Annotated in this window: 111 protein-coding genes and 2 rRNA genes (1 of these 113 running past the window's edge); 40 read left to right on the top strand and 73 right to left on the bottom strand. The window is 69.6% G+C overall.

Annotated features, from left to right (window positions below):
* The 4 genes from ACWEOO_RS22055 to ACWEOO_RS22040 all read right to left on the bottom strand — a co-directional run.
* Positions 1-623, bottom strand: partial view of a M48 family metalloprotease gene (locus ACWEOO_RS22055; RefSeq protein ID WP_452144581.1) — the 5' portion only. The gene continues 541 nt to the left of window position 1, outside the view; 623 of the gene's 1,164 nt are visible here — the first part of the coding sequence; the start codon lies at positions 621-623; its stop codon lies off the left edge, out of view.
* 89 nt (positions 624-712) lie between these two features.
* A complete protein-coding gene (locus ACWEOO_RS22050) occupies positions 713-1,606 on the bottom strand; it encodes an ABC transporter ATP-binding protein (protein ID WP_452144580.1) in 894 nt (297 codons plus the stop codon).
* Between the two features lies 1 nt (position 1,607).
* Positions 1,608-2,645, bottom strand: coding sequence for a FecCD family ABC transporter permease (locus ACWEOO_RS22045; RefSeq protein WP_452144579.1), 1,038 nt, complete (start codon positions 2,643-2,645; stop codon positions 1,608-1,610).
* On the bottom strand, positions 2,642-3,709 hold the full coding sequence (locus ACWEOO_RS22040) for a FecCD family ABC transporter permease (protein WP_359931208.1): 1,068 nt from the start codon (positions 3,707-3,709) through the stop codon (positions 2,642-2,644). The genes ACWEOO_RS22045 and ACWEOO_RS22040 overlap by 4 nt, the downstream gene beginning before the upstream one ends.
* A gap of 114 nt (positions 3,710-3,823) precedes the next feature.
* Between ACWEOO_RS22040 and ACWEOO_RS22035 the strand changes: the two genes are divergently transcribed.
* Positions 3,824-4,630 (top strand): siderophore-interacting protein, encoded by an 807-nt coding sequence (locus ACWEOO_RS22035; RefSeq protein ID WP_452144578.1) that lies wholly within the window; start codon positions 3,824-3,826, stop codon positions 4,628-4,630.
* A 51-nt stretch (positions 4,631-4,681) separates the two neighbouring features.
* Here ACWEOO_RS22035 and ACWEOO_RS22030 read toward each other — a convergent pair whose 3' ends face one another.
* The 3 genes from ACWEOO_RS22030 to ACWEOO_RS22020 form a co-directional block, all read right to left on the bottom strand.
* A complete protein-coding gene (locus tag ACWEOO_RS22030) occupies positions 4,682-5,869 on the bottom strand; it encodes an alginate lyase family protein (RefSeq protein WP_452144577.1) in 1,188 nt (395 codons plus the stop codon).
* A gap of 159 nt (positions 5,870-6,028) precedes the next feature.
* Positions 6,029-6,436: a PPOX class F420-dependent oxidoreductase gene (locus ACWEOO_RS22025; RefSeq protein ID WP_359931199.1), complete on the bottom strand. Its 408-nt coding sequence runs from the start codon at positions 6,434-6,436 to the stop codon at positions 6,029-6,031.
* 8 nt (positions 6,437-6,444) lie between these two features.
* Positions 6,445-7,029, bottom strand: a complete 585-nt coding sequence (locus ACWEOO_RS22020) for a TetR/AcrR family transcriptional regulator (RefSeq protein ID WP_452144576.1) — start codon at positions 7,027-7,029, stop codon at positions 6,445-6,447.
* A gap of 92 nt (positions 7,030-7,121) precedes the next feature.
* Between ACWEOO_RS22020 and ACWEOO_RS22015 the strand changes: the two genes are divergently transcribed.
* The 3 genes from ACWEOO_RS22015 to ACWEOO_RS22005 all read left to right on the top strand — a co-directional run bounded on the left by ACWEOO_RS22015 (position 7,122) and on the right by ACWEOO_RS22005 (position 11,967).
* Positions 7,122-7,823, top strand: coding sequence for an SDR family oxidoreductase (locus tag ACWEOO_RS22015; RefSeq protein ID WP_452144575.1), 702 nt, complete (start codon positions 7,122-7,124; stop codon positions 7,821-7,823).
* 232 nt (positions 7,824-8,055) lie between these two features.
* Positions 8,056-10,086 carry a sialate O-acetylesterase gene (locus tag ACWEOO_RS22010; protein WP_452144574.1) on the top strand — a complete coding sequence of 677 codons (2,031 nt, stop codon included), beginning with the start codon at positions 8,056-8,058 and terminating at the stop codon, positions 10,084-10,086.
* 30 nt (positions 10,087-10,116) lie between these two features.
* Positions 10,117-11,967, top strand: a complete 1,851-nt coding sequence (locus tag ACWEOO_RS22005; RefSeq protein ID WP_452144573.1) for a serine/threonine protein kinase — start codon at positions 10,117-10,119, stop codon at positions 11,965-11,967.
* 24 nt (positions 11,968-11,991) lie between these two features.
* Here the strand turns inward: ACWEOO_RS22005 and ACWEOO_RS22000 are convergent, their stop codons facing one another.
* Positions 11,992-13,272 (bottom strand): adenylosuccinate synthase, encoded by a 1,281-nt coding sequence (locus tag ACWEOO_RS22000; protein ID WP_355695268.1) that lies wholly within the window; start codon positions 13,270-13,272, stop codon positions 11,992-11,994.
* 297 nt (positions 13,273-13,569) lie between these two features.
* Positions 13,570-14,055: a VOC family protein gene (locus ACWEOO_RS21995; protein ID WP_452144572.1), complete on the bottom strand. Its 486-nt coding sequence runs from the start codon at positions 14,053-14,055 to the stop codon at positions 13,570-13,572.
* A 57-nt stretch (positions 14,056-14,112) separates the two neighbouring features.
* On the opposite strand from ACWEOO_RS21995, the gene ACWEOO_RS21990 reads away from it, so the two are divergent.
* Positions 14,113-14,931, top strand: coding sequence for an AraC family transcriptional regulator (locus ACWEOO_RS21990; protein ID WP_452144571.1), 819 nt, complete (start codon positions 14,113-14,115; stop codon positions 14,929-14,931).
* A gap of 24 nt (positions 14,932-14,955) precedes the next feature.
* Here ACWEOO_RS21990 and ACWEOO_RS21985 read toward each other — a convergent pair whose 3' ends face one another.
* From ACWEOO_RS21985 to ACWEOO_RS21965, 5 genes are all read right to left on the bottom strand, one after another.
* Positions 14,956-15,351 (bottom strand): PIN-like domain-containing protein, encoded by a 396-nt coding sequence (locus ACWEOO_RS21985; protein ID WP_452144570.1) that lies wholly within the window; start codon positions 15,349-15,351, stop codon positions 14,956-14,958.
* On the bottom strand, positions 15,329-15,967 hold the full coding sequence (locus ACWEOO_RS21980) for a DUF433 domain-containing protein (RefSeq protein WP_452144569.1): 639 nt from the start codon (positions 15,965-15,967) through the stop codon (positions 15,329-15,331). The genes ACWEOO_RS21985 and ACWEOO_RS21980 overlap by 23 nt, the downstream gene beginning before the upstream one ends.
* 106 nt (positions 15,968-16,073) lie before the next feature.
* Entirely contained in the window at positions 16,074-17,279 is a 1,206-nt protein-coding gene (locus tag ACWEOO_RS21975) for an MFS transporter (protein WP_452144568.1), read from the bottom strand.
* A gap of 152 nt (positions 17,280-17,431) precedes the next feature.
* Positions 17,432-18,178, bottom strand: coding sequence for a 2-phosphosulfolactate phosphatase (locus tag ACWEOO_RS21970; RefSeq protein WP_452144567.1), 747 nt, complete (start codon positions 18,176-18,178; stop codon positions 17,432-17,434).
* A 43-nt stretch (positions 18,179-18,221) separates the two neighbouring features.
* Positions 18,222-18,629: a DUF3151 domain-containing protein gene (locus ACWEOO_RS21965; RefSeq protein WP_359931169.1), complete on the bottom strand. Its 408-nt coding sequence runs from the start codon at positions 18,627-18,629 to the stop codon at positions 18,222-18,224.
* 143 nt (positions 18,630-18,772) lie between these two features.
* Here ACWEOO_RS21965 and ACWEOO_RS21960 point away from each other — a divergent pair, with 143 nt between their 5' ends.
* Positions 18,773-19,222, top strand: coding sequence for an HNH endonuclease (locus tag ACWEOO_RS21960; RefSeq protein WP_344194380.1), 450 nt, complete (start codon positions 18,773-18,775; stop codon positions 19,220-19,222).
* 82 nt (positions 19,223-19,304) lie between these two features.
* On the top strand, positions 19,305-20,276 hold the full coding sequence (locus ACWEOO_RS21955; RefSeq protein WP_452144566.1) for a type IV toxin-antitoxin system AbiEi family antitoxin domain-containing protein: 972 nt from the start codon (positions 19,305-19,307) through the stop codon (positions 20,274-20,276).
* A 65-nt stretch (positions 20,277-20,341) separates the two neighbouring features.
* Here ACWEOO_RS21955 and fbaA read toward each other — a convergent pair whose 3' ends face one another.
* Together fbaA and ACWEOO_RS21945 are read right to left on the bottom strand one after the other, a co-directional pair.
* Positions 20,342-21,367 carry a class II fructose-bisphosphate aldolase gene (fbaA, locus tag ACWEOO_RS21950; protein WP_359931162.1) on the bottom strand — a complete coding sequence of 342 codons (1,026 nt, stop codon included), beginning with the start codon at positions 21,365-21,367 and terminating at the stop codon, positions 20,342-20,344.
* Positions 21,368-21,574: 207 nt separating this feature from the next.
* Positions 21,575-22,294, bottom strand: a complete 720-nt coding sequence (locus ACWEOO_RS21945) for a GntR family transcriptional regulator (protein ID WP_167204857.1) — start codon at positions 22,292-22,294, stop codon at positions 21,575-21,577.
* 139 nt (positions 22,295-22,433) lie between these two features.
* On the opposite strand from ACWEOO_RS21945, the gene ACWEOO_RS21940 reads away from it, so the two are divergent.
* Entirely contained in the window at positions 22,434-23,453 is a 1,020-nt protein-coding gene (locus ACWEOO_RS21940; protein WP_452144565.1) for an SIS domain-containing protein, read from the top strand.
* An 81-nt stretch (positions 23,454-23,534) separates the two neighbouring features.
* Positions 23,535-23,954 carry a VOC family protein gene (locus tag ACWEOO_RS21935; RefSeq protein WP_452144564.1) on the top strand — a complete coding sequence of 140 codons (420 nt, stop codon included), beginning with the start codon at positions 23,535-23,537 and terminating at the stop codon, positions 23,952-23,954.
* Positions 23,955-23,957: 3 nt separating this feature from the next.
* Here ACWEOO_RS21935 and ACWEOO_RS21930 read toward each other — a convergent pair whose 3' ends face one another.
* Both ACWEOO_RS21930 and ACWEOO_RS21925 read right to left on the bottom strand, forming a co-directional pair.
* Positions 23,958-24,959, bottom strand: coding sequence for a DUF1905 domain-containing protein (locus tag ACWEOO_RS21930; protein WP_452144563.1), 1,002 nt, complete (start codon positions 24,957-24,959; stop codon positions 23,958-23,960).
* A gap of 48 nt (positions 24,960-25,007) precedes the next feature.
* Positions 25,008-25,790 (bottom strand): IclR family transcriptional regulator domain-containing protein, encoded by a 783-nt coding sequence (locus ACWEOO_RS21925; RefSeq protein ID WP_452144562.1) that lies wholly within the window; start codon positions 25,788-25,790, stop codon positions 25,008-25,010.
* Between the two features lie 136 nt (positions 25,791-25,926).
* Here ACWEOO_RS21925 and ACWEOO_RS21920 point away from each other — a divergent pair, with 136 nt between their 5' ends.
* From ACWEOO_RS21920 to ACWEOO_RS21910, 3 genes are read left to right on the top strand one after another with little or no spacing between them, the layout of a single operon-like run.
* Positions 25,927-26,967 carry a maleylacetate reductase gene (locus tag ACWEOO_RS21920; protein ID WP_452144561.1) on the top strand — a complete coding sequence of 347 codons (1,041 nt, stop codon included), beginning with the start codon at positions 25,927-25,929 and terminating at the stop codon, positions 26,965-26,967.
* 16 nt (positions 26,968-26,983) lie between these two features.
* Positions 26,984-27,829: an intradiol ring-cleavage dioxygenase gene (locus ACWEOO_RS21915; protein WP_452144560.1), complete on the top strand. Its 846-nt coding sequence runs from the start codon at positions 26,984-26,986 to the stop codon at positions 27,827-27,829.
* On the top strand, positions 27,826-29,562 hold the full coding sequence (locus tag ACWEOO_RS21910) for an FAD-dependent monooxygenase (protein ID WP_452144559.1): 1,737 nt from the start codon (positions 27,826-27,828) through the stop codon (positions 29,560-29,562). The genes ACWEOO_RS21915 and ACWEOO_RS21910 overlap by 4 nt, the downstream gene beginning before the upstream one ends.
* A 12-nt stretch (positions 29,563-29,574) precedes the next feature.
* Here the strand turns inward: ACWEOO_RS21910 and ACWEOO_RS21905 are convergent, their stop codons facing one another.
* The 3 genes from ACWEOO_RS21905 to ACWEOO_RS21895 form a co-directional block, all read right to left on the bottom strand.
* Entirely contained in the window at positions 29,575-29,760 is a 186-nt protein-coding gene (locus tag ACWEOO_RS21905) for a hypothetical protein (RefSeq protein ID WP_355695300.1), read from the bottom strand.
* Positions 29,761-29,853: 93 nt separating this feature from the next.
* Positions 29,854-31,026 carry an alpha-amylase family glycosyl hydrolase gene (locus tag ACWEOO_RS21900; protein ID WP_452144558.1) on the bottom strand — a complete coding sequence of 391 codons (1,173 nt, stop codon included), beginning with the start codon at positions 31,024-31,026 and terminating at the stop codon, positions 29,854-29,856.
* Positions 31,016-31,639 carry a TrmH family RNA methyltransferase gene (locus ACWEOO_RS21895; RefSeq protein WP_452144557.1) on the bottom strand — a complete coding sequence of 208 codons (624 nt, stop codon included), beginning with the start codon at positions 31,637-31,639 and terminating at the stop codon, positions 31,016-31,018. The genes ACWEOO_RS21900 and ACWEOO_RS21895 overlap by 11 nt, the downstream gene beginning before the upstream one ends.
* A 60-nt stretch (positions 31,640-31,699) precedes the next feature.
* On the opposite strand from ACWEOO_RS21895, the gene ACWEOO_RS21890 reads away from it, so the two are divergent.
* The gene (locus ACWEOO_RS21890; RefSeq protein ID WP_452144556.1) at positions 31,700-32,398 is read left to right on the top strand and encodes a DedA family protein; all 699 of its coding nucleotides are present in this window, start codon (positions 31,700-31,702) and stop codon (positions 32,396-32,398) included.
* Here the strand turns inward: ACWEOO_RS21890 and ACWEOO_RS21885 are convergent.
* The 6 genes from ACWEOO_RS21885 to ACWEOO_RS21860 form a co-directional block, all read right to left on the bottom strand.
* On the bottom strand, positions 32,392-32,802 hold the full coding sequence (locus ACWEOO_RS21885) for a hypothetical protein (protein ID WP_359931128.1): 411 nt from the start codon (positions 32,800-32,802) through the stop codon (positions 32,392-32,394). The genes ACWEOO_RS21890 and ACWEOO_RS21885 overlap by 7 nt on opposite strands.
* Positions 32,803-32,888: 86 nt before the next feature.
* Complete coding sequence (locus tag ACWEOO_RS21880) at positions 32,889-35,870, bottom strand: BTAD domain-containing putative transcriptional regulator (RefSeq protein WP_452144555.1); 2,982 nt, start codon at positions 35,868-35,870, stop codon at positions 32,889-32,891.
* 217 nt (positions 35,871-36,087) lie between these two features.
* Positions 36,088-36,936, bottom strand: a complete 849-nt coding sequence (locus ACWEOO_RS21875; RefSeq protein WP_452144554.1) for a LemA family protein — start codon at positions 36,934-36,936, stop codon at positions 36,088-36,090.
* Positions 36,937-37,000: 64 nt separating this feature from the next.
* The gene (locus ACWEOO_RS21870; RefSeq protein ID WP_359931119.1) at positions 37,001-37,702 is read right to left on the bottom strand and encodes a hypothetical protein; all 702 of its coding nucleotides are present in this window, start codon (positions 37,700-37,702) and stop codon (positions 37,001-37,003) included.
* The gene (gene pyrE, locus ACWEOO_RS21865) at positions 37,702-38,247 is read right to left on the bottom strand and encodes an orotate phosphoribosyltransferase (RefSeq protein WP_359931116.1); all 546 of its coding nucleotides are present in this window, start codon (positions 38,245-38,247) and stop codon (positions 37,702-37,704) included. The genes ACWEOO_RS21870 and pyrE overlap by 1 nt, the downstream gene beginning before the upstream one ends.
* A gap of 33 nt (positions 38,248-38,280) precedes the next feature.
* Positions 38,281-38,436, bottom strand: coding sequence for a hypothetical protein (locus tag ACWEOO_RS21860; protein ID WP_452144553.1), 156 nt, complete (start codon positions 38,434-38,436; stop codon positions 38,281-38,283).
* An 84-nt stretch (positions 38,437-38,520) separates the two neighbouring features.
* On the opposite strand from ACWEOO_RS21860, the gene tdh reads away from it, so the two are divergent.
* Positions 38,521-39,579 carry an L-threonine 3-dehydrogenase gene (gene tdh, locus ACWEOO_RS21855; protein ID WP_363717644.1) on the top strand — a complete coding sequence of 353 codons (1,059 nt, stop codon included), beginning with the start codon at positions 38,521-38,523 and terminating at the stop codon, positions 39,577-39,579.
* On the top strand, positions 39,579-40,763 hold the full coding sequence (locus ACWEOO_RS21850) for a glycine C-acetyltransferase (protein WP_452144552.1): 1,185 nt from the start codon (positions 39,579-39,581) through the stop codon (positions 40,761-40,763). The genes tdh and ACWEOO_RS21850 overlap by 1 nt, the downstream gene beginning before the upstream one ends.
* 1 nt (position 40,764) lies before the next feature.
* Here the strand turns inward: ACWEOO_RS21850 and ACWEOO_RS21845 are convergent, their stop codons facing one another.
* A complete protein-coding gene (locus ACWEOO_RS21845) occupies positions 40,765-41,190 on the bottom strand; it encodes a hypothetical protein (RefSeq protein WP_452144551.1) in 426 nt (141 codons plus the stop codon).
* Here ACWEOO_RS21845 and ACWEOO_RS21840 point away from each other — a divergent pair.
* A complete protein-coding gene (locus ACWEOO_RS21840) occupies positions 41,156-41,764 on the top strand; it encodes a hypothetical protein (protein WP_452144550.1) in 609 nt (202 codons plus the stop codon). The genes ACWEOO_RS21845 and ACWEOO_RS21840 overlap by 35 nt on opposite strands.
* On the opposite strand, the gene ACWEOO_RS21835 is transcribed toward ACWEOO_RS21840, so the two are convergent.
* Positions 41,761-42,306 (bottom strand): hypothetical protein, encoded by a 546-nt coding sequence (locus tag ACWEOO_RS21835; RefSeq protein WP_452144549.1) that lies wholly within the window; start codon positions 42,304-42,306, stop codon positions 41,761-41,763. The genes ACWEOO_RS21840 and ACWEOO_RS21835 overlap by 4 nt on opposite strands.
* 355 nt (positions 42,307-42,661) lie before the next feature.
* Here ACWEOO_RS21835 and ACWEOO_RS21830 point away from each other — a divergent pair, with 355 nt between their 5' ends.
* The 3 genes from ACWEOO_RS21830 to ACWEOO_RS21820 all read left to right on the top strand — a co-directional run bounded on the left by ACWEOO_RS21830 (position 42,662) and on the right by ACWEOO_RS21820 (position 45,073).
* Positions 42,662-43,069 carry a hypothetical protein gene (locus ACWEOO_RS21830; RefSeq protein WP_452144548.1) on the top strand — a complete coding sequence of 136 codons (408 nt, stop codon included), beginning with the start codon at positions 42,662-42,664 and terminating at the stop codon, positions 43,067-43,069.
* Positions 43,070-43,100: 31 nt separating this feature from the next.
* Positions 43,101-44,186 carry a winged helix DNA-binding domain-containing protein gene (locus ACWEOO_RS21825; RefSeq protein ID WP_452144547.1) on the top strand — a complete coding sequence of 362 codons (1,086 nt, stop codon included), beginning with the start codon at positions 43,101-43,103 and terminating at the stop codon, positions 44,184-44,186.
* 62 nt (positions 44,187-44,248) lie between these two features.
* On the top strand, positions 44,249-45,073 hold the full coding sequence (locus ACWEOO_RS21820) for an aldo/keto reductase (RefSeq protein ID WP_452144546.1): 825 nt from the start codon (positions 44,249-44,251) through the stop codon (positions 45,071-45,073).
* On the opposite strand, the gene ACWEOO_RS21815 is transcribed toward ACWEOO_RS21820, so the two are convergent.
* Positions 45,070-45,963, bottom strand: coding sequence for a LysR substrate-binding domain-containing protein (locus tag ACWEOO_RS21815; protein WP_452144545.1), 894 nt, complete (start codon positions 45,961-45,963; stop codon positions 45,070-45,072). The genes ACWEOO_RS21820 and ACWEOO_RS21815 overlap by 4 nt on opposite strands.
* Positions 45,964-46,264: 301 nt before the next feature.
* Here ACWEOO_RS21815 and ACWEOO_RS21810 point away from each other — a divergent pair, with 301 nt between their 5' ends.
* On the top strand, positions 46,265-47,164 hold the full coding sequence (locus ACWEOO_RS21810; protein ID WP_355695333.1) for a LysR family transcriptional regulator: 900 nt from the start codon (positions 46,265-46,267) through the stop codon (positions 47,162-47,164).
* A gap of 1 nt (position 47,165) precedes the next feature.
* On the opposite strand, the gene ACWEOO_RS21805 is transcribed toward ACWEOO_RS21810, so the two are convergent.
* Complete coding sequence (locus tag ACWEOO_RS21805) at positions 47,166-49,418, bottom strand: N,N-dimethylformamidase beta subunit family domain-containing protein (RefSeq protein WP_452144544.1); 2,253 nt, start codon at positions 49,416-49,418, stop codon at positions 47,166-47,168.
* A 115-nt stretch (positions 49,419-49,533) separates the two neighbouring features.
* Positions 49,534-50,310, bottom strand: a complete 777-nt coding sequence (locus ACWEOO_RS21800; protein WP_452144543.1) for an SDR family NAD(P)-dependent oxidoreductase — start codon at positions 50,308-50,310, stop codon at positions 49,534-49,536.
* A gap of 53 nt (positions 50,311-50,363) precedes the next feature.
* On the opposite strand from ACWEOO_RS21800, the gene ACWEOO_RS21795 reads away from it, so the two are divergent.
* From ACWEOO_RS21795 to ACWEOO_RS21775, 5 genes are all read left to right on the top strand, one after another.
* On the top strand, positions 50,364-51,002 hold the full coding sequence (locus ACWEOO_RS21795) for a pyrimidine 5'-nucleotidase (RefSeq protein ID WP_452144542.1): 639 nt from the start codon (positions 50,364-50,366) through the stop codon (positions 51,000-51,002).
* Between the two features lie 94 nt (positions 51,003-51,096).
* A complete protein-coding gene (locus ACWEOO_RS21790; protein ID WP_452144541.1) occupies positions 51,097-51,795 on the top strand; it encodes a FadR/GntR family transcriptional regulator in 699 nt (232 codons plus the stop codon).
* Positions 51,792-52,232: a GNAT family N-acetyltransferase gene (locus ACWEOO_RS21785; RefSeq protein ID WP_452144540.1), complete on the top strand. Its 441-nt coding sequence runs from the start codon at positions 51,792-51,794 to the stop codon at positions 52,230-52,232. Before ACWEOO_RS21790 ends, ACWEOO_RS21785 begins: the two co-directional genes overlap by 4 nt.
* A 70-nt stretch (positions 52,233-52,302) precedes the next feature.
* Positions 52,303-54,255 (top strand): glycosyl hydrolase family 28-related protein, encoded by a 1,953-nt coding sequence (locus ACWEOO_RS21780; RefSeq protein ID WP_452144539.1) that lies wholly within the window; start codon positions 52,303-52,305, stop codon positions 54,253-54,255.
* A 68-nt stretch (positions 54,256-54,323) separates the two neighbouring features.
* Positions 54,324-55,127 carry a helix-turn-helix transcriptional regulator gene (locus ACWEOO_RS21775; protein ID WP_452144538.1) on the top strand — a complete coding sequence of 268 codons (804 nt, stop codon included), beginning with the start codon at positions 54,324-54,326 and terminating at the stop codon, positions 55,125-55,127.
* A gap of 94 nt (positions 55,128-55,221) precedes the next feature.
* Here the strand turns inward: ACWEOO_RS21775 and ACWEOO_RS21770 are convergent, their stop codons facing one another.
* On the bottom strand, positions 55,222-56,769 hold the full coding sequence (locus tag ACWEOO_RS21770) for an MFS transporter (protein ID WP_452144537.1): 1,548 nt from the start codon (positions 56,767-56,769) through the stop codon (positions 55,222-55,224).
* 94 nt (positions 56,770-56,863) lie between these two features.
* Between ACWEOO_RS21770 and ACWEOO_RS21765 the strand changes: the two genes are divergently transcribed.
* On the top strand, positions 56,864-57,295 hold the full coding sequence (locus ACWEOO_RS21765) for a MarR family winged helix-turn-helix transcriptional regulator (RefSeq protein ID WP_363717663.1): 432 nt from the start codon (positions 56,864-56,866) through the stop codon (positions 57,293-57,295).
* A gap of 3 nt (positions 57,296-57,298) precedes the next feature.
* Positions 57,299-58,453 carry a pyridoxal phosphate-dependent aminotransferase gene (locus ACWEOO_RS21760; protein WP_452144536.1) on the top strand — a complete coding sequence of 385 codons (1,155 nt, stop codon included), beginning with the start codon at positions 57,299-57,301 and terminating at the stop codon, positions 58,451-58,453.
* On the opposite strand, the gene ACWEOO_RS21755 is transcribed toward ACWEOO_RS21760, so the two are convergent.
* The 9 genes from ACWEOO_RS21755 to ACWEOO_RS21715 all read right to left on the bottom strand — a co-directional run bounded on the left by ACWEOO_RS21755 (position 58,443) and on the right by ACWEOO_RS21715 (position 68,566).
* A complete protein-coding gene (locus tag ACWEOO_RS21755; protein ID WP_452144535.1) occupies positions 58,443-58,793 on the bottom strand; it encodes an ArsC/Spx/MgsR family protein in 351 nt (116 codons plus the stop codon). The two genes, ACWEOO_RS21760 and ACWEOO_RS21755, sit on opposite strands and share 11 nt — an antisense overlap.
* 14 nt (positions 58,794-58,807) lie before the next feature.
* Positions 58,808-59,272 carry a hypothetical protein gene (locus ACWEOO_RS21750; RefSeq protein ID WP_363717666.1) on the bottom strand — a complete coding sequence of 155 codons (465 nt, stop codon included), beginning with the start codon at positions 59,270-59,272 and terminating at the stop codon, positions 58,808-58,810.
* A gap of 104 nt (positions 59,273-59,376) precedes the next feature.
* Complete coding sequence (locus ACWEOO_RS21745) at positions 59,377-61,998, bottom strand: hypothetical protein (RefSeq protein WP_452144534.1); 2,622 nt, start codon at positions 61,996-61,998, stop codon at positions 59,377-59,379.
* Positions 61,995-62,594, bottom strand: a complete 600-nt coding sequence (locus ACWEOO_RS21740; protein WP_452144533.1) for a hypothetical protein — start codon at positions 62,592-62,594, stop codon at positions 61,995-61,997. Before ACWEOO_RS21740 ends, ACWEOO_RS21745 begins: the two co-directional genes overlap by 4 nt.
* 223 nt (positions 62,595-62,817) lie before the next feature.
* Complete coding sequence (locus ACWEOO_RS21735; protein ID WP_452144532.1) at positions 62,818-63,366, bottom strand: hypothetical protein; 549 nt, start codon at positions 63,364-63,366, stop codon at positions 62,818-62,820.
* Positions 63,367-63,442: 76 nt separating this feature from the next.
* Positions 63,443-66,022 carry an ATP-dependent chaperone ClpB gene (clpB, locus tag ACWEOO_RS21730; RefSeq protein ID WP_452144531.1) on the bottom strand — a complete coding sequence of 860 codons (2,580 nt, stop codon included), beginning with the start codon at positions 66,020-66,022 and terminating at the stop codon, positions 63,443-63,445.
* Positions 66,023-66,195: 173 nt separating this feature from the next.
* Entirely contained in the window at positions 66,196-66,702 is a 507-nt protein-coding gene (locus ACWEOO_RS21725; protein WP_452144530.1) for a universal stress protein, read from the bottom strand.
* A gap of 11 nt (positions 66,703-66,713) precedes the next feature.
* Positions 66,714-68,090 carry an MFS transporter gene (locus tag ACWEOO_RS21720; RefSeq protein ID WP_452144529.1) on the bottom strand — a complete coding sequence of 459 codons (1,377 nt, stop codon included), beginning with the start codon at positions 68,088-68,090 and terminating at the stop codon, positions 66,714-66,716.
* Positions 68,087-68,566, bottom strand: a complete 480-nt coding sequence (locus ACWEOO_RS21715; RefSeq protein ID WP_452144528.1) for an SRPBCC family protein — start codon at positions 68,564-68,566, stop codon at positions 68,087-68,089. Before ACWEOO_RS21715 ends, ACWEOO_RS21720 begins: the two co-directional genes overlap by 4 nt.
* A gap of 172 nt (positions 68,567-68,738) precedes the next feature.
* On the opposite strand from ACWEOO_RS21715, the gene ACWEOO_RS21710 reads away from it, so the two are divergent.
* Positions 68,739-69,770: a LacI family DNA-binding transcriptional regulator gene (locus ACWEOO_RS21710; RefSeq protein WP_452144527.1), complete on the top strand. Its 1,032-nt coding sequence runs from the start codon at positions 68,739-68,741 to the stop codon at positions 69,768-69,770.
* Between the two features lie 18 nt (positions 69,771-69,788).
* Here the strand turns inward: ACWEOO_RS21710 and ACWEOO_RS21705 are convergent, their stop codons facing one another.
* From ACWEOO_RS21705 to dnaK, 5 genes are all read right to left on the bottom strand, one after another.
* Complete coding sequence (locus tag ACWEOO_RS21705) at positions 69,789-70,325, bottom strand: GNAT family N-acetyltransferase (protein WP_452144526.1); 537 nt, start codon at positions 70,323-70,325, stop codon at positions 69,789-69,791.
* A gap of 215 nt (positions 70,326-70,540) precedes the next feature.
* Positions 70,541-70,996, bottom strand: coding sequence for a heat shock protein transcriptional repressor HspR (locus ACWEOO_RS21700; RefSeq protein WP_452144525.1), 456 nt, complete (start codon positions 70,994-70,996; stop codon positions 70,541-70,543).
* Positions 70,996-72,159, bottom strand: coding sequence for a molecular chaperone DnaJ (dnaJ, locus tag ACWEOO_RS21695; RefSeq protein WP_359931022.1), 1,164 nt, complete (start codon positions 72,157-72,159; stop codon positions 70,996-70,998). Before dnaJ ends, ACWEOO_RS21700 begins: the two co-directional genes overlap by 1 nt.
* 27 nt (positions 72,160-72,186) lie before the next feature.
* Entirely contained in the window at positions 72,187-72,876 is a 690-nt protein-coding gene (grpE, locus tag ACWEOO_RS21690) for a nucleotide exchange factor GrpE (protein ID WP_452144524.1), read from the bottom strand.
* Positions 72,873-74,738 (bottom strand): molecular chaperone DnaK, encoded by a 1,866-nt coding sequence (gene dnaK / locus ACWEOO_RS21685; protein WP_452144523.1) that lies wholly within the window; start codon positions 74,736-74,738, stop codon positions 72,873-72,875. Before dnaK ends, grpE begins: the two co-directional genes overlap by 4 nt.
* Positions 74,739-74,955: 217 nt before the next feature.
* Here dnaK and ACWEOO_RS21680 point away from each other — a divergent pair, with 217 nt between their 5' ends.
* Positions 74,956-75,555, top strand: a complete 600-nt coding sequence (locus tag ACWEOO_RS21680) for a GNAT family N-acetyltransferase (RefSeq protein ID WP_452144522.1) — start codon at positions 74,956-74,958, stop codon at positions 75,553-75,555.
* Here the strand turns inward: ACWEOO_RS21680 and ACWEOO_RS21675 are convergent, their stop codons facing one another.
* Positions 75,556-75,990, bottom strand: coding sequence for a phosphoribosyltransferase family protein (locus ACWEOO_RS21675; RefSeq protein WP_363717677.1), 435 nt, complete (start codon positions 75,988-75,990; stop codon positions 75,556-75,558).
* Positions 75,991-76,288: 298 nt separating this feature from the next.
* On the opposite strand from ACWEOO_RS21675, the gene ACWEOO_RS21670 reads away from it, so the two are divergent.
* A complete protein-coding gene (locus tag ACWEOO_RS21670) occupies positions 76,289-77,164 on the top strand; it encodes a DUF559 domain-containing protein (protein ID WP_452144521.1) in 876 nt (291 codons plus the stop codon).
* 60 nt (positions 77,165-77,224) lie between these two features.
* Here ACWEOO_RS21670 and hutI read toward each other — a convergent pair whose 3' ends face one another.
* The 9 genes from hutI to hutH all read right to left on the bottom strand — a co-directional run bounded on the left by hutI (position 77,225) and on the right by hutH (position 87,540).
* On the bottom strand, positions 77,225-78,388 hold the full coding sequence (gene hutI, locus ACWEOO_RS21665) for an imidazolonepropionase (RefSeq protein ID WP_452144520.1): 1,164 nt from the start codon (positions 78,386-78,388) through the stop codon (positions 77,225-77,227).
* Positions 78,385-79,695 (bottom strand): formimidoylglutamate deiminase, encoded by a 1,311-nt coding sequence (locus ACWEOO_RS21660; protein WP_452144519.1) that lies wholly within the window; start codon positions 79,693-79,695, stop codon positions 78,385-78,387. The genes hutI and ACWEOO_RS21660 overlap by 4 nt, the downstream gene beginning before the upstream one ends.
* Positions 79,692-80,891, bottom strand: coding sequence for an allantoate amidohydrolase (locus ACWEOO_RS21655; RefSeq protein WP_452144518.1), 1,200 nt, complete (start codon positions 80,889-80,891; stop codon positions 79,692-79,694). Before ACWEOO_RS21655 ends, ACWEOO_RS21660 begins: the two co-directional genes overlap by 4 nt.
* A complete protein-coding gene (locus ACWEOO_RS21650; RefSeq protein ID WP_452144517.1) occupies positions 80,888-81,811 on the bottom strand; it encodes an ABC transporter substrate-binding protein in 924 nt (307 codons plus the stop codon). The genes ACWEOO_RS21655 and ACWEOO_RS21650 overlap by 4 nt, the downstream gene beginning before the upstream one ends.
* Before the next feature lie 79 nt (positions 81,812-81,890).
* Positions 81,891-82,541 (bottom strand): ABC transporter permease, encoded by a 651-nt coding sequence (locus tag ACWEOO_RS21645; protein WP_359930992.1) that lies wholly within the window; start codon positions 82,539-82,541, stop codon positions 81,891-81,893.
* Position 82,542: 1 nt separating this feature from the next.
* Complete coding sequence (locus ACWEOO_RS21640; protein ID WP_363717683.1) at positions 82,543-83,199, bottom strand: ABC transporter permease; 657 nt, start codon at positions 83,197-83,199, stop codon at positions 82,543-82,545.
* Entirely contained in the window at positions 83,196-84,194 is a 999-nt protein-coding gene (locus ACWEOO_RS21635; protein ID WP_452144516.1) for an ABC transporter ATP-binding protein, read from the bottom strand. The genes ACWEOO_RS21640 and ACWEOO_RS21635 overlap by 4 nt, the downstream gene beginning before the upstream one ends.
* 132 nt (positions 84,195-84,326) lie before the next feature.
* The gene (hutU, locus tag ACWEOO_RS21630) at positions 84,327-85,982 is read right to left on the bottom strand and encodes a urocanate hydratase (RefSeq protein WP_359930983.1); all 1,656 of its coding nucleotides are present in this window, start codon (positions 85,980-85,982) and stop codon (positions 84,327-84,329) included.
* Positions 85,983-85,998: 16 nt separating this feature from the next.
* Positions 85,999-87,540, bottom strand: coding sequence for a histidine ammonia-lyase (gene hutH / locus ACWEOO_RS21625; protein WP_452144515.1), 1,542 nt, complete (start codon positions 87,538-87,540; stop codon positions 85,999-86,001).
* Between the two features lie 107 nt (positions 87,541-87,647).
* Here hutH and ACWEOO_RS21620 point away from each other — a divergent pair, with 107 nt between their 5' ends.
* From ACWEOO_RS21620 to ACWEOO_RS21610, 3 genes are read left to right on the top strand one after another with little or no spacing between them, the layout of a single operon-like run.
* Complete coding sequence (locus ACWEOO_RS21620) at positions 87,648-88,544, top strand: GNAT family N-acetyltransferase (RefSeq protein ID WP_452144514.1); 897 nt, start codon at positions 87,648-87,650, stop codon at positions 88,542-88,544.
* Positions 88,541-88,732, top strand: a complete 192-nt coding sequence (locus ACWEOO_RS21615) for a hypothetical protein (RefSeq protein ID WP_359930975.1) — start codon at positions 88,541-88,543, stop codon at positions 88,730-88,732. The genes ACWEOO_RS21620 and ACWEOO_RS21615 overlap by 4 nt, the downstream gene beginning before the upstream one ends.
* A gap of 15 nt (positions 88,733-88,747) precedes the next feature.
* On the top strand, positions 88,748-89,506 hold the full coding sequence (locus ACWEOO_RS21610) for an IclR family transcriptional regulator (RefSeq protein ID WP_452144513.1): 759 nt from the start codon (positions 88,748-88,750) through the stop codon (positions 89,504-89,506).
* A 118-nt stretch (positions 89,507-89,624) separates the two neighbouring features.
* Here the strand turns inward: ACWEOO_RS21610 and rpsN are convergent, their stop codons facing one another.
* Both rpsN and rpmG read right to left on the bottom strand, forming a co-directional pair.
* Entirely contained in the window at positions 89,625-89,930 is a 306-nt protein-coding gene (rpsN, locus tag ACWEOO_RS21605; RefSeq protein ID WP_452144512.1) for a 30S ribosomal protein S14, read from the bottom strand.
* On the bottom strand, positions 89,930-90,097 hold the full coding sequence (gene rpmG / locus ACWEOO_RS21600; protein ID WP_452144511.1) for a 50S ribosomal protein L33: 168 nt from the start codon (positions 90,095-90,097) through the stop codon (positions 89,930-89,932). The genes rpsN and rpmG overlap by 1 nt, the downstream gene beginning before the upstream one ends.
* 103 nt (positions 90,098-90,200) lie before the next feature.
* On the opposite strand from rpmG, the gene ACWEOO_RS21595 reads away from it, so the two are divergent.
* The 3 genes from ACWEOO_RS21595 (at position 90,201) to ACWEOO_RS21585 (ending at position 93,213) form a co-directional block, all read left to right on the top strand.
* The gene (locus ACWEOO_RS21595) at positions 90,201-91,274 is read left to right on the top strand and encodes a GTP-binding protein (RefSeq protein WP_452144510.1); all 1,074 of its coding nucleotides are present in this window, start codon (positions 90,201-90,203) and stop codon (positions 91,272-91,274) included.
* Entirely contained in the window at positions 91,271-91,516 is a 246-nt protein-coding gene (locus ACWEOO_RS21590; RefSeq protein WP_359930961.1) for a type B 50S ribosomal protein L31, read from the top strand. Before ACWEOO_RS21595 ends, ACWEOO_RS21590 begins: the two co-directional genes overlap by 4 nt.
* A 275-nt stretch (positions 91,517-91,791) precedes the next feature.
* Positions 91,792-93,213: an aromatic amino acid lyase gene (locus ACWEOO_RS21585; RefSeq protein ID WP_452144509.1), complete on the top strand. Its 1,422-nt coding sequence runs from the start codon at positions 91,792-91,794 to the stop codon at positions 93,211-93,213.
* Between the two features lie 16 nt (positions 93,214-93,229).
* Here the strand turns inward: ACWEOO_RS21585 and ACWEOO_RS21580 are convergent, their stop codons facing one another.
* The 7 genes from ACWEOO_RS21580 to kdpF all read right to left on the bottom strand — a co-directional run bounded on the left by ACWEOO_RS21580 (position 93,230) and on the right by kdpF (position 101,908).
* Positions 93,230-94,072: a hypothetical protein gene (locus tag ACWEOO_RS21580; protein WP_452144508.1), complete on the bottom strand. Its 843-nt coding sequence runs from the start codon at positions 94,070-94,072 to the stop codon at positions 93,230-93,232.
* A gap of 49 nt (positions 94,073-94,121) precedes the next feature.
* Positions 94,122-94,799 carry a response regulator gene (locus ACWEOO_RS21575; RefSeq protein WP_134012015.1) on the bottom strand — a complete coding sequence of 226 codons (678 nt, stop codon included), beginning with the start codon at positions 94,797-94,799 and terminating at the stop codon, positions 94,122-94,124.
* Positions 94,777-97,350: a DUF4118 domain-containing protein gene (locus ACWEOO_RS21570; protein ID WP_452144507.1), complete on the bottom strand. Its 2,574-nt coding sequence runs from the start codon at positions 97,348-97,350 to the stop codon at positions 94,777-94,779. Before ACWEOO_RS21570 ends, ACWEOO_RS21575 begins: the two co-directional genes overlap by 23 nt.
* 98 nt (positions 97,351-97,448) lie before the next feature.
* Positions 97,449-98,072, bottom strand: a complete 624-nt coding sequence (gene kdpC, locus ACWEOO_RS21565; protein WP_452144506.1) for a K(+)-transporting ATPase subunit C — start codon at positions 98,070-98,072, stop codon at positions 97,449-97,451.
* 7 nt (positions 98,073-98,079) lie between these two features.
* The gene (kdpB, locus tag ACWEOO_RS21560) at positions 98,080-100,161 is read right to left on the bottom strand and encodes a potassium-transporting ATPase subunit KdpB (RefSeq protein ID WP_452144505.1); all 2,082 of its coding nucleotides are present in this window, start codon (positions 100,159-100,161) and stop codon (positions 98,080-98,082) included.
* A complete protein-coding gene (gene kdpA, locus ACWEOO_RS21555; RefSeq protein WP_452144504.1) occupies positions 100,158-101,819 on the bottom strand; it encodes a potassium-transporting ATPase subunit KdpA in 1,662 nt (553 codons plus the stop codon). The genes kdpB and kdpA overlap by 4 nt, the downstream gene beginning before the upstream one ends.
* Complete coding sequence (gene kdpF, locus ACWEOO_RS21550; protein WP_137256202.1) at positions 101,819-101,908, bottom strand: K(+)-transporting ATPase subunit F; 90 nt, start codon at positions 101,906-101,908, stop codon at positions 101,819-101,821. The genes kdpA and kdpF overlap by 1 nt, the downstream gene beginning before the upstream one ends.
* Before the next feature lie 248 nt (positions 101,909-102,156).
* Between kdpF and ACWEOO_RS21545 the strand changes: the two genes are divergently transcribed.
* Complete coding sequence (locus ACWEOO_RS21545; protein WP_452144503.1) at positions 102,157-102,777, top strand: hypothetical protein; 621 nt, start codon at positions 102,157-102,159, stop codon at positions 102,775-102,777.
* Here the strand turns inward: ACWEOO_RS21545 and ACWEOO_RS21540 are convergent.
* Entirely contained in the window at positions 102,774-103,580 is an 807-nt protein-coding gene (locus ACWEOO_RS21540) for a PhzF family phenazine biosynthesis protein (RefSeq protein WP_452144502.1), read from the bottom strand. The genes ACWEOO_RS21545 and ACWEOO_RS21540 overlap by 4 nt on opposite strands.
* Before the next feature lie 129 nt (positions 103,581-103,709).
* Here ACWEOO_RS21540 and ACWEOO_RS21535 point away from each other — a divergent pair, with 129 nt between their 5' ends.
* On the top strand, positions 103,710-104,804 hold the full coding sequence (locus ACWEOO_RS21535; RefSeq protein WP_452144501.1) for a TIGR03118 family protein: 1,095 nt from the start codon (positions 103,710-103,712) through the stop codon (positions 104,802-104,804).
* Here the strand turns inward: ACWEOO_RS21535 and ACWEOO_RS21530 are convergent.
* Together ACWEOO_RS21530 and ACWEOO_RS21525 are read right to left on the bottom strand one after the other, a co-directional pair.
* Positions 104,794-105,672: a GNAT family N-acetyltransferase gene (locus tag ACWEOO_RS21530; protein ID WP_452144500.1), complete on the bottom strand. Its 879-nt coding sequence runs from the start codon at positions 105,670-105,672 to the stop codon at positions 104,794-104,796. The two genes, ACWEOO_RS21535 and ACWEOO_RS21530, sit on opposite strands and share 11 nt — an antisense overlap.
* Before the next feature lie 13 nt (positions 105,673-105,685).
* On the bottom strand, positions 105,686-106,480 hold the full coding sequence (locus ACWEOO_RS21525) for a class I SAM-dependent methyltransferase (RefSeq protein WP_452144499.1): 795 nt from the start codon (positions 106,478-106,480) through the stop codon (positions 105,686-105,688).
* Between the two features lie 74 nt (positions 106,481-106,554).
* Between ACWEOO_RS21525 and ACWEOO_RS21520 the strand changes: the two genes are divergently transcribed.
* Positions 106,555-107,169 (top strand): TetR/AcrR family transcriptional regulator, encoded by a 615-nt coding sequence (locus tag ACWEOO_RS21520; RefSeq protein WP_452144498.1) that lies wholly within the window; start codon positions 106,555-106,557, stop codon positions 107,167-107,169.
* A 45-nt stretch (positions 107,170-107,214) separates the two neighbouring features.
* Here the strand turns inward: ACWEOO_RS21520 and ACWEOO_RS21515 are convergent, their stop codons facing one another.
* Together ACWEOO_RS21515 and ACWEOO_RS21510 are read right to left on the bottom strand one after the other, a co-directional pair.
* The gene (locus ACWEOO_RS21515; protein WP_355695433.1) at positions 107,215-107,775 is read right to left on the bottom strand and encodes a cysteine dioxygenase; all 561 of its coding nucleotides are present in this window, start codon (positions 107,773-107,775) and stop codon (positions 107,215-107,217) included.
* Positions 107,772-108,671, bottom strand: a complete 900-nt coding sequence (locus ACWEOO_RS21510; RefSeq protein WP_452144497.1) for an amidohydrolase family protein — start codon at positions 108,669-108,671, stop codon at positions 107,772-107,774. The genes ACWEOO_RS21515 and ACWEOO_RS21510 overlap by 4 nt, the downstream gene beginning before the upstream one ends.
* 747 nt (positions 108,672-109,418) lie before the next feature.
* Here ACWEOO_RS21510 and ACWEOO_RS21505 point away from each other — a divergent pair.
* Complete coding sequence (locus ACWEOO_RS21505; protein ID WP_452144496.1) at positions 109,419-110,426, top strand: LacI family DNA-binding transcriptional regulator; 1,008 nt, start codon at positions 109,419-109,421, stop codon at positions 110,424-110,426.
* A 1,028-nt stretch (positions 110,427-111,454) separates the two neighbouring features.
* On the opposite strand, the gene rrf is transcribed toward ACWEOO_RS21505, so the two are convergent.
* Positions 111,455-111,572, bottom strand: a 5S ribosomal RNA gene (rrf, locus tag ACWEOO_RS21500).
* Between the two features lie 179 nt (positions 111,573-111,751).
* Positions 111,752-111,833, bottom strand: a 23S ribosomal RNA gene (locus ACWEOO_RS21495); the annotation flags it as partial.

The following is a 111,833-nucleotide window of genomic DNA, read 5'->3' as shown; positions in this document are numbered from 1 at the left end:
CCCGAGCGGAGATCGAGCGACTCGGCCTGCCGCAGGTACGCCGCGGGATCCGCCGTACTCAGACCTGTCTCCAACTTGAGCAACGCGCGGATCGTGGTGGTCAGGTCACCGCACGCCGTCAACGCGCCCCGGTCCGCGAACAGCTCGGTCGCGAGCGACCAGCGGCGATGCGTCTCGAGGTACTGCGACGGGGTCCGCGCGTCACCCGCTGCCGCGTCGAGCAGCCGGTCGACGGCCAGATACGCACCGCTGTCGGCCTGCCACAGCAGCCGATGCGCCAACTCATGGCCGATCACGGCGGTCAACTCGTCCTCGTCGAGCCGGTCGAGCAACGCCCCTCGGAACAGGATCACGGCCTTGCCGGCCTGATGCAGGTACGCCGCGTTCGGCTCGCCGCTGACCTGGTAGTAGTCGATGTCCGGATCCAGCTCCAGCGCCGCGGCCGCCCGCTGCCCGGCCCGGAACACCGCCGGATGCGCGTCGGCCTCCAGTCGATAGGCATTCCGCAGCAGCAGCTCGTCGAGCGAACCCTCCGGACCGCCGTGCAACGCCGTCCACGCACGCTCGTCCACCTGGCGGACGACCGCCAGGACGGACCGGTGATACGCGAGCGCTGACAACATGCCCGCCACCATAACCATCCCGACCGACGAAAACCGATCCGCTTCTGCCGTACGGGGTACGGCAACCCGGCGTACCCCGGTCTGCGGCGCTAGCGGTCGATGGGCCGGCAGACGCCGTTGGCCGCGGCACTGGCTGCCAGCGCCGCGGCTGCCGGACTGGCCGGCGCGGTGTCCTGGACGGACCGGTGCCGGCCGATCGGCACCACCATCGGCGTACCGGCGACCGGATCGGGCACGACCTTGACGGCCAGCCCGAACACGTCCTGCACCACGTCCTCGGTGATCACCCGCGCCGGGTTGCCCTCGGCAACGATCGAGCCGTCCTTCATCGCGATCAGGTGATCGCCGAACCGGCAGGCCTGGTTCAGGTCGTGCAGCACCAGCACGATGGTCCGGTGCTGCGACCGGTTCAGGTCGACCAGCAGGTCGAGCACCTCGAACTGGTGTGTCAGGTCGAGGAACGTCGTCGGCTCGTCGAGCAGCAGGATGTCGGTCTCCTGCGCGAGCGCCATCGCGATCCACACCCGCTGCCGCTGCCCGCCGGACAGCTCGTCGATCGGCCGATCCGCGATCGACAGCACGTCGGTCGACGTCATCGCGGCCGCGACCGCCTCGTCGTCGGAGCGCGACCACTGCCGGATCCACCGGGTCCGCGGGTACCGCCCGCGGCCGACCAGGTCCGCGACCGTGATCCCCTCCGGCGCGGTCGGCGACTGCGGCAGCAGGCCGAGCTTGGTCGCCACCTCCCGGGTCGGGATCTGCTGGATGCTCCTCCCGTCGAGCAGCACCGTCCCGCGCGAGGGCTTCAGCAGCCGCGCCAGCGTCTTCAGCAGCGTCGACTTGCCGCACGCGTTGGCGCCGACGATGACCGTGATCTTCCCGGTCGGGATCCGCACCGACAGGTCGTGGATGATCTCCCGCTGGTCGTAGCCGACCGCAAGACCGTCGGCGGCCAAGCTGTGTTCCACGGACTTCTCCTCCATCTCAGCCACCACTCCCGACTCGGTTCGCGCGCGCCAGCAGGAACATCAGGTACGGCGCACCCACCACACCCGTCACCACACCGACCGGCAACTGGGTGTCTCCGAACGCGTGCTGCGCGACCAGGTCCGACAGGCCGACCACCAGTGCGCCGAGCAGACCGGACGCGATCATCGCCGGCCCCGGCGACCGGGTCAGCCGCCGCGCGATCGGCGGCGCGCCGAACGCCACGAACCCGATCGGCCCGGCCGCCGCCGTCGCCACCGCGGCCAGCAGGACGGCGACCACGATCAGCCCGAGCCGCGCCCCCTCCACCCGCAGGCCCAGCCCGTACGCCGTCTCGTCCCCGAGCTGCAGGATCCGCAGCTGTCGGACCAGGAGCACCATCACCGGCAGCAGGACGACGAACGTGACCGCCAGCGACCGTACGTTCGACCAGTCCCGCCCGTTCAGGCTCCCGGTCAGCCAGATCAGCGCCTGCTGCGCGATCTCCACCCGGGCCTTGGTCAGCAGGTACGACGTGATGCTGGTGGCGATCGCGCCGATGCCGATCCCGATCAGGATCAGCCGGTAACTCGACACCCCGTGCCGCCACGCCAGCACGTACATGATGAAGGCGGTCAGCACGGCGCCGACGATCGCGAACGCCGACACCGCGACCCCGGTGAGCCCCAGCGTGACGATCGCGAACACCGCGAACGCGCTCGCGCCGTACGTCACGCCGATGATGTCGGGACTGGCCAGCGGGTTCCGCGCGATGCTCTGGAAGATCGCGCCGGACAGGCCCAGCGCCGTACCGACCAGCAGTCCGGTCAGCGCCCTGGGCAGCCGCAGCCGGTTGACGATGAACTCGGTCGCTCGGTCGCCGCCGCCGAACAGCGTCTTCACCACGTCGACCACCGGGATCTTGAAGTCACCCAGCGACAACGAGACGCAGAACGTCGCGAACATTAGAACAGCCAGGACGACGATGACGATCAGTGAACGGGTCTGCCGGGCGGTCCGCGCCCGGGCGATGACGTGAACCGCTTCGGCCGTCACAGGTCGGCCAGCTTCCGCCGGCGGACCAGCGCGATGAAGAACGGGGCGCCGAGGACCGCGGTCACGATGCCGACCTGCAGCTCGCCGGGCAGTGCGACGACCCGGCCGATCACGTCGGAGCCGAGCAGCAGGATCGGAGCGAGCAGCGCCGAGTACGGCAGGATCCAGCGGTAGTCCGGCCCGGTCACGAGCCGCGCCACATGCGGGATGGTCAGCCCGATGAACCCGATCGGCCCGGCCGCCGCAGTCGCGGCGCCACACAGCAGGACGACGACCACCGCGACGAACGCGCGGGCCAGTCCTACCCGCTGACCGAGTGACTTGGCCACGTCGTCCCCCAGCGACAGCGCGTTCAGCACCCGCCCGCAGAACAGCGCCAGCACGATCCCGATCAGGATGAACGGCGCCACCTGGGCCGCGATGTCGGAGCCGCGGCCGGCGAACGACCCCACCGACCAGAACCGGAACTGGTCGAACGTGTCGACGTCCCCGATCAGCAACGCCGTGGTCAGCGACCCGAGCATCGCGGTCAGCGCCGCACCGGCGAGCGCGAGCTTCACCGGCGTCGCACCCTCCCGGCCGAGCGATCCGAGCAGGTACACCGCGACCGACGCCGCGGCCGCGCCGAGGAAGGCGAGCCAGACGTACGACGTCAGCGTCGACAACCCGAACCAGTAGATGCCCCCGACAACGAACAGCGCGGCGCCGCCGTTGACGCCGAGGATGCCCGGATCGGCCAGCGGGTTCCGCGTCACGCCCTGCATCAACGCCCCGGACAGGCCGAGGGCGGCACCGACCATGAGACCGATCAGCGTCCGCGGGACCCGCAGCGACCGCACAATCACGTGGTCGGTGTCGGCCTCGTTGTAGTGGCGCAGGGCGTCGATGACCGTGGACAGCGGGATCTGCTTGGAGCCGATCGCGATGCTGAGCAGCGACACCAGGACCAGGAGTGCGACGCAGCCGGCCAGCCCGAGGACCAGCGTGGTCCGCCGGGCCCGGCGCGGGCGTGACGGCGCAGCGGTCTCCGGGCCGGCGTCGACCGTGGCGGAGGGCGGGGGCATTGGACTTTCGGGATCCTCTTAGGTAAGGCTAACCTCTAGACGCCTCAGAATAACCCGGCCGTCCACGGGTCCGCATCCGAGGTCCCCTTGCCAAGTTTATGGAGAAACCACAGCATGACGACTGTGCTCGAGCGGCCGATCGTGTTCGACTCGCTCCTGGCCACCGTGGCGGCCGTTGACGACCTGAGCCCGCACCTGCGTCGCGTGACGTTCGTCGCACCGCGGATCGCGGAGGCGGTCACAGCCGGGCCGGACCAGCGCATCAAGGTTCTGCTGGCTCCGCCGAACGGCAGTGCGATCAAGCTGCCGTCCGGACCCGAGTGGTACACCGAGTGGTGCGCCCAGCCGGCCGACGAGCGTTTCATCATGCGGACCTATACCGTGCGGGCCCTCCGGCCAGAGGTGGCAGAGCTGGACGTCGAGTTCGTGCTGCACGGAGTGAACGGCCCCGCTTCGGCCTGGGTCAGTGAGGCCGAGCTGGGTGACCAGGTGGGCCTGTTGCTGCCGTTCGCGGTCGACACGACCAGCACGAAGGGCCTGCTGCACTCCGGCGTCGACTACGTCCCACCGGCGACCAGCGTGCGCCGGGTCCTGGTCGCGGACGAGACTGCGCTGCCTGCGGTCGCGGGCATCCTCGAGGAGCTCCCGGCCGGAGTACACGCCACGGTCTTCATCGCCGTACCGAACGCTGCGGACATCCGCCCGCTGGCCGGCTCCGCCGACGTCACCTGGGTGACCGACGGATCGCTGGTGGACGCGGTGAAGTCAGCAGCGCTGCCGTTCGACGTCGACTACGCATGGGTCGCCGGTGAGTCCTCGATGATCAAAGAGGTACGCCGGCACCTCGTGAACGCGATCGGGATGCCGAAGAGCGCTATCTCGTTCCAGGGCTACTGGAAACGCGGCGAAGCGCACTGCTGAACGGATCCGGGAGAGCCGGAGGGCAGAGTTCCGACCCTCCCGGAAGACCAGCTAGGACGGGTTTTCAGCGTGGGTCAGCGTCTCCCACGCGACGAACAGGTTGTTGGAGCCGGCCGGACGGCGGGACTCGGTCAGCGCCTGGGTGTTCGACATCGCGATGCCGAGACGGGTGTGCAGGGCGTTGTAGCCGACCTCGGTGATCGGACCGAGGCCGCGGTGCAGCGTCCCGTTGCACAGCCACGACGGCACCGGCTCCAGGTTGCGCTCCCACTTGGACTGGAAGCCGAGGGCCTGTCGCAGCCGCTCGCCGAACTCCGGGTACATGTCGATGCCCTGGATCCGCGCCGTTTCCAGCACGTGTGAGATCGACGAGATGCCGTAGCCGGTGTGGGTGAAGTCGCGGCAGGTCTCCTGAGTCAAGCCTGTCACGAACGTCCCCTGGCCCTGCCAGTAGCTGACGATCTTGTCGCGGGTGTTGAGGTTCTGGCTCGGCACCGTCTTCGGCAACGCGCCGTCGGACTCCAGGTAGACGTACGCCGGGACGCGCAGCCGGTACAGCGCGATCGCCTTGTCGTAGATCGCCTTGTCCTCGAGGAACACCCCGATGCCCTGCAGGGCCTCGGTCATGCTCAGCTCCCAGTTCCCGTTGGAGTTCGAGCCGTTGATGATCTCCGGGACGTACACGTTGCGGAGCATGGTGGCGAACCGGCCGGCATTCGGCCAGTTGCCGTACACGTGCTTGATGATTTCCGCGGCCTTCGGCCACGACGACGCCGACCAGGCAGTCTGCAGCGGCGCGTTGCTGTTGGTGTGGTCCCGGATGGTCGCGGACCACGCATCCATCAGCTGGATCGACTTCTGGGCGTACCGGTCGTCGCGGGTGATGTACCAGAGCAGTGCGTCGGTGTAGGCCGCGATGGCGTCCTCACGCTCGTCGGTGCAGCCGTAGTTCGGGTTCGAGTACGGACCGCATTCCACGACCGCGCGGGGTTTCGGCGTCCGGGACAGAGACGCGTACGCGCTGTTCTTGGCCTGGTTGAAGGCGTCGGTCCACGGCTGCGCGCCGGCCTGCACCTTGGCGCGGACGAAGTCGAGCTGGGCCTGACTCGACCCGACACCCGGGTGCGTGAACACGGCCGGCGCGTCGACGGCTTGGGAGGAGGCGACAGCCGGAGTCGTGAGGGTCCCGGCAACCAGCGCGGCACAAGCCGCGGCCAGGACGAAGGGCATCTTTCGCATGGGCGGTGTCCTGTCTTCGGGGGCGGTAGGACAGCGGTTTCCAGGGCAGTTTCACGACGCCCGGCAGCCGGGTCAAGACCCCGCCGGTACCGGAACTTCTTCTGGAACACAGAGCATTTCTGTCCCATTTCCCGTGGAACAAAGGGCGTTCGCGTCCCGCTAGTGACCGAGCTGGCTGGTGATCCGGTCGACGATCACGCTCGTCGTGTACCGCGTCGTCCCCGGCGGCTCGACGTCCGACCAGCCGCCGGTGTACTTGCGGGCGACCGCCTGCTCCAGAGCCAGCTCCGGGTCCGGGACCAGGTCGTCGATCCGGCCGCGCAGCTCGACGTAGTACGTCGGCCGCGCCGGGTCGACGACCACCAGCGAGATCCGCGGGTCGCGCCGCAGGTTCCGCAGTTTCTGGCGCCCGTCGACGAGGCTGATGCGGACCCGTTCGCCGTCCCAGAGGAACCACAACGGCGTCACCTGCGGCTCACCGGACCGGCCGATCGTGCCCACCATCGCGACCGCTTTCGACGACAGCAGGTCGTGGAACACCGCCGGGATCTCTGCCGAACCGCTCACCTGTGCGCTCACCGGAAGGCGAGTTCCGCGGCGTGCAGGCCGGCGGCCTCCAGGAGGGCGGCGGCGGTGACCGCGCCGATGCCGTTCAGCGGCTGGGCACGGACGACCGCACGCGCGGCGGCGCCGTCGAAGATCATCGTGAGCTGGACCGCCAGCGTCGCCGGGTCCTCCGCGCCGGCCTTCACCAGCTCGCGGTGGAAGAAGTCGGTGAGCTGCTGCTTGAAATGCCGCGCGACCACCGACCCCGGGTGCTCGGGATTCTTCAGCTCCACCGCCGTACTCACGTACGGACACCCGAGGTAATTGCCGCCAGCAACCATGTCGTCCTGCCGCTCGAACACGGCCAGGATCCGGTCCCGCGGCGACCGATCGTCCTCCGGACCCGGCTGCAACAGCGCCTGGTACGCCGGCCCGCGGCTGGCCAGGCTCTCCGCGATCAGCTCGTCCTTCGACCGGAACAACTGGTACATCGACTTCTTCGACACCCCGGCCGCCTTGCACAGCGCATCCACGCCGATGTTGACGCCGTCGCGGTAGAAGAGTTCCCCCGCGGCGTCCAGCAGCCGCTCGCGGGGTGTCGCCGAAGTACTCATGCACTGAAGCGTACCGGCTCGATTTGAATTCGGAAACCGATCGGTTTACGGTGGCTGAAACAGATCGGTTTCCAGCTCTCTCAGGAGTTCTCATGACCACACTCGAAGGCGCCGTCGTCCTGGTCACCGGCGGGCAGCGCGGGATCGGCAAGGCGATCGTCGACGACCTGCTCACCCGTGGCGCGGCCAAGGTCTACGCGACTGCCCGCACCCCGCGGCCGAGCACCGACCCGCGGGTCGTGCCGCTGCCGCTCGAGGTCACCGACCAGGCCTCGATCGACGCGCTCGCCGCAGCCGCACCGGACGTCACGGTGCTGATCAACAACGCCGGCGCGAGCTCGCCGAACAGCTACCTCGATGCCTCGATCGAGGACGTCCGCGCGGTCTTCGACGCGAACTTCTTCGGCCCGCTGCAGCTCACCCGCGCGTTCGTCCCGATCATCGAGCGCAACGGCGGCGGCCACATCCTGAACGCGCACTCGGCCCTGTCCTGGGTCGCCCGCGGCGGTGCGTACGCCGCGACCAAGGCCGCGTTCTGGCTGCAGACCAACGCGATCCGCCTCGAACTGCTGGACCGCGGCATCAGCGTCACCGGCCTGCACATGGGGTACGTCGACACCGACATGACCAGCGCCGTGACCGCACCGAAGGAACGTCCCGAGGACGTCGCCAAGCACGCCCTCGACGGCATCGAGTCGGGTGCGTACGAGGTCCTCGCAGACGACACCGCCCGCGACGCCAAGGCCGCCACGGCGCTGGACCTGACCGCCGTGTATCCCGAGCTAGCCCGCTGACCCGAAGACGTCGCGGTCGCGGGTGTACCCCCATGACACCCGCGGTTCGTCGTGGCCGGCCGGCCCTTCACCAGGCCGGCCTCGGCGATCCGTCGCGTCATCACGCCCCGGACGCGATTCCGGCCAACCTCTCGGCGCACGGTTCGGACCGCTGAGCGCTTGCCGCTCGCACTCGGGGTGACCGAGCAGCTACATCTGGTGGAGACACCCCCGCCGCCCCGGAGGTCCTCCCATGCGACGTGCTGCCGCTGTTGCCCTGCTCCCGCTGTTCGCCGGCCTCACTGTCACCGGCGCTACTTTCACTGGCGCTCCAACCCAGGCCGCGGCTGCCAGCGGCTGCGATGCGGCATCTGCCGCCTTCACACCGGTGCTGCAGCTCGATCTGCCCGAACGGGCCAACTACCTGAACACCACCCCGCCGTACAGCCTCGACCGGACCGCGGAGATCGGCACCGGCTTCGACCGCGTCGGGTACTGCCTGGAGCTGAACGGGCCGGACGGCCCGCAGTGGGTGTGGACCGCGATGGAACCGTTCAGCGCCGACGCCCGGCGGATCGGTCTGCCGACCAGGCCGGGCGAGATCGTGCGCCAGCGCGTCGGCGATCTCGACGTGAGCTCCAACGTGTCCGGCGTGACCCAGGGCACCGGCCAGTCCGGCTATCTGGAGATGTGGCCGAACCAGTACGCGAAGACGGCCGGCGCCCAGGTCGCCAACGGATCGGCCACGACGTACGACGCCGACGACAGCCCGACCACGCCACTCGGCTACGGCTCGTTCCAGGTGTCGCAGGTCGGTGCGACGCGACCATCGAGCGTGCCCGCGAAGCCGGTGTTCGCGATCAACACCTTTACCCAGTCGGACACCAGCCTGCTGTCGCTCGGCATCGGTGCGCGGCCGACAGCTGACCCGGACTGGACGTTCGCCGGCAACGCGGCGCAGTACACACAGCGCCGGCTGACGGCGTACGTTCGCAAGTCACTCGTCAGCCTCACGCAGGCTCCTCAGGACCGGCAGCTGGTACCGCGTGACACCAACAATCGCGCGACTGTGCCCGTTGCCGGACGCATGACGGATCCGCGCGTCAAGAGCGTGCAACTGACGGTGACCGGCAACGGTGAGACCGAGGTCTACACCTCGGAGTCCCGAGACTTCCGCTTCACCCCGCGGATCAAGGCCGGGCTGCGCGAGTACACGTTCGAGCTGAAGGCGCTCGGCCGGGTCGTCGCCCGACGCGAAGGCATCGTCGCCGGTGACGTGTACGTCGTGCACGGGCAGTCCAACGCCGAAGCGTCGATGTACAACGGCGCCGCGAGCGGCGAGGAATCGCCGTACCTGCGGAGTTTCGGCAGCCCCGTCTCCGATCCGTCGATCTCCGCGGCGGACCGGGTCTGGAACTACGCGACCGGCGACGTGTCCCGGCAGTCCGGCTCGGTCGGGCAGTGGGCGATCCGGATGGGTCGGCAGCTCGTCGACAAGTACAAGGTTCCGATCGCACTGATCAACGGAGCGCACGGCGGGCAGCCGATCAGCTTCTTCCAGCGCAACGACGCGAACCCGGACGACATCACCACCAACTACGGCCGGCTTCGGCAGCGCCTGGTGGTCGCGGGCGTCATCGGCCACATCCGCGGCGTGCTCTGGTACCAGGGCGAGTCCGACAACGACAACGCGGCGGTGCACGTCAGCGGCTTTACGGCGCTCCTCCAGGACTGGCGCTCCGACTTCGGCCCGATGCCGAAGTACTACGTCTACCAAGTGCGTACGTCGCCGTGCGGCAACTCGACGAGCACCAACCTGCGCGACGCACAGCGCGAGATGGGTGACACGCTCGGCGTCACCGTGCTGTCGACCACGGGCCTGTCCGGTCATGACGGGTGCCACTACGCGTATGCCGGCGGGTATCGCGACATGGGCGACCACACGTACGCCGTCCTCGCGCGCGACCTGTACGGCGGGCCGTCGGCCGGTGTGGCTCCGCCGAACCCGCGCACTGTCACGGCCAGCGGCTCACAGCTGATCGTCCAGCTCCGGTCCACCGATCCGCTCAGTGTGGAGGACGGCGTCGCTGCTGACTTCCGGGTGGACGGCGCGGCGGTCACGGTGACCTCGGTCGCCTACCAGTCGGGTCAGCTGGTCCTCCAGTTGTCGGGTCCGCCAACCGGAGCGACCAGCCTCACCTACCAGGCCCACCTGCGTGCCGGACCGTGGATCACGAACGCCGTCGGCGCGGGTCTGCTGACCTTCACGCTGCCGATCACCTGATTGGTCTGATGCCGACGTACCGTAGATGGCATGTCAGTCACAGGGGGACCGCCTTCCACCAGCGAGGAGGAGGTGGAAGAGCGGGTCGGGCCTTACCGGTTGATCCGGCGGCTCGGACAGGGTGGCATGGGCGTCGTGTACCTCGCCGAGGGCGCCGAGCACCAAGAGGTCGCGCTGAAGGTCCTGCGGCCGCATGTTGCCCACGACCCGATCGCCCGCGCACGGTTGCAGCGTGAGGCGACCACGCTGCAGAAGGTGAATCACCCTGGTGTGGCCGGCATCCTCGACCATGACTTGGAGGGCGAGCAGCCCTACCTGGTGACCCGCTTCGTCCCTGGCCGGCCACTGGACGAACAGGTGGACGAGCGCGGGCCGCTGACACCGCGCAAGTGGCTGCCGCTGGCCGGGTGTCTGGCCGAGTCGCTGCAGGCGATCCACGCGGTCGGGGTGATCCACCGCGACCTCAAGCCCGGCAACGTGATGATGTGCAACGGCAAGCCGGTGATGATCGACTTCGGCATCGCCCAGGCCGCCGACGACCTGCGACTCACCCAGACCGGTCTGGTGATCGGTACGCCGGGCTACCTGGCGCCTGAGCTCATCGAGGGCGAGATGGTGTCGGAGTCCGCCGACTGGTGGGGCTGGGCGGCCACGGTCGCGTTCGCCGCGACCGGGCGTCGCCCGTTCGGCAAGGGACCGTTCGAGGCCGTGCTGGCCCGGGTGCATTCCGGCCAGGCCGATCTGGACGGGCTGGACCCACGGCTGAAGCCGTTGCTCGCCGCGGCGCTCTCACCGAACAAGGCCGACCGGCCGACGCAGCAAGAGGTCATGACCGGCCTCAACCGGTACGCCGAGGGACGCGACGCGCTCCCGCCGCGTGAAACGCCGACCGTGGCCGCCGCAGCGCCGACCAGGCTGGTCACCAAGCTCATGCCGACGGAGGAGCCTGCGGCCGTGGTGCCGGCAGGGCCGACGCCGACCGAGGTGGCGCAACTGGTTCCGCCGGTGATTCCGCCGCTGTCCGCGTTCACTCCGATCCGGGACAAGATCCGGGACGCCGCCGCGAAGAAGCCTGTCGCGGAGGCGCCGCCTGTGCAGCCGTACGGTCCGGCTTCTTATGTGCCCGCGCCGTACCAAGCTGGTGCGCCCTACCAGCAGCCGGTGCAGCCTTCTCAGCCTGCGCATCCGGTGCCGGTGCAGCCGGCGCATCCGGAGAAGCCCGTCAAGGCTCCGCCAACCGGTCGCCGTACGGCGGTCATCGTCGGCTTCATGCTCGCGCTGACCGGGCTCGTCGCTCTGACGCCAGGACTCGGCACAGTCGTCGCGATCCTGTTGCTGGTGCTGGCCCGGACGGTCGACCGCTCGAGCACGGCGCTGATGCGGCGCCGTCAGGTCCGTGGCCGGTCCGGACGGTCGGACGGTGTGGTCGCGTTTGCCGCCAGCCCGCTGCAGCTCGCCATCGCAGCCCTGATCACACTGCCCTGCTTGATCCTCCCGCTGCTGACAGCGGCGGTTGTCGGCGGCATCGTCACCGGCGTCGCCGCCTCGACGTACGGGCTCGACTGGCAGCCGCTGTCCGCCCTCGGGTTCGCGAGTGCGGCCCTGACCGCCTTGTTCTGCTGCTGGTGGGGGCCGGGCGGTAGCTCGTTGCGCCGCGGCGCTCACATCACGGCACGCAACATCTTCCGGCCGCACTGGCTGTCCGCACTCGTCGCCGTCGTCCTGCTGGCCATCGGCGGCCTCACGTTCTACCAGGCGACACAGGGCGCCGGCGCCGACTGGGCGCGTTCGCCGATCCAGACGCCGAACATCGAGCGTCCGACCTTCGGAGACCTGCGGAACGCCCCGTTCATCCGGGACCTCCCCATCATCGGCAACTGACGACGGGGAGGCCTTCGGCTCGGCTCAGAGCTGGATGATCTGGCTGCGCTCCGGACCCACGCCGATGGCGGAGATCCGGGCGCCGCTGAGCGACTCGACGGCGCGGACGTACGTCTGCGCCTCCTTGGGCAGCTCGTCGAACGTGCGGCAGCCCGAGATGTCGTCCGACCAGCCGTCGAACTCCTCGTAGATCGGCGTCGCGTGGTGGAAGTCGGTCTGGGTCATCGGCATCTCGTCGTGCCGGACGCCGTTCACGTCGTACGCGACGCAGACCGGGATCCGCTCGCGGCCGGTCAGGGTGTCCACCTTGGTGAGGACGAAGTCGGACACGCCGTTAACGCGCGCGGCGTACCGGGCGATGACCGAGTCGTACCACCCGCAGCGGCGCGGGCGACCGGTGGTGACGCCGAACTCGCCGCCCTGGGTCCGCAGCCACTCACCGTCGGCGTCCAGCAGCTCGGTCGGGAACGGGCCCTCGCCGACCCGCGTGGTGTACGCCTTCACGACCGCGATCACGCGGTCGATCCGGGTCGGCGGGATGCCGGTGCCGGTGCAGGCGCCGGCGGAGATCGCGTTCGAGGAGGTGACGAACGGGTACGTGCCGTGGTCGACGTCGAGCAGCGTGGCCTGACCCGCCTCCATCAGCACGGTCTTGCCGTCGTCGAGAGCCTTGTTCAGCAGCAGGCTGGTGTCGGCGACCATCGGCTTCAGCCGGTCGGCGTACCCGAGCAGCTCGTCGAGGACCTCGCGGATCTCGACCGCGCGCCGGTTGTACACCTTCACCAGCAGCTGGTTCTTCTGCTCCAGCGCGCCGGTGACCTTCTGCTCGAGGATCTTCTCGTCGTACAGGTCCTGGATCCGGATGCCGATCCGGTTCATCTTGTCGGCGTACGTCGGGCCGATACCGCGGCCCGTCGTCCCGATCCGGCGGCTGCCCAGGAAGCGCTCGGTGACCTTGTCGAGCGTCCGGTTGTACGGCGGGATCACGTGCGCGCTCGCGCTCACCACCAGGCGCGACGTGTCCAGCCCGCGCGCCTGCAGCGCCTCGAGCTCCTCGAACAGCACGCCGAGGTCGACCACGACCCCGTTGCCGATCACCGGGGTGACGCCCGGTGTCAGGATGCCGCTCGGCAGCAGGTGCAGCGCGTACTTCTCGGACCCGATCACCACCGTGTGCCCGGCGTTGTTGCCGCCGTTGAACTTCACCACATAGTCGATGACCTCGCCCGTGTTACCGAGCAGATCGGTCGCTTTACCCTTGCCCTCATCGCCCCACTGGGCGCCGACGAGCACGATTGCGGGCATCTCAGCCCTCCTCTTTCACGCGCCGGCCTCACACCCCGTGGCGGCCCGCGCTGGAAACGGTGAAGCCCGGAGACGTTCACCGGACATTCATCCGGCGACGCATCCAGGCTCTTGCGACCAAAGCCTACCGGACACCGGCGCACTCGTTTCGGGCCTGTCCATAACCCCTAATCGACCGTTTCAAGTCTCTGTTTCATCAGGTGACGGGTTGCCAAGTTGCGTGATCGCGTGCACACTCTTAGTCAGCGGCCCGCCGAAACTGCCGCAGGGGACGGTTCCGGCGGGCCGCTTCCTCTTTTACTCGAGGCCCTCCGGGTTCGACGCCAGCCACTCCTTCACCCGCCGGTCCGCCTCTTCGCGCGAGACGTCCTCGACCTTCGTCAGGATCGCCCACCGGTGCCCGAACGGGTCGATCACGGTGCCGAACCGGTCACCGGTCATGAAGGTCTGCACCGGCTCGACCGACGTGGCGCCGGCCTCGATCGCCTTCGCGTACGTCGCGTCCACGTCCGGCACGTAGTGCACCAGCGACGAGTGCACCCACTCGCCGTTCGGCGCCCGCAGCCCGATCTGCGGCATCTGGTCGCTGAGCTGCAGCATCGAGTTGCCGAACTTGAGCTCGGCCTGTCCGACCCGCCCGTCCGGCATGTCCTGCCGGCTGACCACCTCGGCCCCGAACACCTCACGGTAGAACTCGATCGCCTTCGGCCCGTCCGGCACCGCGAGGTACGGGGTCAGCGAGTGATAACCGTCGGGGATGGGGTTTACCGTGTTCGTCGTCATGACACACAGTCAATCCGCTGCCCGCCGAACGGTCTTGGAAGAAAGCGACAGCCCCCTGTGACCCAGCCATCCGACAGCGAGAAGGGCATCCTGCACCCGCGGGAGCAGGCCCGGCACCGCTCGCTCAGCCGGCTCGCGCCAGGGTCCGAGGCCGGGCGCTTCGTGGAGTGGTACTGGATCGTCGAGTGGGACCTGGACGAGCCGTACACGGCCGAGGTGCTGCCGTTCCCGAGCGTGAACGTCACGTTCGAGCAGCCGGGCGGTGCGTTCGTGAACGGCGTCTGCACCCGCAAGTTCGAGCGGGTGCTGCGCGGGCGGGGACGCGCCTTCGGGGTGAAGTTCTGGGCCGGCGGCTTCGGCGCGATCACCGGGCTCGACGTGGGCTCGTTCCGCGACGAGGTGCTGCCGCTGACCGCGGTGTTCCCGGACGGCGACCGGCTCGCGGACCTGATGTTCGAGGCCGAGTCCGATGTCCGGCGGCGTGCAGTGTTCGAGGCGTTCCTGCGTGATCACCTGGCGCCGCCGGATCCGTCGTACGAGCTGGTCCGGGAGATCGTCACCACGATGGCCGCGGATCGCACGCTGGCCCGCGTGGACGAGATCACCGAGCGCTTCGGCGTACCGATCCGCACGCTGCAGCGGCTGTTCCGCCGGTACGTCGGTGTCGGCCCGAAATGGGTGCTCCGGCGCTACCGGCTGCACGACGGCGCGGAGCTGCTGGCCCAGGGCGAAGTCGCCGAGCTCGCGGAGCTGTCCGCATCGCTCGGCTACTTCGACCAGGCCCACTTCTCCAACGAGTTCAAACAGCAGATCGGGCTCACGCCGGCCGAGTACGCATCGCGTGCCGCGGCCGAGCGGCAGATCACCTATCGCTGACGCAACCCGGGTAGGAAATGAGGGTCAAGGCCACATCTTCGTGATCCGGCCTCCTGCATGCACGTGCCAGAAGCCGACGCTAACGCGACGGGTGGCGGCAAGCATCACGTTTTCGGCATCGACAAAGCGCCGGGCCATCTCGTCCAGACCAAGATTCCCTGAAGCGAGGCAGAAGAGATGGCCCGCGTCCAAGGCACTCAGCTCGCGCTCCCGGTAACGGATTCTCTTGTCCTTGGTGAGCAGCAGCCAGCCGCGAGAGCAGCCTTCTGCGATCCACTCCTCGTCTGGAATCCGTGTCGCGTCGTCCTGGTAGAAGTCCGCGATCAGGTGGATGATCCAGCCTGATTCACGAAGTCGCGCGGCGGATGCTTTCCCAAGGCTGCGGTCGAAGAAGTACTCAGGCTGCTTGGCGGAGCACATCTTCGACCACGTCCGCAGGCAGGTCGTACTCCTCCGCAACGACACTGATCGGTTCCCCGGTGCGCCACAACGAGACCAGCGCGTCGACAGGGACCTTGCTCTTCGCGAGCACCGGCGCGCCCCAGCCAAAACTTGGGTCGATGACGACTTCGGCCCGCGCCGGATACTGCGGCAGGCGTAGACGTGCCGGGTTTCCCTCTGCGTCCCAGCTGATGTACCTCAGGTACTCGGCGATGACCTCCGGGATGGCGATCTGCTCGTCCCGCGCATGGATGACCGACTCGTCCGCTACCCGGACGAACAGGCCAACCCCATCGGTTGCGATCCGTTCACGTGCCAACGCGTACGGATCCTGGAACTCGGAACGCACCAGGTCGGCAGCCCGCCGGATGTCGGGCATCGAGAAGCCCAGCTCACGCAGAGTCCGCAGAACAAAGGCTTCGACGACGCCCACGAACGGCACCCGAGGCCAGCCACGTCGCTCAGGATGAACGGCATGTACCAGTGATGGTCGCGAGCCGTCGGCGAGCCAAGCATCCAGAGTCGATTCGGGCATCTTGAGCGTCCTGGCCGCTTCGCGTGCGGTGAGGAGTGGCGTCCTGTAGATATCCGTCATTGACTTCTCCTCTCCGATCCGCGGCCGATGGCACGTCGAGAACACTCTGTGATGAAGTCTCCCAGACCTCACCGACAAAACTCGCGCGGCTCAGCGGAGCGGCAAATCACCTATCGCTGAACTTCACCGCGACCGCCATCATCGTTGCGGTCAGCGCCGCACCCAGCGCGACGGCGAAGCCGTACTGGGGACTGTGGCCGTCGACGACCCAGCCCGCGAAGGCGGAGCCCAGTGCGATCCCTGCCGCGCCGCCCGAGTTCAGCCAGGTGAAGGCCTGGGTCAGGACAGCGGAGTCGACGGTCGACTCGGTCAGCACCGCCGACAACGTCTGGAACGGCGCGATCGCGAGGCCCGGGAGCGCCAGCGCGACAGCGGTCATCAGCGGACCGTGCGCCGCGATCAAGGGCAGGCAGCTGAGCGACAGCCAGACGAAGGCGATGACGAACTGCGTCTCCGGAGCGATCCGCCAACGTCTGGCGCCGTACGCGAGTCCGGCGAAGAGGCTCACCAGGCTGGTGATGCTGTAGAGCGGCCCGGCCAGGCCCGGCGTACCTCGCGAGACAGCGAACGCAGTGACCGAGACCTGCATGCTGCCGAAGAACAGTCCGATGCCGATGTTCGTACCCACCAGGCCTACGAAGCGCTTGTGCAGCAGGCGTTTCGAGCTGCTGTGCCCACCACGTGCGGTTGGCGGTGGCGCCGTACCGCGTTGTGCTGCGAGCAGGAAGCCGCCTGCCAACAGCAGACCGGCCGCGAGGGTAGAGCCGGTCGCCGGACCAGAGGACGAGCTCACCAGGCCGATCAGCACCGGGCCGACCATGAAGGCGACGCCGACGCTGAGCGACTCCAGTGCGAACGCCGTCGCCAGGAGTGGCGTGTCCCGGAGCGCATGCGACCACCGCGCCCCGGTTTGCGCACTGACCTGCGGCAGCGAACCGCCGGCCAGCACTCCAGCCGCGATCAAGGCCGCGAGCGGTGCACCCGCCAGTGTCAGGACGATCAGGAGCGCGACCGCCGCCGCGTGGGCGAGCAGCGTGACCGGCAACATGCGGGTCTGACCGAAACGGTCGATGAGCCGGGCGACCTGCGGCCCGGCGACCGCCTCGGCGACGGCGAAGCCGCCGGTGACGCTTCCGGCCGCGGCGTACGAGCCGGTCGATCCGTGGACCAGCCAGACGATGCCGAGACCGGTCATCGCGATCCCGATCCGGGCCGGGGCCGCTGCGAGATAGAACTTCCACGCGCCAGGAGTACGCAGTACCTCTGCGTAGGTGTTGGTGGGCGCGTCGATCCGTCCGGTGAGAGCCGGCACGGGTGACCTTCCGCTGCCCGATGGGGCGGGGACCCGACCGTGGGCGTCCAGCTGCTTCGGTCTGTCCGTCCGCCGAGAACCGTCCATGTTCGGCAAGAAGCGGGGACGCTCGCCGCCTGCCGGCACTGTCAACGGGCAGAACCTCGAAAGCTTCAGGTTGACCGGAACAGTCTACCGTCCCGGAGCACCGGCACGCTGCGGCTCTCGTCGACCTCCGCCGCGACCGCGACGTCCTCCGGAAAGCCGTACTGCGTGAGCTCGCGGCCGCCGGCGCACTCCTGCAGCATCCGGGGCAGCTCGTCCGCGACCGCCTCGTACGCCGCTGCCGCCGCCATCGCCTCCGGCGACAGGTCGTCGCGCTGCAGGGCGCGCAGGAAGCCGCCTGCGCCCCAGAGGTCCTCGACCGCCGGCCTGAGCGAGCCGTCCTTCCAGCGCTCGCCCGCCGCGATCGCCACGACCTTCGCCGTCGGGCGCTCGGTGAGCTGCTTCGTCACCCATTCGGCGGCCGCGGTCCGGTTACGCAGCGACACCGCGATCACCGTCGCGCCGGTGTCACTGAGCTGCTTCGCGATCGTCGACCCGTTCGGCGACGGGAGGACCAGCTTGGTGATTCCCGTCACGCGCCTGATCGACATCGGCGACAGGCTGACGTCGTCCGGCCGGGCCGCTGACCGCCCGACCGCGAGTGTCGCGCTGTTCTGCTCGGCGTACGCGACCGCCGTCTCGTCACGCCACCGGTACGGGTACACGTCGATGCCGAGATCGGCCGCCACCGTCACCGCTGTCGTGAACGACAGCACGTCGACGACCGCGACGATGTCCCCGGCAACGACCTCAGCTCCGACCGGTCCCCAGTCGAACCCGACGCCGAATCCGTCCTGTGCGTAAGGGCTGGTCACCCGGCAGATCATTCCGCCGGACGACCAACCCCACAAGCAGGTTTCAGCCCAGCACGTCGGCGGCGGTCGGCGACGAGTCCCGCAGGAACGTGACGCAGCGCTCGGCCTCGTCCTTCTCGTCGATGAGCGCCGCGGCCTTCCCGAGCGCGGCCAGCGCGCGCAGGAACCCGCGGTTCGGCTCGTGCTCCCACGGAACCGGGCCGTGGCCCTTCCAGCCGTTCCGCCGGAGCAGGTCCAGCGCGCGGTGGTAGCCGGTCCGCGCGTAGGCGTACCCCTCGATCGTGCGCCCGTCGGCCAGCGCCCCCTCGGCCAGCACGGCCCAGGCGAGCGACGACGTCGGGTACTTCGCGGCCACGTCCGCGGGAGCGGCCCCGTCGGCGAGTTCCGCCGCGGCCGGGTCGACCGGTAGTAGTGTCTCGGGTGGACCGGACAGCAGATTGTTCAATTCCATAAGCACATCTTCGCCGATCACGCATCCGTACCGGCACGTGACCGTCTGGCGAAATCCGTTGACCGTTCACCCGGCGGCCACGGATGCTTGAGACCCTGCGTCAACCGCCGTGGTTCCCAGCTACGGCCGGAAGGAGGCACCGGATGAGCGTCATCGTCCTGAACGCGTCGTACGAACCGCTGCACACCGTATCGATCCAGCACGCCATCCGGATGCTGGTTCGCGAGGTCGCAGTGGTGGAAGAGGCGCACGGAGAGCGAACCATCGGCCCGTTCCCGGTCCCCCGAGTCCTCCGCCTGGTCCGGTATGTGGTGACCCACTGGCGCTACGCCGCCGGCCGGATGAAGTACAGCAAGCACGGCGTCCTGCGGCGGGACAAGTTCCGGTGCGCGTACTGCGGCCTCGAGAACGCCGACACCATGGACCACGTCCAACCCAGGTCCAGGGGCGGCCGCACCGAGTGGCTGAACGCGGTCGCCGCCCACGCCTCGTGCAACGAGCGCAAAGGCAACCGCACCCCGTCCGAGGCCAACATGCCCCTCCTCTGGCAACCCTGGGTACCAACCCGCGCGGAGCTCGTCATAGACACATGACGGGCCTTTTTTATGCCCGGAGTTCTCCACAGATCTGAAATCGCCTGCTCCTGGACGGCCGGATCGCGGCACTTTCTGGGGCATGAATCCTCAGCTTGCCGTGATGGCGTCGATCCGGGGTGGTGTGTTCACCCGGGCCGACGCGCGTTCGTGTGGTTACCCCGACGCTGATATCGACTCCCTGCTCGACTCCGGCTCCTGGCGCCGGATCCGGCGGGGCACCTATGCCGCCCATCGTTCCCTCATGCTCGTCACCGACGAGGTTGTCCACCTGCGCCGGATCCACCACGTCCTCCGGACCAGTGGGCCCAACGTGTTCGCGAGCCACCAGTCGGCCGCGGCGCTGCATGCCCTCCCCGTCTGGGGTCTCGACCTGACGCGCGTCCACGTGACCGCGCCGGACGGTCGCTCCGGCCGGCAGCGTGGCGTCCACCGGCACATCCGCGACCCAGTGGGACCCGGCCTCCAGTTGTGGAACAAGCTGCGTCTGGTCTCACCGGCCCGCGCGATCGCCGAGGTGGCCGCGACCGCACCAGCGGAGCCGGCGGTCGTGCTCGCCGACGCCGCGATGCATGCCGGACTCGTCGATCGGCGCAGGCTGAACCACGCGGTGAACAATCTCGATCACGGCAGCAGACGTGCCCTGCAGGTTCTCGGCCGGCTCACCGGATCGGCCTCGATCGCGGAGTCCCGGCTGCGCTTCATCCTCGCCGACGCGGGGCTCCCGACGCCGAGCCCATCGCCGCCCCCGGACACCGAACCAGCCGATCCCGACAGCTCCGCAGCCGAAAGCCTGTGGTTCCCCGACGAGCGCACCGTCGTCGAGTTCGAGCCGCGGTTTCCCTTCTGGTGCGAGGAATTCGAGCCTTCCACCGAAGAACCACTCCCCGAGCCGATCGCCGCCGATCCCGAAGGACCGCAACCCGTCGAGCACTGCTGGATCTCCTGGACCGACCTCACCGACCCGCCGACCGTGGCCGACCGCATCCGCACCACGTTCGCCCGGGCCGCCCGCCGGACCGGAATCCGACCCTTCACCCTCGCCCGGATGTGACGAAGGGCCCACCGCCCGACGGCGGTGAGCCCTTCACAGACCCCCTACAGGAGGACCAGATGATGTCAGGCGTTCAGCGACGTGCCCGTCGAGCGAAGGTCCTCGCACGCCTCGCCGACGCGCTTCGCCATACCCTCTTCGGCCGCCTTGCCCCATGCGCGCGGGTCGTAGGCCTTCTTGTTGCCGACCTCGCCGTCGACCTTCAGCACACCGTCGTAGTTGCTGAACATGTGCGCCGCCGCCGGCCGGGTGAACGCGTACTGCGTGTCGGTGTCGACGTTCATCTTGATGACGCCGTTGTCGACCGCGGCCCGGATCTCCTCCAGGGTCGAGCCGGACCCGCCGTGGAACACCAGGTCGAACGGGCGCTCCTTGCCGAGCTTGGCGCCGACCGCGTCCTGGATCTCCGCGAGGATCTCCGGCCGCAGCTTGACCGCGCCCGGCTTGTAGACGCCGTGCACGTTGCCGAAGGTCAGCGCGGTCAGGTAGCGGCCGTTCTCGCCGACGCCGAGCGCCTCGACCGTGGCCAGACCGTCCTCGACGGTGGTGTAGAGCTTGTCGTTGATCTCGTTGGCGACGCCGTCCTCCTCGCCGCCGACGACGCCGACCTCGATCTCCAGGACGATCTTCGCCGCGGCCGTCTTGGCCAGCAGGTCCTTGGCGATCTCGAGGTTCTCGGTCAGCGGCACCGCGGAGCCGTCCCACATGTGCGACTGGAACAGCGGGTTCTCACCGCGCGCGACGCGCTCGGCGGAGATCTCCAGCAGCGGCCGGACGAAGCCGTCGAGCTTGTCCTTCGGGCAGTGGTCGGTGTGCAGCGCGATGTTCACCGGGTAGCCCTTGGCGACCTCGTGCGCGTAGGCGGCCAGCGCGACGGCGCCGGAAACCATGTTCTTGACGGTCGGACCGGACAGGTATTCGGCACCGCCGGTGGAGACCTGGATGATGCCGTCCGAGCCCGCCTCGGCGAAACCGCGGATCGCGGCGTTCAGCGTCTGCGAGGAGCTGACATTGATGGCCGGGTAGGCGAAGCGGTTCTGCTTGGCCTTGTCCAGCATCTCGGCGTAGACCTCAGGGGTTGCAATAGGCATGTCTCGCGGTACTCCTCACAACACAGTTCTTGTGGGTTCGGCTCCAGTATTGCCGCCGGGCACTTCGTCGGATCCGGCGGCCCACCTGCTGAACCGGCCCGGTGGCCGGGGAGCGATCGGCAGGGATGTAGACCAGTTCGTGAACAGGACCGATCCAGTTCGTTGCGTCCGGATGTCCTCCAGGGGCGAAGGACGCTCCGGGGCCGGTCAGGCGGACCCGGTTCGCGGGCCGCGGGGGGTGAGGGCCATGTGCAGCCGGTAGCGGTCGGCGCGGTAGGCCGACCAGGACAGCTCGACGACCTTGCGGCCGGCGAAGGTGGTGCGCTCGAGGACCAGCAGGGGTGCCCGCCGGGCCACACCGAGCACCCGGGCGACATGACCGTCGGCGTTGTCCGCCCGCACGGTCTGCTCACCGGAGGTGACGACGACGTCGTACTCGCTGGCGAAGACGTCGTAGAGAGTGCCGAGCTCACGGCCGAGCAGGCCGGGAAAGAGCGCGGACGGGTAGTAGCCGACTTCGTAGGCCATCGGCGACGCGTCGGCCGTGCGGAGCCGCTCGACCCGGATCACCTTGGTTCCCTTCGCGACCCGCAGGCCCTTGGCGGTCTCCTCGGAGGCCTCGATCTCGCTCGCCGACAGCACCACGGTCCCCGGCTCGAGCCCGCGGGCCCGCATCTCCCGGGAGAACGAGGTGAGATGCAGCTGCGAGTCGACCTGGGGACCGGTGACGAAGGTGCCTTTGCCGTGCACCCGCTCCAGCGCGCCGGACTCGACCAGGTCGCTGATCGCCTGCCGGACGGTCACCCGGGAGACGTTCAGTTTGTCCACCAGGGCCCGTTCGGAGGGGATCGGGTCCCCGGGATGCAGCTCGACGTCGATCAGCCGTTCCAGCACCGATCGGACCTGGGCCCGCTTCGTCGCCACCATGGAATCTCGATCCTCCAGACCTGGGCGGGCCTCGGGGGTGCCCCGGAGCGCCGCTCACTGCTATCGTGCGCAGCATACCTGTTAAGACCAGATAGGACCAGTGATCGCAGTGGTGTCTGTCCCCGCCCAGGAAACCCGGATGGCGGCCGAGATCGCCGAGCAGCCGGCCGCGCTCGCGGCGACGTTCGAGCACGTTCTGCCGCTGCGGCACGACATCACCCGGCTGGCCGCCGGGCGCCGGAACGTGATCTTCGTGGCCCGCGGCTCGTCGGACAACGCGGGCGTCTACGGCCGCTACCTGACCGAGATCCACGCCGGCCGGCAGGCGTCCCTGGCGGCGCCGTCGGTGGCCACGCTGTACGGCGCGAACCTCGACCTCTCGAACTCGCTGGTCGTCGCCGTCAGCCAGTCCGGCGCGACCCAGGAGATCGTCGACACGGCCGAGTGGGCGAAGCGCAACGGCGCGGCGATCGTCGGCATCACGAACGACGGCAACAGCCCGCTGGCGTCGACGGCCGACGTCGCCCTGATCACCCAGGCGGGCCAGGAGCTCGCCGTACCGGCCACCAAGACGTACACGACCCAGCTGGCCGCGATCACCGTCGCCGTGGACGCGCTGGCACCGCGGCCGGGGACGCTCGACGCCGACATCGCGCGGGTTCCGGACGCCGCGACCAAGATGCTGTCCGGCTCGGTCGACGCGGCCGCGGACCTGCTGACGGGGGCGCACGACGTGCTCGCGAGCGGTCGCGGCCTGACGTTCGGGACGACGCTCGAGGTCGCGCTGAAGCTCGAGGAGACCTGCCTGCAGCCGGTCCGCGGTCTGTCGTACGCCGATCTGAAGCACGGCCCGATCGCGGTCGTCGACGCCGACCTGGTGACGATCCTGGTCGCCGCCGGCGACGGCCCCGCCCTGCCCGGTATGACCGAGCTGGCCGGCCTCGTCCGCGAGAAGGGCAGCAAGATCCTCGGCATCGGCGGCGACCCCACCTTCGCCTCCCGCTGCGACGTGAACCTCGCCGGCCCCGACCTGCCCGAGACCCTCTCCCCTCTCGCCCTGGTCATCCCGGCCCAACGCGCGATCGAGCTCCTGGCCCGCAAACTCGGCCTCGACCCCGACGCCCCACGAGGCCTCCGCAAGGTCACCCAGACCGACTGAACAAAGTGCTCACTCGGTGAGCACTTTGGCTGGAATCGTGGTGGTCATCAACCGGGGAACACCTGAGAGAGGACCACCACGATGTTGCGAGGACTTGCCACCGTCAGTTTCTACGCGAGCGACGTGAAGGCGGCGCGGCGTTGGTACGAGGAGCTGCTGGGGATCGAGGCGTACTACGCGGTGCCGAGCGCGGAGGAGCCGGCGTACGTCGAATTCCGGTTCGGGGATTTTCAGTGCGAGCTGGGGATCATCGGCGCGAAGTACGCGCCGCACGCGGTCGGGCCGACGGCGGCGGGGGCGATCGTCAACTGGCATGTGGACGACCTGGAGGGCACGCTCGCGCGGCTGCTCGAGCTCGGGGCGACGCTCAACGAAGGAATCGTTGAGCGAGGCAACAACACGGGATTCCGCACCGCGTCGGTCGTGGATCCGTTCGGCAACCTGATCGGCATCATGAACAACCCGCACTACCTGCGGATTCTCGAAGAACTGAAGGGCTGAGGTTCAGAAGTCGATGCGCATCACGGCGCGGCGTCTGCCCGGACGGCTCGCCTCGGCGTACCCGGCGTCGGCGAACGTGGCGAGCGTGCCGACGTACCCGCCGTCGACCAGGTCCGGGTAGCCCTCGACGGCGCGGCCGCCGCGGTCCCGGGCGAAGTCGGCGGCGGCGCGGGCGAGGGCACGGCTGATCCCGCGACGCCGGTAGCCGACGCGGGTGACGAAGCAGGTGACCGCCCAGACTGTCGGATCAGCCTTGTCCTCGGTGCGGTCCTGCCACGGGACGCGGAAGTCGCGGAGCAGTCTCGGGTGGTCGACCCGGGGCGCGACCGCGCACCAGCCGACGGGTTCGCCGTCCAGGTAGGCGATCAGGCCGCTCGTTGCCTCCGCCGTCGGGTTGTCGCAGGCGGTCTGGTCGCGGAGGCGGGCGGCGAGTTCCTCGGCGCCCTCCGAAGCCCATGACTCCTTGGGCAACATCCGAAACCGCTGGCACCAGCAGCGCGCGCTGTCACCCCGCTCACCGAAAACCGCTCGGAGGTCCGCAGCAGTCGCCTGATTGGCCGGCACGATCGTCAACTCCGCCGCCCCGACCGGCTCGCGCGACCTCACCGACCGAGCATCCCGCGCCCGGTCCCGCGCTCCGTCCCGCGCCCCACCCCGCGCAGATTCCCTGGTCTGTGGGCGCGCAGTCTGTTCACGGGTTTGCTTCTGGCCTTGGGGCGGTGGTTCGAAGGTGAGTTGGACTTCGACGGTATCGCCGGCGTCGAGGCCTTTTGGCTTGCGTACGGCGTCCTTCAGTGGGAGGAGGTAGCCGCCGTCTTTCGGCCACAGTGACGTCTTCCACTCGGTGGTGCCGATGCGGGCGCGAATCGGCAGCATGCCCCAGCCGTAGCTGGCCGACAGGGCAACGGCCCGCAGTGCTTCGCCGTCCTCCTCCGGCACGGGTACGAAGTAGTACGGCGCCGGTCCGCGCCATTCGATGACTTCGCCGGTGAAGGACTGGTTCATGGCCCGATGCTAGGCCCGGTTCCGGACACATCACTTCCGGTTTTGGGGTCAGAAGTGGCCGCGGTGTGTGAGGGCGGTGGTGATGTGCTGGGCCGCCTGCTGCAGGTGTGGAAGGAACTCCTCGCACAGCGACGTCGAGGTCGAGCGGGACGCATGGGCGGAGACGTTGAGGGCGGCGATGACGCGGCCGCGGGAGTCGCGGATCGGGGCGGCGATGGAGCGCAGGCCCAGTTCGAGCTCCTGGTCGACGAGGGCATAGCCGTCGGCGCGTGCCTGGGTGACGGCGGTGCGGAGGTCCTCGGGAGCCGTGAGCGTGCGGTCGGTGAGCGGCTCGGCTTGCAGCGTGTCGAGGTACGCCGTGAGGGCGTCGTCGGGCAGGCCGGCGAGAAGGACGCGGCCCATCGAGGTCGGGTACGCCGGCAGCCGGGCGCCGACGCCGAGCGCGACGGTCATGATCCGGCTGGTCGGAACGCGGGCGACGTACACGATGTCCGGGAGGTCGAGCGTTGCGATCGAGCACGACTCGCGGGTCTTGGCGCTCAGCTCGTCCATGAACGGGCCGGCGAGTTCGCCGAGGTCGAGTGAGGACAGGTACGCCCAGCCGAGGGCGAGGACGCGCGGGGTGAGGGAGAAGCGGCGGTTGTCGCTGCGTACATAGCCGAGCTCTTCCAGGGTGAGCAGGATCCGGCGGGCCGTCGCCGGAGTGATGCCGACCGCGCGGGCGACCTCGCTCAGCGTCAGGGACGGCGCCGCGGCGGAGAACGCGCGGATCACCGCGAGGCCTCGCTCCAGGCCCTGCAGAAACGTGCCTGTAGACGCGTCACCCGGCATCGGCTAGCCTGCTTTTCGTTGAAAGAAGAACTATTCGCTGAGCGAAATCCTAGCGGAGCTGCCGATGCCACGTCCAGCCGAGCCCGAGGCGACAACACCCGGGGGTGGGTTCGTCCACACGTTCCTGCCCGGGCGGGTGGCGTTCGGAGCCGGCTCGCTCAACCGGGTCGCGGGTGAGGTCGAGGCGCTCGGTGTACGACGGGCGCTCGTGGTGGCGACGAACTCCGCGCGGGACGCGGCCGACGTGATCGAACAGCAACTGGGCAGCCGCTTCGCCGGACGGATCGACGGCGTGGCACAACACGTACCCACCGAGGTGGCCACCGCCGCGCGAGCCAGGGCTCGCGAGGTCGGCGCCGACGCGATCGTCGCCATCGGAGGCGGCTCAGCCATCGGGCTCGCCAAGGCAATCGCCCTCACAGCAACCAGCACCGCCGAGGTTGGCGGTGGGGGCGTTGTGGTTGTGGCGGTGCCTACTACTTATGCGGGGTCTGAGATGACGCCGGTGTGGGGGGAGACTGCTGGTGGAAGTAAGACGACGGGGACTGATATGCGCGTGCTGCCTCGCGTGGTTGTTTACGACCCGGTTTTGAGTCGAGGGCTGCCGTTGAAGGTGACGGCGGCGAGTGTGGCTAATGCGGTCGCGCACTGTGTGGAGGCGGTCTGGACGCCTAAGGCCGATCCGATCACGGAGATGACCGCGGCTGAAGGACTGCGCGCGTTGAGCGGCGGGTTGCGGGACGTGCTGGTCGAGGCCGACGACTTGGGTGCTCGGGAGAAGCTTCTGTACGGCGCCTGCTTGGCTGGATCTGCGCTGGGGACGGCCGGCACGGGGCTGCACCACAAGCTGTGCCATTTGCTTGGTGGTACCTACAACCTGCCGCACGCGGAAACGCACGCGGCCGTCCTCCCGCAGGTGACCCGAGTCAACGCTTCCTCAGTCCCCCAAGCAAAAGCGCGGCTGGAAGCCGCCCTGGGCACCGAGGACCTGGCGCGGGGCGTGTTCGACCTGTTCCAGGCAGCCGGCGTGCCGACGAGCTTGCGGGAGCTGGGATTGACCGAGGCGCAGGTCGCCGAGGCGGCCGCGAAGTTCAAGCCGACGGACAACCCGATCCCGGTGACCGAGGACCTGGTGCGGGACATCCTGACCCGCGCCTGGTCCGGTACTCGACCTTGATGAACGAGGAGATCGGATGGATCTGCAAGGCGACGACCTGACCGCTGCCGTGGTGGCCAGCTTCGACGACAGTCCGAGCGACCGCTACCAGGAGGTGATGGGCGCCCTGGTGCGCCACCTGCACGCGTTCGCGCGCGAGGTCGACCTCACCGAGGACGAGTACTTCACCGCGATCGACTTCCTCACCCGCACCGGCCAGATCTCGACCGGCACGCGGCAGGAGTTCGTCCTGCTGGCCGACGTACTCGGGCTGTCGATGCTCACCGTGGGCCTGGGGAACCGGAAGCCGCCCGAGGCCACGCAGTCCACCGTGTTCGGCCCGTTCTTCGTCGAGGGCTCCCCCGAGGCACAGCTCGGCGACGACATCTCGAACGGAGCCCCTGGACAGCCGTGCCTGGTGAGCGGGCGTGTCCTCGACACGAAGGGCGAGCCGATCCCAGGAGCACTCGTCGAGACGTGGCAGGCCGACGAGGACGGCTTCTACGACGTGCAGAAGGATCTCGACGCGCCGCAGAACCGCGCGCACCTGACCACCGATGCCGATGGCAACTACCGGTTCTGGGCCGTGAAGCCGGTCGCCTACCCGATCCCCGACGACGGGCCGGTCGGCGAGCTGCTCCGGGCCGGCGGTCGCGGCCCGATGCGTCCCGCCCACATCCACTTCATGGTCACGGCTCCGGGTTACGCCCGTCTCATCACGCACGTCTTCGCGGCCGGCGACGAGTACCTCGACACCGACGCGGTCTTCGGCGTCAAGCAGTCGCTCATCGCGGACTTCACCGAACACACCGACGAAGGCAAGACCTACTACGCCGTCCAGTACGACCTCGTGCTCGCCACCACCGAGGAGACGCAGCAGTGATCACCACAGACGTCCTGATCGTCGGCAGCGGCCCCGCCGGCGGAGCCGCCTCGCTGTTCCTGTCGACGTACGGCATCGACAACATCGTCCTCACCCGGTACGGCTGGACCGCGAACACGCCGCGCGCGCACATCACCAACCAGCGCACGATCGAACTGATGCGCGACATGGGCATCGAGGACCAGGTCGTCGACAAGGGCACCGCCCACGACCTGATGGGGCAGACCGCGTTCTGCACCAGTCTCGCCGGAGAGGAGATCGGCCGGATCCGCACCTGGGGCACGCATCCGCGGCGCCTGGCCGACTACACGGAGGCGAGTCCTTGCCTACCGATGGATCTCCCCCAGACGCTGTTCGAGCCGATCCTGGTCAGCACGGCGGCCAGTCGCGGCGCGCGGCTGCGCTTCAACACCGAGTACGAGAGTCTGGAGCAGGACGACGACGGCGTCACCGCCACGGTCCGGGACCGCTTGAGCGGTACGACGTACCAGATCCGCGCGAAGTATCTGATCGGAGCGGACGGCGGGCGGAGCAAGGTGGCCCAGGACATCGAGTTGCCGATGGCCGGCGCGATGGACATCGAGGGCTCGATGAACATCGTGTTCGAGGCGGACCTGAGCCGGTACGTCGCGCATCGGCCGAGCGTCCTGTACTGGGTGCTGCAGCCCGGCGCGCAGATCGGCGGCATCGGCGCGGGCCTGGTCCGGATGGTTCGCCCTTGGAACGAGTGGCTGATCGTCTGGGGCTACGACATCAACCAGCCCGCCCCCGTGGTCGACGAGGCGATGGCGACCGAGATCGTGCACAACCTGGTCGGCGACGACACCATCGACGTGAAGCTGAAGAGTACGTCGGTGTGGAGCGTCAACCACATGTACGCCGAGAAGACGTCCAAGGGCCGCGTGTTCTGCATGGGCGACGCGATCCACCGGCACCCGCCGAGCAACGGCCTCGGCTCGAACACCTCGATCCAGGACGCGTACAACCTGGCCTGGAAGCTCGCGCTGGTCCTCAAAGGGCAGGCAGCGCCGAAGCTCCTCGACAGCTACAACGACGAGCGAGCACCGATCGCACAGCAGATCGTTGACCGCGCCAACAAGAGCCGCACCCAGTTCGGGCAGATCTTCCGCGCGCTGGGGATGACACCGGACGCCCCGGCCGGCCGCACGATCGACTCCCGCAAGGACGACACACCGGCCGCGGCGGAGCAGCGCGAGGAGCTGCGGAAGGCGATCGAGCTGAAGGACTACGAGTTCAACGCGCACGGCGTCGAGCTCGGGCAGCGCTACCGGTCGTCCGCGGTCGTCGACGACGGTACGCCGGAGCCGCCGTACGAACGGGACCACGAGCTGTACTACCACCCCACGACCTGGCCGGGTGCGCGGATCCCACACTGCTGGCTGACGCGCGGATCGGACACCGTGAGCACGCTGGACGTGGTCGGGAAGGGCCGGTTCACCCTGCTCACGGGTATCGGCGGCGACGCCTGGGTGAAGGCGGCGCAGTCGGTGTCCGAACAACTCGGCGTACCGATCGAGCCGCTCGTGATCGGACCCGGCCGGGAGCTCGATGACCTGTACGGCGACTGGGCGCGGGTGCGCGAGATCCCGGACGAGGGGTGTCTGCTCGTCCGGCCCGACGCGCACATCGCGTACCGCGCGTTCGATCAGCCGGAAGACGCGACCGAAACGCTTCGTCAAGCAGTGAACGGATTGCTAGGTCCTGTCTGGTGATCCAGCGAGGGCCTAGGCCGCTGACGTCGCGTCCGCGCGGAGGATCCGGTCGAGGATGGCCGAGATCTCCGCGGTCTCGGCGTCCAGCAGCGTGATCAGCGCGACCCGCGAGGTCTCCGAGCGCGCCTCCAGAGCCGCCGCGCTCAAGGCGCGCACGGTGCCCAGCTCGTGTATCAGTTCGTCCCACAGAGCGTTCATCAGCAAACCCCCATGATTCCCGTCGCAAAGGCAGTGCGACGAGAAGGCCTCACTTCTGTCTCACCGAGAACAACGGGCGCAAGCGCAAGGAGGTTACGGACTCGTCAATAACTTCCAGCTGTGGGCCGGGACCGGCGGTGTGTCGTCGAGCGGGAAGGGCTGCTCCTCGTCCGACACGTTCAGCAGGAGCAGGACCCAGTCGTCACCGTGCCGGCTCCGCAGCGCGATGGTCTCGTTGGTCAGGTGCTCGACGGTCGTCCGGGCGCGGGTGAGCCACGCGTTCCGCCGCCGTACGCCGATCAGCTCCTGGTGCAGCCGGTACGTCGGCAGCCCGTACGGCGCGAGCTCGTCCGGCGATCCCGGGAACGCCGGGCGGATCGCGTCGTCGCCGCCGGCGCGATCCTCCTTCAGCCCGCGGAACGCCTGCTCGTCGCCGGAGTAGACACTCGGGACGCCGCCCACGACGAACAGGATCGCCAGCGCGTGACCGAGGTGGCGTTCGTCCTCGAGCCGCGTCGCCAGCCGGGTCACGTCGTGGTTGCCGACGAACGTCTGCGGGACGAACGTGTCGAGCAGCGCGTTGTGCCGGCCGAGGGCGTACGACAGCTCGAAGAAGTTGCGATCGTTCAGCGAGCTCCAGATCGCCTTCCAGAGCTCGTACTGCGTGACGGAGTCGAGGCCGCTCTGTTCGACGTACGCGGCGTAGTCACCGTGGATGACCTCGCCGAAGTACCAGGTGTCGCGGTCCCGCGGCAGTGCTGCGCGCCAGAACCCCGGCGGTACGGCGTACGCGGCGTCCAGGCGCCACGCGTCGACGCCACGGTCGTTCCAGAAGCGGAGGACGTCGCCCACATAGGAAGCGACGTCGGGGTTGCCGTGGTCCAACGCGACCAGATGCTCGTGACCTTCGAACACGTCGCCACCGCGGAACCACTCCGGATGCGCGAACGACCGCGCGACGTGGTTGAAGACGCCGTCGAGCGCGATCCGCAGGCCACGGGCGTGCGCGGCGTCCACCAGGTGGTCGAAGTCGGCCTCGTCACCGAGCCTCGGATCGATTCGGAAGTGGTCGACGGTGTCGTACCCGTGCGTCTCCGAGGCGAAGACCGGGCCCAGGAGCAGGCCTGAGCAGCCGAGCTCGATCGTGTAGTCGAGCCAGTTCTCCAGCTGCGGCAGGCGGTGGACGACAGCCGGCTGGGCGACGGACTCGGCCGCGGTGAAACCGAGCGGATAGACCTGCCACCAGATCGCGTGATCAGCCCACATGTTGACCGAAGGTGTGGTGGCGGATCCACGCGTGCATCGCGATGGCGGCCGCGGCGCTGGCGTTGATCGAGCGGGTGGAGCCGAACTGGGCGATCGACAGGACCGCTGTGCAGATCTGGTGGGCCTCCTCCGTCAGCCCGGGGCCCTCCTGACCGAAGAGCAGGACGCAGGCGCGGGGCAGGTCGTAGGTTTCCAGCGGGACGGAGCCCGGCAGGTTGTCGATGCCGATGACCGGGAGTTGGTTCACAGCGGCGTACGACGCCAGGTCGGCGAGGGTCGGGTGGTGCCGGACGTGCTGGTAGCGGTCGGTGACCATCGCGCCGCGGCGGTTCCACTTCCGGTTGCCGACGATGTGCACCTCGGCGGCCAGGAACGCGTTCGCGGTCCGGACGACCGAGCCGATGTTCAGGTCGTGCTGCCAGTTCTCGATCGCGACGTGGAACGGGTTCCGCTGCCGGTCCAGGTCCGCGACGATCGCGTCGAGCTTCCAGTACCGGTACCGGTCGACCACGTTGCGCCGGTCGCCGGCCGCCAGCAGCTCCGGGTCCAGCCGCGGGTCGTCCGGCCAGTCGCCCTCCCACGGGCCGACGCCGACCTCGTTCGGGCCCACCATGTCCGCTCCCCGTAGGTCGCTGCTCAGCTCATGCACAGGTCGGGACGCTACCCTGTCCGCGTGCTTGCTCTCGTCGCGATGCTGATGCCCAACTGGATGGACCCGGAGTACCTGCTGCACTGGCTGGGTGACTGGGCCCTCTGGGGCACGCTGCTGGTGGTCTTCATCGAGTGCGGGCTGCTCTTCCCCATCCTGCCCGGTGACTCGCTGCTGTTCGCGGTCGGCCTGTTCATCGCGCAAGGCAGCATCGACGTACCGCTCTGGCTGGCCTGCGTGCTGCTGACCGTCGCCGCGTTCCTCGGCAACGTGTCCGGCTATTACATCGGCCGGGTGCTGGGAACGTCACTGTTCCGGAATCCGAACGCCCGGTTCCTGAAACCGAAGTACATCGAGCAAACGCATGAGTTCTTCGCGCGGTACGGCCCCCGCGCGCTGGTGATGGCCCGGTTCGTGCCGATCGTCCGGACCTTCATCACCGTCGTCGCCGGCGCCGGGCGGATGGACGCGAAGAAGTTCTTCCTCTGGACCGGGATCGGCGCGGTGCTCTGGGCCTGCGGCATCACGCTGCTCGGGCACGCGCTCGGCAACGTGAAGTTCATCCACGACCACCTGGAGTCGGCGCTGATCCTGCTGGTGCTGGTCTCGTTGGTCCCGATGGTCGTCGAGTACTTCCTGGCCCGCCGCCGCAACCGCAACGGCCGGGCCGGCGACGCGCCGAAGCACGCCGCCCCCAAGCACCCGATCGGCAACGGTCAGTGACCGAAGGGGAAGTGCGGGTCTGACCAGACCCAGTCGGCGCTCAGGAGCGACAGCTCCGCGACGTCGACCGGACCGGTCGGCAGCGGGCCGACCACCTGGCCGGAGCCGAGCGAACAAGCCACCCGGATCCGGTCTGCCGCCTGGTACCAGACCAGCGCCCCCCGTGGCGCCGCCCCTTCACGGAGCAAGGCATGGTGGTCGAGCCAACGAACCGCGTCGGCCGCGTCGTGCCAGCCGCTGTCGTGCGCGTAGCCGAACGCCATCCGCTGGAACTTCAGCGGCCAGTCCAGCCACGCCGCGGAGCCAACTCGCTCCAGTTGCCAGTTCAGCGCCGCTTCGGTGTCCCGCGGGTTCGCGACCCGCGAGACGTCACGCCCCTCCACAGCAAGCTCCCCCCAGGCCATAGGTGTTCTCCCCCGATCCCCCGTCCTCGGCCTGCTTGCCGCGGCATGTTCACAGCGTGCTGGGTCCGTATACAGCCGCCGTACATTCAGCCGGCGGCGACAGCAGCCTCTGATCCGGTCAGCAGCCGCCGGCACTCGGACGCGGCAGCGTCGTTCCCTGCCTGCTGCCACACGCGCGCGGCGCGTTCGAGGGTACGGCGGGCGTTGTCCAGGCTTCCGGTGGACAGATAGAGCTCGCCGAGGTGCTGCGCCGCGTCGCCCTCCACGCTCCGGTCGCCCAGGCGGTGACCGATGTCGATCGCGTCCAGCAGGGTCTTCCGGGCCGCCGCGACCTCGCCACGCTCCATCAGCGCCCGCCCGAGCAGCGCCCGGGTGTACGCCGCGCAGTGGTCGTCGCCCATCCCGTCGAAGATCGCGAGCGCCTTGCGCAGCTGCCGGACCGCCTCGTCGTGCCGTCCCTGGTTGACCCGGAGCGCCGCGATCCGGCGGCGGACCTTGGCCTCGCGGTGGGCATCGGCCCGCCGTACGGCGATCAGGAACGCCTGGGCCAGGTACCGGCGGGCGGTGACCAGGTCGCCGCGGATCAGGTAGACGTTCGCGGCGGCGGTCCGCGCCAGCGCCTCGGCGTTCGCGTTGCCGTCCTCGACGAACGCCTCGATCGCCTTCTCGTACTGCTCCAGGCCCCGCTCGCGTTCGCCGCGTTCCCGCAGCCAGGTGCCGAGGCCGACGGCGGCGATCCCCTCACCGAGCCGGTCGCCGACCTCGGCGAACGCCTGCGCGGCCGCGTCGAAGTGCCGGCGAGCGTTCTCCCAGTCGTCCTGGTACAGAGCCAGCTGGCCGAGGTTGCGGTGCATGATCGCCGCGCCGTGCCGGTCCCCGCAGGCGATCGCGCTCTGCAGCCCTTGCTGGTGCGAGCCGTTCCAGTCGTCGAACCCGGCCCGGAGGTCGAGGTACGGGCCCCAGGCGGCCGCGATCCGCCAGGCGTGCTCGTGCAATCCGTTCTGCGCCGCGGCACGGATCGCCGGCACGAAGGTGCTGCGCTCGCTGTCGAACCAGGCGATCGCGTCGGTCTCGGTGAACGGCGACGGATCGGGTGCGGTCAGCGGACCGGTGTGCTCCAGGACGCCGAAGTACTCGAAGGACAGGGCGTTGTTGGCCCGCCGGATCTTGTTCAGGATCGCGTCGACCACCGCCTCGACGTCCCGCACCGCCTGCGCCTTCTGCTCGTCGTCGCCGACGCCGAGCGCATGCAGCCGGAGCAGGTCATGGACGCGGTAGCGCGCCGTACCGCGGTGGTCGACCGAGCTGATCCGGACCAGGTTGACCTCGATCAGCCGGTCCAGGCTCCGCCGTACGGCGGCCGGCGAGGCGACGGACTCGAGCGCCCGCGCGGAGAAGACCCCCACGGCGAAGTGGCCGATCAGCCGGTACAGCCGGGCCTCCTCGGGGCTCAGCGCGTCATAGCTCAGGTCCGCGCTCGACCGTACGGCGAGCTCGCCGATGCTCAGCTCGTCGAGCCGTGAAGTCTCGTCCCGCAACCGCCGCGCCAACTCCCGCGCGCTCAGGTCCGGCCGCTGCGCCAGCCGGCTGCCGACGATCCGGATCGCCAGCGGGAGGTTCGCGCACGCGGACAGGATCTCCTCGGCCTCGGGCGACGACGGGTCGATCCGGCCCGATCCGGCGACCGAGGACAGCAGCAGCGCCGCCTCCCGGTCGTCGAACGTGTCCAGCGGCGTACTGTCCGCGCCGGCCAGGTCCATCAGCCGGTTGCGGCTCGTCACGACCACTGCCGACGCGCCGGTACCGGGCATCAGCGGCGTCACCTGACCCGCGGTGGCCACGTCGTCGAGGAGGATCAGCACCCGCCGGCTCGCCAGCTCGGACCGCAGCATCGCCGACCGCCGCTCCGGGTCGGTCGGGATCGCGTAGTCGGGCAGGTTGAGGCTGAGCAGCAGATCGGTCAGCGCCGCAGCGGGGTCGCGCGGGTGCGTCGCGCCGTGCATGTCCAGGTAGATCTGCCCGTCCGGGAAGTGCTCGCGAACCAGGTGGCCGAGCCGGACGGCCAGCGAAGTCTTCCCGGTCCCCGGTGCGCCGGAGATGACGGCGATCGGCGGCCGCACCGGATCCCGGCCGCAGACCAGGTCCCGCAGCTGCTCCAGCTGATCCTGCCGGCCGCTGAAGTCGGCCAGGTCGAGCGGGAGCTGGCTCGGCGGCCGCAGTGGATCGGTCAGCTCGGGCGCGGCCATCGGACCGGGCTGGGCGGTCGGTTCGGGGCGGTCCGCCGTGCGGTCGGCCGGGACGCCCGGGTTCGGCCAGTTGGCCGAGCGGCCGTTCTCGGCGCGGGCGCCGGCGGCCTCCAGCTCCGGACCGGGCTTGATGTCCAGCTCGTCGGCGAGCGTCTGCACCGCCTTCGCGTACGCCGCGCGCGCCTCGCCCACCCGGCCGGCCGCCACCAGCGCGTCGACGAGCCGCCGCCAGAGCTGCTCGTCGTACGGGTCCTCGGTGAGGCGGGCACTGAGCAGTACGGCGGCACCGCTGGCGTCGCCGTACTCGAGCCGGAGATCCAGCAGGCTGTCGACGAGGCCGCGGTGCTGCGCCTCGAGCCGGGAGATCGTGCCCTCCCACGCGGCGGGCATCGGCAGGTCCTCGAGCGGACGGCCCTGCCACAGCGAGTAGGCACGGGACAGGACCCGCATCGCCTGCCGGCCGTCACCCGCGTCCCGCAGGTGGCCGCCCTCGGCGAGCAGGGACTCGAACAGGCTGGCGTCGAGCTCGTCGACCCCGACCTCGATGCTGTACCCGGCGGCCGACGTGTCGATCGGCGCGGGCAGCCCGGCCTCCTGCAGCACACTGCGGAGCGCGCGGACGTACGTGCGGATGTTCGCTGTGGCCGACCGCGGCGGGGTGTTCTCCCAGAGCGCGTCCGCGATCAGATCGGTCGAGACGAACCGGTTGGGGTGCAGCAGCAGCGTGGCGAGCAGCTGACGCGGTTTGGCGGCCTTGAGCGGCTGGCCCTGGACATGGACGAGCCGCAGAGGTCCGAGGATCCCGTACCTCAGACTGTCCACTCGTCCGACCTCTCCACTCTGGAAACCGCCCTATCGTGGCATCCGCCTGTACCCGCCGGGAAGGCCGATGTACGCCGGATGTATCTCAGTGCGGCACAGTTGACACAGGTACCGGGGGGAGGGCAGGCCCGGAGGTGGCGACTTGACCGCCGTCACACCGGGCCTGGCACTGGGAGAGAGTCCGGGGTCGGGGGTCCTGGACTACGGGGACCGGTGCCTACTGGCCACCGGTGAATGGCGGCTGACCGTCCTGTGGCGCGGGGGAACCCGCAGGCGGCCCGCCCACCGGTGGCTCTCCCTGGTACTGCCCCGGGTACTGGCCGGGCTGGCCCTGGTACGGCGGCTGCTGCGGCTGCTGGTACCCGCCCGGGATCTGCTGCTGCGGGTAGCCCTGCTGGTAGTTGCCCTGGTCACCCGGCATCTGGGGGTGGATCTGCCCCGACGACGGCGCCCCCGGCTGCATCTGCGGCGGCGCCTGCTCACCGGCGACCGAGCCGATGGTGCCGAACGAAACCTGCGGCACCGCGCGCACCTGCTCGTCCTTGACCTCGAAGTAGCCGGCCTTCTCGAACTTGAAGCCGCTCGCGATCAGATTCGACGGGAACGCCTCGATCCGCGTGTTGTAGTCGCCGACGTTCGCGTTGTAGAACCGGCGGCCGGCCGCGATCCGGTCCTCGGTGTCGGTCAGCTCGCGCTGCAGGCCGAGGAAGTTCTGGTTCGACTGCAGCTGCGGGTAGGCCTCCACCGAGATCATCATCTGACGCAGCGCGCCGGACAGCTCACCCTCCGCCGCCGCCCGCTGCTCGGGGGTGGTGTTCTGCACGTTCACCGCCTGGGTGCGCAGCCGGGCGACCTCCTCGAACACGTGCCGCTCGTGCGCGGCGTACGCGCGGACGGTCTCGACCAGGTTGGGGATCAGGTCGTACCGGCGGTGCAGCTCGACGTCGATCTGCCGCCACGACTCCTGGATCAGGTTCCGCTGCTTGACGAACCGGTTGTACGACGTGATCAGCATGATCGCCGCAACGACGATCACCGCGACGATCACGATGATGACCCAGACCATGACGAGCTCCCGAGAGTTGGCAGTGCTGACAGCGACTCTACGGCCAGCCGGGTCCGCCCGGTGGTTAACGCAGGCGGGGGTCGACGCCGGCGTAGTCGCGCCAGACGTACGGCGGAACGTTCAGGACAACCTGCTCGAGCAGCGCGAGCCGGTTCAGCACCTCGGTCGGGTCGTGCGCGCCGTTGTCCCAGCCGACCAGCGAGTTGCCCTCGACCCGCCAGCCGATCTCGCCGCGGGCGAGCAGCATCTCCATCATCCGCGGCGTCACCACCGCGTGCCCGAACCGTTCGTCGTCGGCCTTGACCCGGAACGCCCGGTTGAACTGCTCGCTCTCGAACTGGAGGTCGCGGAACCCGAACGCGTTCGCGACCGCGCCGCCGAAGATCCCCTCGTGCGTCACCTCGAGGTGCGGCAGCGCGCCCGGCAGCTGCAGCACGACCACGCCGAAGTTGTGGGTGGTCGTCCGCCGTTGGCCTTTCCCGTTCGTGGTGTGGGTCTGGTAGCTGTAGTCGAAGGCAACCATCTGGTGCCCGTTGTACGGCCCGGACAGCACGTTCTTGACGCGCCAGTTGTCGCCGGTGCGGAACGGTGTACCGGCCCACTGCCCGGCCAGCGAGTGGTTGGCCGGGACGTACGACCAGCCGTGCTGGGCGGCGAAACCGGCGAACAGCTCCCGGCGCTTCTTCGCGCGGTAGTAGTTGAACCAGGCGAGGCCGACGCCGACGACGATCGCCAGCAGGACGATCAGCAGGGTGCTGCTCTGCATCAGCCGAGCCCCAGGTCCTCGAGACCGAACACCGACCGGTACTCCAGCCCCTCTGCCTCCACCCGCTCCTGCGCCCCGGTCGAGCGGTCCACGATCACCGCGACCGCGACGACCTCGGCACCGGCCTCACGCAACGCCTCGACGGCGGTCAGCACCGACCCGCCCGTCGTCGACGTGTCCTCGACCGCCAGCACCCGCCGGCCCGTCACGTCCGGCCCCTCGATCCGCCGCTGCAGACCATGCGTCTTCTCGGCCTTGCGTACGACGAACGCGTCGAGCGTGCGGCCCTGCTGGGCGGCTGCGTGCAGCATCGACATCGCGACCGGGTCCGCGCCGAGCGTCAGCCCGCCGACCGCGTCGTACTCCAGGTCCTTGGTCAGCTCGAGCATCGCCGGGCCGATCAGCGGCGCCGCGGCGGCGTCGAGGGTGATCCGGCGCAGGTCGACGTAGTAGTCGGCTTCCTTGCCCGACGCCAGCGTCACCCGCCCGTGCACGATCGCCTTGCTCTTGACCTGCTCCAGCAGTCCGTCCCGGTCGTAGCTCATGAGCCTTGAGCTTAGATCACCTGTGGGGCGCACCTATTTGCTGCTCACGCGCACCAGGTGGCCGAAGGCGACCGAGCGGTCCGGGGAGTGGAAGAGGTCCTGGCAGGTGGTCAAGGTGATGATCCATCCGAGCAGCCCGGCCCCGACCGCCAGGAACACGATTCCGAGTCGCCTGACTACTCCCCGCATACGTCCAAGTATGCAGTTCGGCTGTAAAGGCTGTGCACGACGTGTCGATGGACGCCGATGGTTGCCCCGGACGACGATGTGGGCATGAAGGCGCTCGTGAAGGCCGAGGCGAAGCCAGGCCTGTGGTTGCAGGACGTACCGGAGCCGAAGATCGAGGCCGACGAGGTCCTGATCAAGGTGCTCCGGACCGGGTTGTGCGGCACCGACCTGCACATCCAGAGCTGGGACCACTGGGCGCAGAAGAACGTGCCGGTGCCGATGGTCACCGGGCACGAGTTCTGCGGTGAGGTGGTCGAGATCGGCGTCGGGGTCCGCGACGTCGCGGTCGGCGACCTGGTCAGCGGCGAGGGACACCTGGTGTGCGGCCGCTGCCGCAACTGCCGCGCCGGACGCCGGCACCTGTGCATCAAGACCCGCGGCCTCGGCGTCCACGTGCCGGGCGCGTTCGCGGAGTACGTCGCGCTGCCGGCCACGAACGCGTGGGTGCACAAGGACGACAACGGCACCGTCGACCTCGACGTCGCCGCGATCTTCGACCCGTTCGGCAACGCCGTCCACACGGCACTGTCGTTCCCGCTCGTCGGCGAGGACGTGCTGATCACCGGCGCCGGCCCGATCGGGGTGATGGCCGCCGCGGTCGCGCTGCACGCCGGCGCCCGGAACGTGGTGATCACCGACCTGTCGGAGTACCGCCTCGACCTGGCCCGGAAGATCGGCGTGACGCACGCGGTGAACGTCGGCGAGGAGTCGATCGCGCAGGCCCAGCAGAGCCTCGGGATGCGCGAGGGGTTCGACGTCGGGATGGAAATGTCCGGGCAGCCGGCCGCGCTGCGGGACATGATCGCGAACATGAACCACGGCGGGAAGATCGCGATGCTCGGCCTGCCGTCGGACGAGATCGCGATCGACTGGGGCACGGTGGTGCTGAACATGCTGACCATCAAGGGCATCTACGGCCGGGAGATGTTCGAGACCTGGTACTCGATGTCGGTGATGCTGGAGCGCGGGCTCGACCTGACGCCGGTGATCACGCACCGGTTCGGGTACGGCGACTTCGAGCGCGCCTTCGACGTGGCGCGCCAGGGGCAGTGCGGCAAGGTGATCATGGACTGGACGGCTGAGACGCTGGAGGAGAAGCACTGATGTTCGGGCGGATGCGGGACGACCTGACGGCGACCATCGGCGAGATCCGGGAGGCCGGGCTGTACAAGTCCGAGCGGGTGATCACCTCATCCCAGCAGGCCTTGATCTCTGTTGCTACCGGCAACGAGGTGCTGAACTTCTGCGCCAACAACTATCTGGGCCTGTCCGACCACCCGGAGGTGGTCGCCGCCGCCAAGGAAGCCCTCGACCGGTGGGGCTTCGGCCTGTCCTCGGTGCGCTTCATCTGCGGCACGCAGCAGATCCACAAGGACCTGGAAGCTGCGCTGAGCACCTTCCTCGGCACTGAGGACACCATCCTCTACAGCTCCTGCTTCGACGCCAACGGCGGTCTGTTCGAGACCCTGCTCGGCGCCGAGGACGCGATCATCTCCGACGAACTGAACCACGCCAGCATCATCGACGGCGTCCGGCTGTCCAAGGCCCGCCGGTACCGGTACAAGAACCGCGACATGGCCGACCTGGAGGCCCAGCTGAAGGACGCCGCCGACGCGCGGTACCGGCTGATCGCGACCGACGGCGTGTTCTCGATGGACGGGTACGTCGCGCCGCTCGACGAGATCTGCGACCTGGCCGAGCGGTACGACGCGCTGGTGATGGTCGACGACTCGCACGCGGTCGGTTTCGTCGGCCCGGACGGCGCCGGTACGCCGTCGCTGTTCGGCGTGAAGGACCGCGTCGACATCGTCACCGGCACCCTCGGCAAGGCCCTCGGCGGCGCGTCCGGCGGCTACGTGTCAGCCCGCCGCGAGATCGTCGAACTGCTCCGGCAGCGCTCCCGTCCGTACCTGTTCTCGAACTCGCTGGCGCCGTCGGTCACCGCCGCGTCGCTGAAGGCGCTCGAGCTGATCGGCGGGTCGAGCGACCTGCGCGACAAGCTCGCGGCCAACACCAAGCTCTTCCGGACCAAGATGACCGAGGCCGGTTTCGACGTCCTCCCCGGCGACCACCCGATCTCCCCGGTGATGATCGGCGACGCCGCGGAAGCCGGGCGGCTGGCGGACAAGTTGCTCGAACTCGGGATCTACGTGATCGGGTTCTCGTATCCCGTCGTGCCGCAGGGCAAGGCGCGCATCCGCGTCCAGTTGTCGGCGGCGCACTCCACCCAGGACGTCGAAACCGCGATCGCGGCGTTCATCGAGGCTCGGGACGCCCTCGCGGGCTGACTCAGCCCAACGGGGGCGCCGGCGGCCGCAAGGCCTGCTCGAGGTCGGCGGCCACCGCGTCCAGGCCCTGCGACACGAGGACCGGGCCGGGCGATGTCAGCAGGCCGTCGATGCGTCCCCGCGCCGTTCGTACGGCGTCGCGCAGCGAACGGGCGCGGTTCTGCGCGGCATCGTCCGGGGCCGACGGCTCGAGCGCGGTCAGCTTGTCCTCCACCGCGGTGATCCGGCTCGCGGCGATGTTCCAGCCGCCGGCGACTTCGGCCGGCGAGCCCAGCCGGCGGAGTTCGGGGATGAGACTGCGGGCGAACCACGCCACCTCGCCCTCGGCGGATGCGAGGTCGTCGCGCCAGAACTTGGCACGGCGGCGCGACCGCACCAGCAGCAGAACACCGATGACAAGCCCGAGCACGACGACGGCTGCGAGCACCCACCACAGCCATGAAGGCGGGCCGCTCGACTCGGACGACGACGGCTGCACGGACGGCGAGGCCGTCGGTGCCGGCGTGGCCGCTGCCCGGGTCGGCGAGGTAGGCGGCGCTGTCTGCGTCTGCGTCGGCGAGGTGCGCGGCGCCGTCTCCGTCGGCGAGGTGGGCGGCGCCGTCTGCGTCGGCGTCGGGGCCACCACGATCACCGACGACTTGGTGGGGCTCGGCTCCGCCTGCGCCGGCGCAGACGTCCGGGAGGGAGCAGGCGGGGGCGGCGACTCGGTGTCTTCCGGCGTACGGGTTCGCTCCGGGACCTGCGGCGACGCCTGCGTCCGACTGGGTTCCGCGGACGCCGGCGTGCGGGTCGGTTCCGGGACCGTCGCCGTGGGGGACGGCAACCCGCTCGCGGTGCGCGTCACCGTCGGAGAGGGCAGGTTGACGTCTCCGTTCCCTCCACAGGAACCAAGGAGCAGGGCCGCCAGCGCCAGCCCGGCGATCCGCACCATCAACGGCAACCATCCGGCGCTGCCGGATCCCGCTCGCCTGGCCACTGCGCCCCCGCCCGCGTTCGGCTAACCGGCCGCAGGGGCAGCGCCGGCGGCCCGGGCGTCGCGTTCGATCTCGGCGGCGTCGGCTTTGATCTCCTTCGCCTCGGTCTTCTTCGCGCGCTTCATCGACGCTTCGATCTTGGCGCCCATGTCGGACACGCCGACGACCACCAGCCCGGCCTGGCCGGCGTCGAGGCTCTCGCCGAGCTCCTTCAGGTCGCTCCGGCTCATCCCCGCGGAGGCATGTCCCGCGACCGCGCCCAGGACGGCTCCGCCCGCGGTCGTGGCCGCGAGCAACCCGCCGCCGATGGCCGCGAACGGGAACAGCGCGACGACCAGGCCGGTGGCCAGCCCCACGCCACCACCCAGGACCCCGCCGGCCCGGGTCGGCGTCTCGTGCTTCTTGCTGATCTTGACCTTGCCGTCCTCGCGACGCTCGATGAGGGCCGCGTCGTACGCGTCGATCAGGTTGGCTTTGGTGTGCAGCTCCTTGACGAGCTGGTAATCCGCCTCCGCGTCGGCGACGTCGTCGTACACGCCGACGTAGGCCATGAAGGTGTCAAAGGCCATGACTCCTGCTCCCTCGTTCGCTCGGGTCTTCCAGGAGCAAGATCGCACCTGCAGTGACCGCTCGGGATCATCCGCGAAGGGCGAGATCCACGGGAACCGAACGATTCAGGGGCCGGGGCGCGAAGGACGGCCGTCGCCGCTAGGGTTGTCCGGTTCGCACTGGGTGAGGAGCTTTATGCGCCAGATGCTGGCCGTTGTCGGGGTGCTGTGTTTGACGTGTGTGGCCGGATGCGGGGCCGATGCCGGGACGGGGGTGACGGCGCCGTCGCCGGCGTTGTCGAGTGCGCCTTCGGTGACTCCGTCGGCGCCGGGCGGGGCCTACGCGCCGCCGACCCCGGCGCGGAGTGTTCCTATCGTGCGGTCGTCGCCGTCGGCGATGACGGTGGCCGCTGCCGGTGCGAAGTACCTGCAGATCACCCGGGCGTACAACGTGGCGCTCGAGCGGTTCGAGAAGGCCGCGAACGAGAACATGTCCCTCGCGACGTTGCAGAACAGGGCCAAGGCGGTGGCCGCGGCGAACCTCGCCGAGTACACCGCGCTGCGGTCGACCATCTGGCCGGCCCGGGTCTCGACACAGATGCGGGCCCTGGCGAAGGCGGACGCGGCCGCGCGCCCGCACTGGCTCGAGGTCGCGGCCAGCGAGAGCAAGTCGGAGATGGCGGACCACCTGAAGCTCGCCACGGCCGCGGGCGGCAAGGCCCCGTCCGCGCAGATCCGCCGGCTTCTCGGTCTCCCGAAGTACGACGAGAAGGACTACAGCTGAACTTGTCGGCGCCGTACGCGAAGATGCGTGCATGGCGGTGATGAGCGGGCGGGCGGTCAACCGGGCGACGTTGGCGCGGCAGCTTCTGCTGGACAGGGAAGCGGTGCCGGCCGTCGATGTGGTGGGCCGGCTGGTGGGGATGCAGGGTCAGGAGGCCAAGCATCCGTACGTCGGGTTGTGGTCACGGATCGACGGGTTCGAGGAGACCGAGCTGGATCGCGCCGTCCAGGAGCGGGACGTCGTGCGCGGCACGCTGTTCCGCGGGACGCTGCATCTGGTGACCGCGGCGGACTACCTGCGGTTCCGGGTGACGGTCGCGCCGGTGCTCGAGGCCGGCTTGAAGGTGCTCGGCGATCGTGGCGCCGGGCTGGAGCCGGAGAAGGTCGTTGCCGCGGCGGAGAAGTTGCTCGCGAAGGAGCCTCTGACGTTCACCGAGGTGCGCGACGCGTTGCAGCAGCAGTTCCCGGACGTGAACGAGCGCGCGCTCGGGTTCTGCACGCGGATGCTGGTGCCTTTGGTGGTGTACCCAACGGATGTCCGCTGGTCCTGGGCGGCGAACTCCAAGTTCACGCCGGCCGAGGAGTGGATCGGGAAGCAGCTGCACCGCCGAGCCCAGACGAATGAGCTCGTCACGCGGTACCTGCAGGCCTTCGGACCGGCCACGCCCGCGGACTTCCAGACCTGGTCGGGACTGCAGAAGGCGAAGCCGCTGTTCGACGAGCTCGAGCTCGAGACCTTCACGGACGAGGCGGGCAAGACGCTGTACGACGTACCCGACGCGCCCCGCCCCGATCCGGAGACGCCGGCGCCGGTGCGGTTCCTGCCGGAGTTCGACAACGTGCTGCTGTCGCACGCGAAACGCGAGCGGATCATCGCCGACGAGCACAAGCCGGCCGTGTTCACGAAGAACCTCCGGGTCAAGGCGACGTACACCGTCGACGGCCTGGTCGCCGGGCTGTGGACGACCGAGAAGAAGCGTGGTGTGGCCACTCTCACGCTCGCGCCGTTCGGCCGGATGCTGAAGAAGACGCAGGCCGAGCTGGAGCGGGAGGGCGCCGGGCTGCTCCGCTTCCTGGAGCCCGATGCCAAGTCCTACGCAGTGGTTACTACCGGTTAATGAGGTTGTTGTCACACGTCGGATGACTGGGCCAGAAACCCTTTGCCGGGTGGAATGGGTGGATGAGCACAGTCCCCTCCATCACTCTGGACAACGGCGTCGAGATCCCGCAGCTGGGCCTGGGGGTCTGGCAGGTCGAGGACTCGATCGTCACCGAGGTCGTGACGACGGCGTTCGAGACCGGCTACCGGCACATCGACACCGCCGCGATCTACGGGAACGAGGAAGGCGTCGGCCGCGCGATCGCCGCGTCGGACATCCCGCGTGACGAGCTGTTCATCACCACCAAGCTGTGGAACTCCGACCAGGGCTACGACAGCACGCTGAAGGCGTTCGACCAGAGCCTGGCCAAGCTCGGCCTCGAGTACGTCGACCTGTACCTGATCCACTGGCAGTCGCTGCAGCGGAACCTGTACGTCGACACCTGGAAGGCGTTCGAGCAGCTGTACGCCGACAAGCGGGTCCGCGCGATCGGCGTGTCGAACTTCCACGAGCCCGCGCTGCGGCGGATCTTCGAGGAGACCACGATCCGGCCGGCGGTGAACCAGATCGAGCTGCACCCGGCGCTGCCGCAGGACGAGCTGCGCGCGTTCAACGCCGAGAACGACATCGTCACGCAGGCGTGGAGTCCGCTGGCCTCCGGCGAGCTGCTGGCGAACCCGGTGCTCGCGACGATCGGCGCGAAGTACGGCAAGTCGGCGGCCCAGGTGATGATCCGCTGGCACCTGCAGCTCGGCAACGTGGTGATCCCGAAGACCGTCACGGCGAGCCGGATCAAGGAGAACTTCGAGGTCTTCGACTTCCGGCTGGACAACGACGACATGGCCGCGATCGCGGACCTGGAGACCGGCGTCCGGACCGGCGGTGACCCAGACGTCTTCGGCTAAACCAGTTCCAGGAAGCGGGCGAGCGCCGGGGAGCGGTTGTCCGGGGACCAGGCTACGGAGAGTTGCCAGGGTGGCAGGTCGTCGGACAACTCGCGGTACACCACCGCGTCGGGGTTGGACGGCGGCGTCGGACCGATCAGCAGCGAGACGCCGAGCCCGGCCGCGACCAGCGACACGATCGTCTGGACGTCGGCCGCCTCCTGCTCGATCCGCGGCGTGAAGCCGGCGGCGCGGCAGTACCCGACGATCGTGTCGTGCACTGCCGGCCCGCTTGGCCGCGCATAGAAGACGAACGGCTCCTCGGCGAGGTCGGCCAGCCGTAGCCGCTTCCGCCGCGCCAGCCGGTGCCGTGCCGGCAACGCGACCACCAACGCGTCCTCGGCAACCACTCGCGACGTCAGCTTCGGCGCGAGCTGGACGACGGCGCTCGCACCGGCGGGCGTGCTGGGCCGTAGCAGGCCCACGTCGATCCGCCCGTCGCGCAGCGCCTCGGTCTGCCGCAGGGTCGTCCACGACTCCAGGTCGAGCACCACCTCCGGGTACGCCTGCCGGAAGGCGCCCAGCAGCCGCGGCAGCACCTCGAACGTCGCGGACTGCACGAACCGCAGCCGCAACGTCCCGAGCTCACCGCGCTGCGTCCGCTGCGCCGTCCGGACGGCCTCGTCGGACCGCCGCAGCAGGTCCCGCGCATCGGCCAGGAACGTCTCCCCCGCGGACGTCAGCACGAACCGGCGCTTCACCCGGGCGAACAGCTCCACGCCCAGGTCGTGCTCGAGCGCCGCGATCTGCCGGCTCAACGACGGCTGGGTGAGATGCAGCCGGACGGCCGCCCGCCCGACATTCAGCTCCTCGGCCACCACCACGAACGATCTGAGCTGCCGCAGTTCCATGGCGTCAATCATGCACCAGACACATCAAGTACGCGCAGAACTTTCATTGGACGTATCAATGCTCCGGTTCCTACTGTCGAGGTGTCGAAAGGAACCACCGTGCAGTACGTGCCATTCACCGTCCTCAAGTCGATCCACGAACAGACCCACTCCGCGATGCCTCACGCCCCATTGCGTCCCTTCGTCCCGAAACGCCACCCGATCCGCGACGCCGTCCGCCGTTGGCGCGAGCGGCGCGTGCCGGCGCCGCCGGCTGTCGCCCTGAAGCTCGTCCCGACCGACCTGTGCGAAGCTGAGGTTCGTGATCGAGGTACGACGGCTGCGGGTGTTGCGCGCGCTTGCTGACCACGGGACTGTGACCGCGGCCGCCGAAGTGCTGCACCTGACGCCCTCGGCGGTCTCACAGCAACTCGCCGCGCTGGAGTCCGAGGTCGGCCAGGAGTTGCTCGAACGCCGCGGCCGCCGGGTCGCGATCACCTCGGCGGGCCGCCTGCTGCTGGCCCACACCGACACCATCCTCGCCGAGGTCGAGCGGGCCGAGGACGCGATGCGGCTGCACGCGAACGGCGCCAACGGCGAGGTCCGCGTCGTCGCGTTCGCGACCGCGATCACGCTGCTGGTGGCACCGGCGCTGACCCGGCTCCGCGAGACCAGCCCCGGCCTCGACCTGGTCGTCCGCGACGCCGAGGGCCACCAGGGCATCACCCACCTGCTCGACGGCGACGCCGACCTCGCGATCGCGGTCGAGCACCGCGGCTCACCGCGGCCCGACGACCGCCGCCTGGCCCGGATCCCCTTGTATGCCGAGCCGTTCGTCGCCGTCCTGCCGCCGGCGCATCCGGCCGCGGACCGGGACCCGCTCGAGCTGAGCATGCTCGCCCACGACGACTGGGTGATGACCGCGCCCGGCAACCCGATCCGCGACGTCGTCCTGCTCGCCTGTGAGCAGGCGGGTTTCCAGCCGCGGATCGTCCACCAGTCCGACGACTTCCGCGCCGTCGCCGCCCTGGTCGCGGCCGGCGGCGGCGTCTCCCTCGTCCCGCGCCTCGCCGTACCGGAGTCGACGCTCGCGCTCACCCGCCCCCTCACCGAGCCCGCCCCGACCCGCCGCGTCTACGCCGCGGTCCGCGCCAGCCGCGCCGACCACCCCCTGATCACCGCCACCCTCGCCGTCCTCACCGAGGTCGCCGAGAAGCTCTGACTCACTTCTCGGCGATCGCGAGCTCGTGGTTGGGCACCGCGATCCGCAACTCGGGCGCGGCCGCGCCTCCCGGGACTGTGATCGTCCCGCGGCTGACCCAGGAGGTGACGTTGGTGACCATCGCGGTCACCACCCGCCGGGACGCGACCGACTGCGCGGGCATCCCCAGGTTCGAGGGGCACCGGCGAACGAGGAAACAGCCGTAGGTGAACGTCGATCCGTTGAACACCCGAGCGCCGGACGGCGCGACGAACGCCGTGACGTGCATCGGTGTCGACCGGCCCGTCGTCCGGCAGACGGCGCTGCCGCCGCCGAGAATGCCCAAACCGGGATGCTTGTACAGCCCCGGCCAGAGGTAGTCGACCTCGCCGGCGAGGAACCCCGGTACGACGGTGCCGGCCGGAATGCCCCGGAACAGCCACGTGTTTCCGGTCCTCAGGCTCGCCGCGTTGATGCCGCATCCGTACTCGGCGCCGAGGAGCGGTTGCGACGCGTACGCGTCTCCCAGGTACCGCCACAGCGTCGAGTTCCCGCCCGCGGTGTACCGGTCGACGTCCCAGTACCGCCGGGTGCTGTCGGTGAAGGTGATCCGCCGGTACGACGCGTTCGCGCCGAAGCTGGCCACGTTGACGCCGCGCTTGATCGCCTGACTGATCGATGCCCGCATCCGCAACGAGTAGTACTCGTCGTGCCCGGGCAGGAAGATCGTCCCGGCCCGCGCGGCCAGCTGACCGCCGTACACGTCGAGGTCGTTGTCGGTCCAGTAGGTGACGTCCAGCCCCATCGATTCCGCCCACAGGATCAGGCCCTGCTCCAGCGGCAGGAACTCCCCCGACCCCTGACCCTCGGCGTACGGACGGTCGAACGTCAGCCGGCCGGAACCCGTCGTCGGGCTGCTGTAGAAGCTCCGGCCGCCGTACCAGTTGTAGGCCTCCCATGTCGTGGTGGCCTGCTGGATGAGCAGGCTGTGCTTGCGGCCCGTGTCGTCGCGGACCGTCAGCGGCGCATAGGCGGCGTACCTGCCGTCGCTCACCTTGATCAGGTAGGTGCCCGGGATCCAGTTCCGGTCGATCGGGATGGTCAACGTCCTCGACCAGTTCGCCGCGGACGCCATCCGCAGCGGGTGACCGTTGGCCGTACCACCGATCGTCGGAGCGGGCTGCACCACCGTGGGTACGCCGTCGCGACGCCAGACCTCCCGCCCGCCGAGCCCCTGGTAGTACCCGATCCGGTAGGCCACCACGCTGACCGGCCGGCCGGACGTGACCTTCAGGTCGACCGTGGCGCCACAGGTTGCGGAGACCTTGGTCAGGTACGCCGCCAGCGGCCCGTTCATCGTGGTCGGGATGACCCACGCACCGGTGCCCGGTTTCGCGTTCTCGGCGACTGTCGTCGGCCAGGCGGTCGGGCATCCGGCCGGTCGCACGGGGAACGAGCCGGCGAGGATCGTCGGCATCGGTGCGGGCGGTGCGATCAGCGCGAGGCTTCCGGTCCCCGCCATCAGTTGCAGGCCGGTCGACGCGGTGGCGGTCATCCCGAGCCGGAAGATCCCGCCGTACTTGGACAGCACGGCTCCGTAGATCGGGATCGCCAGCCGGACGCCGCCGCGCACGCTGAGCCGCGAGCGCGGCCTCCAGGTCGCGTAACCGCTCGCGATCGTCAGCGTCCCGTTGACGCTCGTCAGCGTTCCCCGGACACCGGTCGGTAGCTTCATCCGGACGAACGCCAGGACGCCCGGGCGGCCGACCGTGCCGGCGTACGTGAGCGTGCTCCGCTGCCCCGGGATCGGGTTGCTCGCCGTGATCCGGACGTTCGCCGGGCGGATCAGCGTGCCGGTCCCCGCGGACAGCACGGCTCCGGTGGTCCCGATCGCCCGGAAACTCAGCGTCCACGGACCTCCGCTCGGGAGCAGCACGCCGTAGAACGGAATCGAGAAGCGGGCGCCGACGGCGACGGTCAGCGTCCTGGTCGGGCGCCATTGCAGCACGCCCGGCGAGACCGTGCGCACCGCGCCGTTGACCGAGGTGATCCGCCCGCCGGACCCCGGCGGGATCGAGACGAGGATGTAGCGCAGGGTCCCCGCCCGGGTCACCGTGGCCCGGTAGCCCAAGGTCGTCGTACCGTTCGATGCCGTGGCCGCCGAGATCGCGACATTGGCCACCACCGCCGCAGTTGCCGGCGTAGCGACCGTCAGCGGTGCCGACGTGAGCAGAAGCGCCACCGTCGCCACGACATGCTTACGCAGTCTGTTCATGATGCCTCCCCCGCCGGCACCTGCCCGCCCACCCCGGGCGCCCCCCAGGTGCCGACAGACAGCAAGATCCCACGCGCAAGCGTTTCCGCCTAGGGGCGTTAGACCCTTGCTGCGGTCAGGAGCGGCGGCGGCCGTCCAGGCCGACGGTGGAGACGCGGGCGATCAGGGCGCGCGGTGTGAAGCGGGCGGCGAGCACCAGCAGCTTGTAGCGGCGGCTCGGGATCGAGATCGCCTTGCCGCGCATCAGGTCCTTCCAGGCCTCGTCGACCAGGTCGGCCGCGTCGAGCCACAGGAAGGACGGAATGAGCGACTTGTCCATCCCCATCCGCTCGTGGAACTCGGTGTGCACGAAGCCGGGGCACAACGCCATCACCGCGACGCCCTGGGCGTGCAGGCCGGTCGCCAGGCCGGCCGAGAAGCTCGTCACCCAGGCCTTGTGCGCGCTGTAGATGTTGCGCTGCAGGAACCCGGCCACCGAGGACACGTTGACCACCGCGCCCGAGCCGCGCTCGATCATCGGCTGGACGGCGGCGTGGGTCAGCCGCAGGACGACGCGGACGAGCAGGTCGAACTGCTTCTCCTCGACCTCGATCGGGTTCTCCCAGAACGGCTTCTTCTGCCCGAAGCCGGCGTTGTTCACCAGCACCTCGATCGGCCCGGTGCGGAAGCGTTCCTCGACCCGCGCCAGGTCGGCCGCGTCGGTCAGGTCGGCGGCCAGCACCTCGCACTCGACACCGTGCAGCCGCGTGACCTCGGCAGCGACCTCCTTGAGGTGCGCCTCGTCCCGCGACACCAGCACCAGGTCGTAGCCCTCCCGCGCCAGCTTGTCCGCGAACGCCCGGCCGATCCCGGTCGCCGGCCCGGTGACGAGCGCAGTCGGCCTCTTGGGCATGGGTCGTGTCCTCCCGTCGATGACGCCCCCAGTGTGTCACCTACGCTTGCCTGATGCTGGCGGACATCGACACCTGGGTGCTGGATCTCGACAACACCTTGTACCAGCCGCAGGTCGGTCTGGCCGACCAGATGAACGTCCGGATCCGTGCCTACCTCGCCAACCTGTTCGGCACCGACGAAACCGAGGCGCTCCGGCTGCAGAAGCAGCTCGTCGCCGACCACGGCACGACCCTGCGCGGCCTGATGACCACGCGCTCGATCGACCCGCACGACTACCTCGCGTGGGAGCACACGATCGACTATTCGGTCCTCGGTCCCGATCCGGTGCTGGCGGAGGTGCTCGGCGAGCTCCGCGGCCGGCGGTACGTGTACACGAACGGGTCGGCGTACCACGCGGACCAGGTGCTCGGACGGCTCGGGCTGACCGGCTGTGTCGACGGCGTCTTCGACATCCTGGCGGCCGAGCTGATCCCGAAGCCGTACGCCGCGAGCCTGGACGCGTTCCTGGCGGCCTTCGGGATCGACCCGGCCCGCGCCGCGATGTTCGACGACCTCGAGGTGAACCTGACCGCACCGTATGAGCGCGGGATGACGACCGTCTGGGTGACCGGCGGGACGCCGTCCGGGCAGTTGGCGGCGCGGCGCTGGCGAACCAGTGATCTGCCGGCGTTCCTGCGCGCAAACATCTGATGAATTGCCGCCATAACGCGGGCAGGTAGGCGAGGAGCAGGCAGAATGTGTCGGAAATGGTCTGATGACTTACGCTTCGTGAGGAGGTGAGGGGATGGCTGCTACGGACAAGGCGCTGGCCGGGTTGCGGCAGATGATCGCGTCCGGGGAGCTCGGGCCGGGGGCGAAGTTCCCGCCGGAGCCCGAGTTGTGCGACCACCTGGGGGTGTCCCGGAGCTCGCTGCGGGAGGCCGTGCGGTCGCTCGGCGCGCTCGGCGTGATCGAGTCCCGGCACGGGTCGGGCACCTACGTCTCGGCCCTGGACCCGGCCGCGATCATCAGCAGGTTCTCGCTGTCGGTCGAGCTGATCCCGCTCGAAGGCGTCCTCGAACTGCTCGAGGTGCGGCGCGTGCTCGAGTCGCATGCCACCGCCGCCGCGGCGGCCCGGCAGGACCCGGAGCTGGCCCGGCGGCTGGGCGCGATCCTCGACCGGCTCGAGTCGACCACCGACGCGACCGAGATCCAGCACCTGGACGCCGAGTTCCACGGCGCGATCTGCACCGCCGGCGGGAACTCGACCGTCACCGCGCTCACCGGCGTGATCCGCGGTCGCGGCGGGCATTACCGGATCTTCGAGCCGGGCGTGGACTTCGACGCGATCAAGCGGACCAGCGACCGCGGCCACCGGGAAATCCTGGACGCCATCACCACTCGCGATCCCGCGGCCGCCGCGACCGCCGCCTCCGCCCACATCGCCCAGACCGAACTCTGGCTCCGCGCCCTGCGCCCCGACCCCCAACCGGAACTGCCGTGAACTGGACCTTGAGGCCCGCGACGCACGAGGACCTCGAAGAGCTCGCCGAGCTCCGCGCGGTCGTCATGCGCCCGGACCTGGAACGCCTCGGCCGGTACGACGAACACCGCGTCCGGCAGCGCCTGCGCGACGCCTACGCGCCCGAGCACACCCAGATCATCGAGGTCGACGGCGAATTCGCGGGCTCCGTCAGCGTCCGCCCGGCGACCGCCGACGTCCGGTGGCTCGAGCACTTCTACCTGAACCCACGCCACCAGGGCCGGGGCCTCGGCACCGCCGTCCTGGGAACCGTGCTCAGCACCGCCGACACGGAACGCGCGACCGTCAAGCTGAACGTTCTCCAAGGCAGCCCGGCCCGCAAGCTGTACGAGCGGCACGGCTTCGTCGTCGAGCACGAGGATCCGGTCGACGTCTTCATGGTCCGGAAATTTCTCTGACCTGTCGAGATCTTGCGCGCGGGGCGTCGGCTGCATAACCTCCAGACACTTCATCGGAGGGGATCCGCCAATGTCCCGTTCACACCTGCTCGCGGTCGCGCTGACCACCGCGCTCCTCGGTGCCACACTCACCATCCAGCCGGCCGCCGCTGCCCCGGCCCCACGCATCACCCGGGCCGGGCTCGACCCGGCGCTCGTGACCGGCCGCGGCGCCGACGTACCGTTCGTCGAGCAGGAGGCGGAGAACGCCGCCTTCACCGGCGCGAAGATCGGCCCGGGGCGGGATGCGTACACGCTTCCGGCCGAGGCCTCAGGGCGAACCGCCGTACGGCTGCAGCCCAAGCAGTACGTCGAGTTCACGCTGACGCAGCCCGCGAACGCCTTCACTCTGCGGTACAGCATCCCGGACGCACCGGCCGGCGGCGGGATCACGGCACCGCTGGACGTGACCGTCAACGGGAAGCGCAAGCAGACCATGACGCTGACCTCGCAGTACGCCTGGCTGTACGGGATGTATCCGTTCTCGAACGACCCGAACGTCGACCCGATCCCCGGCTGGTGGAAGCCCGAACCGGACCCGGTCGCGAAGCCGTTCCGCCCGAACCACTTCTACGACGAGCAGCGCGTGCTGCTGGACCGGACGTACCGGGCCGGTGACCGCGTCCGCTTCGCCGTACCGCGGACCACGCCCGCCGCCTGGACCGTCCTCGACGTCGCGGACTTCGAGCTGGTCGACGCGCCGTTGAAGCAGCCCGGGAAGTCCCTCGACGTCCGGCTGTTCGGCGCCGACCCGACCGGCCGCCGGGACGCCGCGCCCGCGATCGAACGCACCATCGCGGCCGCCCAGCGCATCGGCTGGTCGGTGTTCATCCCCGCCGGCACGTTCCAGGTGAACCGGCACATCGTCGTCGACAGGGTGACGATCCGCGGCGCCGGGAACTGGTGGACGATCATCAAGGGCCGCGTCCTCCCGCTCGCGGAGCCCGCGCCGGACAAGTCCGTGCACAGCGCGCCCGGCTTCTACGGCAAGTACGCCGCGGACGGCGGGAGCACCGCCGTACACCTGTCGGACTTCGCGATCGAGAGCGATGTCCGCGAGCGCATCGACACCGACCAGGTGAACGGGATCGGCGGCGCGATCGGCGGCGGCTCCACGATCGAGAACCTGTACCTGCACCACACCAAGGTCGGCATCTGGCTCGACGGGCCGATGGACGGCCTGCTGATCCGCAACAACGTCGTCACCGACGCGATCGCCGACGGCATGAACCTGCACCTCGGCGTGTCGAACGTCCGCGCCACCAACAACTTCGTTCGCAACAGCGGCGACGACGGGCTCGCGATGTGGTCGGAGGCCAACCCCGCCGGGCTGGCGAACCACAACAACGTCTACGACCACAACACCGTGCAGACGCCGGTGCTGGCGAACAACATCGCGATCTACGGCGGCCGCGACAACGCCGTCACCGACAACCTGGTCGCCGATCCGATCCGCGAGGGCAGCACGTTGCACGCCGGCTCGCGGTTCGGCGCGACGCCGTTCGAGGGCACGCTGACCTTCGCCCGCAACACCACCGTCCGCGGCGGCCCGCGCGATCTCAACTGGGACATCGGCCTCGGCGCGATCTGGTTGTACGCGTTGCAGTCCACGATGGCCGCCTCGATCGAGATCACCGACAGCTCGTTCCTGGACTCGACGTACAACGCGATGATGTTCGTCGTCGACTGGCCGGTGAAGGACGACTACGCGATCACCGGGGTGACCGTGCGCGACATCAAGGTCGACGGCACCGGGACCAACGTGGTGAACGCCCGGGTCGGCGGCTGGGCGACGTTCGAGAACGTCGACGCCCGCAACGTCGGAGCGCCGTTCGTGAACAACTGCGGCACGTTCCACTTCGACGGCCCGCCGGAGTTCGACGTCCAGCTGCTCGGCGGCAACGACGGCGGCTGGACCGGCGCGACCTGGTGCGAGGACCGGCCTGCCGTCGTACCGCCGCCACCGCCGTCCCCGTGGAACTGAATGCGTAGCGGAGGCGTGCGCTAACCCGCCGTACATGAGACGATCTCGCCCGGGGAGCGGGGGTGGGGATGAGTCATGCGGCGAGTCGTCAGGTGGTGCTGGACGCATCACTGCGGTTGCAGGTCGTACGAGCCCGGAGCTGCGACGAGTGGTTCGCGGGTCACGGCACGGCGGAGGTCGAGGTCTTCGGGGACGACTCCGACGCGTTGCGGGACTGGTTGCAGGACCAGTGCCGGCGGTCCGAGGAGCTGGTCGCGGTGACGTCGACGCGGTGCCAGACGCTGCAGGGGTTCCGGCAGAGCCACGCGTTCAACCAGAAGCTGATCGACGGCGGCCAGCGGATGACCAGCTACTTCGACATCAGCGGCGGCGCGGACCAGGTCACCGACTTCATCATCGGAGCCGAGGACATGCCGTACCACCTCGCCGACGGTGCGCTGCAGGTGAAGCTGCTGGACCGCGAGCGGGTCGTCGTCGAAGGGCCGGTCGTGAACAGCCGGCGCAGCCTGATGGTGCTGCGCTGCCTGGAGGCGGTGAACGCGACCGGCCAGTACCTGCGCGCCGTCCGCGCCGTCCGCGAGACCGCCGTGCGCGCGTCCGAGTTCCGTGAGCGGATCGGCGAGCTGACCGCGCGCCAGCGGGTGATCGCCAAGGAACTCGAGTGCGGCCGCACCGACGAGGAGATCGCCGAGCAACTCGGGGTGAGCGTCCGGACCGTGCGCTACGAGGTGGCCCGGCTGCTGGACGTCCTGGACGTCACCACCCGGTTCGCGGCCGGGGTCCGGTACGCCCGGATGCAGGCCGTCGAGGACCGCGCGATTGCAGGAACCTGCAACAGATTCGCCGCCCTCGACGCGTCCCGGCGACGCTGAGCCCGCGGGCGCCCGCCAGTTCCGGAAGTGAGGCCGGGTACGGCGGCGGCGCCTGACGCTGCCGCCGTACCTCCGGATCCCCAGGCCATCACAATCACCCGATGCCTGCGCGCTCCGGCGTGACTTCTTCCGGATCCGCGGATTGTGATGGCCTGGGGATCCGGAACGCTGCCGCGAGGACGACGGCGCCGACGAGGACGATGCCTGCCGCGACGAGAGCGGCGACGTGCATCGCGTGCACGAAGGTGTCGTTCGCGGCCTGCACCAGGTCCGGCCGGTGCAGCACGCCGGCCGCGTGCCGGGTCGCCTCGGCCGACGCACCGATGGCTTCCGGGTTCGGCAGACCGGTCAGCTCGGGAGCGATCCGGTGCTGGTACGTCGACGACACGACGGTCCCGAGGACGGCGACGCCGAGCACGCTGCCGACCTGGCGCAGGGCGTTGCTGACCGCGGAGCCGGCGCCGATCCGGTCCATCGGGAGCGTCGCCATCACCGCCGCGGTCGTCGGTGCGACGGTCAGGCCGATCGCGAGACCGGCGATCCCGCCGATGATCCCGATCACCACGAGCGACGTGCCGACGTCGTACGTGAGGTTGAGCGCGAAGCAGGCCGCGAGCGTGAGGACCGCCGTTCCCGAGACCTTGGCGACGCCGAAACGGGCCGCCAGCCGGGCGCCGAGCGGTGCGCCGACGATCACGCCCATTGCCCCAGGCAACGACATCAGGCCGGCGTCCAACGCGCTCATGCCGCGCGCGCCCTGCAGGTAGAACGCCAGGTAGAAGCTCTGCCCGGTGAGCGTCAGGAAGACCGCGGCGAGCGCGAAGTTACCGGCCGCGAACCGGCGGTTGCGGAACAGGCGCGGGTCGAAGCTCGGCTCGTGCTCACGCGCCTCGGAGAACAGGAAGCCGGCGAGCAGCAGCAGGCCCGCACCGATACTCGCCCAGACCTGCCAGCGGTCCCAGCCGCCTTGGTGACCGCCTTCGATCAAGCCGTACGACAGGCCGAGCAGCCCGAGCGTGGACAGGCCGAGGCCGAGCGGGTCGAGCCGACGACGCTGCGGGCTGCGCGGGTTCGGCAGGACGACGGCGGCGCCGATCAGGCCGAACACGACGATCGGCAGGTTGATCGTGAAGACCGAACCCCACCAGAAGTGGTCGATCAGCACGCCGCCGAGGACCGGCCCGACGGCGACGCCGACACCGGCCGAGGACGACCAGATCGCGATCGCGCCGGCCCGGCGCTCGGGCGGGAAGGTCCAGCCGATGATCGCCATCGAGGTGGGCATGATCAGCGCGCCGCCGAGACCCATCGTCGCGCGAGCGAGGATCAGGCCGACCGGATCGGTGGCCCACGCGGCCCAGGCCGAGGCGATGCCGAAGACCAGCAGGCCGAGCATCAGGATCGTCCGGTGGCCGTAGCGGTCGCCGAGGGCGCCGGCCAGGAACAGGGCGGTGGCGAACAACAGCGAGTAGATGCCGACGGCCCACTGCAGCTGGCCGGGTGTGGCGCCGAGGCCCTGCACGGGGTCGGCGAGGCGTTCGAGAGCGATACCGAGGACGGTCGAGTCGATCCAGATCAGGACGGCCGAGACGACCAGGATCGCGAGGATGCGGCGCTGCCGCGGGGGGTCGATCGCAGACACGAAGTCTCCTATGATTGACAGGACCCTGACGAGGTTTCCCATCGTCATGGATTGACAGGTTCCTGTCAATCTCCTTTTCGGCAGAATGTGGTGCATGGACGTCAATGACGAGACCGGGTGTGTGACTTTCCTGGTGCGGCACGCCTGGCTGAGCATGCGGTCCGCGCTCGCGGTCGCGCTCGACGAGCACGGGCTGTCGGTCCAGCAGTACGGCACGCTGCTCTGCGTCCGGGAGTCGCCGGGACTCACCGTGGCCGAGGTCGGCCGCGTGGTCGGGACGACGCGGCAGTCCGCCAACGAGCTGATCGCCGGGATGGAACGCGCCGGGCTGGTCGAGCGGCGGCCGAACCCGAAGGACCGGCGTACCCAGCAGGTCCACCTCACCCCCGGCGGCGAGCGCCGGCTGGCCGAGGCCGCCCCGGCGATCCGCAAGGTCGAGGAGGACCTCGAGGCCTCCTTCACCGCGACCGACCGCGCCACCGCGCGGGCCTGGCTTGCGCACATGGTCACGGCGGTCGAGGGTTAGACGATGCGCGGACATGCTGAGCGGTTGGACGGTCTGGGTACGACGATCTTCGCGGAGATGTCCGCGCTCGCGCTGGCGACCGGGTCGGTCAACCTCGGGCAGGGCTTCCCGGACCGCGACGGTCCGGACTCGCTGCTCGAGGACGCGATCGCCGCGATCCGCGCCGGCGCGAACCAGTACGCACCCGCGCGCGGGGTGCCCGCGCTCCGGCACGCGATCGCCGACCACCAGCAGCGCTTCTACGACCTGACGTACGACCCGGACACGCAGGTCCTGGTCACCACCGGCGCGACGGAAGCGGTCGCCGCCGCACTGCTCGCGTTCGTCGAGCCGGGCGACGAGGTGATCGCCCTGGAGCCGTACTACGACTCGTACGCGGCCGGCATCGCGTTCGCCGGCGGCCGGCGCGTACCGGTGACGTTGCGCGCGCCGTCGTACCGGCTGGAGCTGGACGAGCTGCGCGCCGCGGTCACGCCGCGGACGAAGGTGCTGCTGATCAACTCACCGCACAACCCGACCGGCACGGTCCTCACCGACGAGGAGCTGCGCGGCATTCGCGACGTCGCGGTCGAGCACGACCTGGTCGTGATCACCGACGAGGTCTACGAACACCTGGTGTACGACGGGACGCACCGGCCGCTGGCGTCGTACGACGGGATGGCCGACCGGACCGTGTCGATCAGCAGCGCCGGGAAGACGTTCGCGGTCACCGGCTGGAAGATCGGATGGGTGACTGGTTCGCCTTCGGTGGTGACCGCGGTGACCACCGCCAAACAGTTCCTCACCTTCACCTCCGGCTCCCCCTTCCAGCCCGCCGTCGCCAACGCACTTGCCCTGGGCAACGACTACTACGACGCGCTACGCGCCGACCTGCGCTCCCGCCGCGACCTGCTGGCGGACGGCCTCGCCGACCTCGGCTTCGAGGTCCACCGCCCGGCCGGCACCTACTTCGTCACCACCGACATCCGTCCCCTCGGCCACACCGACGGCATCGAGTTCTGCCGAATGCTCCCCGAACGAGCCGGCGTCGTCGCAATCCCCCACCAGGTCTTCTACGACAACACCGAATTCGGCCGCCCCCTGGTCCGCTGGGCCTTCTGCAAGCAGCCCGAGGTTCTCGAGGAAGCCCTCGACCGCTTGCAGAAGCTCAGGGAATGAACCTGGCGACGGTTTCGGGGTCGCGGGCGATGGCGGTGGTTCGGTCGTCGGCGGTGATGATGGGCCGCTGGATGAGGATGGGGTCGGCGACCATGGCCTTGATCCAGTCGGGGCGGTGGGCCGGGTCGCGGGGCAGGGTCTTGAGCGGCTCCGCGGCGGGCTCGTTGTGGCGGACGACGTCCCAGGGCTCGAGGTTGAGGCGGGTGAGGACGGCGGTCAGTTCCTCGGCCGTCGGCGGGTCGTCGAGGTAGCGCCGGACGGTGTAGTCGATGCCCGCCTCGTCGAAGGCCTTGGTGGCCGCGCGGCATTTCGAGCAGGCGGGGTTGATCCAGATCTCCACGGGGTCTCCCGGCGTCAGCGGTGGGTGAACCACAGTCTGGTGGGTCGCTGGAGCATCAGGATCAGCAGGGTCGCGTGGACGGCAAGACCGAGCAGGCTGGCCGGAAGGGCCATGATTCCGCCCGCGATGCCCATGGCGGCGACGGCGATCAGCACGTACCGAGCCCAGGCGCGGCGCTTGCGGAGGTAGAGCGCGGGGACCAGGTAGACGACCGCGCAGACGAGGGTGGCCGCGACCGCGACCGATGTGTTGCCGCGGGAGCCGGTGAGCACTTCGGAGATCTGGTCGCCGGCCGACGTGAGCGTGAGAGCCGCCACCAGCAGGCACAGCGCGCCGAGCCCGATCGCGATGACCGAGGCGACGGTGACCTGCTTCGGCGTCGCCGTCTGGTAGCCGTACGTATCCGGAGCGGAACCGAACAATCCGCTGTACGGACCCGGCCCGTCCCGCACCGGCTCGTCACCACGCTGCCCAGTCATCCAACGTCCTTCCACGACCCCTGCTCCGATCCTCCCAGATCGGCCAAACAACGCCGCCCGAGCCGGGCCGGTCTGCATGACCGGCCCCGCTCGGGCGGCGAGCCTCAGGAGGTGGTGCGCCTGCGAAGGAGGCTGGTGGCGCCGATGGCGACACCGAATACGGCCAGACCGGCGAGCAGGCGGATCCAGCTGCGGTCGCCTTCACCGGTGGCCCCGGCCAGCTTGAGCGAGTACGCCGTTGCGCCGGTCGCACCCTCGGGAGCACCGAACGGCATCGACTCGGTCTTGGCGCGGTCTGCGGCGGCGGAGAGCAGGCTGTACCGGCGGCCGAAGTCGACTGCGGTGTCGGCGCCGTTCTTGGTCAGCACCTTCGCACCTTCCTTCGAGAGCCGACCGGCGCCGTCGGGGACAGCGGGCGCTTGTTCGTTGGCAGTGTTGAGGCCCTCCGACAGCTTGCCCGACCCCTCAGCCGCAGAACCGATGCCGGTCGCCAGATCCTTGGAGCCCTGCGCCAGTTGGTCCGAGCCGGTCTTGGCCTGGCCGACGCCGTCGGCCAGCTTGCCCGTACCGCCGGCCAGCAATCCGAGCCCCCTGTCGAGCTGCCCGGTGCCGTTCACCAGCACGCCGACACCCGCCTTGAGCTTGCCGGTCCCGGTGGACAGTGCACCCGCGCCCGTGTCGAGTTGGTCAGCGCCGTCCGACAGTTGGTTGAGGCCGGCCAGCAGCGTCTTGCCACCCGCCTGGATCTGTCCGACACCGGTCTGCAGCCCGTTGACCCCACCACGCAGGGTCTTGCTGGCCGGCGTGTCCTTCGAGGTGCCGACGCCGCCCTGGACGCTGGCCACCACACCGGACACCAGCTTGGTCACGCCGGCATCCAGCGCCACGAGGCCCTGCATCAGACCGGGCTCCGAGTCCGGACAGCCCGAGACCCGGTTGTCGAGCCCGCACTGCAGCTGCGCGATCCCTGGTACGGCGCGCTGGGTCAGCCGGCCCTTCAGGTACGCGAGCGCAGCCTGCAGCTTGGCGGAATCCGGCAGCGGCTTGTCGAGATCGGGCACCGGGTCACCCATCGAACCCATCTGGGCGATCACCGAGTCGAGGATCATCTTCTTCACCGGGTTGGTCTCCGGCCCCACATTCGACGCCCCGGCCGGGCCGTTCAGCACCGCGGCAGCAGCGCCGTAGCAAGCCTCGCTGTACTTTCCTTCCGGCTTGCCGTTGCTGACCGCATCGAGCGCATCCGCGGCGCAGTGCACGCCGCCGCGCATCTTGTCGATCCCCGGACCGGAGGCGGCGAGCTGCTTCTTCAGCGTCTCCAGTCCGCCGAGCAGCGTTCCCTCGGTTCCGACCGAGCCGATTCCGGCGCGGAGCTGCGCCACGCCGTCGTGCAGCGGTTTCGCCTTGGCGGGCAGCTGGCCGATGCCGCCGTACATCTGACCTAGTCCGTCCTCGACGCTCTTCAAGCCGCCGCTGACCTGGTTCAGTCCGTCGATCAGTGCAGGAGCCTTGCCGGTGGCCTCGTCCAGGCCGGACGCGAGTTTGCCGGTACCGGTCTTCAGCTTGCCGGCACCTGCGGCGAGGTCCTTCGCGCCTTTCTGCAGTTCGCCGGCGCCCTTGTCCAGCTTGCCCGCCCCCTTGGCGGCCTCGCCGGTCTTCGTGCGCAGCACAGATGCACCTGACTCGAGCTCGGCCATGCCGCCGGCCAGCTGCGACGCACCACTGGAGAGCTTCGTGGCACCAGGCGCGGCCTGGTTGGCGAGGCCGTCGTTCAAGGCCTTCGCACCGGCGTTCAGCTGGAGCAGGCCGGTGAGCAGCTTCTGCGCGCCGTCCCGCAGCCGGATCAGGTTCGAGTCCAGCGTCGTGCCGCCCTCGACCAGGTCGGCGCCCTTCGCCGCGCCGCTCTCGTAGCCGGTGACCGCGGTCTTGAACGCCGGGCTCTCCAGCGGGCTGACCGGCAACGCGGTCAGCTCGGCTTCGGGGACGATCGCGTCCTTGACCTCGGCCGACCAGCCGAACTCCGCGGTCGCGGCGCCGACGGGCGGGAACAGCGTCGCGGTGAAGCTCAGCTTCGTACCGCCCTTGCCGTCGCCGGCCTTGTTCGCCTCGGCCGAGGTGACATCGCCGAACTCGGGCGGCAGCACCGTCGTGAGCTGACCGACCATCGGAATGACGACGTCGGCCTGTTCGACGACCTGCTTGCCGTACCCGTCGGTGATCGTCACCGACTCGGTCTTGGCCGAGGTGTTCTCCACGACGTAGTGCGCCTCCAGCCGGCCCTTCTTGCCGACGACGTCACCGGGCTTGGACAGCTTCTTGCCGTTCAGGGTGTAGGTGACTGCGACCTTGATCGGCAGCTTCTTCTTGTCGAAGTCGCTGACGGTGCGAATCCGCTGCTCGCCGTCCACCGACAGGTCGACGGCCATCTTGCCGTCCTTGACCGCGAAGCCGCCGAAGCTGTCCAGGTTGCGCAGGCTGTCGGTCGACACCGGGTTGGCGACCTTCATCTTCCCGGTGCCGACGAAGGCGAGCTGCTCGTAGATACGGGCGCCCTCGACCTTGCCGCTGGGGTCAAGCCTGGCCTGCACCGTCTCGGTGTTGGTGACCGTGACGGGTCCGGCCGAGAGTGCGCTCGAGGTGGCCAGCGCCTGGGACGTCGACAGGACGAAAGCGGACGGGACGGCGACGGCGACCGCCAGTCCCCGGGTGATGCGTCGGGCGGTCACGCACGGTCTCCTTCGGTCGAGGCAAACTCACGGGTGTCGTCGGCAGGAACCCAGGCGTCTTCTTCAGCCGGCTCGTCGGGTGGCACGTCGGACCGCTCGGCCGGGGGCGCCGGCTGCGGCCGCCGGAGCGAGGTCGCCAGGAACCCGATCCCGGCCGCCAGCAGTACGCCGGTGGCCGCCGACGGCGACTGGGCCAGGAAGGCCGGACTGTCCGCGGTGTAGGTCTCCTCGTACACGGCGACCATCGCGGCCGCGCCGAGCAGCAGTGTCCACAACGGGATCTTTTCGCCCGAGCCGGCCGTGAACGCCACGCAGACGGCCACCACGGCGACGGCCGCGACGGCCCGCCCGGACGCCGAGTCCGGCAGATAGAGCGCCCGGACGGCGAATCCGAGCCAGGCGATGAACAACCCGATCAAGAAGCCGGTCGCGCGCATCGCCGGAGTGCGATCCTGCACCAGCCCCACCACACCCCCCAGGGCCCCGCCGACCAGCGCCACGTGCTGCGTGTTTAGACCGAGAGCTTCTCCGACCAGACACAACAGACCCGCGACGGCGGCCAGCAGCGCACCGGATAGCAAGGTACTGCGCTGCATTGAGTCCTCCACTCACTGCCGGACTCCGGGGACCCCCCGCCGGAAAATCCAAGTTTCAGGTACCTGAACTACCGTTCAGTACTTAGCTGACGGACGTTCCTACCAAGCAGTAACCCTTGGTTTCAAGAGCGGAGAGATACCGACTCGCTACAACGGGAAGTTCAAGTGTTTGAAGGCATTCCCGGCCAATACAAAAGCCGGAGCCGGATCCCGCAACGAGTTCTCAGCTGAAGAGTGGTGCCAGGTGTGGCAACGGGAGGAAGTGGACCGTGGTGCCGGTGGTGCCGTCCGTGGGGATCGGCACCAGGTCGGTGACAGGGACGCCGAGCTCGTAGCGCTGGGTCCACGAACCGTTGGTACGCCGGTTGGTGTGCACCAGCCACTCGCTCGAGGCAGCCACCACGGACATGCCTCGGCGCGGGTGACCGTCCGGAAGCAGCGGCGCCTCCGGATCCTCGAAGAACCGCAGGTCCTTGGTCGCCATGACCGGCTTCTTCACGACAGTGCCGTGCTCGTCGACGCGGGTGTCCGTGCCGCGCCCGTAGTCGGTGACCGCGATCGACCCGTCGGCGTGCAGCTCCACCGAGCACTCCGGGCGGCGCCCCGTGGACTCGGCTTCGTCCCCTGGGTACGCGAGCACCTCCAGCAGCAGGTGGAGCACTCCGCCCGGCGCGTACAGCTCGGGCTTCGCGCGAACCAGCTCCAGGTGCTCGTGATCGACCGAAGCAGCCCAGTCGTGGGTCGTGTTGATCCAGTCGGCGCGCGGAGTCACCCGGCCATTCTTCCCGATCAACCCACGTAAGCCGAAGGGGCCCGGTCATGAATGACCGGGCCCCAACACCAACCGCTCAGACAGTGACGTCGAGTGCGTCCTTCGACTCGTTGAGCGTGACCTTGACGGTCTCGCCGTCGCGGATCGAGCCGTTCAGCAGGCCGCGGGCGAGCTCGTCGCCGATCGCGGACTGCACCAGGCGGCGGAGCGGGCGGGCGCCGTACACCGGGTCGTACCCGGTCATCGCCAGCCACTCCATCGCGCCCTCGTCGACCGCGAGCGTGATCCGCCGGTCGGTCAGGCGGCGCTGCAGCGCGGTGATCTGCAGCCCGACGATCTGCGTCAGCTCCTCACTGCCGAGCGCGTCGAACAGCACGATCTCGTCCAGCCGGTTGATGAACTCCGGCTTGAACGACTGCCGCACGGTGGCCATCACCTGGTCGCGCTTGACCTTGTCGTCGAGCGTGACGTCGGCCAGGTACGCCGACCCCAGGTTGCTGGTCAGGATCAGGATCACGTTGCGGAAGTCGACCGTGCGCCCCTGACCGTCGGTCAGGCGGCCGTCGTCGAGCACCTGCAGCAGGACGTCGAAGACCTCGGGGTGCGCCTTCTCCACCTCATCGAGCAGGATCACCGAGTACGGACGGCGGCGGACCGCCTCGGTCAGCTGGCCGCCCTCCTCGTACCCGACGTAGCCGGGCGGGGCGCCGACCAGTCGCGCGACGCTGTGCTTCTCGCCGTACTCCGACATGTCGATGCGGACCATCGCCCGCTCGTCGTCGAACAGGAAGTCCGCGAGCGCCTTCGCCAGCTCGGTCTTGCCCACACCGGTCGGGCCGAGGAACAGGAACGAACCCGTCGGCCGGTCCGGGTCGGAGATGCCCGCGCGCGCCCGCCGCACGGCGTCGCTCACGGCCTTGACCGCCTCGCGCTGACCGATCAGCCGGCGGCCGAGCTCGTCCTCCATCCGGAGCAGCTTGCCGGTCTCGCCCTCGAGCAGCCGGCCGGTCGGGATCCCGGTCCACATCGCGATCACCTCGGCGATCTCGGTCGGGCCGACCTCCTCGTTGACCATCGCTTCGGGGCCTTCGGCAACCTCTTCCTCGGCGTCGGCCTCCTCGAGCTCCTTGGCGAGCTGCGGGATCTCGCCGTACAGCAGCCGGGACGCGGTCTCCAGGTCGCCGTCGCGCTGGGCGCGCTCGGCCTGGCCGCGCAGCTCGTCGATGCGCTCCTTGATCTCACCGACCCGGTTCAGGCCGGTCTTCTCCCGCTCCCAGCGGGCCTCCAGCGCACGCAGCTCCTCCTCGCGGTCGGCGAGGTCGGCGCGCAGCCGCTCCAGCCGCTCCTGCGACGAGGCGTCGTCCTCGCGGGACAGCGCGAGCTCCTCCATCTTCAGCCGGTCCACGGTCCGGCGCAGCGAGTCGATCTCGACCGGGGACGAGTCGATCTCCATCCGCAGCCGGGACGCGGCCTCGTCGACCAGGTCGATCGCCTTGTCGGGCAGCTGGCGACCGGTGATGTACCGGTTGGACAGCGTCGCCGCGGCGACCAGCGCGGAGTCGGAGATCGCGACCTTGTGGTGCGCCTCGTAGCGCTCCTTCAGGCCGCGCAGGATCGCGATCGAGTCCTCGACCGACGGCTCGCCGACGAACACCTGCTGGAAACGGCGCTCCAGCGCCGGGTCCTTCTCGATCCGCGTGCGGTACTCGTCCAGGGTCGTCGCACCGATCATCCGCAGCTCGCCGCGGGCCAGCATCGGCTTCAGCATGTTGCCGGCGTCCATCGCGCCCTCGCCGCTCGCACCGGCGCCGACGACGGTGTGCAGCTCGTCGATGAACGTGATGATCTGACCGTCGGACTCCTTGATCTCGGTCAGCACGGCCTTCAGCCGCTCCTCGAACTCACCGCGGTACTTCGCGCCCGCGACCATCGCTCCGAGGTCCAAGCTGATCAGCCGGCGGCCACGCAGCGATTCCGGCACGTCACCGGCCACGATCCGCTGGGCCAGCCCCTCGACGACGGCGGTCTTGCCGACGCCGGGCTCACCGATCAGGACAGGGTTGTTCTTGGTACGACGCGACAGCACCTGCACGACGCGGCGGATCTCGGTGTCCCGGCCGATCACCGGGTCGAGCTTGCCGTCGCGCGCCCGCTCGGTGAGGTCCACACCGTACTTCTCCAGCGACTTCGTGGTGCCCTCGGCCTCGGGCGAGGTGATCCGCCGGTTGCCGCGCATCTTGTCGAACGCGTCGAGCAGCGCGTCCGGGGTCACCCCGAGTGCGGTCTTCGCGGCGCCCTCCACGGTCGCCAACGCGATCAGCAGGTGCTCGGTGGAGACATACTCGTCCCCGAGCCCGAGGGCCCGCTGCTCCGCCTGGTTCAGCACGTCACCGGTCTTCCCCGACAGGCTCGGAGCCTGCACACTGCCACCGCTCGCCTTCGGGAGCCGGCTCAGCTGCTCGGCGGTCTGCCGGCGGACGGCGTCCAGGTCGCCGCCGGCCGCCTCGAGCAGACCGATCGTCGTGCCCTCGGGCTGCGCGAGCAACGCGGACAGCAGGTGAATCGGTTCCACGGTCGGGTTGCCCGCCGCGGAGGTCTGACGGATCGCGACCGACAGGGTTTCCCGGGCCAGCGTCGTCAACCGCTGAACATCCATCTGGTTCCAGCCTTTCAAGTTCCAGCAACAACAGTCACTGGTTACAACCTATCCAAAGTTGAGTCCATTCCACTCAACTCTGAGAAAGCTGGGGGAAATCTCAGGGTTCCACCGGGCACGACGAACCCCCGCCCGGTCCGCAGGGACAGGACGGGGGTTCCGCGACCGGCCGTTCAGACGGGCTGAGCGTCCTCCGGCACCCCGAGGTCTCCCCCGACCCCGGTCGGGCGGACGACGAGCACGTCGCATCCGGCCCGCTTGGTCACCTCGGTGGCGACCGTGCCGAGCAGCCGGTCGATCAGGGAGCGGTCCTGGATCGCGCCGAGGACGATCAGGTCGGCCGACCGCTCCTCGGCGGTCGTGAGCAACGCCGTGGCGGGTTCGCCGTCGACCAGCAACGCCGCCGCGACGGTCGCGCCTTCGTCCCGGGCGGTGACGGTCGCCGCCTGCAGCGCTTCTCCGGCCGCGGCCCGGCCGAGCACCTGCCCGAGCCGCGCGTCACCGCCGAGCGTCGCGACGTTCCGAGCGTCGGTACGGCGGGGCAGCTCGCTGAACGCGCACACGACGACCAGATCCGCATCGTCGCGGACGGCCAGCCAGGCGGCCCGGGCGATCACCTGGTCCGCCAGCCCGGAACCGTCGGTCCCGGCGACGATGGTGCGGTAGTCCTTCATGCTCATCGCGGACCTCCTCAGTGCCCGGCGGCCGGCAGGTAGCCGACCTCGTCGACGTCACGGACGATCGGCGGCTCCTTGATCCAGAGCATGACGGCCGCGGCCAGCCCGAGACACACCCCGGCGAACCGGATCGCGTTGTTCGGGTTCTCGCCGAGCACACCGGAGTAGATCGCGCCGAACGTGACTGACTGGATCAGCATCGGGATCACGATCATCATGTTGATGATCCCCATGTAGACGCCGTACCGGGTGGACGGGATCATCCGGACGGCCATGATGTAGGGCACACCCATGATCGACGCCCAGGCGATGCCGAGGCCGATGATCGGCACGAACAACAGGTACTTGTTCGTCACCGACGGGAAGACCAGCAGCCCGACGGCAGCCAGCAGCAGGCAGAAGCAGTGCACGAGCTTCGCCCCGCGCTTGCGGGCGAAGGCGACCAGGCTGAACGCCACGCTGAAGGTGACGATGTTGTACCAGCCGTTCACCAGGCCGGTCCAGGCGACCGCGTCCTCCTTGCCCTCAGGAGTCGGCGGGAACACCGACTTCGCGATCGACAGCGCGACGAACTGCCAGTAGCAGACCATCCCGTACCACTGGAACAGGTAGACCAGGCCGAGCTTGCGCAGCTCCGGCGGCATCTCGACGATCGCCTCGCCGATCTCCTTCAGGGTCTGGCCGAAGCCGCCCTTCTTGGCCCGCAGCTGGGCGAGTTCCGCCTCGGTCGGCGGGATCTCGGGGGTCCGCAGGACGGAGACGAGCACCGACACGATCGAGCAGACGGCGCCGAGCATGAAGGATCCGAGCACCCAGTACGGGATGCCGGCCTCGGTACCGCCTTCGATCAGCTGCTGGAACACGAACAGCGACACGTTGGCCAGGGTGATCCCCAGGCCGGTGAAGAACGACTGCGCCAGGAATCCCTTGCCCAGTTGGGACGGCGGCAGCTTGTCCGCGATGAACGCCCGGTACGGCTCCATCGCGGTGTTGTTGCTGGCATCGAGCAACCACAGCAACAGGACCGCCATCCAGACCGCGGTAACGAACGGGAACAGGAACAGGCACAGGCTGCAGCCGATCGCGCCGAGCACGAAGAACGGCTTGCGGCGGCCCCAGCGCGGGCTCCAGGTCCGGTCCGACAGGGCGCCGATCAAGGGCTGGATGAGCAGGCCGGTGATCGGTCCGGCGAGGTTCAGGATCGGCAGGTCCGCCGGGTCGGCGCCGAGGAACTCGTACACCGGGTTCACGGCGGTCTGCTGCATGCCGAAGCTGTACTGGATGCCGAAGAAGCCCAGGTTCATCACCAGGATCTGCGGCATCGTCATCAGTGGCTTCTGCCGGACGATGGCCGTGTGCTGCAGGTCGGTCCGTCCTTCGACCGTGGTCATGCCACTGCTCCGTGCCCGTTGGCACTCACCAAGTAGGCCTGCAGCCGGGTGAGCTCGCGCTCCCAGCCCTCCCCGTGCCAGCCGGCGACGTCGGGCTCGTACGGCCCCTGGATTACCCGGACGAGCGTGCCGTCACGCCCCGTCTTCGAGAACTCGACCCGCAACTCGAGCGGGACGTCGGGATCGATCCCCGGATCGCCCGTGATCCGCTCGCGGGACACGAACACGTCGGGTTCGAAGTACTCGGTGTAGACCCCGTCGGTGCCGACCCGCGTCCCCGGATCGCTGTCGCGCACCTTGACGTGGTGGTGACGGCCGCCGAGCCGGAGGTCACCGCTGACCGAATCCAGTTCCACGTGCCAGCCGGGCGAACCACGCCAGCGCGCGAGTTCGGCCGGCTCGGTCCAGGCCTTGAAGACCTGGGCACGGGGGAAGTCGAACTGGCGCTCCACCGTGACGATGACATTGGCAGTCACAGCTCCTCCTCAGGGGAGTACGGTAAAAGCGTTTTCACCGGGAGTGTGACATCGATCACTCGCTTCCACAAGGGCGTGTCGACTTGACACCGGAACGACCTTATTTTCTTGGGCCTTTCCGGGGTTACGCTGGAGAGAACTGCGATGCAAGCGTTTTCACCAGGAGGTGCTCGTGAGCCCGGACCGGCCCAGCATCCTCGACGTGGCCGCGCGCGCGGGAGTGTCCCCCGCGACGGTGTCCAGGTCACTGCGCGGGCTGGCGAAGGTCGCGCCGCAGACCCGCCGCCGGGTCCTCGACGCCGCCGCCGAGCTCTCGTACGTCGCCTCGCCGCAGGCGGCCGGACTGGCGTCCGGGCGCACCGGCGCCGTTGCGGTGGTGGTTCCGTTCATCACCCGCTGGTACTTCAGCACGGTCGTCGCCGGCGTCACCGACGCGCTCCGGGAGTCCGGCTACGACGCCGTTCTCTACCACCTCGGCGGCGCCGACCACCGAGATCGGTTCTTCGAGCAGATGCCGCTCGCCCGGAAGGTCGACGGCATCCTGTCGCTGTCGATGCCGCTGACCGCGGAGCACACCTTGGCGCTGCGTGCTCTCGACCTGCCGCTGGTCAGCGTGGGCTCGCACATCCCGGGCTCGCCGTCGGTACGCATCGACGAGGTCGCGGCCGCCCGGACGGCGGTCAACCACCTGCTGAACCAAGGCCACGAGCGGATCGGCTTCATCGCCGGCACCCCCGACGACCCGCGGTTCGGTTTCGCGTCGTCCGCGCTCCGGCGTGAGGGCTATGAAGCAGCACTCAGCGCGGCCGGCCTCGCCCAGGACGCCGCGCTCGTCGCGAGCGGACCCCACGGGCTCGACGGCGGATCGGCCGCCATGACCCAGCTCCTGACCGGCTCCGTGCTGCCGACCGCCGTCTTCGCGGAGTACGACGAGTTGGCACTGGGAGCCTTGTGGGCCTTACGGCGTGCGGGACTGCAGGTGCCCGAAGCAATGTCTGTCGTCGGCATCGACGACCACGAAATGGCCCCGCTCGTCGAACTCACCACGGTCGCCCAGGACGCCCACGAGCAGGGCAGCGTCGCCGCGCACCTTCTGCTCCAGGCACTCGATGCTCCGGACGCCGACCTGACCGGCACCGATCTCGTGCTGCCTACCCGGCTCGTCCTCCGCGGCAGCACCGCGCCGCCGCGCCAGTTCCGGTGACCGCGGCCGGCTCCTCGTTCAGCTGCTGAACTCGGAGGCGCGGATGCGGTACACCTGCAGGTTCAGGTCGTAGTACTTGTCGGTCTCGCCGACCCATTCCATCCCGAGGCGGCGCGCGGTGGCGATCGCGCGCTGGTTGGCCGGTCGGGCGACCGCGAACAGCTCGTCGACCTCGCCGCCGCTGAACGCCCAGCGCATCAGCGCGCGGCTGGCCTCGGTCGCGTACCCGTGACCCCAGGCGCTCGGCCGCAGCTGCCAGCCGATCTCGAGATCCTCCTCGTACGGCGGCAGCAGGCGGATCAGCAACGCGCCGACGATCTCGTGGTCAGTCCGGCGCTCGACCGCCCAGCGGCCCGCCGGGACGACGAAGTTCGGCTGGGCCTCGATCCAGGACTGCAGGATCATTCGCATGGTCGCGGTGTCCGGCACCTTGTCGATGGCCGGTGACAACCAGGGCGCCACGTCCGCGGATCCGAAGATCTCCAGCGCGGCGTCGGCGTCGTCTTCCTCCCAGTCCCGGATCAGCAGCCGGTCCGTCTCCAGCTTCAGGGTCACCCCGCCAGGGTATGCGGTGTCCGACCGGGCGCAAGAGCACGAAGAGAGCCGCAGGGCGGTCCTGGAACGGACCACCCTGCGGGGGCCGAGGGGCGCTGGGGGGATAGCGCACCCTCGACTCGTGGAGGCGTCGTGGGGGAACGTCGACCTCCACCTGGCCGGAGGATCCGAGGAGTGGGTTTCGGAGAACCTCCGGCGGCTTGGTGGGCGGGGGATCAGCGCGAGCCGAGTTCCAGAGGCTGGGTGCGGATCCACCGGGTCGTGGTCTGCTGCCGGCCCATGGCGATCACGTCGCCGGCGGGACCGGCAGAGAAGACCCGGCTGGCGGCGGGACGCCGGGAGGCGCCGACACCGCGCTGGACCTCTGCCAGTAGCTGGTTGACCCGCTTGCGCAGGTCCTCCACTTCGGACTGTAGCGCGAGAATGTGCCGAATGCCCGCCAGGTTGACACCTTCTTCCTGGCTGAGGTGCTGCACGTAGCGCAGCTTCGCCACGTCGTACGTCGAGTAGCGCCGGCCGCGGCCGGACGCCCGGCTCGGCACCACCAGGCCGAGCCGGTCGTACTGGCGCAACGTCTGCGGGTGCATACCGGCCAGCTGGGCCGCCACCGAGATCACGTAGATCGGGGTGCGGTCGTCCCAGGTCGGCACCTGGCTGAACGGGATGCCCATCACGAACTCCCGAACAACCCGGCCCGCAGATCAGGCTGGTCCGACGCGGAGCTGAACTCCTGCAGCTTCTCCTTCTGCTCGTCGGTCAGCTCGTGCGGCACCTGCACGTCGAGCGTGAGCATCAGGTCGCCCTTGGTCCCGTCCCGCCGGACCGAACCCTTACCGCGGACGCGCAGTTTGCTCCCGTTCGCCGTACCCGCAGGGATCCGGACCGTGACGGGCAGTCCGTCCAGGGTCGGAACCTTGATCTCCGCACCCAGCGCCGCCTCGGTGAAACTCACCGGGACGTTCAGGGTCAGGTGCTCGCCCTGGCGGCCGAAGATCCGGTGCTTGTGCACATGGACGGTGACGTAGAGGTCGCCCGCGGGGCCACCCCGTTCGCCGGCCGCGCCCTTGCCCTTGAGCCGGATCCGCTGGTTGTCCTGGACACCCGCCGGGATGCGGACCTGCATGGTCTTGCTCGACGTGCCGCGGCCGGAGCCGTGGCAGGTCTCGCACGGCTGGTCGACGACCAGGCCGCGACCCTTGCACTCGGTGCACGGCTCGGTCATCGCGAAGACGCCGCCCTGCACCGAGGTCTGCATACCGGTGCCCTCGCACTTGAGGCAGACCTTCGGGACGGTGCCGTACTTCGCGCCGGTCCCCCGACAGGTCGGGCACGGCTCGTCGCTGGTCATCCGGAGCCCGACCGTGACACCGTTCACGGCCTCGGCGAACTCGATCGTCGCCTCGGTCTCGATGTCCTGACCGCGCCGCGGACGGGCGGTCGTACTGGTCGTGGTCCGGCCACCACCGCCGAACATGCCGCCGAGGATGTCGCCGAGCCCGCCGCCGGCACCCTGGCCGCCGCGGTTGAAGAGGTCGCCGACGTTGAAGTCGAAGCCGCCGCCCTGCCCGCTGCCGCTCGGCATCCGGAAGCCGCCGCTGCCGAACAGCCGCCGCGCCTCGTCGTACTCCTTGCGCTTCTTCGGGTCACCGACGACGTCGTACGCCTCGGAGACCTCCTTGAACTTGGCCTCCGCCTTGGTGTCCCCGGCGTTGGAGTCCGGGTGGTACTGCCGGGCCAGCTTGCGGTACGCCTTCTTGATCTCGTCGGCCTCGGCGGTCTTGGAGACGCCGAGAACCTTGTAGAAGTCCTTCTCGATCCAGTCCTTCGTGCTCATCCGACGCCTCCCCTCCCGTCGTGGTCGTTACTCCGCGGACCGTTCCGCGTCTTCATCTGTGGTCTCCACCGGTACGTCGGCCTTCGCGGCGTCGGCCGGCAGTTGTTCGGTCGGCTCCGACACGGCCACCCGGGCCGCCCGGAGGATCCGCTCACCGTGCCGGTAGCCCGGTTGCATGATCATCGTCGCGGTCGGGCCGTCGACCTCGTCGGAGTAGTTGTGCAGCAGGGCCTCGTGGATCCGCGGGTCGAAGGGGTCGCCCTTCTCGCCGTACTTCACCAGGCCGAGCTTCTCGGTGACCCGCTCCAGCGATTCGGCGACCGCCTTGAACGCGCCGTCCAGTTCACCCGCATCGCGGGCCCGGCCGATGTCGTCCAGGATCCCGAGCAGCTCGGTCAGCACGGTGCCGATGACGAGCTCCCGGGACGCTTCCCGCTCCCGGTCGACGCGGCGCTTGTAGTTCACGTACTCGGCCTGCAGTCGCTGCAGGTCCGCCGTACGCTCCGCGAGCGCCTCGGTCAGCAGGGCCTCCTGGGCGGACGGGCCGATCAGGTCCGACGGGTCGCGCGGCGGCTGTCCGGCCGGGCCGGCCGCTGCGGGCGCCGCGGACTGCTCCGCAGGCTCCCGCAGCTTGCCGGTCTCCGGGTCGATCCGGCGCTTGTCGCGGATGACAGGCTCCCCGTCACCGAACTCGCTGCCAGTCGGTCGATCCGTCACTTGTCCTCCGTCTTGTCCTGCGGCCGGTCCTCGTCCACGATCTCGGCGTCGACGACGTCGTCGTCGTTGTTGCTGCTCGAGGTCGCGTCCTCGGAGGTGGCGCCGTCGGTCGAGCCGCCGGCGGCCTGGGCGTTCGCGTACATCGCGGCGCCCATCTTCTGGCTGGACTGGGCAAGCTTCTCCGAGGCGGCCTTGATCGCCTCGGCGTCGTCACCCTCGAGCGCCTTCTTCAGCTCGGCGACGCCGTCCTTGACCTCGGTCTTGACGTCGTCGGGGACCTTGTCCTCGTTCTCCTGCAGGAACTTCTCGGTCTGGTAGACGAGGCTCTCCGCCTGGTTGCGGCTCTCCACCGCCTCGCGGCGCTTGCGGTCCTCCTCGGCGTACTGCTCGGCGTCGCGGACCATCTGGTCGATGTCGGTCTTCGGCAGCGCGGAGCCGCCGGTCACCGTCATCCGCTGCTCCTTGCCGGTGGCCAGGTCCTTCGCGTTCACGTGCACGATGCCGTTCGCGTCGATGTCGAAGGTGACCTCGATCTGCGGCACGTTCCGCGGCGCCGGCGGCAGGCCGGTCAGCTCGAAGTTGCCGAGCGACTTGTTGTCGCGGGCCATCTCGCGCTCGCCCTGGTAGACCTGGATCATCACCGACGGCTGGTTGTCCTCGGCCGTGGTGAAGATCTCCGAGCCCTTGGTCGGGATCGTGGTGTTGCGCTCGATGATCTTGGTGAACACGCCGCCCTTGGTCTCGATACCGAGGCTCAGCGGGGTCACGTCGAGCAGCAGGACGTCCTTGACCTCACCCTTCAGCACACCGGCCTGCAGGGAGGCGCCGACCGCGACGACCTCGTCCGGGTTGACACCCTTGTACGCGTCCTTGCCTGCGGTGAGCTCCTTGACCAGGTCGGCCACCGCGGGCATCCGGGTCGAACCGCCGACCAGGATCACGTGGTCGATCTTCGAGACGTCGATCCCGGCGTCCTTGATGACGGCCTTGAACGGGGCGCGGGCGCGCTCGAGCAGGTCGCTGGTCATCTTCTGGAACTCGGCCCGGGAGAGCTTCTCCTCCAGGTGCAGCGGGCCGGACTCGGTCAGGCTCAGGTACGGCAGGTGGATCGTCGTCTCGGCCGTGCTGGACAGCTCGATCTTGGCCTTCTCGGCGGCCTCGGTGAGGCGCTGCATGGCCATCTTGTCGCCGGACAGGTCGGTGCCGTTCTTGTTCTTGAACTGGGTCACCAGCCACTTGACGATCCGGTTGTCCCAGTCGTCACCACCGAGGTGGTTGTCACCGCTGGTCGCCTTCACCTCGAAGACGCCGTCACCGATCTCCAGCAGGGACACGTCGAACGTGCCGCCGCCGAGGTCGAAGACCAGGATGGTCTGCTCGGCTCCCTTGTCCAGACCGTAGGCGAGCGCGGCCGCGGTCGGCTCGTTGACGATCCGGTGCACCTTCAGGCCCGCGATCTCGCCGGCCTCCTTGGTCGCCTGGCGCTGCGCGTCGGAGAAGTACGCCGGCACGGTGATGACCGCGTCGGTGACCTGCTCCCCGAGGTACGCCTCGGCGTCCCGCTTCAGCTTCTGCAGCACGAACGCGCTGATCTGCTGCGGGGTGAACTTCTTGCCGTCGATGTCCACGCTCCAGGCCTCGCCCATGTGGCGCTTGACCGAGCGGATCGTGCGATCGACGTTCGTGGTGGCCTGGCGCTTCGCCACCTCGCCGACCAGGACCTCGCCGTTCTTGGCGAAAGCCACCACCGAGGGCGTCGTGCGCGCTCCCTCGGCGTTGGGGATGACGGTGGGCTCGCCACCTTCCAGTACGGCGATGACGGAGTTCGTCGTACCGAGATCGATACCGACCGCGCGGGCCATGCTTTACCTCCACAGAGTTGAGTGATGCAGACTCAATGTTGCCGTTCGTCCGCCTCGGTTTCAAATCCGTGACTGAACAAACTTGAGTTCACTGGACTCAACATTGCATACCCGTCAGGTCATTCCCAAGGGCGGCCCCCGATTTCGGGGTCCCGGCCAGGGTGGCGCCAGGGAGACCCCTCCCGAAGCAAACGTTTACCATGCGATCCTGATCACTGTGAAGCTCCGCCCGATGACCGCCGCCGACGTCGCCGCGGTTCTCGCGCTGAACGCCACCGCCGAAGGTCTCGTCGAACCCCTGGGCGCCGACCGCCTGGACTGGCTCCGGCTGATCGCCGCACACGCCGTCGTGGTCGACCTGGACGGCGCCCCGGCCGGCTTCGTGCTCACGTTCACCCCCGGTTCGGCGTACGACGGGCTCGCGTTCGAGGCGTTCACGCAGACCTACGCCGACCGCTTCCTGTACATCGAGCGGATCGTGATCGCGGCCGAGCACCGCCGCCAGGGCATCGCCTCGACGGTGTACCGCGCGATCGAACGCTCCGCCCGGCCCTTCGACCGCACCGTCGCGGCGGCCCCGACCGGCACCCCGGCGTACGCGTTCCACACCGCGCGCGGCTACCAGGAGGTCGGCAAGCAACGCCTGCCCGACGGCACCACAACGGCACTCGCCAACCGGCACCCCGAGCTCGCGGGAGGTCGGGACGCGGACGGTCAGTTCGCGATCCCGCTCGGCCCGAACCCCGAGCTCGTCCCGGCGCTGGACGAGGCGGCCCGCCAGTTCGCCCCGCCCGGCCTTTACCAGGGCGTGCGCTGATCAGAGCTGGCGTACGTCGAGGAGTGAGCGGACCGGGAGGTCGTGGCGGAGCCGCGGATCGGTGAGTGCGTCGACGATGCAGGCCGCACCGACCCAGTGCGCGCCGCAGTCCTCCACCAGCGCCCGCGCTGCCCGTGCCGTCGCCCCGGTGTCGACCCAGTCGTCGACCATCAACACGCGGTCCCCGGCCCCGATCAGCTTCCGCCGGAACCCGAACACCACGTGCCGGTCCTGGTAGTCGGGCGCCGTCGTACGGCGTACCCACCGATCACTGTCGACAGACGAGCCGCTGTGCTTCCGCATCTCCACGAACCCGACCCCGAGCGCGGCCGCCGTCAACGCCCCGACCAGCGACCCCCGCGACACCGGCCCGAGCACCACCGTCGGCTGCACGTCGTACAGCCCCGCCAGCGCCGGCCCGATCTCCCGCAACAACTCCGCGTCCCGCCACCACCCGGTGACGTCCGCACAACTACTTCAGACGCCCCGATCCGTCTGCCACCGAAACGCGCCCCGAAGCCGTGCTCTCGTGTCCATACGGCAATGGTGCCCTGATTGCGAGGTGGAGGCATGTGGTTTTGCGGACCGCCATCACTCACCAAGGCACCCCAACGCGCACCTCGCACGCCCGATCGAGCGTGGGCGCCGCACAGGTGGCGCGCTTACTGGGTGGTGGCGGTCCGCCTGTGGACAACGCGCACGACGCACCGCGCGAATTCACCATGCTTGATTCATGGCAGATGTGGCCGACGTGATCGGCAGGCGTGGCGGATCCGCGACGTTCGCGGATCTTCGCGCGGTGGTGTCCGCACGCGCCATCCGCAGCGCGCTCAGGTCGGGAGTGATCAACCGGGTGGCGAAAGGTGTCTACGCGTTGCCTGTCGCACCAGCGGCACTGACCGCGGCTCGAAGCCACGGCGGTGTCGTCTCGCATCTCAGCGCTGCGCAGCACTGGGGTTTCGGGGTGATCAACCCGCCCGGCCTGCCGCACGTCACGCTGCCGCCCGGCCGGGCCCGACGCCGCAGCGGGCTGCCCTGCGTCGCGCACTGGGCGGAGGTTCCCGCGCTGGACGACGTCACCACCCCGCTTCGGACCGTCCTGGACTGCCTTCGTACTTTGCCGCCTGCGGAAGGGCTCGCCGTCGCGGACTCGGCCTTACGCACGGGAAGTGTCGAACACGACACGCTCCTCGCCGCAGCGTCCCGACTACGAGGACCACACCGTCGGCGGGTTCAGCGGATGGTCGCGTTCGCCGACGGTCGCGCGGAATCAGTGCTGGAGTCCGTCCTGCGCTACTTGCTGATCGAGCGGGGAATCGAAGGTTTCGTTCCTCAACTGCCGGTGCGGGACGCGGAGTTCTCGGCTCGCCTCGACCTCGGTCACCCCCGGCTGCTTCTAGGCCTCGAGGCGGACGGATTCGCCTTCCACGGAACGCGGCGAGCGCTGGTCAAGGACTGCCGCAGGCAGGCGAACCTGACGGCCCGAGGTTGGCGAGTGCTCCGCTTCAGCTGGGAGGACATCATGTACGACCCCGACTGGGTGATCGCCACGATCGAGCGGGCAGCCGGACTCCCGTCACTCACCAAGCACCTGCTGCGCGCCGCCTGACCCGGCAGCTGAGCGTGCGGTGGGCAGGTGACGCGAGGTTGGTGAGTGATGGCGGTCCGGCTAAACCGGCCGGCCGGCCGTGAAGGTCTGGGTGATGAGGGGGACGGCGGGGCGGTAGGCGAGGTGGAGGTAGGACGGGGCGTCGAGGACGGCCAGGTCGGCTCGGGCGCCGGGGGTCAGGTGGCCGACGTCGGTGCGGCGGAGGGAGGCGGCGCCGCCGGCGGTGGCGGACCAGAGGGCCTCGGCGGGGGTCATGTGCATCTCGCGGACGGCCAGGGCGATGCAGAACGGCATCGAGGACGAGTAGCCGGAGCCGGGGTTGCAGTCGGTGGCGAGGGCCACGGTGACGCCGGCGTCGACGAGACGGCGGGCGTCGGGGTACGGCGACCTGGTGGAGAACTCGATCGCCGGGAGCAGACCGGCGACGACGCCGCTCGAGGCGAGTGCGTCGACATCCGCATCGGTGAGGTAGGTGCAGTGATCAGCCGAGGCGGCGCCGACCTCGGCGGCGAGCTGGACGCCAGGACCCTCGCCGAGCTGGTTGGCGTGCACGCGAGCCTGCAGGCCCCGCGCCAGTCCGGCCCGGAGGATCGCCCGCCCCTGGTCCGCGTCGAACGCTCCCCGCTCCACGAAGACGTCGACCCACGTCGAGTGCTCGGCCGCCGCGTCGAGCATCGGGCCAGTCACCAGGGCCACGTACCCCGCCGGGTCGTCGGCGTAGTCGGCCGGTACGACGTGGGCGCCGAGGTACGTCGTGTCGTCGGTGAACTGCCGCGCGATCCGCAGCGCTCGCGCCTCGTCGGCGACCGTCAGCCCGTAGCCGGACTTGATCTCGACGGTGGTCGTGCCCTGGCGGCGCATCTCGGTCACCAGGCGGGCCACGTTCGCGGTCAGCTGCTCGTCGGTGGCCTCGCGGGTCGCCGCCACCGTGGTCCGGATCCCGCCGGCCGAGTACGGCGTACCGGTCATCCGGGCCGCGAACTCCTCGGCGCGATCGCCTGCGAACACCAGGTGCGAGTGCGAGTCGACGAAGCCCGGGATCACCGCCCGGCCGCCGAGGTCGACCGCTGCGTCGGCTGCCGGGGCCGCGGTTCGTCGGCCGGTCCAGGCGACCGTGCTGCCGTCGATCACCAGCGCCGCGTCGTGGAGCTCACCGAGCGGGCCGCCGTGCGTGGGGTCGTTCGTGACCAGGGAGCTGATGCCGGTCAGGAGCAGCGAGGTCATCGGGTCACCGCCGCGATCGAGGCGGCCAGCTGCGCCGGGACGTCCAGACGACTGTGCTTGCCGTCGGCAACCACATGGTTGCCCGAGACGATCACGTCCGACACATCCGCGGCAGCTGCGGCGAAGACCACGGTTTCCACTGAGCCGCCGGTGCCTGCGGTGCGGACGGTGTCCGTGCGAACGGCGACGAGGTCGGCGCGGGCGCCGGGAGCGATCACGCCCGCGTCCTCGAAGCCAATCGAGCGGTGGCCGTCCGTCGTCGCTGCTCTGAGGAGCTCGGCCGCCGACCAGTGACCGCGCTCCTGCGACGCCAGTCGCTCGTCCAGCTCGACGGCGCGCATCTCCTCGAACAGGTCGATGACCGCGTGACTGTCCGACCCGAGCGTCAATGCCGACCCCGCGTCCCGCAACTGCACCGAGGGGCCGATCCCGTCCGCGAGGTCGCGCTCGGTGGTCGGGCAGAAGCAGGAGTACGCCGCGGAGCTGCCGAGTAGGCCGATGTCGACCGGCGTCAGATGGGTCGCGTGCACCGCGCTCGTCCGCCCGCTGAGGAAGCCGGTCTCGTCGAGGATCTGCGCCGGCGTCCGGCCGTACGCCTCGAGACAGGCGGCGTTCTCGGCGACCTGCTCGGACAGGTGGATGTGCAGCGGTACGTCTGGGAACGCCGCCGCGACCGCGCCGAGCTGGTCGTGCGGTACGCCGCGCACCGAATGCGCCGCCGCGCCGATCACGACGTCCTCCGCGCCCTTGAGCTGCGCGACCCGGGCGGCCCAGGCGGTCGCGTCGCCGTCGCTGAAGCGTTGCTGGACCTCGTTGAGCGGCTGGTCGATCCCGCCGGCGACGTAACAGGTGTCGAGCAGCGCGATCCGGAGGCCGACGTCCCGGGCGGCCTCGATCAGCGCCGTACCCATGGCGTTGGGGTCGTCGTAGCGGCCGCCGCCGGGCGCGTGGTGCAGGTAGTGGAACTCCCCGACCGCGGTGACGCCGGCGAGCAGCATCTCGGCGTACACAGCGCGGGCGAGCTCGTAATACGTGTCGGGGGTGAGCGCTGCGGCGACCGAGTACATCTGGTCACGCCAGGTCCAGAACGTGCCGCGCTCGGTCTGCGTACGGCCGCGGAGCGCGCGATGGAACGCATGGCTGTGACAGTTCGCGAGACCGGGGATCACCAGGCCGTGCAGCATGTGCCCGTCGCCGGGGTCCACATCGGTCTCCACCGTCGCGAACCGGCCGTCCGCGACGGTCACCAGGACGCGCTCCGCGAGGCCGGTGGGGAGCAGAGCGGTCGAGCACCAGTACGACGTCACTTGGCGAGGTCCTTCAGTACGGCGGCCAGCGCGTCGACGCCGGCCAGGCAGTCGTCCATTTCGGCGTACTCGGCCGGCGAATGCGAGACGCCGGTCGGGTTGCGCACGAACAGCATCGCGGTCGGGATCCCCGCGTCCGAGAACACGCCCGCGTCGTGCCCGGCGCCGGTCGGCAGCACCGGGGCGCCGTCGAGCACGTTCACCAGGCGGTCGCGCAGGCCGGCCGGGAAGTCCACGATCGGCGAGACCGACTCGGGCGTCACCTCGAGGGTGGTGCCGTCCCGCTCGGCGCGCTCGGTCGCCTGCTTGGTGATTGCTGCGAGCAATGATTCGAGCGTGGCGGTGTCGGCGGCGCGGGCGTCCAGCCAGGCGGTGACCTGCGACGGTACGGCGTTGGTTCCGTTCGGTTCCACCGACAGGCGGCCGAAGGTCGCGCGGGCACCGGCGAGCCGGGCCTGTTTGTTGGCGGCGAGGGCGGTCATCGCGTAGGTGAGCATGGGGTCGTGCCGGTCCTCCATCAGCGTGGTGCCGGCGTGGTTGGCCTCACCACCGAAGGTGAACCGGTACCGCCCGTGCGGCCAGATCGAGCTGGCCACACCCACCGGCGCGGTCAGCCCTCTGCCTTGCTCCACATGCAGCTCGACGAAGGTCCCCATCCGCCGCAGAAGCGGCGAAGGTCCGAGACCGGCCGGATCGATCCCGGCCCCTTCCAATGCATGTCCGAGGCGCACCCCGGCCCTGTCTGTCAGCTGAAGCGCCTTCTCGGCCGAGAGAACCCCGGCCGCGACCCGAGACCCCAGACAAGGCATCCCGAACCGCGACCCTTCTTCTTCCACGAACGCCCCCACCCCGATGGGCACCCCAGGCTCGAACCCCTCCGCCCGCAACCGATCCACAGCCGCCAGCGCGGAAACCACCCCCAGGGGCCCGTCGAACGCCCCGCCATCAATCACCGAGTCCAGATGACTCCCCGTCACCACTCCCGGGAGGGAAGCCGGCTGTTCGCGCGGGTTCCACCAGGCGATGAGGTTGCCGATGCCGTCGGATTCGACGGTGAGGTTGCGGGCGGCGCACTGGTCGAGGAACCAGCGCGTCGCCTCGCGTTCGGTGGGGGTCCAGCCGCCGCGGGTGTAGCCGCCGGTGTCGGGGTCGCGGCCGATGGCGGACTGGTCGGCCCAGAGGGATTCGAAGCTCAAGACAGTGGGTTCTTCGCCAGCCAGTCCTTGGCGACCGCGTCCGCGCTCTCCTTGCCGGCGTCGATCCGCTTGACCAGGTCGGTCAGCGCGTCCGTGGTCAGCTTGGCGTCGACGGCGTTCAGCGTCGCCACGATGTCGTCGGACTTGTGGTCGGTCCGGATCAACGGAACGATGTTGTTCGGCGGCAGGATCTGCTCCGGGTCGTCCAACTGGACGAAGCCCTGCTCCTTGATCACCGACTGGGTGGTGAACAGGTTCGTCACCTGGATCTGGTTGTCCTCCAGCGCCTTGATGCTCAGCGGACCGCCCGCGTCCAGCGTCTTGTACTCCTTGAACTCGACGCCGTACTTCTCCTTCAGCCCCTTCAGACCCGCCGACCGGACCTTGAACTCCGGGCTACCGCCCGCGATCAGGTTCTTGTCCTTCAGGTCACCCAGCGACTTCAGGCTGTACTTGTCCGCGGTCGCCTTGGTGACCACGATCGTGTCCTCGTCCGCGGCCGGCGACTTCTCCAGCACCTCGAGCCCGGACGGCAGCGCCTTCTTCAGCGCGTCGTACGCTTTGTCGGCGTCGGTCTCGGTGGAGTTCTTGTCGAAGTACGCCAGCGCGGCGCCGGTGTACTCCGGCACCAGGTCGACGGACCCGTCCTTGATCGCGGCCATGTAGGTCTCGCGGTTGCCGATGTTCGGCTTCTTCTTCACCTCGATGCCCTTGGCGGCCAGGGCCTGGCCGTAGATCTCCGCCAGCAGCTGGCTCTCGGAGAAGTCGGCGGACCCGACGGTGATGCTGCTCACCTTCGACGGCGCGGGCGAGGACCCCGCGTTGTCGTTGCCGAGCTGGTCGCCCCCACCCCCGCAACCGGCCAGGCCGAGCACCGCCACCCCGGCGATCGCAGTACGGATGAGTGTGGATCTCAACACGAGAGCCTCCAGTGTTCTCGTTCAGCCACCGGCCGGTGCCGATGGATGTGTCTCAAGTTCATCAGGTACCCCGGACAGTTCAGCCGATCTTCAGTCCCGGCGAGACAGTGATCCGCCCGATCAGCGCGAACAGAGCGTCGAGCAGCAGCGCCAGCAGCGCCACCAGCAGCGCGCCGGTGAACATCTGCGGGAAGTCGCGCAGCTTCAGCCCGTCGATGACGTACCGTCCGAGACCGCCGAGCGACACCAGCGCCGCGATCGTCGCGGTCGACACGATCTGCAGGGTCGCGCTGCGGATCCCGGAGATGATCAGCGGCATCGCGATCGGGATCTCCACCTTGGTCAGGATCTCCTGCCCGGTCATCCCCATCCCCCGTGCGGCGTCGATCGTGGCCGGATCGACACCCGAGATCCCGGCGTACGTCGACGCGAGGATCGGCGGGATACCGAGCGCGACCAGCGCGATCAGCACCGGCAGGAAGCCGATCTGGTCGGTCAGCAGCACCGCCAGCATCAGCAGCCCGAGGCTCGGCAGCGCCCGCGCCGCGTTGCCGGTGTTGATGGCCAGGAACGCCCCGCGCCGGGTGTGCCCGATCCGCAGCCCGATCGGCAGCCCGATCGCGGTCGACAGACCGAGCGCGGCAAACGTGTACCAGAGGTGTTCGAGGATGCGCGCCCAGATACCTTCGGGGCCGGACCAGTTGTACGAGTCGGTCAGGTACTCCCACATGTCAGGCCACCTCTCCCACAGGGGTTGCGACGCGGGCCCACGGGGTCAGCACCCGCTGCAGCGTCACGAGGACGAGGTCGGCGAGCAGCGCCAGGGCCAGCGACAGCACGACACCGACGACGACCGGGGTCAGGAAGTCCTTCTGGAAGCCGAGCGTGAACAGCTCCCCCAGGCCGCCGATCCCGATCACCGCGCCGACACTCACCATCGAGATGTTCGCGACCGTGACGACGCGCAGCCCGGTGAAGATGACCGGTACGGCGATCGGCAGGTCCACCGCGACCAGCCGGTGCAGGGAGCCGTACCCGACCGCGATCGCGGACTGCCGGACGTCGGGCGGCACGGAGCGGAGTCCGTCGATCACGTTCCGGATCAGCAGCGACACCGTGTAGATGGTCAGCGCCACGATGATGTTCACCGTGGACAGCACCTTGGTGCCGAGGATCGCGGGCAGCACGATGAACAGCGCGATCGACGGCAGCGAGTAGAGGATGCCGCCGAACGCGACCAGCGGGTTCGCCAGCCACCCGTAGCGCGTCGCGACGTACCCGAGCGGCACCGAGATGATCAGCCCGAGGATCACCGGAATGATCGCCAGGTACACGTGCTCGACCAGCTGGTCCCAGATCAGCCCGAGGTTGTCCGCTATCCAGCTCATGAGCGGAGCGCCTCGGCGACCGTGGCCTGGTCGATGACGCCGATGGCCTTGCCGTCGTCGTCGACGCAGACACCGCGACCGGTCGGGGAGGTGAGTACGGCGTCCAGTGCCGCGCGCAACGAGTCGCCGCGCTTGAACACCGCGCCGAGCGGGAGCAACTCGTGCGAGCCGTTCCGCCATCCGACCGGTACGCCGTCCTGCAACGCGAGCTCGTCCGGCAGCGGCCCGACCGGCAGCTCTTCCGGGTGCACGAACGTCAGGGCACGGTAACCCCGGTCCCGCCCGACGAAGTCACGGACGAAGTCGTCGGCGGGCTCGGCGAGCAGCTCGGCCGGCGGCGCGAACTGGGCCAGCTTGCCGCCGACCCGCATCACCGCGATGGTGTCGCCGAGCTTGATCGCCTCGTCGATGTCGTGGGTGACGAACACGATCGTCTTGCCGATGTCGCGCTGCAGCCGGAGCAACTCCTCCTGCAACTGGTTGCGCACGATCGGGTCGACGGCGCTGAACGGCTCGTCCATCAGCATGATCGCCGGGTCGGCCGCCAGTGCCCGGGCGACGCCGACTCGTTGCTGCTGGCCACCGGACAGCTGCGCCGGATACCGCTCGGCGAGCTTGACGTCCAGGCCGACGCGTTCGAGCAGCTCCATCGCCGTACTGTGCGCCTTGCGCTTGTCCCAGCCGAGCAGCTTCGGCACGGTCGCGACGTTGTCCACGACGGTCTTGTGCGGGAACAGGCCGGCGTTCTGGATCACGTACCCGATGCCGCGCCGCAGCGCGACCGGGTCCTGGGAGTTGATGTCCTCGCCGTCGATCGAGATGGTGCCGCCGGTCCGCTCGATCGTGCGGTTGATCATCCGCAGCGACGTGGTCTTCCCGCAGCCGGACGGGCCGACGAACACGGTGATCTGGTTGCTCGGGATCCGCAGGGACAACGCGTCGACGGCGACGGTGCCGTCCGGATACCGCTTGGTGACGTCCTCGAACTCGATCATGGCGCCCCTTCGCGCTCGTTGGTCGCCCAGTTGACCCTAGCGGAACGAAAGACCGAATCCACGCGGTAGCGCGGTCTCTCACCCTGTGGGAAAGTGCACCGTAGCACTACAGATTGCCACGGTCGCAGACAGTTAGCTCTCGCGCATCGGAACCCGGACGCCGCGCTCGTCCGCGACCTCGACGGCCTTGTCGTAGCCCGCGTCGACGTGCCGGATGACGCCCATCGCCGGGTCGTTGGTGAGCACCCGCTCCAGCTTCTGCCGGGCCAGGTCGGTGCCGTCGGCAACCGATACCTGGCCGGCGTGGATGGACCGGCCGATGCCGACGCCGCCGCCGTGGTGGATCGACACCCAGGACGCGCCGCTGGCCACGTTCACCATCGCGTTCAGCAACGGCCAGTCCGCGATCGCGTCCGAGCCGTCGAGCATGCCTTCGGTCTCCCGGTACGGCGACGCCACGCTGCCGGTGTCCAGGTGGTCGCGACCGATCACGATCGGCGCCTCGAGTTCACCGGAGGCCACCATGTCGTTGAACCGGACGCCGGCCTTGTCGCGCTCGCCCTGGCCGAGCCAGCAGATCCGGGCCGGCAGGCCCTGGAACGCGACCCGCTCGCCGGCCAGCTTGATCCACCGGCTGAGGTGCTCGTTGTCCGGGAACAGGTCCAGGATCGCCTGGTCGGTCTTCGCGATGTCGGCCGGGTTGCCGGACAGCGCCGCCCACCGGAACGGGCCTTTTCCTTCACAGAACAACGGCCGGATGTACGCCGGCACGAAGCCGGGGAACTCGAAGGCGCGGCTGTAGCCCGCCTTCCGGGCCTCGTCGCGGATCGAGTTGCCGTAGTCGAAGACCTCGGCGCCCGCGTCCTGGAAGCCGACCATCGCCGCGACGTGCCTCGCCATCGAGGCCTGCGCGCGCTCGGTGAAGCCCTTCGGGTCCTTCTCGCGGGCGGTCGCCCAGTCCTCGAAGTCGATGCCGACGGGCAGGTACATCAACGGATCGTGCGCGGAGGTCTGGTCGGTGACGATGTCGATCGGCGCACCCAACTCGAGCAACTCGGGAACGATCACCGCGGCGTTGCCGAGGACACCGATCGACAGCGGCCGGCGCGCCTTCTTGGCCTCTTCCGCCAGCCGCAACGCCTCGTCCAGGGAGGACGCCCGGACGTCGAGGTAGCGGTGCTCGATGCGGCGCTGGATCCGCGACTCGTCGACGTCGATGCAGATCGCCACACCGTCGTTCATCGTCACGGCGAGCGGCTGCGCACCGCCCATGCCGCCGAGGCCGGCGGTCAGCGTGATCGTCCCGGCGAGCGAGCCGCCGAACTTCTTCTCCGCGACCGCGCCGAACGTCTCGTACGTGCCCTGCAGGATGCCCTGCGTGCCGATGTAGATCCACGACCCGGCCGTCATCTGGCCGTACATCGTGAGACCCATCGCCTCGAGCTTGCGGAACTCCTCCCAGGTGGCCCAGTCGCCGACCAGGTTCGAGTTCGCGATCAGCACCCGCGGCGCCCACTCGTGCGTCTGCATCACGCCGACCGGGCGGCCGGACTGGACGAGCATCGTCTCGTCGTCCTTCAGCGTGGTCAGCGTGCGCACCATCGCGTCGAACGAGTTCCAGTCCCGGGCAGCCTTGCCGGAGCCGCCGTACACGACGAGCTCGTCGGGGTGCTCGGCGACCTCCGGGTCGAGGTTGTTCTGCAGCATCCGCAGCGCGGCCTCCTGCTGCCAGCCGCGGGCGGTGAGCGTGGTGCCGCGGGGTGCGCGGACGGGACGTGGTCCGGACATGGGTGATCCAGCCTTTCTAGGACAGTGGGCCGGTGACGGCCTCGGCAGCGGTAACATAGGTGCCGTCGGCAACAAGCCGGACGGAGTGCTCGAGCTCGGGCGCGAGGAAGCGGTCGGTGGCCGGCCCCTCGACGTGTTCCCGGAGGGCGGCTCTGGCCGCCGCCGTGGCCGGGGCGGGCGTCAACGGCGCGCGCAGGTCGAGGGCCCGTGCGGCGGTGAGGATCTCGATCGCCAGCACCCGCTCCAGGCCGTCGACGGCCCGGCGCAGCTTGCGCGCGGCGGACCAGCCCATCGAGACGTGGTCCTCCTGCATCGCACTGCTCGGGATCGAGTCGACGCTGGCCGGGACCGCCAGGCGCTTCAGCTCGGAGACGATCGCAGCCTGCGTGTACTGCGCGATCATGTGGCCGCTGTCCACGCCCGGGTCGTCGGCCAGGAACGCGTTCAGCCCATGGCTGCGGGCGACGTCCAGGAACCGGTCGGTACGACGTTCGCTGATGCTTGCCAGGTCCGCGACGGCGATCGCCAGGAAGTCGAGCACGTATCCGACCGGGGCGCCGTGGAAGTTGCCGTTGGACTCGACCCGGCCGTCCGGGAGTACGACCGGGTTGTCGATCGCGGCGGCGAGCTCACGGCCGGCGACGGTCGCCGCGTGCTCCGCGGTGTCGCGGGCGGCGCCGTGGACCTGGGGCGAACACCGCAGGGAGTAGGCGTCCTGCACCCGGTTGCAGTCCGGGCCGCGGTGGCTGGCGACGATCGCGCTGTCCTTGAGGATCGCGCGCAGGTTGGCGGCGGCCTTCGCCTGACCGGGATGGGGCCTCAGAGCTTGCAGGTCCTCGGCGAAGACCCGGTCGGTGCCCAGCTGGGCCTCGACGCTCATCGCAGCGGCCAGGTCGGCGGTCTTGAACAGCCGGTCGAGGTCGGCGAGCGCGAGCAGCAGCATGCCGAGCATGCCGTCGGTGCCGTTGATCAGCGCGAGGCCTTCCTTCTCGGCCAGCACGACCGGCTGCAGACCGTGCTGGGCCAGCGCCTCGCCTGCGTCGAGGAGGTTGCCGTCGGCATCGCGGACCTGGCCCTCACCCATGATCGCGAGGGCGACATGCGACAGCGGTGCGAGGTCACCCGAGCAGCCGAGGCTGCCGTACTCGTGCACCACCGGTGTCAGGTGCGCGTTGAGCAGACCGGCGTACGCCTGGGCGGTCTCGACCTTCACGCCGGTGCGGCCGGTGGCGAGCGTCGACAGCCGCAGCAGGGCCAGTGCCCGGACGACCTCGGTCTCCACCTCGGGGCCCGAGCCTGCCGCGTGCGAGCGGATCAGGCTGCGTTGCAGCTGCGCCCGGAGCTCCGGCGCGATGTGCCGCGTCGCGAGTGCGCCGAATCCGGTCGAGACGCCGTAGTGCGGGGTGTCCGCGTGGGCCAGCGCCTCGATCGCGGCGCGTGACTTCGCGATCTCCTCGAGTGCCTGGTCGTCGATCCGTACCTGCGCGCCGTACCGCGCGACCGCGACCACTTCGGCCGGGGTCAGCGGTCCGGTGCCGACATTCACTGTGTGTTCCACCCGAACATTGCACCGCGCGGGAACGATCCCGGACAGCAGCACCGCAGTACTTTCCGTCTCGGATCTGAGACAGCATTCGCGACCCTCGGTAGCCGTAGAGTCCTGCCATGGTGTTCGAGATCCGGACGGCGCGCCCGGAGGATGCGGTGGGGGTCGCCCGGGTCTGGGCAGCGGTGATGCCGCAACTGGTGAAAACCGCGCGCGCGATCGAGCTGCAGCTGCGGCACGCCCACAGCCAAGAGGTGCTGATCGCCGTCGACGGCCCGGACGTGGTCGGGTACGCGAACATCTACCTGCCGCCGCCGGACGCTTCCGCGCCTCGGGTGCGGGTGACGATCCAGGTGCCGCCGGAGTACCGCAAGCGCGGCATCGGGAGTGCGTTGACCGACACGATCACCGAGCGGGCTGTGGAGCTCGGCGCGGGGCGGTTGCTGGTGGTCGTGGCCGACGATCCCGAGTCGAAGGCGTTCGCGGAGAAGCGCGGATTCGCGATCGGCCGGCGGATGTCGCACTCCGCCGCCGACCTGACCGCCGCGCGCGAACCACTCGCTCCACCGGAGGGATTGCGCGTGGCGACGTACGACGCGTTGGACCCGCGGCAGCTGTACGACGCCGAGGTCCAGGTCCGCGACGACGACCCGAGCGGGCTGTCCGGCGGACCGGCGTACGAGGAATGGGTGCGGACGTCGTGGGACAACCCGGACATCCGGTTCGACCTGAGCATCGCTGTCCTCGACGGGGACCAAGTGTTGTCGTTCGTGACCACGACCGCGGACCCGGACCGGCATGTGATCTGGTCGAACCTGACCGGCACGATCCCCTCGGCGCGCGGCCGCGGGCTGGCGAAGGTGGTGAAGTCCGTGGCACTGGCCCGGGCGCGGGACGCCGGGTTCACGGTCGCGTCGACCGGCAACGACGCGGCGAACGAGCCGATGCTCGCGGTGAACCGGTGGCTCGGCTACCGGGAGACCTCGGGCGCCTGGACCGCGGAGAAGGCGCTGTGAAGCGGCTCGCGACGTCGCTGACGTTCTTCCTGGTGCTGTCGCTGGTCATCGGCTACCTGGTGTCCGGGCCCGCATTCATGGACTGGGGTGTGGCCGGCGGGCTGTTCGCGGTCGCGATCGCCGGTGAGGGCTTCCGGTTCTGGTTGCGCCGGAACCGGGCCAAGAAGCGGGACTCGTCGAGCGTGTGAGGTTACGCTGCCGTTGTGAGCGGCAACGTTCCCGCGTCGACCCGCACGTTGCGCGTGCTGACGTTCCTGGCCACCCAGCCGGGTCCGGTACCGATGGAGCGCATCGCGTCCGCGGTCGGGCTGCCGCGCTCGTCGACGTACCACTTGCTGCGGGCAATGATCGACGAGGGGTTCGTTGTCCACCTGCCCGAGGAGAAGCGGTACGGGCTCGGCGTGGCGGCCTTCGAGATCGGGTCCGCGTACCTGCGGCATGACCCGCTGGAGCGGTTGGCGCGGCCGTTGCTCGCGCAGCTGGTGCACGAGGTCGGCCAGACGGCGCATCTCGGCGTACTGCACGGGCGGGAGCTGGTTTACCTGCTGAAGGAGCAGCCGCCGCGGCCGGTGACCTTGGTGACCGACGTCGGCGTACGGCTGCCTGCCACGCTCACCGCATCCGGCCGGGCGCTGCTGGCGGAGCTGCCGCCGGCCCAGGTACGGGCTCTCTTCCCCACCCCTGAGTCGTTCGTCCGTCGCACCGACCTCGGCCCGCAATCCCTCACCCAACTCCGCCGCCTCCTCGCTGACGAGAAACGCCAGGGCTATGCGGTCGAGGACTCCTTCATCACCCCCGGCGTCGCCTCTGTAGCCAGCGCCGCCGTAGACCACGCCGGCCATCCGGTCGCCGCCATCAGCGTCACCTTCCGCACCGACACCGTCCCCACCACAGAACGCCCCGGCCTGGCCCACAAAATCCGCCAGGCCGCCAAAGCCCTCACCCGACGGCTGCACGGGTAACCAAGCCCACGCGTGAGCACTCGCGCGCGCTGGCGGCTGTCAGGTGTCCGCGGGACCGCCGGTCGTACGAAACAGAGAACCCTCCGATCCGCCTGGATCGGAGGGTTCCATCTGGGGGCTACCAGGACGACTTGGTGATGCCGGGGAGTTCGCCTCGGTGGGCCATGGTGCGGAAGCGGATTCGGGAGATGCCTGCCTTGCCGATGTAGCCGCGGGGGCGGCCGTCTACGGCGTCGCGGTTGCGGATTCGGACGGGACTGGCGTCTCGGGGGAGCTTCTGGAGCTTGAGTTGAGCTTCGGCGCGCTCGGGTGCGGTGGAGTGCGGGCCGGCGAGGATCGCTTTCAGCGTGGACCGGCGCTCGGAGTAGTGGGCGGCGGTGCGGCGGCGGTGGTTGTTGCGGGCGATCTTCGCCGTGGTCGCCATCAGCGCTCTTCGCGGAACTCGACGTGCTCGCGCAGCGCCGGGTCGTACTTGCGGATCACCAGCCGGTCGGGATTGTTCCGGCGGTTCTTCCGCGTTACATAGGTGAAGCCGGTGCCCGCCGTGCTGCGGAGCTTGATGATCGGGCGGAGGTCGTTGCGCTTGGCCATGCTGTCCTTTCTCTTACTCAGCTGAACGCCGGCCGGGTGGCGGCTATTCCGCCTCGCAGAGTACTTTGTATTGGTTATCGTTTTCAACAAGACGGGAGAGTCGATGCTGCCGGTGACCTTGGTGACGGGCCTCGACGACGGGTTCCGCAGTGCCATGGCGTGGAACCTGCTGGCCGCCGCCGGCCCGACCGGCGTCCTCGTGGAGTACGACGTGAGCAGTCTGAGCAGCGGCGACGTCGTCCGGACGGCCCGGACCGCCGCCGGGGTGATCGACCGCGAGGTGATCACGATGAAGCACCCGTGCGTCTCCTGTGCGATGCGCGGCTCGCTGGTGCAGCTGCTGGCGAGCATCGCCGCCGTCGAGCGGTACGGCATCGCGATCGTCAACGTGCCCGCGGCCGGCGACACGCACGCGATCGCGACCGAGATCGACCGCGACACCGATCTGCGCGTCGACGCCGTCGTCACCACCGTCGACACGGCCACCGTGACAGCCGACCTCACCGGCGACCAGCTGATCCGGGAGCGCGGCGTCCCGACCGCGGCCGAGGACGGTCGCGCGATCGCCGAGGTCGTCGTACGGCAGCTGGAGTCCGCGAACGCCGCAGTCCTGAGCACTGACGACGACACGGTCCGGGACCTGCTGCAGGCCATCAACCCGCAACTGCTGGTCAGGACCACGACGACCGCCCTGATCGGCCTCCGCCTCACGGTCCCCGCCGTCGAACCGGGCTCGATCGCGGTCCCGACGGAGCGGACCTTCATCTGGCAGTCGGCCCGGCCCTTCCACCCCGAGCGGCTGTACGACGCCCTCGAAGACCTGGTCGCCGGCACGTGCCGCGGCCGCGGGACGCTCTGGATCGCGACGCAGCACCGCAACCGGCTGAGCTGGGACAGCTTCGGCACGAACATCGCGATCGGCGTCCTCGGCCCCTGGCTCGCCGACCTCCCGGCAGATCGCTGGGCGAGCGTCGGGCAGCAGCACCAGGCCCGCTCGGCCCTCGAGTGGGACCCCGAGTACGGCGACCGCGCGTCGTACCTGTCCTTCACCGGCGCCGATCTGGACGGCCGGGAATTACGGGAGCGCCTCGACGGTTGTGTCCTGCGTGCGGACGAAGCGGTCCACCCCCTGACCGATCCGTTCGCCCCCTACTTGGAAGGAAGTACCGCAGCATGAAGAAGGACATCCACCCCGACTACCGCCGGGTCGTCTTCCGGGACAAGTCCGGCAACTTCAGCTTCCTCACCGGTTCGACCCGCGAGAGCAACGAGACCGTCGTCTGGGAGGACGGGAACACCTATCCCGTCGTCGACGTCGAGATCTCGTCCGCGAGCCACCCGTTCTACACGGGCCAGCAGCGCGTGATGGACACCCAGGGCCGCGTGGAGAAGTTCAAGAAGCGCTACGGCCAGTCGTAAACCCCGGCAACATCACCAGCCCGTCACCCCCACCGAGGGTGACGGGCTGTTTGCTTGCCACTCAAGCAGTAACGGTCGCCATGTGGCAGAACGCCTGCAGCCAGCGGCCGTCCGAACGGACGTAGACCTGGCGCGGCGCCTGCGCCACAGGCCTGGGGAGGATTTGCTGCCCGATTCGGCACGCGATCCTCCCCACGCCGGACGTGTCTCGGATGCGAGACGGCGGATCGGCGGCGGTGCTGTCGGACAGCGGGTGGGCGGATCACACTGTGCGCATGGAACCGGTGGAGCTCACGGGTGCCGGGCTGTCGCCGTTGGAGGCGGTCGCGCTCGGGCAGCGGCGTACGGCGGTGCGGCTGAGCGACGACGCCCGCAAGCGGATGTACGAGTCCGCGCAGGTGGTGGCCGACGTGGCCGGGCGGCGGCCGGTGTACGGGCGGACCACCGGCGTCGGGGCGAACCGGGACGTGCTGACGTCCGACCCGGAGCACGGCGCGCGGCTGCTCGGATCGCACTCCACGACCGGTACCACGTCGTACCCGAAGGACGTCGTCCGGCTGGGGCTGCTGATCCGGGTCAACCAGCTCGCGGCGGGCGGATCCGGACTCGAACCGGCGGTCGCCGACGCGATCGTCGACCTCCTCAACGACGACAACCTGCCGGACCTGCACCGCGGCGGCGCGATCGGCACCGGCGACCTCGGCCCGCTCGCCGAACTCGGCCTCGCGCTCGGCGACGTCATCGACGGGACCAGCGCGCTCCCGCTGCTGTCGAGCAACGCGCTCACGCTGGCCGAGTGCTGCCTCGCGTACGTCGAGGCGTCCACGCTGATCAACGTCGTACCGCTGGTCGGCGCCCTGTCCCATGTCGCGCTGCGCGGCAACGCCGAGGTGTACGACATCCGGGTGCACGAGGCCCGTCCGCAGCCCGGCCAGGTCCGGGTCGCGCGCCGGATGCGCGAGCTGCTCGACGACCTGCCGATCACTCCCGCGCGAGTCCAGGACCCCTTCGGACTCAGAGCTTTCGCGCAGGTGCTCGGCCCGGCCGTCGACCATTCCGATGCCCTCGGCAACAGTGTGCGGATCGACATCAACGCGGCGGCGGAGAACCCGTTGGTGGCCGGCGACACCGTGCTGCACAACGGCAACTGGCACGCGATGCCGATCGCGCTCGCGCTGGACTCGCTCCGGCTCAGCCTGCACAGTGTCGCGACGCTGTCGACGACCCGGGTGGCGAACCTGGTCGACCCGGACTACACCGGTCTCAGCCGGTTCCTCGCCAGCGGGGCGGAGGCGAGCTCGGGCGTGATGATGATCGAGTACGTCGCGCACGACGCACTCGCCGCGGTCCGCTCGGCCGCGCAGCCCGCGACCCTCGGTACGGCGACCCTGTCCCGCGGCGCCGAGCTGCACGCCAGCTTCGCCCCGCAGGCCGCCGTACTCACCAAGCAGCTCCTCGACGCCCTCCGCGAGGTCATCGCCAGCGAACTCGTCACGGCCGTCCGCGCGATCCGCCTGGCCGGCCTGACCCCCGACGACCTGGCCCCCGCCGCCGTCGGCCCCTGGCTGGCGGACGCGTTGGCGGCCCTCCCGGGTGACCTGGCCGACCGGTCCCTCCGGGAGGACCTGGAAATCGCCCGGGGCCTGCTCACCCAATGGGGCGATCGCCAGGTCGAACACCCGGCCGAGTCCGGCTAACTGTCTGTGGGGACCCTCAGAGCCGGTTGTAAGCCTTCAGGGTGCGTAGGGCGCCGACGGTCACGATGCCGCGGTACTCGAGGGTCGCGGCCGGGCCCGGCGGTTCCCAGGTGATCGCCCAGCCACCGTCGTCCTGCTGGTCCTCGATCAGGCGGTCGAGGTGAGCCTCGAGCTGGGCGTCGGTGAAGAGCGGCCGCCAGAAGCTGTCCGGTGTCGGGGCGAACTGCAGCGGCGTCACGCCGTACGTCGGGTCTGCCGCGTCGGCACGGTAGTGCGCGAGCTTGGGGAGCCACTCGCGGACACGGTCGAAGTCGGCGTCCCCGGTGTGTTCCAGGAACTCCAGCGCCTCGTGCATGCCGTGCGCGTCCTCCGGGAACCCCTTCGCCAGCTCGGCGGCGCACCAGGCGGCGGCGCGAGCACGCCACGGGTGCTCGACGCCGAGCTTGTGCAGCCGGCCGACCAGGCCCGCGGTCGGGTTGATACCGGGCTGGTAGGTCCACTCGGTGATGTGCTCGGCGCGCGGGTAGCCCTCGACCGCCGGACCGCACAGCGGCACCGCACCGTCAGGGGTCGCGACCGAATCGAGCCAGTCCACCGCCCGCCGGATCATGTCCTCGTCACGCGCACCGGCAGCGAGCATCGTGTCGAACGCGACCTCCACGTCCAGCGGCAAGCTGTCCGGGCACCGCTTGTCCGGCTCCAGGCCCTGCCCGAAGCCGCCGTCGGCGTTCTGGAACCCGCGGAGCGCGTCGACCACGCCCTGCGGGTCAGCTCCTTCGAACACCGAGGCGAAGAGCCGCCGCTCGAGCACCCGAGCGTCGCGCCGTACGAAGTCCCGTCCTGCCGTGAAGATGTCCATGCCCCCACCTTTCCCCATCCGCACCGGCAGGTCTTGAACGAATCGGACGTCAGGGTTCGAAGCGGTAGCCCATGCCGGGCTCGGTGAGCAGGTGTTTGGGGCGGGCCGGGTCGGGTTCGAGTTTGCGGCGGAGCTGGCCCATGTAGAAGCGGAGGTTGCCGCCGGCGGTCTCGTAGCCGGGGCCCCAGACCTCGGTGAGGAGCTGGCGCTGGGACATCAGCTTGCCGGGGTTGCGAACCAGGACTTCCAGCAGGTGCCACTCGGTCGGGGTGAGGCGGATGTCCTCGCCGTTCTCGAGCGTGACGCGCTTCGCGGCCAGATCGACGACGGCGCCGCCGACCGTGACGACCGGCTGGTCCTGGGCGACGTTGCTGCGGCGGAGTACGGCGCGCATCCGGGCCAGCAGCTCGTCGATCCCGAACGGCTTCGTCACGTAGTCGTCCGCGCCGGCGTCCAGCGCCTCGACCTTGTCGGTCTGGTCGGTCCGCCCGGACAGCACCAGGATCGGCGCGTCGGTCCACCCACGGAGGCCGCGGATCACGTCGACACCGTCGAAGTCCGGCAGCCCGAGATCGAGGATCACCAGCTCCGGCGGATGCTGCGCGGCGACCTTCAGGGCCGACGTGCCGGTGCCGGCCAGGTGCACTTCGTACCCGCGTGCCTTCAGGTTGATCTGCAACGCCCGCACGATCTGCGGCTCGTCGTCAACCACCAATACCCGAGTCACCTTGCTCCGATCGTTCACGGCTGCCGGGGACCGGCACGTCAGCGGGGGCAGTCGGGATGGCGACCACCATGGTCAGTCCACCACCTGGGGTGTCCTCGGGCTGCAAGGTGCCGTGCATCGCCTCGGCGAGTCCTCGCGCGAGCGCCAGACCGAGTCCGACGCCGACCGTGTTGTCGGTGTCGCCGAGTCGCTGGAACGGCGCGAACACCCGGTCCCGGTCCGCCCGCGGGATGCCCGGTCCGCGGTCGACCACCCGGACCTCGACGGTGTCGCCGAGCGCGCTCCCGGTGATCAGCGGCGCCCGGCCGGGCGGCGAGTAGCGGATCGCGTTCGCCAGCAGGTTCGCCACTACGCGCTCGAGCAGCGCCGGGTCCGCCTCGACCAGCGGCAGCGTGTCGGGGACGTCGACGGTCACCTGGTCCGCGTCGTCGCCCAGCTCGGACAGTACGCCGGGGAGGATCTCGTCGAGCGCCATCGGCCGGGTGAAGACCGGGAGTACGCCGGCCTGCAGCCGGCTCAGGTCGAGCAGGTTGTCGACGAGCCGCGACAACCGGTCGAGCGACTCGTCCGCGGTCTCCAGCAGCTCCGCGCGCTCGGACTCGCTCCACTCGACGTCGTCGCTGCGCAGCGAAGTCACCGACGCCTTCGCCGACGCCAACGGGGATCGCAGGTCGTGGCCGACGGCCCGCAGGAGCGCCGTACGCAGCTTGTCGGCCTCGGCCAGCGGCTTCGCCTCGGCGGCCGCCTCACTCAACCGGGCCCGATCGACGAGGGCCGCCGCGTGCGCCGCGAACGCCCCGACCAGCCGCCGCTCGTCCGCCTCCAGTTGGTGGCCCTGCAGCACCAGCACCAGGTCGTCGCGGGCCGGGATCTCCGCATCGGCCTCCTCCGGCCGGGTGCACGTGAGGGTCCCGGCCGAGGCCAAAGGTCGCCAGACCTCGGTCAGCTCGTCGTCGTCCACGCGCTCCATGAGGCACGCCCCGGTCATCCCGAACGCCTCCCGGACCCGCTCCAACAGGGCGGGCAGCGCGGTCTCGCCCCGCAGTACCGAGCCGGCCAGGGTCGCCAGCGTCTCCGACTCCGCGGCCGCCCGGGCCGCCTGCCTGGTACGGCGGGCGGCGCGGTCGACGACCGAGCTGACCATCGCGGCGACCATCACGAAGATCGCCAGCGCGAGGGCGTTGTTCACCTCGGCGATCGTGAACGTCCGGGTCGGCGGCGTGAAGAAGTAGTTGAGGACCAGCGAACCGCCGATCGCGGTGACCATCGCCGGCCACATGCCACCGACCAGCGCGACCACGACCACCGCGAACAGGAACGCCAGCACGTTGCTCGTCAGGTTCAGCGTGTCGCCGCCGAGGCCGAGCAACAGCGCCAGCAGCGGCGGCAGGACGACGGACAGGACGAAACCCTGGATCTTGCGGCGCCGGGAGAGCGCGCCGCGCTGCCGCGGCAGCCGGCCGCGGCCCATCTGCGAATGGGTGACGATGTGGACGTCGATGTCGCCGGAATCGCGGATCGTGGTGGCGCCGATCCCCGGGCCGGTGAACAGCGAACCGAGCCGGGACCGGCGACTGCCGCCGAGCACCAGCTGGGTGGCGTTCTCCGCCCGCGCGAAGGTGAGCAGCGCCGCCGGGATGTCGTCGCCGACCACCTGGTGGTAGGTCCCGCCGATCTTCTCGACGAGATTGCGCTGCTCGGCGAGCTTGGTCGGGTTCGCGCCGGTCAGGCCGTCGGAGCGCGCGACGTGCACCGCGAGCACGTCGCCGCCGGCGGACCGGGCGGCGATCCGGGCGGCACGCCGGATCAGCGTCTCGCCCTCGGGTCCACCCGTCAGCGCGACCACGACCCGCTCCCGGGTGTCCCAGGTCGAGTCGATGTCGTGCTGGGCACGGTACTGCTGCAGGCCGGCGTCCACCCGGTCGGCGAGCCACAGCAGCGCCAGCTCCCGCAGAGCGGACAGGTTGCCGACCCGGAAGTAGTTGCCCAGGGCAGCGTCCACCTTGTCGGCGGCATAGATGTTGCCGTGCGCCATCCGCCGGCGCAGCGCCTCCGGGGTCATGTCGACGAGCTCGATCTGGTCCGCGGCCCGCACCACGCGGTCCGGAACGGTCTCCTGCTGCGGTACGCCGGTGATCTTCTCGACCACGTCGTTGATCGACTCGAGGTGCTGGATGTTCAGCGTCGAGATCACGTCGATCCCGGCGTTCAGCAGCTCCTCGATGTCCTGCCAGCGCTTCTCGTTGCGGCTGCCCGGCACGTTGGTGTGCGCCATCTCGTCGATCAGCGCGACCTCCGGCCGCCGGGCCAGCACCGCGTCGAGGTCCATCTCGGTGAAGCTGGCGCCGCGGTGGTCCAGGATCCGCCGCGGCACCGTCTCCATGCTGCCGAGCATCTCTTCGGTGTACCTGCGGCCGTGGGTCTCGACCAGGCCGACCACGACGTCGGTGCCCCGGGCATGCCGGCGACGACCCTCGCCCAGCATCTTGTAGGTCTTCCCAACGCCGGGCGCGGCCCCCAGATAGATCCGCAGATGCCCGCGGCCGCTCATTCTCGTCCACGTCCTCGCTTCGCTCCGGGCGCGGACGAGGCACGAGCTGCGCTGTGTTGAATTGTGAACTCGCTGCGCTCGTTCATACGTCCATGCTCTCAGAGTGCCGCGAGCGCGCTGTTGAGCTTGACCACGTTGACGCGCGGCTCACCCAGGAAACCGAGGGTGCGACCCTCCGTGCTCTCCTTGACGAGCTGCCGGACCTTCTCCACCGGCAGACCCCGCTCCCGCGCGACGCGGCTGACCTGCAGGGCGGCGTACGCCGGGCTGATGTGCGGGTCGAGCCCGCTGCCGCTGGCCGTGACCGCATCCGGCGGGACCTGGGACGGGGCGACGCCCTCCAGTGCCGCGACCGCCTGACGCCGCTCGTCGACCGCGGCGACCAGGTCCGCGTTGTTCGGACCGAGGTTCGACCCGCCGCTGGCGGCCGCGTCGTAGTCGCTCGCGGACGGGCGGGTCTGGAACCACTTCGGGTCGGCGACCATGATCGGCTGCCCGTCGGCGTCCTTCTTGCCACTGTCCATCGTGTACGCCTGGCCGATCAGGTCCGAGCCGACGGCCTTGCCGTCGACCTTGACGATCGACCCGTTCGCGTTCCCGTGGAACAGCACCTGCGAGACGCCGGTCATTACCAGCGGGTAAGCGATGCCGAGCACCACGGTGAAGAACAGGAGCACTCGGACCGCTACCCCGAACTGGCGGAGACTGCTTGCCATTGCCAACTACCTTTCAGCGAAGACCGGGGATCAGCGAGATCACCAGGTCGAGGAGCTTGATGCCGATGAACGGGCTGACCAGGCCACCGACGCCGTAGATCAGCAGGTTGCGGCGCAGCATGGCCGACGCGGACGACGGCTTGTACTGCACACCGCGCAGCGCCAGCGGCACCAGGCCGACGATGATCAGGGCGTTGAACACGATCGCGGACACGATCGCCGACTGCGGCGAGTGCAGCCCCATGATGTTCAGCTTGTCCAGCCCGGGATACGCCGCCGCGAACAGCGCCGGCAGGATCGCGAAGTACTTCGCCACGTCGTTCGCGATCGAGAACGTGGTCAGCGAACCGCGGGTGATCAGCAACTGCTTGCCGATCTCGACGATCTCGATCAGCTTGGTCGGGTTCGAGTCGAGGTCGACCATGTTGCCGGCCTCCTTGGCGGCCGACGTCCCGGAGTTCATCGCCACGCCGACATCGGCCTGCGCCAGCGCCGGAGCGTCGTTCGTGCCGTCGCCGGTCATCGCGACCAGGCGACCACCTTCCTGCTCCTTCTTGATCAGCGCCATCTTGTCCTCGGGCGTCGCCTCGGCCAGGAAGTCGTCGACCCCGGCCTCGTCGGCGATCGCCTTCGCGGTCAGCGCGTTGTCGCCGGTGATCATCACGGTCCGGATGCCCATCCGGCGCATCTCGTCGAACCGCTCCCGCATCCCTTCCTTGACGACGTCCTTCAGATGGATGACGCCCAGCGCGCGCGCCGCTCCGTCGATGCTCTCGGCAACGACCAGCGGTGTGCCGCCGGAGGCCGAGATGCCGTCGACGATCTCGCCGAGCCGCGGATCCGTCGTACCGCCGTGCTGGCCGATCCAGTTGTTCACCGCGCCCGCGGCGCCCTTGCGGACCTGCCGGCCGTCGACGTCCACGCCGCTCATCCGCGTCTGCGCGGTGAACTCCACGAAGGTTGCGTGCGGCAACTCTCCGGTGTGGCGCTCACGCAGCCCGTAGCCCGTTTTCGCGAGTACGACGATCGACCGGCCTTCCGGCGTCTCGTCGGCGAGGCTGGACAGCTGCGCCGCGTCGGCCAGCTCGGTGTCGGACACGCCGTCCACCGGGATGAACTCGGCCGCCTGCCGGTTGCCCAGCGTGATGGTGCCGGTCTTGTCCAGCAGCAGGGTGTTCACGTCCCCCGCGGCCTCGACCGCACGGCCGGACATCGCCAGCACGTTGCGCTGCACCAACCGGTCCATACCCGCGATCCCGATCGCGGACAGCAGCGCGCCGATCGTGGTCGGGATCAGGCAGACCAGCAAGGCCACCAGGATCACCAGGCTCAGGTTCGTGTGCGCGTAGTTCGCGAAGGTCGGCAGCGTCACGGTCGCGATCAGGAAGACGATCGTCAGGCTGGCCAGCAGGATGTTGAGCGCGATCTCGTTCGGCGTCTTCTGCCGCGACGCGCCCTCGACGAGCGCGATCATCCGGTCGATGAAGCTCTCACCGGGCCGGGTGGTGATCTTCACGACGATCCGGTCCGAGAGCACCTTCGTACCGCCGGTGACCGCGCTCCGGTCGCCGCCGGACTCACGGATGACGGGCGCCGACTCGCCGGTGATCGCCGATTCGTCGACCGACGCGACACCCTCGACGACGTCACCGTCGCCGGGGATGATCTGGCCGGCCTCGACCACGACCAGGTCCCCCAGTCCCAGCTGGGTGGCCGGTACCTGTTCCTCGCCGCCGTCCGCGGTCAGGCGGCGCGCGGTGGTCTCGGTCTTGGCCCGGCGCAGCGTCTCGGCCTGGGCCTTGCCCCGGCCCTCCGCGACCGCCTCCGCGAGGTTCGCGAAGATCACGGTCAGCCAGAGCCAGACCACGATCCACCAGACGAACACACTGGAGTCGGTGACGACGAAGATCGTCGACGCGACCGCGCCGACCTCGACCACGAACATCACCGGGTTCCGCACCATCACCCGCGGGTCGAGCTTGCGCAGCGCGTCCGGCAGCGAGGTGAGCAGCATCTTCGGGTCGAACAGGCCTGAAGCTGCCTTTTTCGGGGTCGCCGCCGGTTTCGAGACGGGCGGCGTCGTCAGCGTGGTCACAGTCCCTCCGCGAGGGGTCCAAGAGTCAATGCGGGGAAGTAGGTCAGGCCGGTCACGATCACGACGACGCCGACGAGCATCGTCACGAACAGGGCTTTGTGGGTGGGCAGCGTGCCCTGGGTCACCGGCACCGGCTGTTGCTGGGCGAGCGACCCGGCCAGGGCCAGCGCCAGCACGATCGGTACGAACCGGCCGAGGAGCATCACTAGGCCGAGCGCGGTGTTGTAGAACGGGATGTTCCCGCTCAGGCCGGCGAACGCGCTGCCGTTGTTGTTGCCGGCCGACGTGAACGCGTACAGCACCTCGGAGAACCCGTGCGGGCTGTCGGTGTTGAGGATCGAGGCCCGCGCCACCGCGAGCCCCATCGCGAGCGAGGCGCCGACGAGGACGACGGTCGGCGTCGCCAGGATGTACATCGAGACCAGCTTCATCTCGCGGGCGGTGATCTTCTTCTTCAGGTACTCCGGGGTGCGCCCGACCATCAGGCCGGCGACGAACACGGTGAGGATCGCCAGGATCAGCATCCCGTACAACCCGGTGCCGGTGCCGCCCGGCGACACCTCGCCGAGCATCATGTGGAACAGCGCCGTGCCGCCGCCGAGGGGCGTGAACGAGTCGTGCATCGAGTTCACCGCGCCGGTCGACGTACCGGTCGTCGAGGTCGCGAACAGCGCCGAAGCCCACTCGCCGAACCGGGTCTCCTTACCCTCCATCGCCGCGCCCGCGGCCTGGGTCGCCGTACCGGCTCCCTGGGTCTCGAAGAACGTGGCGGAGAAGGTGAAGGCGGCCCAGAGCGTACCCATCACGCCGAGGATCGCGTACCCCTGCCGCTTGTCCTTGACCATCAGGCCGAAGGTCCGGGTGATGCACACCGGGATGACCAGCAGCAGGAAGATCTCGAACAGGTTCGACAGCGGGTTCGGGTTCTCGAACGGGTGCGCGGAGTTGGCGTTGTAGAAGCCGCCGCCGTTGGTGCCGAGCTCCTTGATGACCTCCTGGCTCGCGACCGGTCCACCCGGGAGGTGCTGGGTCTGGCCGACCACCGAGGTGACTTCATGCCCGCCGGAGAAGTTCTGGACAACGCCCGTCGCGACCAGCACGACGGTGCCGACCACCGCGATCGGCAGCAGGATCCGCAGCGTGGTCCGGGTCAGGTCGACCCAGAAGTTGCCGAGCCGGTCGGTCTTCGCGCGGGCGAACCCGCGGATCAGCGCGACCGCGACGACCATGCCGACGGCTGCCGACAGGAAGTTCTGGACGGCGAGACCGGCGAACTGGACCAGGTGGCCCATGACCGCCTCGGGCACGTAGTTCTGCCAGTTGGTGTTCGAGACGAAGGACGCGGCGGTGTTGAACGCCAGGCCGGACTCGACGTTCGGCAGCCCGAGCGACAGCGGCAGCCAGTGCTGCAGACGCTGGAGCAGGTACAGCAGGACGACGCTGACCGCGGAGAACGCGAGCAGCGACCGGGCGTAGACCGCCCACGTCTGGTCAGCCTTCGAGTCGACGCCGAACAGCTTGTACGTCGCCCGCTCTAGCCGCAGGTCCTTGTCGGACGTGTAGACGCGAGCCATGTACCCGCCCAGCGGCCGGTAGACGGCCGCCAGGCACAGGATCAGGAGGCCGACCTGCAACAGGCCGGCCGCGGTGTCGGACATCAGAACCTCTCGGGAAAGATCAGGGCGGCGATCAGATAGAGGACCAGAGCAGCGGCCACGACCAGGCCGGCAATGTTCTCGGCGCTCACAATTTCTCCACTCCGCGCAGCGCGGACCAGGCGGCCGCGAACACGACGACGATGAGTGCGAGGTAGACGACGTCACCCATGACGGCGACACCTCACGACGAATGTGCTCATGGGTTCAACTGGACACCGCTAGCTGCCCGGTCAGGAGGGTTCTCGCAGGGCTCTCACACCCGCTGACACAGCTCTCACAGGCTTCTCACATACTTACGCCTGGCATTCCCACCGACAGACAAGGGAAGAACACACACGTGACTGAACTGGACACGCCCGCCACCGCCGAGCAGTTCTTCTCCGCGGAGACCCGGACCGCGCTCGCCGAGGCGAGCCGCAAGCTCGCCGAGCGGCTCCAGGCACACACCGACGCCCTGCTCGCGATGACGGGCGACGAGGACCACACCACGCTGTTCGAGCACAACGCCGCGCTCGAGGGCGTGGTCGAGGACTGGAACGACGCGGTCTTCGAGCACACCGGTACGGCGCCGCTGCTGCTGGACGACGCGGTCGACGACGAGGACGAGGAGGTCGAGCAGGACCAGGTGATCAGCGTCGTCTCGCGGTTCGACCTGCGCGTGGTCGACCTGGACGCGCTGCTGGAGGCCGGTCGCGCCGCGCAGGAGCGGCACCCGGCCGAGCTGGACGAGTCCGGCGACCGGGAGCCGGTCGACTCCGCCGAACAGGCGATCTACGAGATCAGCCGTGAGGTCGGCGAGGCCTGGTTCGAGCTGCCCGGGATCGAGATGGTCGCCGGCGCCCGGGCGTACGTCGTACCCGAGCAGCCGTTCGAGCCGCTCGACGCGGACGCCGAGGACGTCGTCACCGAGCTGATCGCCCCGAACGGCGTGGCCACCCACGCCGAGACCTGGGCCTAGACCAGTAACTCCCCGTCGAGCACCGTGATCGCCCGGCCCTTCAGGTAGACGCGGTCGCCCGACGGCACCACCTGGACGACACCGCCTCGGGCGGACGCCTGGTAGCCCACCAGTTCGTCCCGCCCGAGGCGCTCGGCCCAGTACGGCGCCAGGCTCGTGTGTGCACTCCCCGTCACCGGATCCTCCGGGATCCCACTCGCGGGCGCGAAGAAGCGCGACACGAAGTCGTACTTCGTCCCCTGCGCGGTCACGATCAGTCCGCGCAGGTTCCCGCGCTGGGTGATCCTGGCGATCGCGTCGTAGTCGGGCACGACCGCGAGCACCGTCGCCTCGTCCTGCACGACGACCAGCAGGTCACGGAGCTCGCCGGTGACGTAGACCTGCTGCGGCTCGACCGCGAGCGCGGCGGCCAGCCCCTCCGGCACCGGCTCCTCGATCGGCCGGTTCACCGGGAAGTCCAGCGTGATCCCGTCGTCGGCGACGTCCGCCACCAGCACCCCGCTCAGCGTCGCGAAGGAGGTCTTCCCGGACACCTTCCCGTCCGCGGCCAGCACGTGGGCGGTCGCCAACGTCGCGTGCCCGCACAGCACCACTTCCTTGGTCGGCGTGAACCAGCGCAGGTCCCACTCCGCCTCGGCGCCCGCCGACGGCCGGACGAACGCGGTCTCCGCGTGCTTCATCTCGGCGGCCACGGACCGCATCCAGCCCTCGTCGGGCCAGTCCCCGGCCTCGAGCACACAGACCCCAGCCGGGTTCCCGGTGAAGGGCCGGTCGGCGAACGCATCAACCACGCGGATCCTCATACCCCCGACGCTAACGATTCCGGCGGTATCCGTTCCATAACCACTTTTTGGTCGAGTGGCCTTGAACCGCATCGCCGATCCAGGCGTATCGAAGGGTGTCCCGCACATACCTATCGAGGGGGAAGTGTCATGTCACTGCGCTCGAAAGGCCGGCCACTCGCGGTCGCGACGGCGCTGGTCAGCGGTCTTGCGCTGATCGCCCCGGCCACGGCCGACGCACACCGGTCCCATTCACCACTCGTCGTACAGCAGGTGAACCTGGTCTCCGACCAGGCCGGCAAAGCCGCACTCCAGGACGCCGACCTCGTCAACCCGTGGGGTCTGTCGCTCGGCGCGACCACCCCGCTGTGGTCGTCGAACAACGGTACGTCGTCATCCACGCTCTACTCTTCCGCACCGGGTTCCAACACCGCGACCAAGGTGCCCACCGTCCGGGTGACCCTGCCGGCGCCCACCGGGCAGGTGTCCAACCCGGGCACCGGCTTCGTGCTCAGCAACGGCACCACCAGCGCGCCGGCCCGGTTCATCTTCGCCACCGAAACGGGTCAGATCGCCGCCTGGAGCCCCCAGGTCGACGCGTTGATCGGCCCGGCCGAGATCAAAGCCACGACGCCCGGGGCGGTCTACAAGGGGCTGGCGCTCGCGACAACCAGATCAGGGGACCGGTTGTACGCCGCCAACTTCGCGCAGAAGCGGATCGACGTGTTCGACAGCTCGTTCCACCCGGTGAGGCTGCCGCGCTGGGCGTTCCGCGACGTCCGGCTGCCCCGGGGGTACGCACCCTTCAACGTGCAAACGCTGAACGGGCGGATCTTCGTCACCTACGCGCTGCTCGACCCCAAGACGAACGACGAGATCGCCGGGCCGGGCCGCGGGTTCGTCGACGTCTACACGGTCGGTGGCAGGCTGATCACCCGCGTCGCGTCCCGCGGCACACTGAACGCCCCGTGGGGTCTCGCGCTGGCCCCCGCCGCCTGGGGTCTGCCGGCCGGCACGCTGTTCGTCGGCAACTTCGGCGACGGGCACATCAGCGTGTTCCGCCCGTCGTACGGCCGTTATCACTTCGCTGGCCAACTGCGCGGCAGCAACGGCAAGACGCTGGCGATCGACGGCCTCTGGGCTCTCCTTCAGGGCACCGCCACGACCGGGGGCACCGACGTCCTGTGGTTCTCCGCGGGCCCCGACGACGAGTCCCACGGCCTCCTCGGTCAACTCAGGCGTTGAGAGATTTCTCGAACCAGTGGTGGGCGTAAGGCTCGGCGTTGAAGGCCGGAACCTCCTGGTAACCAGCTGACTGGTAGAGCGCGATGGCTTCGGTCAGGTTGTGGTTGGTCTCCAGACGTACGGCGGGTGCGTGGTGCGCAGCCGCCGTACGTTCGAGCTCGGCCAGCAGGCGGCGGCCGAGCCCGAGGCCTCGTGCGTCCGGCGAGACCCACATGCGCTTGATCTCGGCCGGTTCGTCGCCGTGCAGCTTGAGTGCACCGCAGCCGACCGGCTCTCCGTGAAGTGTTGCCAGCAGCAACAAACCCGCGGGCGGTGTGAGCTCGGCGTTGTCCGCCGAGATGCTGCGCGCCGGGTCGAAGCCGACGTCGAAGCGTCGCCCGAGCTCGGCGAAGTACTCCGCCAAGCAGTACTGCGCCGCCGGCAGCCGCGGGTCCGCCAACTCCACCCGCACCATCGACGCCGTGAGCAGCCGCGTGACGTCGTCCATCGCCGCGATCAACCGCTCCCGCTGCCCCTCGCTCAGGGGCTCCAGAATCGCGGCGGCGAGCTCGTCGGAGCGTGCGTCCAGCACCCGCCGCTCGGCGAGGCCGTCGGAGGTCAACCGCGCCATCCGGACCCGCCCATCCGCCGCGCCGGGCTCGACCCGGACCAGTCCGGCGCGTTCGAGCGACCGCAGCAACCGGCTCACGTACCCGGAGTCGAGATCGAGCCGGGCGCGCAACGAACGCACGTCACACCCGTCCGGCCCGATCTCCCACAGCAACCGGTCCTCCCCGAGCGGTCGGCCGCGCGCGAGGTAGTCCTCCCGCAAGGCCCCGACCCGCTGCGTCACCAACCGGTTGAACCGCCGTACCTCCGTCACACCCATTCTCTGACTTTAGTCAGGTATTTCTTCGGGCGACAGCTTGGGTCGCCCGGACGCGGCCGTCGGTCAGTGCGGCGGTCAGGTTCTCGAGACGCTTTCGGAAGTCGGGAACGAACGCCTGCAGACCGAGCGGGGTGGGCGGGAGCGACTGGATCGTTTGCATCAGGGGTGCGATCGTCTCGGTCAGGTCCGCCCAGTGCTCGACGGTGAGTCCCGCGGTTTCGATGACCTTGCGCAGCTCGTCCGGTGCGGCGATGTGGGAGTGCTCGACTCCGTCGGCCCACGGCATCGGGTAGTCGATCTCGCGCCCATCGCCGGCCGTGATGTCCCACAGCGCCAGTCGACCGCCGACCCGCAGGACGCGCCGCGCTTCGTGGTAGAGACGGCGCTTGTCGGCCACGTTCATCTGGACGTGCTGGCTGAACACGACGTCGAACTTCGAGTCGTCATACGGCAGCGCGGTCACATCTGCCTGTCGTACGTCGATCTTGTCGTCGAGGCCGACCAGGCGGTTGAGCCATGCGGCGATCTCGCAGTACTCGTCCGACAGGTCGACGGCCGTCACGGTACAGCCGAAGCTCGACGCGACGTACCGCGCCGTGCCGCCGATGCCGGCACCCGCATCCAGCACCGCGCTGGTCTCGGCGATACCGATCAGCTCGGCCAACTGGACGGTCGCGAGCCGTCCGCCGGTGTGGTAGTCCTCCAGCAGCGCGAGATCCTCGGCGCGCAAGCCGTCCAGATCTTTGCCTGCAGCAACCAGCGCCTGCTCGATGCCTCGCCGGGCCGCGCCCGTCCGGTACGGAATCATGGTCTCTCCCTTTGTGGACACTGTCCACATTAGCTCGGCTTAGTGGACAGTGTCCACCTTGTTATCCTGAGCCGGTGAACGACCCCGAAGCAGCGCTCCCGCGCCGACGGCGCCCGCGCGGCGACGTCCGCGCCGGCCTGGTCGCCGCCGGTCTCGAGCTCGCGCGGACCGGGGGTCCGGACGCCGTGGTACTGCGGGAGGCGACGCGGATCGTCGGCGTCGTACCGAACGCGGCGTACCGGCATTTCGCCGATCGGGACGAGTTGCTCGCCGAGGTGTGCGCCGCGGCGATGAACGCGCTGGCCGAGCGGATGACCGCGGGAATCGGCCGGGTCCGCGGCGGGGCCGGCGCAGCGCAACGCCGGCTGGCCGCGATCGGGACGGCGTACCTCGAGTTCGCTCGCGCGGAGCCCGGCCTGTTCGCGACTGCGTTCGCGGTCCCACAGCAGCATGGCTACGACGAGCGGAACGGGACTCCTCTGGGCCTGCTCCGCGACGCGCTCGACGAGCTGGTAGCGGCGGGCGTCCTCGATCCGCAGCGACGCGAGGGCATCGAGTACCCGATCTGGTCGATCGTTCACGGCACGGCTGTCCTCACCGGCCAGGGACCGCTCCGCGATGCGCCCGCGGCCGAGCTCCGCCGGATCGAGGCTCGGACGCTGGCGTTCATCAACAACAGCCTCACGTGAACGAGGCCGGACCCAATTGGGCCCGGCCTCGGTGTTCTGTTCTTGTCAGTCGATGGGGCGGAGTTCGTCGGCGTACGAGACGGAGACCCGGCGCAGTACGCCGTCCTTCACCGAGTACTGCCCCATCCGCCACAGCGGCGGGCTGTAGGCGTGCACCGTGACGCTGCCCTTGTCGAGGCCGGTCAGGCGGTGGATGTGGTCGGGGCCGAAGCCGTACACGTCACCCGCCTCGACCTCGGTCTCGATCGAGTCGGTGCCGATCGCGAGGTTGTGCTCGACGAGCTTGCCGCGGGCGACCGCGACCGCACCGGAGGAGACGTCGTGGTCGTGCCAGCCGGTGTCGTTCACGGGGGTCCAGCAGATCAGCCACACGTCGACGTTCGCGTCCCGGTGCAGCGAGGCGAAGACCCGCTCCTCGTCGCTGTACGCGACCTGGTCCTCCCACAGGTGCGGCTGCGCGGCGATCGACGCGGCCAGCTCGGCCAACTCCGCGGGCGTCAGGTCGCGGCCCGGAAGGTCGTCCAGCGACAAACAGTTGTTGAGCTCCACGAGCCGGCTGGCCTGGCGCGCCGGGACGTCGGGTACGTCGATTGGCTGGGCAGTCACTGCACTCCCCTCTCAGGAGATGTCCGGCTGCCGAAGAGCAGCCGGTGCGGATTGTCGTGGCGGATCACCGCGGTCGCGGCGTCGCCCTGGCGGAGGTCGGCGGCGTCGGCGTACGGCCGGTCGGTGCCGTGCACCACCTGGTCGATGCCGAGCACCCGCGCGACCGCGTCGATCCCCTGCGGGCCGTAGCTCGAGGTGTCGACGTACAGATTCGGGTCGATGGTGCCGAGCCGGCCGCCGCGCGCGGTCAGCCGCTCATGGTGCACCGGCGCGAGACCGGCCGCCGCGACGAAGCACAGCCGCAGCTCGGGGAACTCGCGCCGCCCACCGAAGGCATGCCACGCCCACCACGCGGCCTGCAGTTGAGCGGTGTAGTCGACGACCGGCGCCCACCAACCTGGCGCATCGGTCGATCGCGCCTTACCGGGGTGCACGAGGATCGGTTTGTTCTTGCGCTCGGCGGCGCGCAGCAATTCTCCTTGCACCTCCCAGCCACTCGGCGTGGTGAGCACGTGCGCAGGCAGTTGAAGACCCAGGAACCCCTTGTCCAGCAGGGTTTCCAGCCCTTTCACATCAGCGTCTCGCAGATCGGCGGACGCCCATGAGCGGAACGGCTCGGGGAACTCCGCGGCGCCGTCATGCCAGGCTTGGAGCAGTTCCGCATCGCCCAGCTCCTCGACACCGAGCGGGCTCGACAGCGACACGGCGGCCAGCGCCGTATTGGCGTCCTGCTCGATCGCGACCCGCTTGCCGAGCTCATGCGCGGCCGGATCCACCTCGTACGGCGCTTCGGTCGCACAGTGCAGCGTCCACCCGTCGAGGTACGGCGGCTCACGACGAGCCCGCAGCCGATCCACGAACGCCTCCGGCCAGAGGTGCTGATGAACGTCGATCATCGGGCCCTCCTTCACGCCGGTTTGATCAGATTGAAGCGCTTCAGTACGCCTAGAGTGAAGCGCTTCAAAGCACCGCCTGTCAAGTCCCACCCCCACCCGCCGGACACCAACCACCCCATCCCCGTCACCACTCCACCAACCACTCGGCCCACCGTCCGCCCGGCTGGCCGCCCACCCACCCCGCCTGCCTCCCCAAGCAGCACCCGCTCGCCTGCCCGGCACACGGCACCACCGCTCGCTCGCCTGCCCGGCACCACCGCTCGCTCGCCCACCCCACCATCCGCGCATCCGCCCGCCCGCATCCGGCACCGCCGCTCGCCCGCACGCTCGCCCCGAGTTGCGCGCCACCGCTCGCCCGTCGCCCGCTCCGCACCCGGTACCGCAGCCCGCTCGCCCCACCATCCGCAGGCTCGCCCGCCGACCCCGTATCCGGGACCGCCGCACACCCGCATGCTCGCCCCACGTTGCGCGCGACCGCTCGCCGACCCGCCCGCCGCACAATCCGCACGCCGCCCGCCCCGTACCCGGTACCACCGCGCGCCCACCGCTCGCCCCGCGTTGCGTGCCACCGCTCGCTCGCCGCCCCCGCATCCCCGGCGCCGCCCGACCGTTCGAGTGGTCAACCCTCGAGGTTGCCCGTTCCCCCACCGGCATCACACCTGCCAACCGGCGAACTGAGGGGTGAACGTCGGGGCCGGTCGGCGGCGTCGTCTGGATTTGTCCGTGGCGGCGGCTAGGGTCGTGGACATGTCCGGAACCGGCCGGAGGCCAACCCTCAAGGACATCGCCGCCGAGACCGGGCTCTCGATGGCCGCAGTGTCGTACGCACTGCGCGGTCTGCACGGCACACCAGAGACCCGCCAGCGAGTCCAGGACGCCGCCGAGCGCCTCGGCTACCAGGCCGACCCCGTCGCCCGCGCGCTCGCCTCGGGCCGCAGCGGCTCGATCGGCGTACTGTGCGCTTCGCTCGAAGACCTCTGGCAACAACGCGTCGCCGCCGCCCTCGGCCGCGAACTCCTGGCGCCGGACCGGAACGCCTGGATCATCGACTCCGCCGGCGACGCCGGCCGCCAGCTCGAGCTCGCCCAGCACCTCGTCGACCATCGCGCCGACGCGATCGTGGTGATCCCGATCGACCCGGCCGCGAAGGCGTGGGCCGACATCGCCCGCGAGGTCCCGGTGATCGCGATCGGCGACGAACTGCCGGGCGCGAAAGCAAAGTCCGAGGTGATCCTCGACAACGAGACCGGCGTGACCACTGCCCTGCGACGCCTCGCGGACGCCGGCCACCGCGACATCGCCGTACTGAGCCCGACGCGCCGCCTCGAGGTCGAGCGCCCCGCCGAGGTGATCGCACAACGCGTGGCAAGAGACCTCGGCCTGAAGCTCCGCCTCCTGCAATGCCCGCACGACCTGACCGGCGCGACCGACGTCGCCCGTGCCTTGCTCGCCGACGACAGCCGCCCGACCGGCATCCTCGCCCTCGCCGATTCGATGGCCTTCGGCGTGTACGCCGCCAGCCGCGAACTCGGCCTGCGCATCCCGAAGGACCTGTCCCTGCTCGGCTACGACGACCAGCCGATGTCCCAACTCCTCACGCCACCCCTGTCGACCTTCCACTGGCCCCTCGACGACCTGGTCACCCACGTCGTCTCCCGCGTGACCTCCGCGGTCGACACCAACCGCCGAGTCCGCCGCACCACCCTCACCCCAACCCTGATCGAACGCGGCTCGGTAGCCGCCCCACCCACCTGAGCAGGACGACCACCGATACACAACAGGTTCCACGCGATCGAAACTAGACTAAATCACTGGACTTACTTCCCGATGTCCAAAATCCGGGCAAAGTGCGCGAACTGTCCTCACCCTCGCCCGCGCCACTGGCATCCTGGCGCGGCAGCTGCTCACCCAAGGTGGGCCGCTACTCGGCACGTGAGCGCGCGTCTACGAGCCGCCGCCTCGACTGTGGAACGAGGTACGAACGTCGCGCCGCGGGACAACGGCGCGGCCGCCGCGTCATGCGTGGTCGCCGCGTGAGCGCACCTGCACGAGGCACCGGCTCGACCGTCGCCCGAGGCCGGAAAGTCATCCCGCCGTGCTTGGCACGACAGCCACGGCCGCTGCGCCGGACCTGGTCGGCGCGCGCGCGTGCGTGTACGAGCCGCTGGCTCGGGTGTGGGCGAGGTAGGAACGTCGTGCTGTGGGACGACGGGCGCGGCCGCTGTACGTCGTCGACGCGTGAGCGCAGGCGTACGAGTCGCCGGGTCGACGTCGTACGAGGCAAGTGCGTGGTGCTGCCGGGTTGTGGCGCGACGGGCACGGCGACTGCGTCGTACCTGGTCGACGCGTGCGTGTGTGTGAACGAGCCGCCGGCTCGATTGTGGAAGACGAGGCAGGAACGTCGCGCTGTGGGACGACAGGCGCGGGCGCTGCGTCGTACATGGTCGACGCAGCGCGGCGTGTACGAGGCGCGGGCTCGACCGTCGCACGAGGCAGGAACGTGGTGCCGGCAGGTTGTGGCGCGAGGGGCACGGCCGCCGCGTCGTGTGTGGTCAGTGCGCGAGCAGAATGCGAGTGAGCGGATGTGTGCGAGCGGCCGGCTCAGCGCGCGTGCGGAGCTGTGAGGTCGTGCGGCTGCAGCCTGATGCCGCGTGCTGATGCCCGCGGGGGATGTGCTGGCACAGCCTTCTGTTTGCACAGCCAATTGACTGCAAAAGGCCAACTGCCGTCTGTACAAATGTTAAGGGCCACCCCGGTGTGGGGTGGCCCTTAACAGTGTGAATGTCCGGCGGCGTCCTACTCTCCCACGACCTCCCGGTCGCAGTACCATCGGCGCTGGCGGGCTTAACTTCCAGGTTCGGAATGGAGACTGGGTGTTTCCCCGACGCTATGGCCACCGAAACTCTATAGAAATATCAATCAAACCACTCAAGCCACACACCCACCTGCTGGGTGTGGTTGCTGGGTTCGACCGTATTCCGGGAACCGTACAGTGAACGCGAACATCGTTACTTTTGTAGCGCAGGCTTGCGACCAGCAAAAAGTCTTTGGACACTCCGCACCCGGAGGGGTGTGGTGTGTGTGACAAGCCCTCGGCCTATTAGTACCAGTCAGCTCCACACCTTACGGCGCTTCCACTTCTGGCCTATCAACCCAGTGGTC

The sequence above is a fragment of the Kribbella sp. NPDC004138 genome (assembly GCF_053603655.1).
The sequence above is the reverse complement of the archived record's forward strand: the minus strand, read 5'-3'. Positions and strand labels throughout refer to the sequence as shown.

What these genes read in the sequence shown, in the direction of transcription:
- ACWEOO_RS21700 (WP_452144525.1), bottom strand. Translation starts at nt 70,996, where the DNA reads ATGGGCATCCCGTTCAGCCAGGTGCCGACCTGGGACGACCGCACCCCG.
- ACWEOO_RS21985 (WP_452144570.1), bottom strand. Translation starts at nt 15,351, where the DNA reads ATGTGCTCCGCCAAGCAGCCTGAGTACTTCTTCGACCGCAGCCTTGGG.
- ACWEOO_RS21535 (WP_452144501.1), top strand. Translation starts at nt 103,710, where the DNA reads ATGTCACTGCGCTCGAAAGGCCGGCCACTCGCGGTCGCGACGGCGCTG.
- ACWEOO_RS21900 (WP_452144558.1), bottom strand. Translation starts at nt 31,026, where the DNA reads ATGTGGGCTGATCACGCGATCTGGTGGCAGGTCTATCCGCTCGGTTTC.
- ACWEOO_RS21895 (WP_452144557.1), bottom strand. Translation starts at nt 31,639, where the DNA reads ATGGTGGGCCCGAACGAGGTCGGCGTCGGCCCGTGGGAGGGCGACTGG.
- ACWEOO_RS21775 (WP_452144538.1), top strand. Translation starts at nt 54,324, where the DNA reads ATGAGTCATGCGGCGAGTCGTCAGGTGGTGCTGGACGCATCACTGCGG.
- ACWEOO_RS21815 (WP_452144545.1), bottom strand. Translation starts at nt 45,963, where the DNA reads ATGGAACTGCGGCAGCTCAGATCGTTCGTGGTGGTGGCCGAGGAGCTG.
- ACWEOO_RS21635 (WP_452144516.1), bottom strand. Translation starts at nt 84,194, where the DNA reads ATGATCGAGTTCGAGGACGTCACCAAGCGGTATCCGGACGGCACCGTC.
- ACWEOO_RS22040 (WP_359931208.1), bottom strand. Translation starts at nt 3,709, where the DNA reads ATGCCCCCGCCCTCCGCCACGGTCGACGCCGGCCCGGAGACCGCTGCG.
- ACWEOO_RS21585 (WP_452144509.1), top strand. Translation starts at nt 91,792, where the DNA reads ATGGAACCGGTGGAGCTCACGGGTGCCGGGCTGTCGCCGTTGGAGGCG.
- fbaA (WP_359931162.1), bottom strand. Translation starts at nt 21,367, where the DNA reads ATGCCTATTGCAACCCCTGAGGTCTACGCCGAGATGCTGGACAAGGCC.
- ACWEOO_RS21805 (WP_452144544.1), bottom strand. Translation starts at nt 49,418, where the DNA reads ATGAACAGACTGCGTAAGCATGTCGTGGCGACGGTGGCGCTTCTGCTC.
- ACWEOO_RS22000 (WP_355695268.1), bottom strand. Translation starts at nt 13,272, where the DNA reads ATGCCCGCAATCGTGCTCGTCGGCGCCCAGTGGGGCGATGAGGGCAAG.
- ACWEOO_RS21995 (WP_452144572.1), bottom strand. Translation starts at nt 14,055, where the DNA reads ATGACGACGAACACGGTAAACCCCATCCCCGACGGTTATCACTCGCTG.
- ACWEOO_RS21505 (WP_452144496.1), top strand. Translation starts at nt 109,419, where the DNA reads ATGTCCGGAACCGGCCGGAGGCCAACCCTCAAGGACATCGCCGCCGAG.
- ACWEOO_RS21530 (WP_452144500.1), bottom strand. Translation starts at nt 105,672, where the DNA reads ATGGGTGTGACGGAGGTACGGCGGTTCAACCGGTTGGTGACGCAGCGG.
- dnaK (WP_452144523.1), bottom strand. Translation starts at nt 74,738, where the DNA reads ATGGCCCGCGCGGTCGGTATCGATCTCGGTACGACGAACTCCGTCATC.
- ACWEOO_RS21510 (WP_452144497.1), bottom strand. Translation starts at nt 108,671, where the DNA reads ATGATCGACGTTCATCAGCACCTCTGGCCGGAGGCGTTCGTGGATCGG.
- ACWEOO_RS21725 (WP_452144530.1), bottom strand. Translation starts at nt 66,702, where the DNA reads ATGAGCATGAAGGACTACCGCACCATCGTCGCCGGGACCGACGGTTCC.
- ACWEOO_RS22020 (WP_452144576.1), bottom strand. Translation starts at nt 7,029, where the DNA reads ATGAGTACTTCGGCGACACCCCGCGAGCGGCTGCTGGACGCCGCGGGG.
- ACWEOO_RS21580 (WP_452144508.1), bottom strand. Translation starts at nt 94,072, where the DNA reads ATGGACATCTTCACGGCAGGACGGGACTTCGTACGGCGCGACGCTCGG.
- ACWEOO_RS22010 (WP_452144574.1), top strand. Translation starts at nt 8,056, where the DNA reads ATGCGACGTGCTGCCGCTGTTGCCCTGCTCCCGCTGTTCGCCGGCCTC.
- ACWEOO_RS21740 (WP_452144533.1), bottom strand. Translation starts at nt 62,594, where the DNA reads ATGCAGCGCAGTACCTTGCTATCCGGTGCGCTGCTGGCCGCCGTCGCG.
- kdpA (WP_452144504.1), bottom strand. Translation starts at nt 101,819, where the DNA reads ATGTCCGACACCGCGGCCGGCCTGTTGCAGGTCGGCCTCCTGATCCTG.
- ACWEOO_RS21850 (WP_452144552.1), top strand. Translation starts at nt 39,579, where the DNA reads ATGTTCGGGCGGATGCGGGACGACCTGACGGCGACCATCGGCGAGATC.
- ACWEOO_RS21595 (WP_452144510.1), top strand. Translation starts at nt 90,201, where the DNA reads ATGCTGCCGGTGACCTTGGTGACGGGCCTCGACGACGGGTTCCGCAGT.
- ACWEOO_RS21965 (WP_359931169.1), bottom strand. Translation starts at nt 18,629, where the DNA reads ATGGAATTGAACAATCTGCTGTCCGGTCCACCCGAGACACTACTACCG.
- ACWEOO_RS21905 (WP_355695300.1), bottom strand. Translation starts at nt 29,760, where the DNA reads ATGAACGCTCTGTGGGACGAACTGATACACGAGCTGGGCACCGTGCGC.
- ACWEOO_RS21875 (WP_452144554.1), bottom strand. Translation starts at nt 36,936, where the DNA reads ATGGTCTGGGTCATCATCGTGATCGTCGCGGTGATCGTCGTTGCGGCG.
- ACWEOO_RS21930 (WP_452144563.1), bottom strand. Translation starts at nt 24,959, where the DNA reads ATGAACCAGTCCTTCACCGGCGAAGTCATCGAATGGCGCGGACCGGCG.
- ACWEOO_RS21750 (WP_363717666.1), bottom strand. Translation starts at nt 59,272, where the DNA reads ATGACTGGGCAGCGTGGTGACGAGCCGGTGCGGGACGGGCCGGGTCCG.
- ACWEOO_RS21940 (WP_452144565.1), top strand. Translation starts at nt 22,434, where the DNA reads ATGGCGGCCGAGATCGCCGAGCAGCCGGCCGCGCTCGCGGCGACGTTC.
- ACWEOO_RS22015 (WP_452144575.1), top strand. Translation starts at nt 7,122, where the DNA reads ATGACCACACTCGAAGGCGCCGTCGTCCTGGTCACCGGCGGGCAGCGC.
- tdh (WP_363717644.1), top strand. Translation starts at nt 38,521, where the DNA reads ATGAAGGCGCTCGTGAAGGCCGAGGCGAAGCCAGGCCTGTGGTTGCAG.
- ACWEOO_RS21840 (WP_452144550.1), top strand. Translation starts at nt 41,156, where the DNA reads ATGACAAGCCCGAGCACGACGACGGCTGCGAGCACCCACCACAGCCAT.
- ACWEOO_RS21620 (WP_452144514.1), top strand. Translation starts at nt 87,648, where the DNA reads ATGGTGTTCGAGATCCGGACGGCGCGCCCGGAGGATGCGGTGGGGGTC.
- ACWEOO_RS21820 (WP_452144546.1), top strand. Translation starts at nt 44,249, where the DNA reads ATGAGCACAGTCCCCTCCATCACTCTGGACAACGGCGTCGAGATCCCG.
- ACWEOO_RS22030 (WP_452144577.1), bottom strand. Translation starts at nt 5,869, where the DNA reads ATGCGAAAGATGCCCTTCGTCCTGGCCGCGGCTTGTGCCGCGCTGGTT.
- ACWEOO_RS21960 (WP_344194380.1), top strand. Translation starts at nt 18,773, where the DNA reads ATGAGCGTCATCGTCCTGAACGCGTCGTACGAACCGCTGCACACCGTA.
- ACWEOO_RS21670 (WP_452144521.1), top strand. Translation starts at nt 76,289, where the DNA reads ATGGCAGATGTGGCCGACGTGATCGGCAGGCGTGGCGGATCCGCGACG.
- ACWEOO_RS21825 (WP_452144547.1), top strand. Translation starts at nt 43,101, where the DNA reads ATGGCGGTGATGAGCGGGCGGGCGGTCAACCGGGCGACGTTGGCGCGG.
- pyrE (WP_359931116.1), bottom strand. Translation starts at nt 38,247, where the DNA reads ATGAGCTACGACCGGGACGGACTGCTGGAGCAGGTCAAGAGCAAGGCG.
- ACWEOO_RS21765 (WP_363717663.1), top strand. Translation starts at nt 56,864, where the DNA reads ATGGACGTCAATGACGAGACCGGGTGTGTGACTTTCCTGGTGCGGCAC.
- clpB (WP_452144531.1), bottom strand. Translation starts at nt 66,022, where the DNA reads ATGGATGTTCAGCGGTTGACGACGCTGGCCCGGGAAACCCTGTCGGTC.
- ACWEOO_RS21915 (WP_452144560.1), top strand. Translation starts at nt 26,984, where the DNA reads ATGGATCTGCAAGGCGACGACCTGACCGCTGCCGTGGTGGCCAGCTTC.
- ACWEOO_RS21720 (WP_452144529.1), bottom strand. Translation starts at nt 68,090, where the DNA reads ATGACCACGGTCGAAGGACGGACCGACCTGCAGCACACGGCCATCGTC.
- ACWEOO_RS21935 (WP_452144564.1), top strand. Translation starts at nt 23,535, where the DNA reads ATGTTGCGAGGACTTGCCACCGTCAGTTTCTACGCGAGCGACGTGAAG.
- ACWEOO_RS21795 (WP_452144542.1), top strand. Translation starts at nt 50,364, where the DNA reads ATGCTGGCGGACATCGACACCTGGGTGCTGGATCTCGACAACACCTTG.
- hutU (WP_359930983.1), bottom strand. Translation starts at nt 85,982, where the DNA reads ATGTCCGGACCACGTCCCGTCCGCGCACCCCGCGGCACCACGCTCACC.
- ACWEOO_RS21525 (WP_452144499.1), bottom strand. Translation starts at nt 106,480, where the DNA reads ATGATTCCGTACCGGACGGGCGCGGCCCGGCGAGGCATCGAGCAGGCG.
- ACWEOO_RS22005 (WP_452144573.1), top strand. Translation starts at nt 10,117, where the DNA reads ATGTCAGTCACAGGGGGACCGCCTTCCACCAGCGAGGAGGAGGTGGAA.
- rpmG (WP_452144511.1), bottom strand. Translation starts at nt 90,097, where the DNA reads ATGGCCAAGCGCAACGACCTCCGCCCGATCATCAAGCTCCGCAGCACG.
- rpsN (WP_452144512.1), bottom strand. Translation starts at nt 89,930, where the DNA reads ATGGCGACCACGGCGAAGATCGCCCGCAACAACCACCGCCGCCGCACC.
- ACWEOO_RS21590 (WP_359930961.1), top strand. Translation starts at nt 91,271, where the DNA reads ATGAAGAAGGACATCCACCCCGACTACCGCCGGGTCGTCTTCCGGGAC.
- ACWEOO_RS21870 (WP_359931119.1), bottom strand. Translation starts at nt 37,702, where the DNA reads ATGCAGAGCAGCACCCTGCTGATCGTCCTGCTGGCGATCGTCGTCGGC.
- dnaJ (WP_359931022.1), bottom strand. Translation starts at nt 72,159, where the DNA reads ATGAGCACGAAGGACTGGATCGAGAAGGACTTCTACAAGGTTCTCGGC.
- ACWEOO_RS21925 (WP_452144562.1), bottom strand. Translation starts at nt 25,790, where the DNA reads ATGCCGGGTGACGCGTCTACAGGCACGTTTCTGCAGGGCCTGGAGCGA.
- ACWEOO_RS21790 (WP_452144541.1), top strand. Translation starts at nt 51,097, where the DNA reads ATGGCTGCTACGGACAAGGCGCTGGCCGGGTTGCGGCAGATGATCGCG.
- ACWEOO_RS21760 (WP_452144536.1), top strand. Translation starts at nt 57,299, where the DNA reads ATGCGCGGACATGCTGAGCGGTTGGACGGTCTGGGTACGACGATCTTC.
- ACWEOO_RS22035 (WP_452144578.1), top strand. Translation starts at nt 3,824, where the DNA reads ATGACGACTGTGCTCGAGCGGCCGATCGTGTTCGACTCGCTCCTGGCC.
- ACWEOO_RS21640 (WP_363717683.1), bottom strand. Translation starts at nt 83,199, where the DNA reads ATGAGCTGGATAGCGGACAACCTCGGGCTGATCTGGGACCAGCTGGTC.
- ACWEOO_RS21980 (WP_452144569.1), bottom strand. Translation starts at nt 15,967, where the DNA reads ATGACGGATATCTACAGGACGCCACTCCTCACCGCACGCGAAGCGGCC.
- ACWEOO_RS21860 (WP_452144553.1), bottom strand. Translation starts at nt 38,436, where the DNA reads ATGCGGGGAGTAGTCAGGCGACTCGGAATCGTGTTCCTGGCGGTCGGG.
- hutI (WP_452144520.1), bottom strand. Translation starts at nt 78,388, where the DNA reads ATGACCTCGCTGCTCCTGACCGGCATCAGCTCCCTGGTCACGAACGAC.
- ACWEOO_RS21800 (WP_452144543.1), bottom strand. Translation starts at nt 50,310, where the DNA reads ATGCCCAAGAGGCCGACTGCGCTCGTCACCGGGCCGGCGACCGGGATC.
- ACWEOO_RS21570 (WP_452144507.1), bottom strand. Translation starts at nt 97,350, where the DNA reads ATGAGCGGCCGCGGGCATCTGCGGATCTATCTGGGGGCCGCGCCCGGC.
- ACWEOO_RS21945 (WP_167204857.1), bottom strand. Translation starts at nt 22,294, where the DNA reads ATGGTGGCGACGAAGCGGGCCCAGGTCCGATCGGTGCTGGAACGGCTG.
- ACWEOO_RS21780 (WP_452144539.1), top strand. Translation starts at nt 52,303, where the DNA reads ATGTCCCGTTCACACCTGCTCGCGGTCGCGCTGACCACCGCGCTCCTC.
- ACWEOO_RS21645 (WP_359930992.1), bottom strand. Translation starts at nt 82,541, where the DNA reads ATGTGGGAGTACCTGACCGACTCGTACAACTGGTCCGGCCCCGAAGGT.
- ACWEOO_RS21885 (WP_359931128.1), bottom strand. Translation starts at nt 32,802, where the DNA reads ATGGCCTGGGGGGAGCTTGCTGTGGAGGGGCGTGACGTCTCGCGGGTC.
- ACWEOO_RS22050 (WP_452144580.1), bottom strand. Translation starts at nt 1,606, where the DNA reads ATGGAGGAGAAGTCCGTGGAACACAGCTTGGCCGCCGACGGTCTTGCG.
- ACWEOO_RS21955 (WP_452144566.1), top strand. Translation starts at nt 19,305, where the DNA reads ATGAATCCTCAGCTTGCCGTGATGGCGTCGATCCGGGGTGGTGTGTTC.
- ACWEOO_RS21835 (WP_452144549.1), bottom strand. Translation starts at nt 42,306, where the DNA reads ATGGCCTTTGACACCTTCATGGCCTACGTCGGCGTGTACGACGACGTC.
- ACWEOO_RS21540 (WP_452144502.1), bottom strand. Translation starts at nt 103,580, where the DNA reads ATGAGGATCCGCGTGGTTGATGCGTTCGCCGACCGGCCCTTCACCGGG.